Here is a 115,343-nt window from a genome sequence, read left to right on the forward strand (position 1 = left end):
GAATATTAAAAGGGAAATTATCTACAAAAATACCCGTGTCATTCAATAGTGAATGTAACGAGATAGTGACGAAACTCAACCCATGTATTGACACACTATCCTATCATGTGAAAGATACCTCCAGAAGTAAAAAAGAGATTAATAAACAGATAAAAATGACTTTAAATTCTGGTAATAATAAAATCCTTATAGAGAATGAAAAAAATTTTGGATGGAATGTTTTATGTGGGTTACCTGAAACTGAAGATCAACAGAATCAGATTGAAGAAGAAAGTGTAAGGAGTTGGGTTGGGCCTGTACCTCTACCAGAATATCAGCGGAAACTAACTAAAGAAGATATCGGATGGAGCCGGTTATGTGAATTACCTGACTCCACAAGCCAGATTTAAAAATTTTTACTGTTAATATAGAATAACTGGCTATTTGTCTCTTTTAGTGGGTATGATGGAGGATTCCATTCAATATGAGTTATGGGTATTGCAGAAGATCCCATTCGGACTGTCCTTCACTTACCTGGTCCCTGACATATATCCTCAATAAATTTTGCCGAAGGTAAGCGTAAATGAGACTTTGGCTTGAATTTCCATAATGTTCACGATTTCTTTGCCCAGAATGGAATCATATAGATTGTGAATTCGATGATACAACAACCAGAACATGGCGTCATGTAGACTTTTTTGAACATCTAATCTTTCTTCATGGAAGGATCCCTGGAATCGTTGGTTTTAATTGTAGAATTCGAGAGGCCAAGGTTCCATGGGGTAGAGATAGATGCGGCCACTATTGAAGACCATTAATCGTCTTTCGTATAAACAATGTGAATCTCTCAAATATCAGAAAAAAGCAAAAAAGGATAAAAAAACTGGCGATTAGTTTCTTGTTACGTTGAAGAACCATAAATAAAGACAGATCTCTCTGATATCACATCAATTGAGTTTGACGTAACTTCCCGTCGAAAATATCATGAGAACTCTCTTTTTTTACCGACCTAGTTGAAAGGTATTTCTGATAATTTGGGTTTAACCTTCAGATGAAAAAACTGTGGTATCATCAATTCCTTCAGTGTTCGAAATGAACAAACACCTTGTTTATCTCCCCGGACCGGGTAACACTCAATGTATCAGAATGTTTTCTGACCAGTGCAAGAGCCTACTGCAAAAACGAATCCGAATTTTCCATCAGTCTTCATGAGACGGCATATCCCGGATAATCGTTATCGTATCTCCCTGCTATTCCGCATGGATGTCAAAATTATACTCATCAAATGAGAGTGTAACCGTTGCACCTTGTTTGAATATCTCAAACGAAAAACCGCTCTCCATCAGTTAGAGGAGGGCTGATCCAGCCTTGGTGGCAATATCCCGGCGGGCCTCCCACATCCGGGCATTCTGATCGATAAATAAAAAGACCGTATCGGCCAGGTTTTCATCACCTGGCATGATCCTGATAGTAGCCTGTTGTTTGATGCCGATTCTGAATATAAGAGTAAGCAGGATTGCAATAATAGTTGAGAGAGTCAGAGGAGAAGTCAGAATTGTTGCAAGCCAAGAATATTCTATCGGAAGAACAACACTGGAGAATGCACTTGCACCAAATCCAAAGACAAGCGAGATACCAATGGTGAAAAACCCCCTGGTATCCATCATTCGTGTCATCATCACCTCCATCCCGGTCATCATAATGTTACAGATAGAATAGACGAGAGCAGCCTCGATGACCGGAAGAGGCATAATAAGGAAAAACCAGAGGCCGGTGGGAATACAGCTGGAAAAACAAGATTTATTCAAGTAATAATTCTGACCTCCGGCTCATTATACCTGGAAGAGATATTCCGGGGGACCAGAGAATAAACGAAACTCAAAATCCTCCTCCCGACTGATAATCAATCAGGAGTGATGCCAGGTACCATATCTTCGTTCAAAAAACAGGGTGAAAAATCTATTCATTTCAGCCAGTATTTTTCTGATAGAGATCAGAATTATGGTATCGTTAGGAGGATGAGCATATTTGAATTATAATACAATAGATGTCGGCGTATTCTATTCACTGGAATGATCATCGTTCTCTTGATTGGGAAGGTCTCTGGTACAACCAAGCCACCCGGGACATACTAACCATTGAAACGAATCAGGTATTTAATAATCTGAAGGTTTCAGATATCAGTTTCAGTGAGAAGACAGACTGCATATGCAGGTCATCGAATTCCTGAAAAAAAAAGAATATCATTATTTCTATAGTTATCCACACACCAGGTGAGTACATATATCTACACAATCATAGGGGTTAGGATCATTCCGACAATTATTAACACACGTATCACATTGTAAACCCGACCCCTGTGCATTATCTGGAGCACTTTTTATTAACTCCATGAATACCCCGGTTGCGTTGAACGTTTTTGTATTTAGCTGACGGAGATTTTGCGTCTCCTGTGCATAGGGGCTCAGGAGTGTTCTGTCATAATAGTCAAGTGGTTGTACCTGAAGGGTAAGAGACCGTTTATCATCTGAAAACGTGAGGTTTTCAATTTTTACAATGGATGCTGACTTTGAATCGTTATCAGTAAAAACCACCACTGCGTCTATTGGAGTGGACATATTAGTCAAATAACTAACCGGAAACGATGTAGTGTTACCGTCTTTAGTGATATTTACAACCGTGTCAGGATTAGAAACCGTGATGGTCATCATATCTTCAGTAGTATTGACAATCGTACTTCCTTCCCCATGCAGGTATGCAAGGTATTCAGGACTATCTGCAGCACAGCAGATTCCTATCAGAGAAAGAAGTAATACGAGAACAATGAGTCCGGTGCCCTGATATCTATCCATATTCTTATGTTACTTTTGGTTAATTTTATTTCAAGGTTTTGTTTCGATCAGATATCTGAACACGAAATGAGTAAACCCGATTATATATCAATCGTATAAATTTGGACCCACCAGCAAATAATTTCCCTACAAATAATGGTATGTCGTATCAGGAATACATCGCTTTTGCAGACATCCCATGAACTACTTCTGGTAGTATAAACCGGGTCATCGGTCCGGTTACCATAACATGAAAAGGAGATGATATGCTCTTCAGGGTACTCTTCTTTGGTCAAATTTCGCGTAACCGGTGACACAACCCTACACAAGTGATGTCGTCATCAGAACAAATGTTCCATCCCGGAATACCCACCTGTCCTGGGCTGGACCTGCAGCATGATGAGAATCGAAGACTTTTGGGCCACTAACACCGTAATACCGGGAAGTATCCAATCCTTTCCTGATGGTCTCTGCTGTTACCGTATGAGTATCACAGGCAGGTGGCAGGGCCTCTGTTACAACCTTCATTGAATCATATCCATATCCGGCAAGAGTCCGTGTGGGATCCTGATGAAACATCTTCTGATATGCGGAAACAAAGCGTTCTGATTGTATCCCGGGAACCAGGTTTGTATAGGAATCTATCGTGAAAAGGGAAAACTGTGAGAGCACATCAGAGTTCTCCTTCTCCAGACTGTTCATAAGCCCGGACTCAGACAATATCACCTGACCACGGAAACCTGCCTCTGACAGATTCCTGATGATGGGGATCTGACGATTATCATACACAATGAGAATAATCGTATCTGGTGCACTATCCAGGATTGAATGAGATAGAGCAGCATAATCGGTATCATCCTGACGAATCGGCTCCTTTCCGGAAACAGGTATAGATCGGTTGGTAAGATCTGACGCAATATTGTTCATGACTGATCGTCCATACTCGTCATCGCAGTACAGGATAGCAACCCGGTCAGAAGAAAATGAGACCCATTTTCCAATAAATTCAGCAAGATAGAAAACTGGTGGATTAATCTGATAAAACCGGGGAGATATCCCATACAATGCTTCTCCATTTGCCTGGGGAGAAAGTAGAACGGAACTATCAACTTTTTTTGTCTCTTCAGCCATCTTCAACGTGAGTTTGGTAGAATATGATCCGATAACTACAGGAACTCTCTCACGTTGCATCTCCTGAAAAAGAGCATGTGACAGGTTTGGATCTCCCTTGTCATCTTTTATCTGAAGTATAATTTTTCGCCCGTCTGCTGTATCTCCGGTATTGAACTCATCGGTTGCGACCTCAATGCCATGCAGGATATCCGTACCGATATTGCCTAAATCTCCACTCAAAGGGAGGATAACGCCGCAGATGATTGTAGAATTATCAGTAGCAGGGACTGGAAGTGGGGAGGTGATGAAGATGGGGAAGATGGTGAGAATTATAACGATGGAAAGAATGATGAGGATAACGAAAAGAGAAAGTGTTTGAAGATATGAAAAATTGTTGACATCACTCTGCTCATTATCTGGTGAATCTTTTTGCTCTGCTCTATGAGGACGGTTGAATGATTGACTCATGTTCATCCCAATGGCCATAGGTTTTGAGTATATACTCTCTCTGATGGTTGCCCGGATATTGTAGATTGGAGAGTTCGTCATGTTACGCTCCGCCAAAGAAGAGTCCTGCCGTAATGTCCAATGATGCATTGTGCATAGAAATCGTAGGGTGCGAAGACCTGACATGGTAAAATATCTGCTGATAGAGCTGGCGAAGAGTAACAGACGAATCAGAGTTTTTGAGTCTGGAGATGAGCTCTGTGGTGAACTCATCTGATAACCAGGTTGAAAGTGCAGAGTCATATGATGCAGCTTTTGATGTCTCATTTTGTGCTGAAGCAGTCATTACAATGACTCCCGGTGTTGTTATTGAATCAGCAATAACCCCGCTGAAACAGGATTCAAGAACGATGAGCATTCGCCCAAAAACCTTTTTCTCTTTCATCTTGTCTACAATTGAAGCGAATTCATCCGGTGTAATCCGCTCACTATCATTACCAAATAACAGGTCTCCTCCCTGAACTCCATGTGATGAAAGATATACCAGCACGGTTGAATTTTCATCAGATTGAAGAACAGGTCTTCCATCAGATTCGACCTTTTTAAAAAGAACATCCGTCAGTGTCTTTTTATCGACAATTTCACCGATATAGTCCGGAATTGCCCGTTTCCTGACCTCCTCTTCCCCTGGTTTATGATATACCTCGCCAGGTCTGGTATTTTTTTTGTCTGTTGGGATATCGTCATAGATGAGGAGAATAATATGATCATCTGAAACTCCCTGGGATTTCAAATACTCATACATGGTCAGAGCATCAGCCTGATGCCGGTAATTTGTCCACTCCCGGGAAAATGCTCCTATCACCGCCCAGAAATCACCATGAGATATGTTCTGGACTGGAACAGTGGATAGGTCGGTTGAATTATCTGCTAGACCTGATTTATTATCTGATTTGGTCAGGTTCTGATGCAGGACAGGATCTGAAATTATCTTTCCGTCTTCCATGCGATAGGTTCCATACCAGGGTTCACGCCGGTCAGTTCCTTCAGATTTGAACAGGAGTGGACCGGTTGCACCGATAAAGACCGGAGTCAGTCCTTGTTGAATCTGGTTGAATGCTGATTGAAATCCCTCTTCTGTTCTGGGCATGAGGTCACCTGATTCATTGGTTAAGATAGATAATGCTGCATTCATGGGAGATTTTTGACGATATGCAGTAATACGGGCCATGACGCCGGATGCAACCAGCAGGGCATCATAGACCTCAGGAGCATAATCTGATTGACCATATTTCGATATCGTGTATTCTTTTGAAAAGCCCGGATCCCATTCTTTGGACATGAGCATAAGAGTTTTATCTGGAATTATGGTTGAAAGAACACTGATATTGTGTATATTCCATAGTCCTGATTCGAGGAGTTTCTGTTGATCTTGTGCATCAGGTCGTAGCAGGATCTGTCCCTGTTTGTCAACAGTAGGATATATAAAATACGGAATGGTAGAAGAGTTCAGTTCTTTAAGCGTTTCAATGGCAGATCGTATCTCATTCCCTGATCCCGAGTGGACAAAAATCAGATAATCAGGACGTACTTTACATAACCGGTCTACTGCCCCGGCAATATCATTCTGTGTCGAATACTTTTCTTCGCCTGTGATAGTAATGTTATATTCAATCGCCCAATAGGGGATCCAGTCATAAAATGTATTGCCATACGTGCTGTTTATGGTAAGGAGGGCAACATTTTTCCCCCCGTTCTGTTTGATATGTTGGAGAAGCACTGAAGTAATATCACCGTCGTTTGATACCGTTCTCCAGACTGAACCGGTCCCTGCAAATGCCCGGTAGATCTCATCAGATGATGCAGACGGAGATATAAGCACCTTCTGTTTTTTAATAAATAAGTCAGCAACCGCAAAGAGATCATCAGAGGAATATGGTCCGATTACAACCTTGATTCGTGGATCTTTTGCAAGGTCCTCTGCATATTTCATGAGATCCCCGGTACTGGTATCCCGCAGTATCAGCTGAACCGGTCTTCCACCAATTCCTCCCCCTTCATTGATCTGGTTCTGTGATAACAAAAGGGCGTTATACAATGGTTGTCCTTCAGGCCCATTGAGAGGGAGAAGCACTCCGATATACAATGGCCCGTCTTCTTCAGAGAGGACACAAGGAATACATACCGATATAAAAGAGCAGAGAATCAGAAGAAAAACAGTTTTTATGATGAATTGTATGTATGTCATATGACCATACTCTCTATCTGTCTGTATTGAAGCACGTGATATGGTATAGATGCTTTGATATGGCGTATTCCTGATGGGTAGGGGTTAATGTTCAAAGTGAACAAACACCTTGTTCATCTCCCCGGACCGGGTGACACTCAGCGAATCAGAATGCTTTCTGACCAGTGCAAGTGCCAGCTGCAGAAACGAATCCGGATCTTCCATCAGTTCTTCGTGAGAAGGCACATCCTCTGGAATAGTAATCGGATCTCCCTGGTATTCTACGAGTATATCAAAATTATACTCATCAAATGAGAGTGTTACTGTTGCACCGGTATTGAAGATCTCAAACGAAAAACCGCTCTCCATCAATTCAAGGAGGGCAGATCCGGCCTTGGTGGCAACATCCCGGCGGGCTCCCCACATCCGGGCATTCTGATCGATAAATGAAAAAACCGTATCGGCCAGGTTTTCATCACCTGGCATGATCTTGATAGTGGCCTGTTGTTTGATGCCGATTCTGAATACAAGAGTAAGCAGGATTGCAATAATTGTCGAGAGAGTCAGAGGAGAAGTCAGAATTGTTGCAAGCCAAGAATATTCTATCGGAAGAACAACACTAGAGAATGTACTTGCACCAAATCCAAAGACAAGGGAGATACCAATGGTGAAAAACCTCCTGGTATCCATCATCCTCGTCATCATCACCTCCATCCCTGTCATCACCATGTAACAGATAGAATAGACAAGGGCAGCACCGATGACCGGAAGAGGCATAATAAGGAAAAACGACGAAACCGGTGGGAATACAGCCAGGAACACCAGAATAATCCCGGCAATAATTCCAATCCTCCGGCTTGTCGCACCGGTGGCAAGTGAAAGCCCGATATTTCCGGAGGATGTACTCTGACCAAGACCGCCTATGGCTCCGCAGATGATATTTGTCACTCCTTCGGTGAGAGTTCCTCTGCTGTAATTTTCCATATCTGACCTGATCCAGTCTGCATCATTGATCTTCTGACAGGATGTCAGGTTTCCAATCGTCTTGAAAACTCCGGCAAATGCGGCTATAATGAATGGAAGAAGTATAGATGAATCAAAACTCCAGGAGAGGAAGATCGGTTTTGGAAGTTCTATTAAGGGAAATGTCAGAAAGGTAAAGACCGATGATGTGGGAATCTGTCCACAAAAAAAGGCAGCAATATACCCTGCAATGATTCCAATAAATGCAGGATAGAGTTTCATCGATCCTTTTCCCCAAATACTTGCAATAACAATAACACCAAGCGTAATGATTGCAATGAGCAGGTCTTCTGAGATGAATTGTGCCTTTAGGTTCTCCATTCCCAAAAAACTCTGAATAGAAAAGGGAATCGCAGAAATACCTGCCATGATAATCACAAGCCCGGTAACTTCGGGAGGAAACAGGAATCTGAGCCTGCTGATTACCCGGGAGATTGCAATCTGAAATACGCCGCTCATGGCGGTCATTGCTGACATGAGGCCAAGTCCGCCGAGGGCATATGCAGCCGTCGCCGGTGGGATAAAAAACAGGGCTGCAAATGAAGGACATAAAAAACCTGATCCGATATAATGCCCTTTCAGTGACTGGAGTATTGTTCCGATCCCTACCGCCATAATGGTCATAGAGAGAAAGAAGCCGGCTTCAGAAGTCCCCATCCCAGATGCCCTTATAAGAATGAGAGGAAAAACAAAAGAGGTTGCAATCAGAAGAGCGTGTTGTAATCCGAGGAGAAAACACGGAACCGGTGGAGGTATCTCTTCAGTTGTATATGTCAACTCATATGATGGTTTCTGGACAATGATGAATCCCTGCCGTCCGGTTTTGATAGTTGCGTGATATCAGAAATTTTTCTTTAATTCCATTCAAATCTGTATCTACCAGATGAGCGGTTGGTTCTACCATTACATATGAATTCAATATACTAAAATCCCTTTATGTAATATTATACATTCCGAAATAGTTCTGGATATCCTGGATATGTAACCTTTTTAAAACCTGATTATCCGGCTAAACCTTTTCTGGTACCCAATTATTCTCCGATTATAAGCCCGGGAAATAATTAACCGATTGAAAAAACGTGATAACCATCAACTACCCAATGAAAATTCAAAAATGTGGTAATTCATGTGTCAATATCATGTGTCAATATTCAGGGAGTTCTGATGTCAGTATCAGAAGAATACGGTATCTCCTCAAATCTGCCAGAAAATCTTGATTGTAGGTATTAACTCATGGTACAATAACTATTCGAGGAATTCTCATCTTTCGCCCCTGGATTCAATTGTATGGTGAGTAATACCCTTCATAAATTTAATTCAAGAACCCGGTTAATCTCCTGTATCAACTGCTCGCGTTGAAATGGTTTCAGAACGTATCCTTTAGCACCGCAGGTTATTGCAAGTTTTATCATTTTTACTGACTGAATCGCACTCACCATCAGTATTCGTGCATGGGGATCATAGGCTATGAGGGTTTTTAGAGCCATTATCCCATCCATTTTTGGCATCAGGATATCGAGAAGCACTATGTCTGGACGGTTTTGTGTATATTCATAGACACCCTGATACCCGTCTACTGCCATTGCGGAAATCTCAAAACCTGCATCTGAAACAAAGGTCTTGATCATGGTACGCATAAAGAGGTTATCATCAACAATAAGGATCTTAACCATTATTTATAGACCTCTTCCTGTACGAATCAGATGACTGAATGGGCTCGTCAGTGATTTTTTCTCCGCTATTCTGGTTATTATGTTCAGATTCTCCTGAAATCCTGATAGATAGATCGTCATCCCCCAGTGACCATCGTGTGACGTTCAGGTTCATCCCCATAATTCCAAGAATTCCGTCTTGTAACCTGATCGGTCTGAATGAATCTATAATCCACTCGGATCCATCTGATTCTATTATTTTCTTCTCATTCTCTCGTATTTTTCCGTTAAGGATGAGGTCAAGACTCTCTTTCCAGTAGATTTTCGTTTCTTCTGATAGAGGCAGGTCTGGTATTGGTCTTCCGATAAGATTACCATACTTTGCAAGATGCTTTGAATTCTGGAGAATTATCTCCCCGTTTGGATTGAGAACCCAAATCTCTGCAGGATATGAGTTAAGTATCGAATCCAGAATCTCTTCTTTTTCAGCATATGCTTCTTTCAGGATAACCTGCTCAGTAATGTCAATAGACACACCAACCAGTCCGGTTATCTCCCCGTTCTTATCAACGACCCGGCGTTTTTTGGTAAAAAATGACCGGGCACTCTTGTCAGGCATAGAGATCTCCTCCTGGATCTCAAACTCTTCTACACCAAACTTGAGGAGCAGGTCATCAGCCTTTATCCGCTCATCAGCAACATACGATGAAAATAGATCCTCTTCACGTTTGCCTGGGATCTCTATGAGTGGAATTCCAACCAGATCTGCAAACATCTCATTACCATGGATATAGTATCCATCCTTACTTTTCAGATACACGATGCCGGGAATTGTTGATAAAATAGTCTCCTGAATTTTTCGCTGTAAGGCACACTCATCTGTGGTTTTTTTCAGATTTATATGCGTCTTAACCCTGGCAAGTAATTCCCTGAGTTCAAAAGGTTTTGTTAGATAATCACTGGCACCAAGCTGGAATGCGAGTTCTTTGTCAGCAGTAAGACTCACACTTGTCAGCATGATGATTGTTATCTGTTTCAGAACCGGATCTCCTTTAATTGTTCTGAGAACATCAATCCCGTTCATCCCGGGCATAATGATATCAAGGAGAATCAGGTCAGGTGATGAATGCTCATGAAGAAATTTTAGTGTTTCTTCTCCGTCTGATGCTGAAAAAACCTGGTATCCTTCTATTTCCAATATTGAGATTAGATAATCCCGTATGGCTTTATTATCATCAACGATCAGAACCGATGCAACCTCATCCATGATTACTACCCCTTGGCTTTGATTCACTTATATATTCGCCCCTCCTGAAAAATTCTCAAAAGGGCATTACCCTGGCTAACATAGGAATAACTCTAGATATCCTGCACATAACCCTTGAATGTGAAAAAAAGGTTATTACTGTAACCTCATTGATGCCAAAACAGGGTATTAGACTGACCACCGGAATAACGGAGGAGTGATAAGATTAATATTTATTAATTTTAGAATTTCGCGAAGTGAGTATAGGGAATATTCTTGGTACTCAATCCTTATAATTTCACGAAAACTTGTTTTTGCATACCGGTTTGCCGAATAATGATATCACCATGTTCATGAGGCAGAAGGCATACCAGAATAGAAAAATACCCAAATGGGTATTGTAGATGAGATTATTTTTTTGTCAGATTGAGACAATATCCATTGAACCTGATCTTTTCCTCAGTGCATTCTCCTTCAAATATATTCGTTCCGTCATCTGAAAGTGTAAACGTAGTAATCTCCGGGGAAATCCATACCAATGAGAGGATCTTTCTATCTGCTGAGGTTGTCCCATTCACCAGTCCTCCGAAATGTAACGAAGTCAGAGGATGATAATCTCCACTTACAAAAGTCCCATTTTGAATTAAATTTATCTGGTTCCTCTTACTTTCCCAGATTCCTGTCCATTCCTGATCAGGTACAATAGTGGTTCCGTTTCTGGTTCCATTGAACGTGTAAGAAGATGGTTTGCTGACATTATCTACAGGATCTATGGTCACAATTCCGTCAAACAGCATCTTATCTTCTGAAAGATTCATGGTAAGTGTCCCGGTATTAGTCAATACACTCTTGAGTGTCTTCCCATCTTTTGAAAGAGTGCCTGTTAACCGGAATGCCTCGGCTATGGTTGAGTCAGATGTTGTGGCTATTCCGCTAATCGTTGAACCATTCTGTGAAAGAGACAGAGAATAATTGGCATCTGTCCATATACCTCCCCATGGAGAATCCTGATGAGGAACTGTAGCCGATTCTTCAGCATACACACAACAAACCAATGAACAGATTATTGTTAGTAATAGTGCACTGACAAAATATATCCCGGGACGAATGGTCATATCAGATACTATGGTGGGGTTGTTGATAAATTATACGAATCGTAATGCACGGTTGACATTGATAATTAGGGAGACTGGATCGGCATTCGTGTCTGTAAAAATGAGAATTCTGTGAATTGGATGCCCATCTCCTACAGATCTTCAACTGTGATCTTTACAAATAATGAGAACTCTTTATTATCTTTTGTGATATATCAGTTCGCAAAGATAATGCCTTGTTCATCTGTATGAACTCCATAACGTAAACCTGGTCCAAAGGAATCAAAGGTACATATCCCGTCTTCTCCAAAGGCCGGATCAGGGTTCCCGTTTTGGTCATACCTGATAAGAACCGGGGTTTGATTAAGATGTATTTCGGTAGTTCCGGCGATAATAGTATTCTCTATAGTTTGCCTGGTGAATTTTCGTATTATATGATTACAAGGAATTGGTATTACCGTTGTATGAGGATGGTATTCAACGATCTACTATTTTTATGCAGAGAATAATCAATATGAACAGGACAAAACGTCAGTTGTGAGCGTATTATAATGAACGATGATGTGTTCGTAGAAAACCGTACCGTGAAACCAAAAAAAGTTAAAAACTAGTTATAATTCATGTTACAACTACGGCTTCGGGAATCCTCAGACTCCCGCCATAGTTCTCATTTTTAAGAGATAACATAACCGGATAGGAACCAGCAGTTGTGTACACATGTGACGGGTTCTGCAGTGTTGAATGAGATCCATCCCCAAAGTCCCAATCCCATGAAACCGGATTTCCAGAACTCTTATCCTTGAAATCTACAGTAAGCGGAGCATTTCCACTTGTAGGATATGCTGAAAACTGCGTAATGATCTTTCCGGGTACCAATGTCGGTGTGGGCTGTGGAACAACTCCGTCTGTAACAGTGATATAATTATTCCATACAGCATATCCTCCGGTCTGGTTATTCAGAGCTCGCAAGGTGACTGTATATATTCCCGGAATTTCATATGTATGAACCGGGTTACGGGTAGTATTGGTTATTCCGTCTCCAAACTGCCAGTACCATGAAGTCGGTGACCCGAGTGATTGAATTGAAGAGAACGAGACTGTCAATGGTCTTTCACCGTACCGCTGTGAAGCATTAAAGAAAACTTGAACCTGACCTGGTGTTGGATTTCCAATCGCCTGGATATCATGATTGTCTGTCAGCTGAGTAAACGTCCAGCTCGTAATATTTCCTTTAGACTCAGAATCTACAATTACATCAGGCATATCTGCCCCGGGTTTAGGCTGGGTGATGAATGTCTGATTCGTGTATGACCGGTATGAACTGTTCCCTGCAGGAACAATAATGGCCTGATCATTTGCGGTAGCGTTGATGGTAACCGGTTTGAGTGGAACAAGCGGGGCAGTATCATTCACCGGAGGTGAAATATCGAATGGGGGTGTCACAAATCCGGTTACATTTGGAGTCTGCAGATCAGACCATCCAGTCCCGTTTGCATTACTCCAGTAATTACCTGCAATAAACGGACCTCCAACGACATTCGTTCCCCGCACGGGGCCGGAGGGGTTAGTCCAGGAATAGGAGTAATTACTGAAGTTGCCGTACCCCTGGATATTTGTATCACTTCCAAAATAATTATTATAGATATTTCCAATTCCTGGCCCGGTTATTGGTTCATAATAAAATTCAGAAAGGATTGCAAGACTAGACCGGCTGGATCTGTTGATCTGATTTCCGATTACAGATGTATTGTTGTATTGATCAGCTATTCCTATTCCAAAATATGCATCGGTTACAATATTGTTGCTTGCTAATGAGTTGTTGCCAAAGCATCCCAGACCATATAATTGTATATCCCGGACGATGTTATCGGATATCATTCCATCATCGCCGTCTAACAGGATACCATAACGGACACTTGAATAGACTCTGTTCTTTATTGCTTTGCAGTCATGCTTCGATGACATAATACCATATCCATTGTTATATAACGTATTCTCTGAAAATGTGGTATTTTCACCTTCAGCACGTATTCCATATCCATATTCATCGAAAGTGTCACTAATGGTATTGCCGTTTATTGTTGTATTTGATCCGGTTGAAGCTAAATTATTGTAATTCTGACTGATGATGTTACCAGTACAGAGACCTCCGTCACTTTGGAATATGACTCCGTAATCCTGACTATTATGAACCGTATTTTCACGGAATGTCATATTATTTCCGGAACTAGCAAACCCGTATTGATTATTATTGAATGAATTCTTCTCTACGGTCATGGTATCTCCATAGATACTATATAATCCTATAAAATTATCCAGAATCGTATTCTCAGAGACAACAGCATAAGGACCAAGTATGTAAATTCCAATACTGGAATTTTTCAGAGTATTCTTATGGACTGATAGATTTGATGTATAGGCGACAATACCGGCATACCTATTATCAGCCCATGTATTATTAACAAGAGATATCTTATCACCGTAAGAGTAAAGACCATAGGTAAATTCTTCAATTTTGAAAAAATTTCTGACCGAAGTATTATTTACATCAGATCCTGTTGCGATCCCATTATTTGTAGCATTTCCAGTAATCGTCTGTCCATTTCCATCAAGAACAACATCCGATGCTTCGATATATATTGCCGAACTATTCCCTGTTGAAAATCCGCTCTGGAGTATGTAAGTTCCAGGAGAATAGATATAATAACTCTGATCAGTTCCGGTTGTGTTGAAATAATAATACCCGCTCCCTTCTGGGGTCGGAGTTACCGGAACTAGGATAACATTTCCCATTGTTTCCATCCCGGTATCTGTGATAGATAATGCAGATACAGACGGATTTATGGGTTTCTTTGTGTCAATAGTATCCCTGATATCTGAAATATTAAATGGTGGAATTGGGATTGTCACTGGTGGTATCTCCTGTAGCAGAGTCTGGGATTCGTTCAGTTCACTGGTGTTTAATCCCGTTGGACTGACTGCAGGTTGGGCTGTACAGACAAAGATACCTCCCATAATGATCAGAAAACTGAGAAATATATTAAGTACGAGGCTAAAGTCTGTCTTCATCAGATATCACCGGTCTTTGTTGCTATAATTAGTTCGCGTCTATTCTGGAAGGGTTGTGATCTTAGCGTATCAATTAGAACCTGCTGATTCCTCTGGTCCCAAAAAGTATTATTCATTATATCCATCAATTTCCATCTCCCATAAAGCAGATCAAAAAGAAATACGGTATTGGTTAATCATATTTATAATAATATATAATTATGCATTTTTTCTAAAATTCAGCCGGCAGGAAAAATTCCTATCTATATGGGAAAACAGAGAATATCGTTACATATATTCAATTCAGTCAGACATTTTAAACCTAATAACCGGGAAACCGTTTTCGTCCGATGTCTATGGGACCTAACCTTAAAAAGAAGAGTGCCTGATTTAGGCACAGGGTGTATATCTTCCGCTGATTACAACATACTGAATGCCGTCACTTCCGGTGGTAAGATTGAAATAACTTTCTTTTTGAAATATTCCGGAGAGTGTCGGATGGGAAAAGACATAATGAACCCAGCCGGTCCCATGATCCACAGCTCCTTTGAGCATCTCGTCACGGAACATGGTACCGGTAACATCCCCTTTCCCAGACATGTTTCTTCCGATGATATCCGGGTTTCCTGCATCAGCCATGTTTGTTCCATTGAGTGCATAGACAAAGACATACAGGCCAGGAATCACCGGATCCTTGTATGGTGCAACTTTTGCATTTATCTGTTTGAGCGTATCCGGGGTATTTTGTGAAAGTGCATCTGATGTGCTATTTACAAGATCAGTCACCATTTTTGTGGTTATATCAGATTCAGCACATTCCACTGGCTTATACTTGTAGATAATTTGTTCATATTCAGAAGATCCAGTCTCTGACCTGTTGATTTTAAGGTTTGATATTGTGTTGTTAAATTCATCTACAAATTCAGGATCAGTGTTTTTGTTGAAAGCGAAATACTCGTCAATTGCCCCTATATTCATAACAGGTTTGAATGATTCCGGATCATCAGCGTACCGGTTAATCATCGACTGCCCGGAAAGTTCGCCATAGCTCCAGGCATCCGTAGTTCCATTCTCTATCATCCTGATTGCCTGTTCCGGGGAGGATACTTCTGTGATCTGATTTGGATTGACACCGGCATGTTCTGCCATACTGATCCCGGTATCATTTCTGATTGCCACAATCCGGTATGAATGAATATCGGAAGAAATTGAACTATCGTTCTTTGTAGTTCCCCAGAGGACCTTGGTGTCGCTGATGATCGGACCGGCCCACAAGAACTGGTCTTCACGCTGAGATATCCTTCCGGTAGTAAACAGGAGGGTGTTGTTTCGTGTCAGAGTTGTGTTATATGCTTCTGCCCAGGGGAGAATGTTGATTGAATTTCGAGGGATATCAATACCCATATGATTGAATGTTGATTCGAGGAAGTCTACAGAAATTCCTTTCAGGGTGCCATTATCCATGTAATTAAATGGTGGATAATCTTCTGTCAGAATGAGAAGATCAGAGGGCAAAGATTGTGCCATCATACCGGGTATGAAAATGCTGAGTAAGAGTATGGAAAGAATTAGCAGTCTTTGCTTCATGTTATTACATATCAGTACCCTGGTTAATAGTTACTCTCTTTTATCTATCTGAAAAATTATTTGGTTTTATCTTGAATTGATGAAAACAGAATGTTAAAACCGTTAGATAAAAATATGTACCTGATACATATATTTCAAAGTCTTGATTTTAGCAGCAAAAGATGAAACCGTATTCAATATTTTGAAAAATCAGCAAATTCTCTTATAATCGCTCTCCTCTCATTAAACCGAATAGTGACTATATTTAAAATTGAAAAATATTTAAGAAAATTATCAAACGAGTAATGAGGGGATTCATTTAATAATATCAGCGATAGTAAAGTGAAAATGTAAGTGAAAAAATTGAAATGGTTTGTGAAATAGATGTATAAAATTTTATTATATGAATGTAATAATAAATACTCAAACAGAACGGAGAATATGGTCAAAATTTACAAGAATTTTTAAAACAAGGTTCGGTCCCACGTAATGTGTAGATTCAAGCCTCATTTACAAGATTCAAATTATCCGGTATCGAACATTATGAGATGTCACTGAAGAAGTTGATCAATTTCATATGGATATTTACGAGATAGGTTTTGATTCTATCAATTTAAGATCAGATATTGTTTTAATAAGGTCAATCTCTATTAATAATTTATACCAGATATCCTATCGCCATTATTAATCATGGACTCATTTCCTTAAAAGAAGATTTGTGTCTGTGTTGCATCTTATTCGATACATCTTGCTTTGAAACTATGTTATCATAGATGGGAATTTTCAGACAAAGAAGTCCTGAATTATGAGAATTTCGATTCACTTTAACTCAAGAAAAGAACAGAATTCACTCTATGACTGGGCTGATATTTCGGTAGGAGAATCCCGTATTGGAAAAGCTCGTTGCAAGATAGATAAATCAACAATCACCATCTTTACGATTAATATCTATCAGGATTGGGAGAGACGTGGATATGGCAAAGAGTTCATCGACTACTGTAAAGAGCATTATCTCACAGTAATTGCGGATCGAGTCAGACCTGTTTCTATTGGATTTTGGGAATCAATGGAATTTACTGATACTATGGATGGATGTTGGATCTTTCATGCACCATTAAGAATGGATAAGGGGGAATAACTGCACCTCAGTTTCAGACCTGGTAAACTAGCGTATGAATGATAAATTTAGGAAAAAAACTTCCTCTAAAGACGACAATGTTCCTAATCATGCAAGGCATAATACAAGAAGGAGATAACTTCTAGAGTATGGGGTTTACTTTTTTTTATCGGGATGAACAAACACTGAGCACTGCAATAGATCTATTTATCCCTCATATACAGAATCGGACCCATATCAATATTTGGAGTGCTGGATGTTCTCTTGGACAGGAACCATATACCTTTGCTATTATGCTTCGCGAAAGGATGGGACCTTTTCAATACAGAAATGTAAAGATCTTTGCAACTGATATCGACGAGTATGATCAATTTGGACCGATCATTACTACTGGAATTTATCCTCAAGAAGATATTGCACGAATTCCTCCAGATATCCAGGAAAAATATTTCCTTAAAACCCCGGATATTCCCGGCAATGTCCAAGTAATAGAAGAGATTCGACATGCAGTGGAGTTCTGCAAACATGATCTCCTCTCTTTAATACCAATAAAAAAAGGTCTTCAACTCATAATCTGTAAAAATGTTCTTCTCCATTTCAGTGAAGATCAACAACAAGCCTTATGGCAAATGTTTTGGGAATCATTGGATGAAGATGGATATCTTCTTCACGAGCAGACACAAAGAATAGGAGAAAAATTTACCAACCTATTTGAACAACCGGTTTCAAACGCCCAGATTTATCGAAAACGAAAAATTGATGATTATTAAAGATCTTACCCTTGGAAAAAAGGAGTACACATCAAGTGTCTGGCATGTCAGCGGAGAGTTTCATTCATTTTCTGATGTTAATACGCTGATCGATACTGGATATGATAAAATCGTTCTTTCTCATCTGGAACAGATGAAACCAGGTATAGGAAAGAAAATAATTGATAAAATCGTTCTCACTCATTCGCATTTTGATCATACTCAGAATGTTACTGAAATTCTTAAGCGATTTCCAGTTCCGGTCTATGCGCATCCAAAAAATGATACTCCCGGAATTATTCCGGTTGCTAATCATGAAAAAATAAGAATTGCTGATCAGGTAGGAGAAGTCATCTATACTCCGGGTCACAGTGAAGATTCAATCAGCATCCTCTGTCCAGACGATGGAATACTCTTCTCCGGAGACATGCCATATCGGATATTTTCTGATTCAGATGAATATCATTCAGATTTTATAGAAGCACTAGAGTATATTTGTTCACATGATATCAGGGTGATTTATCCAGGACATGGGGATCCCATAACAGATTATCCCCAACATCTCCTTGAGGATTCATTATTGACAATAAAAAAGAGTAGAGACAAAAGCTGATGAATATTCAAAACCTTACTCAAGGAAGTCACCAATACACTTCAAATACATGGTTACTATGTTGTGGGGAACATCAGTCAAATTGTCCTATCTTAATTGATACCGGTAGTGATCCCCGGATTATCTCAACACTTCAGGAGATTCAAATCTCGACTGGTGAAATACCGGTAAACCTGGTGATCATTACCCATGATCATGCTGACCATTCTTCGATGCTGCCTGAAATTAGGCGGTGTTTTTCTCCTGTAGCATATGCCTGGTCAGAGAATACTGTAGGTATCACCAGGAATTTAAAAGATCGGGAAGTAATATCTGCAGGAACTCATTTGTTAGAGATTATCCATATACCTGGACATTCAAGTGATTCAATCTGTATTTACTGTTCAGATGAAAAGATATTGTTCACAGGAGATACCCCGATTTACATCAGAGATACAAGTCTCACTTTTGAGCGTCCATTTCAGAGAGCATTTGAAAATCTCTGTCACCGAAGAATTAATTCGATTTATCCTGGTCATGGGGAAGCGATCCTCTCTGATGGAAATCAGATTCTAATGAGATCTCTTGAAAATATCAGAGACAGTAGGATTATATAACGAAATATATGGTGTGTATTATTCGAGAACCTAGTGAATATAATTTACATACTTGACTTGATTTATACAATCAATTATTCTCTCTTAAACAACCCTATTTTTGACTCCGATGTGACTACATTTTTTTCGTTTGAAAATTCAAATCAAATGCCTAATAAAGGGCGCAAAACACAAACCTTGAGGTAGGTTTGGAAAGTTAAGATATTATTCAAACGAAATTATAATTACTTATGATTTATAAAAAAAATTAGCATTCATTAGGTTATAAAAATCAATTTTAACCAAAATTCACCTCATTGACAATAAGATGAATAGTTGGTTAATTATGTTTTACTATTCTAAGTGCCTCGTTTTTATCCATTGATTTTATTCCAAAAGGAACTCGTATATTATAAATATTTATGTTTCTGCCTTGCATTCATGCTCTGCATGACTCTTCCTATAATAACTATTATATCAAATAAAAAAAAGTCCGTTTTAAACCTATCCCATTGTGTATGGTTAAACTGCCCCCCGGTGAAAAAAATGAATACATCAGATATGATTACCAGATTAGATCTCACTGACGAAGAGGTTGCTGTTCTAACTGAAGATGAAATGAGAATTTTCATTGCAGCATTGCGTTATGAAAGAATCCAATTTATTCAGGATATTCATGCTATCACTGCTTCCTGGAAAGAGGGGAATATAGATGCTCAATTTGATACCAGTGTATACCAGTCTGAACTCGAAACTGCAGGTGATGCGTTAAATAATATGATTAGGGAGATATCTAAACCTATTTCCCTTATCTCCAAAAATATCGAAATGATTGCACTCGGAGAGATTCCGACACCGATCATCAATTCATTTACTGGAGATTTAAGTATAATTATTCGAAATTTAAATACCTTGATCAGTTTTATTACAGATTTGGCACATGATACAGAATCTCTTTCTACGGCAGCACTTAAGGGAAATCTCAATACTAGAATTGATTCATCGAAATATCTAGTAGACTTCAAAAAAATAATAGAAAGTGTAAACCGCACCCTCGATGAATTTGACAAATCAAAGGTTTCAACTAATGGAGATAATTCTCATAGATTGAATGCCGATCTTATGATGATTGAAGATATTGAGCGTGTAAAAAGGGAGATAGATCAAGGTTCTCTTAAGGCACTCATCAACGAAGAGAATTATTCAGGCGATTCACGGGTTATTGTTGATTCTATAAACCATCTTATCAAATCTTTATCTGAACCACTCACGATTTTTGCAACTACTATTAATCAGACTAGTACCGGAAAGATTCCGGATAGAATACCTGAAGAATATTCTGGGGATCTAGCAAAGATTGCATCAGATCTTAATACAACCATTGATGCACTTGCTCTTCTCGTGTCTGATGGCCTGCTTCTAACGAAAGCAATTGAGGAAGGAAAACTAGGGATTCGAACTGATGTTACCCGACATCAGGGGCAGTTCAGAGCTGTAATTGGAGGATTTAATAATACCCTTGATGCAGTAGTCAAACCACTGAATTTGTCAGCTGAGTATGTGGACCGGATCTCTAAAGGAGATATTCCAGATAAAATAACTGATGAATATTATGGTGACTTCAACGAGATCAAAAACAATCTGAATGTGTGCATTGAGGCTATAAACCGGTTAGTCTCTGATGGTCTGCTGCTCACAAAAGCTATCGAAGAAGGAAAACTTGGAACCAGAGCTGATACCTCGAAACACTTTGGGGAATTTAGAGCCGTAATAGATGGATTCAATAATACTCTTGATGCGGTAGTCAAACCACTGAATTTGTCAGCTGAGTACGTGGACCGTATATCAAAAGGAGATATTCCTGATAAAATAACTGATGAATATTACGGTGACTTCAACGAGATCAAAAACAATCTGAATGTGTGTATAGAGGCTATAAACCGGTTAGTCTCTGATGGTCTGCTGCTCACAAAGGCAATTGAAGAAGGTAAACTTGGAACCAGAGCTGATACAACACATCATTTTGGAGAATTTAGAGCTGTAATTGGAGGATTTAATAATACACTTGATGCTGTTGTTAAACCTCTCAACATGTCAGCCGAATATATGGACCGAATCTCAAAAGGAGACATTCCTGATAAAATAACTGATGAATATTACGGTGATTTCAACGAGATCAAAAATAATCTAAATGTGTGCATTGAGGCTATAAACCGGTTAGTCTCTGATGGTCTGCTGCTCACAAAAGCTATCGAAGAAGGAAAACTTGGAACCAGAACTGATACAACACATCATTTTGGAGAGTTCAGAGCTGTAATTGGAGGATTTAATAATACACTTGATGCTGTTGTTAAACCTCTCAACATGTCAGCCGAATATATGGACCGAATCTCAAAAGGAGATATTCCTGATAAAATAACTGATGAATACTACGGTGACTTCAACGAGATCAAAAACAATCTGAATGTGTGTATAGAGGCAATTAATCGGCTGGTTTCTGATGGTCTGCTGCTCACAAAGGCAATTGAAGAAGGAAAACTTGGAACCAGAGCTGATACCTCGAAACACTTTGGGGAATTTAGAGCCGTAATAGATGGATTCAATAATACCCTTGATGCGGTAGTCAAACCACTGAATTTGTCAGCTGAGTACGTGGACCGTATATCAAAAGGAGATATTCCTGATAAAATAACTGATGAATATTACGGTGACTTCAATGAGATCAAAAACAATCTGAATGTGTGCATTGAGGCTATAAACCGGTTAGTCTCTGATGGTCTGCTGCTCACAAAGGCAATTGAAGAAGGAAAACTTGGAACCAGAGCTGATACAACACATCATTTTGGAGAGTTCAGAGCTGTAATTGGAGGATTTAATAATACACTTGATGCTGTGGTTAAACCTCTCAACATGTCAGCCGAATATATGGATCGAATCTCAAAAGGAGACATTCCTGATAAAATAACTGATGAATATTATGGTGACTTCAACGAGATCAAAAACAATCTGAATGTGTGCATTGAGGCTATAAACCGGTTAGTCTCTGATGGTCTGCTGCTCACAAAAGCTATCGAAGAAGGAAAACTTGGAACCAGAGCTGATACAACACATCATTTTGGAGAATTTAGAGCAATAATAAGTGGATTCAATAGTACTCTCGATGCGGTAGTCAAACCTCTCAACATATCAGCCGAGTATATGGATCGGATCTCTAAAGGAGATATTCCAGATAAAATAACTGATGAATATTACGGTGACTTCAACGAGATCAAAAACAATCTGAATGTGTGCATAGAGGCGATTAATCGGTTAGTCTCAGATGGCCTTCTTCTCACAAAAGCTATCGAAGAAGGAAAACTTGGAACAAGAGCTGATATAACACATCATTTTGGAGAATTTAGAGCAGTAATAAGTGGATTCAATAACACCCTCGATGCGGTAGTTAAGCCGCTCAATATGTCAGCCGAATATATGGATCGAATCTCCAAAGGAGACATTCCTGATAAAATAATCGATGAATACTACGGTGATTTCAACGAGATCAAAAACAATCTAAATGTGTGCATTGAGGCAATTAATCGGTTAGTCTCAGATGGCCTTCTTCTCACAAAAGCTATCGAAGAAGGAAAACTTGGAACAAGAGCTGATATAACACATCATTTTGGAGAGTTTAGAGCAGTAATAAGTGGATTCAATAACACCCTCGATGCGGTAGTCAAGCCACTCAATATGTCAGCAGAGTACATGGATCGAATCTCCAAAGGAGATATTCCTGATAAAATAACAGATGAATATTACGGTGACTTCAACGAGATCAAAAACAATCTGAACGTATGTATCGATGCTATTAATCGGCTTGTTTCAGATGGCCTGCTGCTCACAAAGGCAATTGAAGAAGGAAAACTTGGAACCAGAGTAGATACCTCGAAACACTTCGGAGAGTTCAGATCTGTTATCTTGGGGTTCAATAACACGGTCGATGCAATTATTAAACCTCTTAATAGGACTGCTGAGTATTTGGATCGTATATCGAAGGGAGATATTCCAGAAAAAATCACTGAAAACTCTCAAGGTGATTTCAATGAGATCAAGAATAATCTTAATGTTTGCATTGATGCCATTAATCGGCTCGTTACAGATGGTCTCCTTCTCACCAAAGCAATCGAAGAAGGAAAACTCAGCACCAGATCTGATATAAGCAAACATCAGGGAAACTTTAAAGAAGTGATTCTTGGATTTAACGAAACACTGGATATCATGATGAAACCTTTAAATGAAGCAATGCGTCTTTCATTGGAGTATTCATCTTATAATTTTTCAGCTCGTTTCGACGAGAACCTCATAGTTACTGGAGATTTTACGATGTTTAAAGATTCTCTAAACAAAGTAGGAATGCAGATATCTGAAGCTCTCAATGTAGTAAATTCTAAAGTAATGGAGATTGCAAGCGCTACTGAGGAAGCAAATGCAAGCACAGAAGAAGTAGCTGCTGGAGCCAGGGAAGTTACTGCGAGTTCAGAGATGGTAAGCGTAAATGCGGAACAAAGTAACGAATCACTTTCTCAAGTGCTCCGTGCAATGGAAGATCTCTCAGTAACAGTGGGTCAGGTTTCAGGTCGGGCCGATTCAGTCTCCAAGATAGCGTATACAACCAATGAACTCTGTTATAAAGGTACAGATGTTGCTAAAAAAGCAGAGATGGGAATGGAGGGAATAACCAAGTCCACTGAAGAAGTCAGTATAATCGTATCTGGTATCAAAACACAGATGCAAGAAATCGGCAAAATCGTAAGTCTGATATCTGATATCGCAAATCAGACAAATTTATTGGCCCTTAATGCTGCAATTGAAGCTGCAAGAGCAGGAGATGCAGGTAGAGGATTTGCGGTAGTTGCTTCAGAAGTTAAATCACTCGCACAGGAATCCCGACATTCAGCTGAGAATATCGCCTCAATGATTACTGATCTGCAACAGAAATCAGAACAGGCATCTAAGGCTATGACTGCTGCTGATATACAGGTGAAAACCGGAAATGCAGCATTAAGTGAGACTTTGCAGGTTTTTAACTCAATCGTAGGATCAGTTGAGGAGATCAATAAAAGTATGGTTGATGTTGCAAGTGCATCAGAAGAACAGGCTGCATCAGTTCAGGAGATAACTGCAAGCATAAGTGAAGTTTCGAATCTTGTTCAGGGAACATCCACAGAAGCTCAAAAGTCATCAATTACTACAGGCGAAACATCAGTGGCAATAGACCAGATTAGTTCGGTAATTAATGGACTTAGTTCAATAGCAGAAACTCTCTCCCAGGAAGTCATTAAATTTAGATTATAAGTGTAATCATAATTTGAGGATAACCATGGAAGAATCATTACAAATAAAAAACCAAGACAAATCCGATACCATCGGAGATGAAGTCCAGGTTGTTGAATTTATTCTTGGTGAGGATAAATTTGCGATCAACCTTTTTGATGTACGCGAAATAGTTGAATCGTTTAGAATAACACCTATGCCACACTCAGCCTCTTATATAAAAGGTATCATTGATCTCAGGGGAGAAATTACAACGGTTATAGATTTAAAAAAGGTTTTGAAAATTTCTAAAAATACCTCTGCGGGTCAGGTAGACTCACGGTTTATTGTTCTAGATGAGAGTGTTACAGCGGTCAAGACCGGAATCTTGGTTGATGATGTTACTTCAGTTCTGACCGTTCCGGTATCAGATATTGATCAGGCATCGCAGAATGGAGCTGAGCGTACATTTATTCTGGGAATTATCAAAAAGTCAGTAGGTGATCGGGAGAGATCTCGAAAAGAACTCATCATCTGGATTGATATAAAAGATCTTCTTACAAGGGCTGCTCTATAAATTAACACTCGGTTTTCATTTGGTGGATATCGTAAAAATCTAAATTCAACTCATTTAGACCTTTTATGTATCTCTCCTAGGGTATGATCTCCTGAAATTTAACTTGATACATATGGTTACATTCCAAATATGGGATCTTCATTCCAATATACCTGAAATTGTTATTTTATTTGTGGCTTTATCCTTATGCTATATAGTTATAATTTCTTATAATTTTTGAAGGAGGAAACGCTCAATAAAAGACCATCTGGGAAAAAAGTCACCCAATTACCCCCTATATGAGTAATTTGGAAGTAAACTGTGTATAAGTGAAGGATTTACTTTTTAAAAAAGACTATGTATTGCCCATTTTAGAGATCAAGTTGTCGCAAATATCACGAATTTTAGAATTTTTAAAAGATCACCCTGAAGGTGCATGTGTTTCAGAGATCTCTGCAGCTCTAGAAATGAATCGTAATTATGCTGCTAAGTTTCTTACCATATTATATCGTCAGGGTCAGATAGATCTTCGTATTTATGGGAAAACACGCCTTTACCAAATCTGCAATAGGGTACCTTTTCATGCAATTTGTCTTATTAGCAATGGTGTCACTCTTGGTATTGATCGTCTGGGTATTATCAGAAAGGTATCGGGGTCTGTCGAGACGTTATTATACATGCAGATCGGAGAACTTTTAGGAGTTCTGTTGAAAAGTCTGAATCACCCTGTATTAACTAATAATGATATTCTAAACCAGGTGAGATTTCTTATTGATCGGAAGGGTGGTAAACCATATCACCAGACAATTAAATTCAGAGATAAGATGCTTCGGATTACATTGATATCCTGTATTTTTGATGATGCAATGACTGGTGTTGCTATGCAAATAACTGATTTCACTTCTTGGCATATCGACATAGAATTGATTGTAGGTGGAAAAAACAATGAGTTGCATCTTATCCAAGAAAGTAAAGAATTTATTATCAGTATCGGACCCGACGAAAAAATAATATTTGCAAACCATGCATATGCAAAGTATTGTGGTTTGGCAATTCAGGAATTGATTGGAAGACAAGGTTTGCCATATTTGTCATCCTATGATATGAGCCAAATACGTGGGGCGTATTTAATTTCTCATCCAAGTATTCCTTCAAGTCCAGTACATGTTACAGCGATTCTTCCAGATGGAGAGAAGCACTGGCAAAAATGGTCTATTTTTCCAATTTTTATAAATAACAAATTACATCAGGTACATCTCCACGGAAAAGATATATCCAAACTAAAATATCTGGAGCAGGAGATTCAGGAACTCAGACAGGAAGTAGCACATATTCTTAAAGAAAAAAATGTAAAACTACGGGACCTTACTCTCCAATTGAAACGGGAGATCGAAAACCGGATAGTAATAGAAAATCAATATAATAATCAGATAAACTTCTTTCGTTCTCTTTTATGTGATCATCAGGTCATAATTTTAGAAACAGATATTTCCATGATAATTACTTCTGCAATAATTCCAGATCAACTGAGTCATATCATCTCTAATAGACAATTAGTTAATTATCCTCTTCAGACAATTCTTTTAAATGAAGAAAAAGGATCAAATATAAATAATTATTATAATATTTATTGTGCGACCTCTGAATTTCGCAGAGTATTCTGTCATATCAGAACATGTTTCAAGATAATTCCAGTTATAACATCAGGAATTCCTTTAAAAAGATTAGATGGAGAATTCGAAGGAATGTGTATTATTATAGAGTTTCCATCATTATTTGAATAAAAAGATATTAATGAGGCTGGTGCATAATTGTTTTGGTGTTTTTGTAAGAAGATAATTTTCATTCAAAGGGCATAATAATTGAATATTTTTTTTATAATTATCTTTATTGTATCAATGATTTCGAGTTATACAACAGCCTTTCAATTATGATAATTAAGATGATATATCTGGAAGAATTTAGGGGAAGTAAATACTAAATGATTCACTACTATGAAGTTAATTAATATTTCTGGACATCTCACATCATACCTTTTAGACCGTAAGAAGAGCCTATTATTTCGAGATCTAAAATCGAGACTAAAATATTATAAATATATAAAAAAGATCTCATAATTTACGTTCATTAATTATGTGGGCATCATATCACGAGCAGATACAAATATTCCTTTAATATTTCCATCTTCATCCCGAAAAATTGAGGCATTACACTCAACAGGGATGATTTGACCATTCCGGTGTTTTATATTAATAGAATAATTTCGAACAATACCTTCATTAAAAACCTTCATAATCCCGTCTTCTACTTGTTCAGGTGACACAATATATGTACTAAATTTTAAACCAATCAATTCATCGCGATGATATCCGGTAATTCTTTCAATTGATCTATTAGCATCTAGAATAATACCATCTAATCCGATAAATATTAGAGAATCAACACTTGTCTCAAGAAGGCCTCTATGGTATGCATTTATTCTATGCAACTCATGGAAATGAATCAGTTTTTCTGAATTATCTCGTGCTACGGTCAGATAAATCAAAGATTCATCCAGAGAATCTCTATATGAAATGATCTCCTCTGTAACGGGTATATCCCGCCCAGTGAAGGAGATCAGGTTAAGTTCTCCCCTCCAAACCCCTTTTTCTGATGCAATTTTTAATGCTAAATTTAATTCTTTTCGGGATGTTTTTCTGATAAACTGGGCCATATTATATGAGTTAATAGGATCTGATTCAGGAATTTCAAATAATCTCCTTCCAGCCTGATTAATGTATTCTAAATAACCGTCTTTATTGTAGATTTTTATAATATCAGATGTTTTACCCATAATTGTAGTGAATCTTTTTAATTCTGTTTCAACTTTTTTTTGTTGTGTAATAATCTGTCCGACACAATTAATAGAAAGTTTTCTTTTTTCGGGAGATAATTTGGGAACACCGGACAATTCAACAAATACAAATGATTCATCTTTATCAAGAAATCTAAGTTCTAGTTGATAAAAAGGTTGAAACCTGGTACTCAGTAGGTACATATTTTCATCAAATATATGGACGTCAGCAGGAAACAGTAATTCTCTTATGTTTTTTCCGACTATTTCATCAAAAGGCAAATTTAGTGTTTTGCTGAAACCATCATTGATATTCTCCACAACTCCAAGATTATCTATCAATAAAATGACATTATGAGTTGATTGGAGCAGACTTTGAATTTCTATTGTTTTTATTTGATTTTTGTATTCATGAATTTTTACCTCTTCTGTAACCCGTGATAATTTTTGAGTAATTTCATGAATTTCTATATTTTTTTCTTTGAGAAGGGTTTGATATTTCTGTTTCCATTCTATATTTTTTTTTTCAAGATCTTTTTCTTTGGTTATATCAATGCCTTGCAGATGAACCTCTATCAGATTCTGATTTATGAAACTTCCGAAAATATTCCACTTTATCCATGTAATGGAACCATTTTTCATGAAACTCTGGAGAATTATTTCAGAATATGGATTCGTGAATGAAAGTGAATGTATTAAATTTATAAAATTTTTTTGATCTTCTATCATCAAACCTGGTAAAATAGTAGTTCCGATGATATCTCTTTTAGAAATCTGGTGAAAGGAGAGATAGGCACGATTTGCCGAGGTTATCTTACCATCAGGGGAGAGATGAAGAACCATATCAGGATTTTGTTCGGTAAGTTCCAAATATCGTGATTTCCATAATATTTCGGTTAATTCGAGGTTTTTTATATGAGTAATATCATTGATCGATATTGCCACTCCAATAGTTCGATCATCAAATATTATAGGAATTACCTTAATATGATGCCAATATGAAGGAGATTGAATTTGATGATTAAATGGCCCCTGTCCATCTAATGCCAGATTTATGGTATGAAATATAGTTTCATTTAAAAGTCCCAAATGACTCAGAATTTGAATCTTTTTTCCTATTACCTTCGTATCCGAATAAAAAAAAGGAGGAAGTTCTCCATTATTTTCCTTAATAATGAGAAATTGATCAAATCCTAATAAAAAACCTTCATTGAGTCGTGATAGTAAAAAAAAAGGTATACGATTTGAAAGTCGGTACACCTTCATTGTTCCATGAGATTTTAGTTCAACTCGCCCCTGCATAAGAAGAATTGAGAGATATTTGGCGACCAGGTTTCTATTCATTCCAAGCGATATTGAAATATCAGAAACACTTTTTTCTTCATATTGTGTTGATAAATATTCGATAATTGAACTCGCTGGTTCATATTTTGGAACCATAACATAAGCATCTTTGAATATGTTATATTAAAATATTCCTACGAATCGAGCAAATTTGCTTGGTTATTCACTGGATTTTTCTTAAATTACTTTTTAAAATACCCATTGCAATGAATGGTATTTTTCACAATTTTCCGGCGTAATTAAAAAAGAGAGATTTATTATGGAACAGCCTGAACAATTACCTGATGATTCAACATTTAAAATTGCAGATTTAGAACTCTTTGATGCCCTGGACCTACCGGCATTCACTGTTGATCGTTCCCTTACTATTAGGACGATAAACTATCCAGCTGCAGGGTTTGTTGGAATCCCTCCTGAATTCTGTATCGGTAAGAACTACCGGGAGATATTTAATCTCGAAGATGGGAAAGAGGGGGTTGATCCTACAGAACTTGTGATAAAAAATAATATCCCACGGGCTGGTGAAGGAATTGTTCGGGTTAAATCAGAATCTATTCCAGTAAAATATGGTGCCAAACCCATATCTCAACAAAATGGAGAAGTGGTAGGAGCAGTACATTATTTCATAGATCAACGTCAAAATGAAGTTCTTCATGAGATTACACACGTTTTGAATGATATTCGTGAAGGAAATTTGGATGTACGAATTGATCTAACACCTTATGAAGGTGAAGTCAGGGGTATTCTTGAAGCGGTAAATACTCTGATCGATACTATGTCCAAACCGCTCATAGAAGTTGCTTTCAGTTTAAAAGAGTTAAATGAAGGAAAAAATCCTAAAAAATTAAGTACAGAAAGATTAGGATTTTATCAAAAATTTGCTGAGATAGTTAATTTTACAATTAATTTTAAGGGAAATAATAAAACCAGTAGTGTCGATCTAACTAAAAATGATTCATTAGAAGAAACCCTAACTGGATCGTCATCCAACTTTTCTGATCTTTTTGATTCTCTATCAATCCCTGTTATTATGATTGATGGGCAGTCTAATATCTCATATGCAAATCAGGTAGCATTCACTACGGTGAGGAAATCCAGCAAAGAACTTCTTGGGCTGCCGATAACTCTTGCTTTTGAGAATACTGATTCAGATATAATTACAAATACCCTGCTTAAGGTTATTTCCGGAGACACACCTGACGGTCAGGTTTCCTTACATCTTATTGGACAGGATAGTCCAGTTTCCTGTGTGATAGATCCAATAAAAAGCCCATCCGGGTCCAGAATTGGTGCAATACTAACACTTCTCGTTGGAGCATCAGGAGATATCAGAGTTATTGAGGATCTTAAACGTGTAATGCATGAAGTCGAAGAGGGTTCTCTTAAAGCAGTTATTTCAGAACAGAAATACTCCGGTAATTCCAGGGTTATTGTAGATACAGTAAATGCCCTTATCAGATCTTTATCTGAACCATTCACTCTTTTTGCAATAACTATCAACCAGATCAGTGCAGGGAAAATTCCTGATCGAATCCCTAATCAGTACTCTGGAGAACTGGCAAATATTACCGTCGATCTGAACACAACCATCGATGCAATAGATCTTCTGATTTCTGACGGTCTGTTACTCACTACCGCTATTGAAGAAGGAAAATTAGATGTAAGAACTGATGCCTCTCGCCATCAGGGTCAGTTTAAAGCGGTGATTCAGGGATTTAATAATACCCTTGATGCGGTTATCCAGCCTTTGAATATAACGGCTGAATATCTAGACCGTATTTCTAAAGGAGACATTCCCAAAATAATTACAGACACGGCTCAAGGAGACTTTAATAAAATCAGAAATAATCTGAACGTTTGTATCGATGCAATAAATCTACTCGTCTCTGATGGCCTCTCATTAACCAAGGCTATCGAAGAGGGAAAACTTGGGACCAGATCTGATACGAGTAAACACTTTGGGGAGTATAGGGCCGTTATCCAGGGATTCAATAATACCCTTGATGCAGTCGTTCAACCTTTAAATATGACGGCCGAATATATGGACCGAATTTCAAAAGGTGATATTCCGGATAAGATCACTGATGAATATCATGGTGATTTCAACGAGATCAAGAATAATCTTAATCTCTGTATTGACTCAATAAATCTACTTGTATCTGACGGTTTATTACTTACTAAGGCTATCGATGAGGGCAAACTTGGGACCAGATCCGACACAAATAAACACTTTGGGGAATTCAGAGCGGTAATTCAAGGATTCAATAATACTCTAGATGCAGTTGTCCAGCCCTTGAATATGACCGCTGAGTATATGGATCGTATTTCCAAGGGTGATATCCCTGCAAAGATTACTGATGAATATCATGGTGATTTCAATGAGATCAAGAATAATCTTAATGTCTGTATTGACTCAATAAATCTACTGGTATCTGATGGACTGCTACTCACCACTGCAATTGAGGAAGGCAAACTCGGAACAAGAGCTGATACAACACATCATTCTGGAAAGTTTAGAGCCGTAATTGATGGGTTCAATAACACACTCGATGCCGTGGTTAAACCTCTCAACATCTCCGCTGAATATGTGGATCGTATTTCAAAGGGTGATATTCCAGAAAAGATCACTAACGAATATCATGGAGATTTCAACGAAATCAAGAATAATTTAAATGTCTGTATTGACTCAATAAATCGATTAGTATCTGATGGACTGCTTCTCACCACTGCAATTGAGGAAGGCAAACTCGGAACAAGAGCTGATACAACACATCATTCTGGAAAGTTTAGAGCCGTAATTGATGGGTTCAATAACACACTCGATGCCGTGGTTAAACCACTGAACATGTCCGCTGAATACGTGGATCGTATTTCAAAGGGTGATATTCCAGAAAAGATCACTGACGAATATTACGGAGATTTCAACGAAATCAAGAATAATTTGAATGTCTGTATTGACTCAATAAATCGATTAGTATCTGATGGACTACTTCTTACCAAAGCGATGGAGGAAGGCAAACTAGGAACAAGAGCTGATACAACACATCATTTTGGAGAGTTCAGGGCCGTAATTGACGGGTTTAATAATACGATTGACGCTGTGGTTAAACCTCTGAACATGTCGGCAGAATACATGGACCGTATCTCCAAAGGTGATATTCCGGAAAAGATCACTGATGTGTATTATGGAGACTTCAACGAGATCAAGAATAATCTGAATGTATGTATCGATGCAATCAACCTACTCGTTTCTGATGGTCTCTTATTAACCAAGGCTATCGAAGAGGGAAAACTTGGTACAAGATCTGATACGAGTAAACACTTTGGGGAATTCAGGGCTGTTATTCAGGGATTCAATAATACCATAGACGCCGTGGTCAAACCTCTGAACATGTCGGCAGAGTACATGGACCGTATCTCCAAAGGTGATATTCCGGAAAAGATCACCGATGTGTATTACGGAGACTTCAACGAGATCAAGAATAATCTGAATGTATGTATCGATGCAATTAACCGACTCGTCTCAGATGGTCTTTTATTAACTAAGGCTATCGAAGAGGGAAAACTTGGTACCAGATCAGATACGAGTAAACACTTTGGTGAATTCAGAGCGGTTATCCAGGGATTCAATAATACTCTTGATGCAGTTGTCCAGCCCTTGAATATGACCGCAGAATACATGGATCGTATTTCAAAGGGAGATATTCCGGAAAAGATCACTGATGTGTATTATGGAGACTTCAACGAGATCAAGAATAATCTGAATGTATGTATAGATGCAATCAACCTACTCGTTTCTGATGGTCTTTTATTAACTAAGGCTATTGAAGAGGGGAAACTTGGTACAAGATCTGATACGAGTAAACACTTTGGGGAATTCAGGGCTGTTATTCAGGGATTCAATAATACCATAGACGCGGTTGTTAAACCTCTGAACATGTCAGCAGAGTACATGGACCGTATCTCCAAAGGTGATATTCCGGAAAAGATTACCGATGTGTATTACGGAGACTTCAACGAAATTAAAAACAACTTAAACGTTTGTATCGAGGCAATTAACAGATTAGTATCTGATGGATTACTTCTTACCAAAGCGATGGAAGAAGGAAAACTTGGAACAAGAGCTGATACAATACATCATTTTGGAGAGTTTAAGGCCGTAATTGACGGGTTTAATAATACTATTGATGCTGTGGTTAAACCACTGAACATGTCAGCAGAGTATATGGACCGTATCTCCAAAGGTGATATTCCTGAAAAGATCACTGATGTGTATTATGGAGACTTCAACGAGATCAAGAATAATCTGAATGTGTGTATCGATGCAATCAACCTACTCGTTTCTGATGGTCTCTTATTAACTAAGGCTATCGAAGAGGGAAAACTCGGTACAAGATCTGATACAAGTAAACACTTTGGGGAATTCAGGGCTGTTATTCAGGGATTCAATAATACCATAGACGCCGTGGTCAAACCTCTGAACATGTCAGCAGAGTACATGGACCGTATCTCCAAAGGTGATATTCCGGAAAAGATCACCGATGTGTATTACGGAGACTTCAACGAAATTAAAAACAATTTAAATGTTTGTATTGAGGCCATTAACAGATTAGTATCTGATGGACTGCTTCTTACCAAAGCGATGGAGGAAGGAAAACTTGGAACAAGAGCTGATACAACACATCATTTCGGAGAGTTCAGAGCCGTAATTGACGGGTTTAATAATACTATTGACGCTGTGGTTAAACCTCTGAACATATCGGCAGAGTACATGGACCGTATCTCCAAAGGTGATATTCCGGAAAAGATCACTGATGTGTATTATGGAGACTTCAACGAGATCAAGAATAATCTGAATGTATGTATCGATGCAATCAACCTACTCGTTTCTGATGGTCTTTTATTAACAAAGGCTATTGAAGAGGGAAAACTCGGTACCAGATCTGATACGAGTAAACACTTTGGGGAATTCAGGGCTGTTATTCAGGGATTCAATAATACCATAGATGCGGTTGTTAAACCTCTGAACATGTCAGCAGAGTATATGGACCGTATCTCCAAAGGTGATATTCCTGAAAAGATCACTGATGTGTATTACGGAGACTTCAACGAGATCAAGAATAATCTGAATGTATGTATCGATGCAATCAACCGACTCGTCTCAGATGGTCTTTTATTAACTAAGGCTATCGAAGAGGGAAAACTTGGTACCAGATCAGATACGAGTAAACACTTTGGTGAATTCAGAGCGGTTATACAAGGATTCAATAATACTCTTGATGCAGTAATCAAGCCCCTAAATATAACCGCAGAGTACATGGACCGTATCTCCAAAGGCGATATTCCTGAAAAGATCACTGATGTCTATTATGGAGACTTCAACGAGATCAAGAATAATCTGAATGTATGTATCGATGCAATAAATCTACTGGTCTCCGATGGTATTGTGTTATCAGAAGCAGTAGACATGGGGAATCTTACCAAACGAACGGATATATCAAAGCATAACGGTAAATTTAAAGAATTAATTACTGGATTTAATAAAACATTAGATGCTGTAGTTGTTCCATTTCGTGTAGTTAATGATCAAATTATTGAAATTGCTGCTAGTTCAGAAGAAGCAACAGCTAGTATTGAAGAGGTTGCTTCCGGTTCAAGGGAAGTTGCATCAAATTCTGAACAGGTCAGCCTAAATGCAGAAAAGAGTAACGATGCCCTGAGGCAGGTGCTTAAGACCATGGAGGATCTCTCTGTTACAGTTACTCAAGTTTCTTTAAAGGCTGATTCAGTTTCTAAAATTGTATATACTGCAAATAAACTTTGTGAACAGGGATCTGGTTTTGCTCAGAAAGCGGAACAAGGTATGATAGGGATAACTAAATCTACCGATGAAGTCGGTGTGATTGTGAATGGCATAAAAAGTAAAATGGATGAGATTGGCAAGATCGTTAATCTCATCTCTGACATCTCTAGTCAAACAAATCTTCTCGCACTTAATGCAGCTATAGAAGCTGCAAGAGCTGGTGATGCTGGACGAGGATTTGCAGTCGTCGCTGCTGAAGTAAAATCCCTAGCTCAGGAATCACGAAGATCTGCTGAAAATATTGCAGAAATGATATCCGGATTACAACAGAATTCAAATGCAGCCTCTACGGCGATGGAAACTGCCGACATAGAAGTGAAAGCAGGCAATGAAGCTCTTGGAGGAACTTTAGAGATCTTTACAAAAATAGTTGAAACTGTCAGAGATATCAGTATGAATATTGAGGAGGTTGCCTCCGCCTCTGAAGAACAGGCTGCATCAGTCGAAGAAATTACAGCAAGCATTAATGAGGTATCTTCTATTGTAGAAGAAACAGCAAAAGAAGCACATAAAGCTTCTGATACTACTCAGGAAACTACAGCAGCGATAGGTCAGATTAGTCATGTGGTGAGTGGTCTCTCAGGTGTCGTTGAGACTCTTTCCTCTGAAATAAAAAGGTTTGACATATAAGGAAGGATCTATGTCAGAAATTCAAATATCAGAATCTGATATACCTTCTTCAAAAATAAAAATTACAAGTGAAAACGAAACTCTAGGTTTCGTAGATGAAGAAATTCAGATTGTGGAATTTATCAGCGGCAATGAACATTATGCAATTAATTTGTTTGATGTCAGGGAAGTTGTGGAATATACTCGAATAACCCGCGTCCCGAATACTCATAGATATATGCGAGGAATTATCGACCTCAGAGGAGAAATAATGCCAGTTATAGATTTGGGGGTACTTCTTCATTCTCATGATATGAATAACGTATCAGAAAAAGAAGAAAACTGCAGGTTCATTGTTCTTGATGAACATGTTGTCAACAAAAAAGTTTGTATAATGGTAACCGATGTTCTTTCGGTCTCCACTTTTTCCAGTAGTCAAGTGGATACGGGATCAACATGTGAAAATGAAAAAACGGGCCATATTCTTGGTATTATTCGAAAAGAGTTACGTAACGCAGATAAAATATCGAATGCTCTCTTAATTTGGATTAATATTGCAAGCCTTCTCCATGGTATTGAGATTAATTCTTTAAGATAATCTCAAAATGGCGTATTTTTTAAATATAATGATTATTCATACCTCATATCGTAGAAATTATAGATGTTATATCAATTCGCAGATGTCTTAGTGAAGAAGAAGTAATTAAGAACATCTCAATGTGCCTCTTTGCATGTTTCAATTCTCTGTATTTTTTTTAGAATTATACTTTTATGTAATCGATGTTTCAAATTAAGGAATAAAACAATATTTTAACTAATAATCTTTTCTTATTCGTATAAGAGAAACCATTTAATCTGAATCTTCCCATTCTTTATTTACAATATTCTTTTGAACTACTGATATTGCAGAGGAATATGAGACATATAATTGAATCAATAATATACTTTACATTGAAAAAATTAAAAAAATGAATATATATATTATATCATTATATGTCGGGGATAATTCAGGATGTATTGATTCTCTTCATGATCATCATGAATATCTCTGTCAGACCAATCTTTAAGAACAAGTTTGATACCAAATCCTAGTTTCCAGTTCTGATAAATTTCTTTGATGATAAAAGAGACAAAATCAGATTTTTGATGGTTGAGTTACCTTTTCTAATCCTTTCAATATCAGGGGAATTTTGAATTATGGTTTTGTTGATGGTATTGACCAGTTGTCAATGATAATGATATGGATTGGAACACTAATTAGGTAGGGCTGGATTTTTTTAAATACTAACAATAAGATATCTTGTTTTTCCAAATTATTGATGCCCTTTCTTATCTATGTCATATGTGGTTCATATTTATCTCATCTGAAAAACTAATCTAAATGTCCTATGATTATGATCATTCTTTCCCGTATAGATCACCCTAATTAAAAGATAACCCTATAGATTTAGTGAAAAATATTTATGGTTATGAAGATCCCTATATGATTACGAATTCGAAATTATGTTTATATATGTATCAAAGATACGGTTCGAAATATCTCAAAAAATGAAATAATAAGTATGGCATAAGGTGCCCAATACTTTGTTTATTTACAGGATTATCCCGGCAATCACCAGAGTCGGAAGCAAAGTCACCAATGCAATATGTGGTGCATATGCCGGAGCGGTCTGGAAATTATATTTTAATATTTTAAACATCTGGGTGTATGCTGTGATTACTGCCAGGAACTGGAGCACTGCAGCAAGGTAATACACACCGGAATTTCCTGAAATAATTGCAGCCAGTGTTGCAAGCATGGCGATTATGAGCATTCCAAAATGCGGAGCAAGACCCATTCCCTGCATCCTGAAGACAATAAATCCGGTTACGATACTGCTGATCATCACAGCAAGCGTCAAAACAAAGTATATCTGTTCCATAATAACCCTCAGAAATTTACGATGCTGAATGCAGGATCACTAAGCAACTGCAGGTATGTTGCAGCCCCGGCAATTTTTATGCCATCGACAAGATCCGTGTCTTTGATTCCCCGGAATGATGCACTCAGTTCACAGGCAAATACCGTAGCCCCGGCATCGAGAACCTCTTTCATCATACTATCAAGCCGGTCAAAAGCCGGATGCTTGACACTGGCTGCATTTCCAGCCCTGGCAATGCTTACTCCATCCATGAGCAGGAAGATGGTGACTGGTTTTCCCATGCTCTGGGCAACTTTTGCGAAGAGGAACGTTGCATAGGCACGTTCGGCATTTCCGATCCCATTGCTCTGAACTATGAGCACCTTCTCTTTCTGGACAGAAACCCCGGTTGATTGTGGTTTCTCGGCCTTCTCAACAACAAGGAAAAATTTCCCCTCCGCTTGACCGGTTGAGACAATCTTTGATCCAGCCGAGTTGACAGCAGCAGATATATCGTGGACAGAATCCTGGTTTGCAGCAATGATCTTCAGCTGTTCACCGGTTGACATATCCTTGAGCAGAGATCCTACGGTGATGACAGGACCGGGGCAGACATCTCCGCAGACATCAATCTCCTTCATCGTCTGACCGGTTGGGATAAACCTCATTTCAATAGTGTTTCCTGATTTCTGCGTTTCAACAGAATATCCAAATTGTTGCGCAACAAGGTCAAGACCGTTACCATTCCCTTCACTGATAATAAAGAGAAACTCTTCTTTCTCATCCGAATTTTTAAGAATGTTTCTGATAAGAAATGAGAGGTTCGGATCCTGGATTCCATACAATGAGATAGATCTCATTGGCTTTACCCCCATTTTTCCTGGAAAATCTTAAGAGCTTCAACCATAGCCTGAAGATTTTTCGCAGGAACCCCGATGATAACCTCATCATCAGCAATACCAGAATTCTTGCGTGAACCGTTGCATCCTAAGGTCATATTCAGGACTCCTCGTTCTTTCACGGCACAGACTGCATCTGCACATACTGATTGAATTGCTGCGTAATCTGCTGCAATTCTTCCTCCTTTTTCATGGAGATATGCCTGTGAAAGACGGAGTGCCTGCTTTGGATTGACAATAAACACAACAGAGTCAGGTTCAAACTCAGCTGATTCAAGTGGTGAATAGACGGTTGCATAGTATGAATCAGAAACCTTGGGAATTGCAGTCATCGTTTCAAGGGCTCCTTCAGGTGTTTTGAAGTTTCCAAGTTTCTGATAGAACTGCCCGGTTGCGATATTTTCAGGCATTGGTTCAATGCCAAGTACTGCTGCCCCACCTTTACATAGATGTTCTGCCTCGGTTGCATACCCTTTGGTTCCCTTGAGTCGTGCATCCTGAACAAACTGACAGTGCCTGCTCTTCTCGGGCATCTTTTCATATCCGGCCGGGATGTCTGCAACATCCTTGGCAAGTTTTACAGCAACCGGACTTCCTTTCATTCCGAGTAGTTCTTTGAGTTCTTCAGCAATTTGTGTGTATATCATAATTCATCCTCACACCATGAGCCACCGGGATGTTGACTCTGTAGTGTAACTATACTGTATAGTATAATCTTACTTATACTTTATCCTCATATTTACGTTCCTGGTGAACTTATTAATACATGTGGATTACACTATACAGTATAATCTATGGATTCTTCTCTCTCTGAAACTGAACGTCTTATCGTCTCTTATCTTCAGACACATTCCCCGGAAGAGTGTATGCTTGACAAAATATCCCTGGGAATCGGAAAAAGCAGGGCTACTGTCCTTAAATATCTCAACACACTCTATGCACTCTCAATACTGGACTTCAAGATCATTGGAAGAAATAAACTCTGGTTGGTCCGGGATTCATCGGTACCTTCAGAAAAGAACCTGCAAACAATAATTGCCCAAAGAACACAGAATAATTTTTCTTCTCTGGTATCACAGGCATCTGAACTTCATGATCTCACACTTCGGAGATTGGTATTATCCGATTCATTGGATAACTCTGATCAGGTGATACTAACAATCAACAGCGATTATACTATCATTTCAGCAAACCAGGAATTTCAATCTGTATTTCCTGATACGTATTCAATCAGGGACATTATTCTTCCAGAGAAACTCAAACAATTTGATCATGCCATACGAGCAGCCTTTCTTGGAGAAGAGATAGAATTAACCCTTGAGCTCCAGGAAAAACCCGGGATAATCCGGTTGTTCAGGCTATCATTATTCCCATCAAAAGAGAAGAAAAATTTCCCATACCTCGTTATTATCGGAGAAGACATTTCGTTTCATCGGACACAAAAAAAGCAGGAAACCCTGCTGTATCTTATCAGGTCAGCGGTGAATATTGAAAGCAGGGATGAACTTTTATCCCTCATGATGACAGGAATCCAGGATTCGCTACTTTCATATCGCCAAGGTTTGGTTTTGCTATCAAATCATACTCTGATTTATAAAACAGCAGAAGTTACACCTGCAGGACTCCAGGAACTTACTCACAATATTGATAAGGCAGCCAGCCTCTGTGAAACACAGATCATTACATTAGAGAACCCTGGCTCATTTTTCCAGGAATTTCCCGATAATTCTGATTTAAAATACCTTATCATAGTTCCCCTTCTTGAAGGTGAACAAACCATAGGTTCTATCCTTTTGTTTACTGATCATGAAGTAAACCGGGTGAATGTTGAATATGTTGAGATTATCGCAGATGAGATAGCTAATTTTCTTAAAGTTCAACGTCTGGAACATGAACGTTCCGAACTTATTCACTCATTAGAAGCAATAAACCGGATATCTGAAATTCTCAATACAGATGGGAATGAGGCATCACTGCTAGGAAATTCTATCGATAGTGCGATGGAGATCCTTGGATTTGATGTTGGGTGTGTATACCTGATGGATGAGGATATGGCCTTAACGCCAGCTGTCCAGCGGAACATGCCTGACAGACTTCGTGATCTCTGTATGTCTGGTCATTTTTCATCGTTGTTTGATAAGGCATGCCAAAGAAATTCTGTTTTGTACATTATAAAGAATAGTCCTGAATTTGCTGCGTTAGGTCCCGATATTGAACAGATTGGAGTTAAAACTATCCTGGTTCTTCCGATACGGGTTGGCAATACCATTCTGGGTCTTTTGAACATGGGAAGCAGAGAAGAAAAGATCTATTACAAAGGAAGTCTTGACAACATTTCGTCGCTTGGTATGCAGCTTGGAATAGCTCTTGAACGGACAAGACTCGCTCATGCTGCTATATCCGGTAACCACGTCTAAAATTATTATTATCTTTTTGATTTTTTACATTATAAAATGCGTTTCAGTTTATGAATAATACTGAAATACTGATGGGTATGTGAGAAAGACTTAATGCTGATATCACCCTTCTTTCTCCTTATTTAAGGAGTGTAAATCATGGACTTTACAGACATCGTAATGAAGCGTTATGCTACCAAGAAGTTTGACGGCCGGAAGATTCCTGATGACCTGATTGATAAATTAATTGATTTAATCAGGTTTGCCCCTTCTGCATTGAATCTTCAGCCCTGGAAGATCAAGGTGATTGTCGATCAGAAGATCAAAGAAGAGTTGAAACCTGCAGCATTCGACCAGGAACAGATCACCAGTTGTTCGCATCTGCTGGTATTTTGCGCTGATCCTGATTACAACAGTCTGATTAAAAGACTTGGTGATCTATTAAAGAAGAACCATGTTCCTGATGAGACACAGAATATGATCGTATCCATGGCCAGGAGTTTTGCCGACCAGATGACACCAGAACAGCAGTTTGCCTGGTCACAGGCACAAACGTATCTTGCTCTTGGAAATGCAGTAAACGGATCTAAAGCACTTGGATTCGACTCGTGTCCAATGGGAGGGTTTAATCCGGCAGAGTTTGCCCGGATTCTGAATATTCCTGCTCCCCTGGTTCCTGTCATGCTCTGTCCGGTTGGATATGCCGCTGATACCCCTATGCCAAAGGTCAGGTATCCAAAAGAGGATATTCTGTTCTGATACTTATTGAAATGGAAAAATTCAACAGGATATCATTCTCTAATTTCTTTAATTTCTCAATTTTTTTGTCCAGCCATGTATAAATCGTTATATAACCTGCCGGTTTGTATCATTGATATTCAATGGATTGTATTGTAACACCTGTTTAGGAAATGTTTTCACATGAGAATCTCCTGTTCTATCAACATATTCTCCTTATAATAATTCAAACGAAATCGGACCACAATCATTATGGTGTTCAAAACACATTCACAATTGTATCATGAGAGTATCGTGAACAAAAGGTAATTATAGAGAAGCAAAAGGGGAACTTGAATGTCAAATCAAAACAATGGAAATCTTGAACTGCTCGCCGACAATAATAGTGTCCTTGTCCTCATAGACTACCAACCCACGATGTTTTCAGGAGTTGCATCTGGAGATAAAACAATTATCAGAAATGCTGCGTATTGCGCTGCTAAGGCTGCACAGATACTGAATATTCCAGTTGTTTTATCAACAATTAATCCGCAAAGCAATGGAAATTTCCTTGAAGAAGTAACTGCATTATTTCCGAACCAGGAAGTGTATGCCAGAGTAATTCCGGGGTTTGATGCGTTTGAAGATGAAAAGACCTGGAATGCATTCAAAGTAACCGGACGTAAAAAAATGGTCGTTTCCGGTCTCTGGACAAGCATGTGCTTTGCGTATACTGCCCTGCACGGACTAAAAGAGGGATATGAGGTCTATGGATTAATGGACGCAGCCGGAGATTCCACGCCTGATGCTCATCGGTATGGAATCGAACGGATGCTTCAGGCTGGAGTTATTCCTATCACTGTTGAATCACTCGTTTCTGAATGGATGCATGCCTGGTCAAATCCAAAAGCCGGTGAATTGGTAAAGGAAGTGTACTCAAAGTATGGCTATATGATAGGACTTGGACGGGTCTGATTTTATCGAAGAGTCATTGATGAGAATTGTAGCCCGAAAATGTAAAACTGTATACTAATGATTTGAGGGATTTAGAATATATTATAACCAAATCCCTCATTTATACCTAATTTTACCTTATTTGATCCAGGTTATCAGTGCAGGCTTTTTGTCATGAGCATCCGGTTTTTCATCAGGGTATCCAAACACTATAGTCCCAACCGGAGAATATCCCTCAGGGATACGAAATCCTGCCATGATTTCAGGGTTATCATATGCTACTTCGGTTGACCCAATCCAGCAGCTTCCAATTCCTAACGCATGTGCAGCAAGCATCATATTTTCTGCACAAAGAGAGCAATCAATCTCTCTGAACCTGCTGGAACTCTTCCCGATTACCATTACCATGAGAGGGGCATGATAATAAATAGAGTATCCTTCACTAGAGAGGAGTTCTCTAAATTCATCTGACATCCCATCATGGGCATCTTTCATCAGAGATATCATGATGGGTTTGCAATAATCTGAGACTTTTTGCATGAAGTCCATATTTTGAATGACAATGAATGCCCAGGGCTGAAGAGCAAGAGCTGACGGAGCATATGTACCTGCCTTAATGATCTGTGTAATAACCTCATCCGGAATTTTATCAGACTTAAATTTCCTGATACTCCGCCTTGTCATAATAAGATCAAGTGGTTCTCCCATAGTCATATACCAAGTAAACTCCTGATGCAGAGATATAAGTATCGTTTCTTTTTATTTTAAATAATGAAAGAGTTTAATTAATTAATAGAAGGGTAATCCTGTCAGGAGGTATGGGACAGGGAAACGTGATCTGCATTCCGGCATTTTGAGCGGTTTTGATAATGTTTATTCCCACTGCCTCGATGGAATATCTGAGTTCTGATGGGTGCACACACACTCCTCCTTTAATATTGCAGGATTTGCAATGATCGCAACAATCTACCGTAAATACCTGAGCTAAAGGATTACCTGCAAGAAATGCTGTTCGTTCTAATTCAAGCATTATGTCATGAATTTTTCTGGATTCCTCATTTAATGCATCATTGAATTGGAAAGTTCTCTCCCTGATATCCTGCGAAACTGTAGGATCAGTTCTATTTCTCAGCAGCGAATAAACAACATCTGGTTCTGCAATAACTGAGGATTGAAATCTTATCAGAAGGGCATCCTGATATTCCAGTACCATTTGTTTAAATTCTGATGCTGTTGGAGCAAAAGGCGGACAAGAAAAACGTTGCCCATATGAAGGACATCCGGTCTTACATTTAAGCTGCACACGCTCCTCAATAACAATGTCAGATGTTTGAATAAGAATTGCATCAGTTGCTCCGGCAGATTTTACTGCTTCGACTAAATAGCCGTATTGTTTATCAGGTTCTTGACAAATCATATCTCAACTATCCTTTTTCTTGGTATTCATCAATCATATGTTTTTTTAAAAAAATTTCTTGAAAGTGAGATCTTCTGTACCTGTTATTCAAAGTTATATGACTCAAATCCGATGATTATATATTTTATTTCTGTTAAAACCAGGTTCTAGTCCCAAACATAAATACATGACCTTGAGGAGAAGACATCATTGTATTCAATATTTGATCAGTATCGCTTACCCATATAATCAGTATGAAAAAATACTGATATCGTCACTGATTATCCATAAACCTCCTTGAACTACTGAATATCTCAACTTTTTAAAATCCGGATAAAAACTGGAGAAATTAAAAAGATAAAACTGATCTATGGATATATGACTCTACGATGTGGTGAAGTTGTATACTATGTGACAACTTATGTACGAGGTAATCTACAGATCTGCCTCTATTGATTTTTTTCTCTCATGGTAAAAGCGTAAATACTATCTCTATTTCAAACGAATAATGAACAGGGCAGGACAAGATGTTACAGATATTATTATCACCAAAACAATTCTTTGAATTGTGTGCCGGATCAGAACCATCTCTGAAAAAACCTGCAGTAATAATTCTGCTGATCTCGATCTTCACTGGCTTTAGCGGTTATCTGGTGGGTGAAATCACCGGTCGGATGTTATCCGGATTTATGGAAGGATTGCAACTTATCACTGCAATAAGTACATCAATAACATCCTTTTTGGCTGTATGGATAATGTGGCTTGTAGCAGCCGTTGTCCTTATGATAATGGTAAAAATTCTGAAAGGAACTGGTTCATTTAAACGGTATGCTGAAATTGCCGGGTACGGGATGCTTCCTCAGCTTATCGGGGCAATAATAAGTACAGGTCTGGCGTGGTGGTATCTGCCAAAAATTCAGGTCTCTCCGATAAAAGGTACAGATCCTATACAAATCCAGGCACATATGACTGATTTTATGAAAAATCCCCTGATGCAGGAATATACCATTCTTTCAACAATATTATCAATAATATTTCTTCTTTGGGCTGCAAACATTGCTGCCATTGGCGTGGAAAAATGTTGTGGCTTATCAGCAAAACAATCCATAATTGCCGTCGGTCTGCCTGTGGCATTATATTTTATATACTCTCTTTATACTGTTTCTACATTGATTGGATGGCTTTGAATGAGATTTTCAATCATCTTTTTATTTCTGATATTCCTGGCTCTGGCACCAGTATATGGAGAAACCACAGTTGATCCGGTTGCTGCAGCTGCCCAGGTTCAGGTAAATTCAATCAGTATCGATCCAGAAGTGCTGATGCCGCTTGATACAGCCGTAGTAACCATCGTTCTTAATAATTCAGGTCAGGAAGCAGTTCCCATTAATCATGCATTAATGTATGATAAGAACCTGGATATCCTCTCTGACAATTATGAAAAAGTTGGATCAATCGGAGCAGGAAATACTCTGAAGCTTGAATATACCATCCAGGCAAAGGGAGATACCGGTATCTTTTATCCTATCCTTTCTCTTGATTTTCGCGGAGCACATTTCCTGAGATATCCATTCAGGGTCCAGGTACAGAAAGATCCGATTGAGATGTCTGTTCTTTCAAAACCAGAAATTTTTGTTGAAGGAAAGAAGGATATCGTTCAGCTCCATATTGGAAATCCCAGGGATAACACTGTTTCAGGAGTGACGATTACAGCAAATGGTACCGGACATGAAATTACACCATTATCGTATTTCATTGGTGCACTCGGTTCAGATGATGCTGTTGATATTCCCTTTAATATCACCCCGTATGGTAACAAGTCAGTCCAGTTTACCCTTGAATACCAGAACGGAATCAATCAGCATAATATCACATATACTCTGCCAATAGTTCTTGGAGAAAGCAGGAAACATGCAAATCCGGTTCTTTCAAATGTAATCATCACCGACGAGGGTGAATTTTTCAGAGTTACCGGTGATGTAACGAACTCCGGGCTTGAAACTGCAAACGGTGTAGAGGTTACCTCTGCTGCTCCGGCAAATCCGATCTTCCCGTATAAACTCTATGCAGTTGGAGCTCTGAAGCCGGATGACTTCTCAAGTTTTGAGATAACATTTAAGGCAGACGCCAATACGACGGAAGTTCCTCTTCAGACAAGTTTCAAGGATAGAGATGGAAATATCTTCTCTTCAGATACAAAATTGGAACTCCCTCATAAAGATACGATTACTGAAAAAGAACAGCCATCTCAACTGCCAGAAAAAACAATCTACCTAATCCCTGTCGGCCTCCTTCTGCTGGTTATTATTGCAATCTGGTACAGCAGGCGCAATAAAGCATGACCATGCCAATCATGACTGATACTGAACCGGTCATGGAATTCATTGGGGTATCAAAAATTTATCCCCTTTCTTCTGAAAATGTCACAGCCCTTTCTGATATTTCTCTGAAGGTGTTTTCAGGAGAATTTATTGCAATCATGGGACCTTCGGGATCCGGCAAATCAACGCTTCTCAATATGATGGGCTGTCTTGATGTTCCTTCTAAAGGAGATGTGTACATCAGGGGCCGGAGTATCAAATCATTATCAGATGATCAACTGACAACATTGCGAAGAGATGAACTTGGTTTTATATTTCAACAGTTTAATCTGATACCTCTTCTAAATGCACTTGAAAATGTGCGGTATCCACTTATTCTTAAGAATGGCATGACAGCTTCCAGAGAACGGTGCCAGGAAATATTGTCAGCAGTTGGGCTTGCACCAGCACTCTGGAATCACAGGCCAAACCAACTTTCCGGAGGACAACAGCAACGAGTGGCTATCGCCAGGTCTCTCATAAATAATCCGGCAATTCTCTTGTGTGATGAGCCTACCGGTAACCTGGATACAAAAACCGGTCAGGCCATTATGGCACTGCTTGAACGACTGTGTCATGATGAAGGAAAAACCATCATCATGGTCACTCACGATCCGAAAACCGCAGAATATGCACACAGGGTTATCCGGATAGAAGATGGCCATATTCAGGAGGAGACCTAATGGCCGGAGGTTCACTCTTTTTCAGTCTTGCTATCAGGAATCTGCAGATGCACTGGCTTCGTTCTCTTTTAGCCGCAATTGGAATTATAATTGGTGTGATGGCAATTTCCTCAATGGGAATCCTGGGAAATGCATTCTCACTCTCTATTACAAAATCACTTTCTGATGTCGGGGATTCTATTATTGTCACTCCTCATGTCGGATACCAGGGCGGAATGAGCAGCACCACAACAAGTGAACGCCTGACAGACAGGCAGCTTGAATTGATTCGCCGGGCTGCTGCTAATAGTAAGGTGTTTCCGATTTATGCCGGTGGAGACCGGATAAAAGTTCAGCGTGATACACTGTATGCAACGGTATATGGGATAGATCCCAAGGATCTTCCAACTCTCCTGGAGATTGATAAAGGACAATATCTTCGTGGATCTTCAGGGGTCATGATCGGATCCAAACTTGCCAAGGATAATAATCTGACAATTGGATCACGGCTATTAATTGGTGAAACTGAAACCGGTATCCGGGTTGTTGGAATCCTAAAAGAGCGGGGAATGGGATTTGATATCAATCCGGATAATGCAATTATCACCTCTGATATCTGGTACCGTGATTATTATGACGTTAAAGGTCATGATCAGGCTATCATTAAAGCATCAGATATCAAGGAGATAGAACAGATTAAAGGATCAATCGAGAAACAACTCAACAAAAGGGAAACTGAAGTTGATGTGTATGATACCAGAATGATCCTTAATTCGATATCAACTACATTCAGTCAGATCACTCTGTTTACGATGGCAATAGGGGGGATTTCTCTTATCGTTGCCGGTGTATCAATCTTTAATGTGATGATGATGTCTGTTATGGAGCGATACAAGGAGATTGGCATTCTCAGATCCATCGGGACAAAAAGAGCAGAAGTAAGAAGTATGTTTATTTATGAAGCGTTTCTCCTTGGATTGACAGGATCTGTGGTAGGAGGAATTCTCAGTTTTGGAGCCGGTTACCTGGTGGTTGCTCTGCTCCTTAAGGATGTATCATATCTGTACAATCCGGCTTCCCTTATTCAGATTCCTTATGGTATGGCTTTTGGTATTGTCACAAGTATGTTATCCGGTTTGTATCCGGCATGGAAAGCATCAAGTCTTAATCCAATAGATGCTCTCAGACATGAATAATTTTTTATCTGCAACTATTTTTTTTGATTGATGATCCGGAGTATCTGATTGTCATTCCCGTGATACATGAAGCAACTTCGTTCTCCAGATAAAGAAATTACTCTCCACCGGTTTTCTCTATTGTTTTTCCATATTTCACTGCGATTATTACACCGGAAAATACCAGGATTACTCCGATATATCCCTGGACCGGCAGTACTTCCTGGAGAAAAACATATCCAAACAGGGATGCAAAAACCGATTCAAGAGTGTAAATCAAACCGGTGTGTTCCGGAGAGGTGAATTCCTGGGCTATGGTCTGAAGAACAAAACCAATCAACGTACAAAATATTGCAAGATAAAGAATAATTCCCCAGCTTTCCAGAGGTGCCTGCGGGAATGGCATTTCAAAGATAAGCATTGCTCCGAGTGAGAAGAGACTGGTAAACCCAAGCTGGAGCACACCGATGGTGAGAGCGTTTTCTCCGCTGTTCAGGACCCATTTGGTAGTTATAATTACTATTGCATAGCAGATTGAACAGAAGAGACAGAGTATCGCACCAAAATCCAGTGCCAGACCATTTTTGAGTGTCATGAGGCCTACTCCGGATAAACAGAGACACACCGCTAAAAGAATAAAGGTATTTGGAATTCTCCGGAAGAATAGAATCTGAAGAAGTGGAACGAATACAACCGTTGTTGCCATAAGAAATCCGGCTGATGTCGTAGTGGTGGTTTTCATACCATAAAGGAGAAGTGTAAATCCACAGAAGTATCCAAATCCTAAAAGAGCACTGGATGCCAGTGTATGCAGATATATCGAAGAGCGACATTTCAAGAGAATGAAAATTCCGATACCAAATGCGATACTAAAACGAAGTGCTATCAGGGTGAAGATTCCGAAACTTTCCATTCCCCATTTCATCGCAAGATATGTTGAACCCCATATCAGGACAATGAAGATAAGGATGATATCTGCAGATTTTTGATTCATGAGTTTTTATGGGACTGGTTTGTATGGATATGCAGTATCTTGTTTCAGACTTAATCCGGTAATTAGGTATTGATGGATTGATCCAGGGTATAAGAGGGATTTCTGATAAAAATCAGATCCTTTGAGATAGTAAAACCGGAATATGATAGATTGATTCAAATATAAATTGTATCGTGACACAACCAGCAACAGATTTTCACTCAAAAAGATCATCCGAAAACATAATTACAGGATTTAATCCTGATTTTAACCTTACTTGGTTATGGTTTCTTGAAATTAGATAAATAAACAGATCAAGAGAATATATTGGCCCATAGAAGGAATATATGATCTAAAAAACTAATGTGATATATCACTTTCAAAATCCATTCCGGTTATTGAAACAAGAGGTGAATCTTCGCAATCATGATTATTGAATATATTAATACTGCTCTCGCACAAGCACATTATGAATTGATTGATGACGAAGAGCCTTATTACGGTGAAATCCCGGATCTACCCGGTGTGTTTGCTACCGGAAAAACTCTCGAAGAATGTAGAAAAAATCTCATGGAGGTCGTTGATGGATGGCTTATCATCCGTCTTCGAAGAGGAATGTCTATCCCCTCGATACAAGGAATAAGTATAGAAGAAATTCAACCTATAGATACTCATGTCAGGGCATAAATTAGGTCCTGTAACATGGGATGAACTCGTTAAAACACTTTCTCGTTTAGGATTCGATGGTCCGCATCAGGGTGGAAAACACCCTTATATGATAAAAAACGGTCTTGTTTTGACATTACCGAATCCTCATCGAAAAGAGATCAGTGTAGATCTTTTAAAACGTATACTCAAACAGGCTGATATTTCTCGAATTGAATGGGAATGTATAGAATAGGTACAATTATTCCTATTATCAAAAATGGGAATCAATCGAAAATAAATTTTTTTGGTACCCTGTATTTGATTCTATAATAATCAATTCTTCATATTTCCTGCTTTACTCCTAGGTTTTAAATTTGTATTCACTCCTTTTTGTTACACTATCTGGAATGCATGAAAGGAATTACATATTATAGAATTATGTATTCCATATATATCAAATAAAAACTAATCGGTAAATCTCCTAAATATTTTTATTTACGTATATTTATTGGCCTTCAAGTTAATCATTAGGCGGAAATGTTTAATCATATTCTTTCGGCAGGGCAGAAAGTTCTGAATGGAGGTCTCATTACCCGGAACGAAGCCCTGGATATTGCACAAGCCACCGGGGCAGATATCTATATTCTTGCAGCACTTGCATCCAAAATTCGCGAACAATATACAGGGAACCAAATTGATCTCTGCTCAATTATTAATGGTAAATCCGGGAATTGTTCTCAGGATTGTAAGTTCTGCTCACAATCAATATTCCATACATGTGCTATTGATACGTACCCACTGCTGGATGACGAAAAAATTATTGAATATGCCCATAGTGTTGAAAAAGCCGGGGCACACCGGTTTGCAATAGTTACCAGTGGAAGAGGTATTACTGAACATGATAACGATTTCATCTCAATAATCAGGATAATCCGTCGTCTTAAAGCAGAAACCAATCTCCGGTTATGTGTATCACTGGGAGAATTAACAGAGGAATCTGCGTTTATGCTCAAGGAAGCCGGCGTTTCGCGGTATCATCATAATCTTGAAACATCTGAAGAATTTTTCCCTCACATTGTCACAACTCATACATACCAGGATCGGATTAAGACTATCCAATGTGCCAGATCAGGAGGGCTTGAAATCTGTTCAGGAGGTATTATTGGACTTGGAGAAAGTATGGAACAGAGGATAAATTTGGCATTTGCACTTCGTGATCTCAATGTCGACTCAGTTCCTGTCAATATGTTGCATGCAGTACCGGGAACCCCGCTCGAACATGAACCCCCTCTATCACCCTTGGAGATAATTAAAACAATTGCTCTCTTTCGGTTTATTCTCCCGACAACCAGTATCAGATCTGCCGGTGGTCGTGAGAAATTACTTCGGGATATGCAATCTGTTGGTTTGATGGCTGGCCTGAATGGCATGATGGTTGGTAACTATCTCACCACGAATGGCCGGAGTATTTCAGAAGACATCTGTCTGCTTAATGATATGGGATACTCCTTGTAACATGACCGGGTATTTCAGCATAAAAATGCGGGCATCCCGGATTTTGAATCCGGATGAGCCTGATATGCAACCAATACAGGAGCATGTATCCGGAGCAGAACGGATCATTCTGAAAGAAGAGATAGATGAGATTAGTACAGCACTCATTCATCGTGCCCAGAACCATGATAACGGAGTACCTGATTTTATCAATCTGAAAATTCAGGGTATCAATCCTGAAACGATTACATATGTTCCATCGTTGCCGGTATACCTGGTTCAGGTTTCTGATCATATTGAAGCTCAAAAGGTCTGTAAAACGTTACTTGAGATAGCAGGGATATCTCCTCATTCTATTGATCATGCTTGTGAATTTTTAGAGAATGGGGATACACATGGAAGAGGTTTAGCCGGTGCCCTGGTTATGGATTCCTCTTCAGCTGCAATAAGAAATCCTGATGATAAAGGCATCAGGGCAACGACCATGGATTTTACTCCTTCTGCCCATCACAAAATACAAGAAATTTTAACTTTGTATGAACTTTCTCACACCCGCCTGAAGGAAGCCCTGGTTCTGGCCACCAAAGTTGCTTATGCACCCTGCGCCAGGGCAGAATTATGTTATTCTGATAATCCTGACTACCATATCGGTTATATCTCTATTACCGGAAAGGGATATTTTAGAATTCCTTATTTAAAAAGTTTATCTGCAAAAGGAGGAAGAGTCTTTTTTGTTGATACTGTTGATTTTTCATGGGAATCTTATTCCCGGTATATCAGGAGTACTCCGGTCCTTATCGATCGAATATCACCATTTAACAGGAATTTCTCATTAGATCAAATTGTATGACGATATAATTGAACACCGGGATATTATCATGAAAAATCAAACCATCGAAACTATCGACAAACAGTATGTCTGGCATCCATTTACACAGATGAAGGAATGGCAGGAAGAGAGTCAACTTGTCATAACCGGAGGAGAAGGGGTCAGGCTCTGTGATGAGAATGGGAACTGGTATTATGATGGCAACTCATCAATGTGGGTAAACCTGCATGGACATAGAAAAAAGGAACTGGATGATGCAATCATTCATCAACTGACATCTATTGCACACTCGACATTTCTTGGCCTGTCCAGCCCTCCGGCGGCTCTTCTGGCAAAAGAACTCATTTCAATTGTTCCAGAAGGGTTATCACGGGTTTTTTATAGTGATAGTGGATCAGAAGCCGTTGAGATAGCCTTGAAAATGGCATTTCAATATTGGCAGCAGCGGGAAAAACCTGTTCCGACTAAAACTATGTTTCTTCATCTGGTAAATTCGTATCATGGAGATACGATTGGTTCTGTATCAGTAGGAGGAATTGATCTTTTTCATTCTACATATCATCCACTGCTCTTTCCTACCATCAGTGTTCCCTGTCCATACTGCTATAGATGTCCGTTTGAATGTGAACCAAATTCCTGCAAAATGGAGTGCCTCGAATCCCTCACCAATGTAATTAAAAAGGAACATGAACGGATTGCTGCATTTATTATCGAACCACTGGCCATGGGTGCAGCTGGGATGATCACCTTTCCTGACCGATACCTCACCAAAGTCAGAGAATTGTGCAATACCTACAATATCCTCCTCATCGCCGACGAAGTGGCTACCGGGTTTGGGAGAACCGGGAAGATGTTTGCATGTGATCATGAAGAGATCAGTCCTGATATCATGACTGTTGCAAAAGGATTGACCGGAGGATATCTGCCTCTTGCCGCAACCATTACGACGGAAGAGATTTTTAATGCATTTCTTGGTGATGCAAGCGAATCCAAAACGTTCTTCCATGGTCACAGTTATACCGGGAACCAGCTTGCCTGTGCTGTTGCCCGTGCAAATCTGGAATTATTTCAAAAAGACCAGATAATTCCGGCATTGTGTGAGAAAGTTACGCTAATTGAATCTGAATTAAAATGGTTTTATACATTATCCCATGTTGGTGATATCAGGCAGATTGGCATGATGGTTGGAATTGAACTGGTCAAAAACCCTGATTCCAGGCAGCCGTATCTCCCTGAAGATGGAGTTATCAAGTCTGTAATTCTAGAGGCGCAACAACGTGGTATGATAACCCGCCCTCTTGGAAATGTCATTGTTTTTCTTCCACCGCTCTCCTCTACATTGAAAGAATTACACGAGATGCTCAATATTCTGTTTGAATCAATTACATCAGTTACACGTGATTGAATGATTAAGGACGCTAAATCCAGGATAGATGAAATACAAAGATCAGGGAAATATCGTCAGCTCCGGTTGGTAGAACAGACATCAGGACCTGAAATGGTCATGGACGGAAAGAAGTTACTAAATTTTGCATCCAATAATTATCTTGGACTCAGTAATCATCCGGTCATCTGTCAACGGGCATCAGATAGTATCGCCACCTGGGGGACAGGTTCTGGTGCATCCCGGTTAATTACCGGGAATACATCCATTCATGAAGAACTGGAAAAAAAGATAGCAGATTTTAAAAAACAGGAATCTTCTGTAGTCTTCAATTGTGGATACATGGCTAATGTGGGGGGAATTACTGCTCTCACAGATAAGGATTGTATCATCTATTCGGATTCACTCAATCATGCAAGCATTATAGATGGCGCCCGCCTTTCAAAGGCTAAGATAGTCGTTTATGATCATTGCGATCTTCGGGACCTTGAAGCAAAGATACGAGCTCATGGGAAAACAGGCGGACTTATTGTATCAGATGGAGTCTTCAGCATGGATGGGGATATTGCTCCTGTTCCCGAACTGGCAGAAATTTCCAGCCAATATGAATGTGCTTTGATGATAGATGATGCCCATGGTACCGGTGTACTGGGAAAGGCCGGAAGAGGAGTTTGTGAATATTTCAACCTCGATGATGGTGTAGATCTTCACATGGGCACATTATCTAAAGCTCTTGGGTCTGAAGGAGGTTTTATTGCAGGATCAGATCTCCTGGCTGAAATACTCAGGAATGTTGCACGCCCATTCATTTTTTCAACTGCACTCACTCCTTCTTCAATTGCTGCCTCTTCAGCAGCCATTGACATTTTACTGGAAGAAAACTGGAGAATTAGAAAATTATCAGATAACTCCCGGTATCTTCGTGAGGGAATACAATCCATGGGGCTGGATGTTCCAGATGGGATAACTCCGATAATTCCTGTTATTATTGGGAAAAACGATGACACGGTTTTATTCAGTTCAATTCTGGAACAGGAAGGAATATTTTCTCCAGCCATCAGACCACCCACTGTTCCTGAAGGTTCAGGAAGAATCCGGCTTACGGTTATGGCGACTCATACTCGTGATCATCTTGATCAGGCAATTTCATCCTTTGAGACAGCAGGAAGAAAAACAGGACTGATCTAATGAATGGATTTTTCATAACCGGGACAGATACAGAGATCGGAAAAACTGCAGTCACAGCAGCTCTTGCACAATATCTATCGGCCCGATACCGGGTTGGAGTATTTAAGCCGGTTCAGTCAGGTGTAACAAATCTTTTTGAAAGTGATGCATCCTATCTTTCCCGGGCTATAGGATATCCTGGACCGTGTCAAGATTCTTTTGCGTATTCATTCACAAAACCCCTCTCTCCCATTCAGGCGGCAGAGTTTGCTCACGAATCTATCTCTCTGGATAAGATTCTGGATATGTATGAGCGTGTTAGAAAAAGATCTGAATTCGTTCTGGTAGAGGGAGCCGGTGGATTAATGGTTCCGGTTGCAGAGAATCTCCTGATGGCAGACATTGCCATCAAATGCAATCTTCCGCTGCTGATTATTGCAAGACCGGATCTTGGAACTATCAATCATGTGCTGCTGACCATTCATACGGCCCGGTCATTAGGGATCCAGGTGAGAGGTGTGATAATTAACGGTTACCGGGTTCACTCTTCCGGTCCTGATATTGAAAAAACTGTGTCACTGATCCAGGAGTTTGGAGATATTGAGGTGCTCGGAGTGATTCCATGGATCGAAGCTCCCGATACCATGTCATTGATTGATCTGATCTCACAGTGGATACAGAACTCAAATCAACCAATCGCAAATCTGGGATGAATGTATTCGTAAACCATGAAGGTTTGCAAAAACGATGATCGTTGTTGGTTTCTGAATTGTTACGGGAATTTTAATATCATGAAAATCTTAAACGTATTATTCAGGATATGAGATTCTGACGTATATGATTCGTTTTCAAATATCATGTTTTTTTAATCATATGTGTTTATGTTTTAATTCAAACGAATAAAATGGATGTACAGAGATGATACTACTAATGAGGAATTAGATCCATGAACATTGTAAAGGTAAAAGATACCGATAAAACAAAGTATATGGAATTGCTGCTTATTGCAGATGAGCAGATAAGTATGATTGAAAAGTACTTGTATCGCGGTGATATGTTCGCTTTGTATGATGATGATGTCAGGGCAATTTGCGTTGTTACTCAAGAACAGCCAGGAATATACGAACTCAAGAATATTGTCACTGTTCCACAATATCAACGCAGAGGATATGGACAAACGCTGATTCAGTTTATTGTTAATTATTACAAAAACTCAGATAATGAGTTATTTGTTGGAACAGGTGATACTCCTACAATACTTCGTTTTTACGAACGATGTGGATTTGTAAAATCACATGTTGAAAAAAATTTTTTTATCGATAATTACGATCATCCTATGTATGAAGACGGGCATCAGTTAATTGATATGGTTTACCTGAAAAGACATTTATAATGGGGAATAAACATCACCTAATGTGAATATATCAACCGTTTGTAGTCGTTCGATAAACCTGGACATGAGTCATGATATAAAATCGGGTGGCTCATGCCTTCATAAGGAAAAGAACCACGATGATGCCATATCAGACATCACAATTCTGATTCATCTTTTCATTTCCTCTCATTTTCTCAGTTATGGTCAGATAGCGACTATCTTTTGTTCTCGTCCTACTGCACATATTGTAAGATCCAGGAGAAATAGAACAAACCCTATCGTCATTGTAGAGTGAAAATCCTGCAAAATATGTCTAACCTAAGATCAGAAGATGCAGTAATCCCATTTGTCGTAGTTCCCATCGTGAAACATGTTGCATAGAGAGCAGTTCCAAAAACGCTGCAGAGAAACATAGCAGTGACCATCAGTGATGATCCTGTTCCTTCTTCTCCTTGCGGAGCATCTCAACCATCCTGCTGGCAACCGGTCCTCCTGCACAGCCCCAAAAAAAACCCATGCATAATAAAACTGCAAGAAGAGGAATAATCCCTGCTCCCGGTTGTATCACCATAAGAATTCCTGTCACTATAATAATGAAAAGAGATCCTGCAATGGCAAAAGGTCTTCGACCAATACGATCTGACCATGTTCCCATCGGAATCCCGATGACTGCTGTCAGGACCGGGGGAATAAGCAGATAAAGCCCTGATATTACAGGATCATACTTCATCCCAGCCTGTAGAAAAAAAGGGAGAAGATAGAGAACGCCCATGTACACACATCCAAATAAAAGAAATGCAATGAAAGTTGCTGTGAACGCCCTGGTTTTAAATATCCGAAGATGTATCAATGGAATCTGGCATGTTTGTTCACGAAGAATAAATAAAATTAAATTGATTATACAAATTGCCGTCCAGATAATGATTTGTGGATCTAATATACCCAGATGGGGTACACGCTCAAGAACATACACCCCGGATGCCATGATACCAAAAAGAAGGGCTGCACCGAGGATATCAAAAGACTGATTATCACGTTTGATATCAGGTGGAATTACATATACTGCCAGTATTACAATACCGATGCTAATCGGGACATTGATCAGAAATGCCCAGTGCCAAGAGAGATACTGGGCAATAAATCCGCCAATTGCAGGTCCGGCAGCTACACCAATAGATACAGACATGGATATTGTTCCAAAAGCCATTCCAAGCATATCTTTTGGAAGATATGTAACACAGAGGAGCGTTGCGGTTGCTGCTATCATGGCTGCCCCGATTCCCTGGATGATTCTGGATACGAGAAGTAATTCTAGGTTTATAGAAAATCCACAGGAAGCGGACCCGAAGGCAAAAACACACAGTCCCAAAAGAAATATTCTCTTGATATGTCCCCGCTCGGCAGTTTTTCCTATAATGAGGATGAGTCCTGCCATCATCAGAAGGTACGTGATGATGACCCAGGATACCGTTCCGGTATCAGTGCCGAATGATTCTGATATCTGAGGAAGTATGATGGTCACGATGGATCCATCAAGCCCGTCTAGAAACATTCCAATGGCAATAACAGCAAGAAGAAGTTTCTGGTGGAGATGATTGGAGGTGATTGAAAACATGGGGTATCACGTTGTGTTGATTAATGTAATAAGGATTACTTGTGAAAAATCAGGTAAGGTTAAAGATGCTTGTTGCTATTAAGTTACCTGGTAATATGAGAGTTGATCATCGCACTCTGGTAACAACTGATCTCCTTATCATGCAAAGTATACCTGGATTTCGAAAGATGTTTGGATTTTTCTGGTATGAGATTCTATGATGAATGTTACATCTCAAATGGTTGCAACATACCTACCCGGTTACCTTCTGAATCAATAATTGCAACATATTGACCGATACTCGGGATTTCTACCGTTTGTCCAAGTATCTTTCCGCCAGCGTTAGTAACCCGCTTAATTGCAGCATTAATATCTTCTACTGCTATCACCACTGATGGACTTTTTGGCATATCCGGGCTATTTGGATAAAATCCTCCTCCAATTGCTCCTGATTTTATGGGCATATGGTTTTCATCTGTTTCAGTAGTTGAGGCGACAACATACTCTCCCATCTCCTTCCCGAGATAATTCATATCCCATCCAAAAACCTGCGTATAAAATTGAACCAGTCGTTCTTTTTCTTCGTATGGCATCTCAAAATGCACTACCGGGTTCATTGTTTTCATTAATGATTCACCTCTGATGATGATCTATCTGATGTCCTGAAAGGATATATCTGTTACATTGGATTTACTAAAAAGATGAAACCCTCGAAAATTATCATGACTTAAAAGAAGCATTTTTTATAGATTATTGCTTTTCGGGACAATTTAGTGTTTAAACGAGAAACGTCGTAATGAGTCCCACACTATCTCTCAAATATTCAGGTAATCCTGATTATCAGATTTATCTAATAACTCACAAAAATGAGCGGGTAAAAATAAAATAGGGTTTTTTCTCTGAAAACAATGCAACCAAATCAAGAATTTTGGTCACGTACATGTTAGAGAAAAACCATGATAACTGGTAATGTTTATGCCATCAGTTCTCATGGTTGTAGATATATTAATCTAAAATCTCAATAATCTGGACTGGACAGGCATCAGATGCATTGAGTGAACAATCTTCAAGTTCAGGTGTAGGTGCTCCTTCAGCAATGTTTCCATTAATCCTGAACATCTCAATAATCTGACTCAATGAGTCATCCGGGTTTTGTTCAAACACTTTTGGGCATGTTTCCCAGCAGGTTCCGCAACTGGTACAATCTTTCCTGTCAATTTTTATGTTCATGTTTATTACTCTCGTTCATACATGTTCATCATTCATATGGTATATGAAATATATTCCATCCAGATTCCCATTTGGATTGATTATCTCATCTGACTGAATTATTTACACCATCCAAGAATAATCCCACTGAATCACTGAAGATAGGATCTGAATTGAAACCATGGATCGAGTATTTCTTCAATCTTTACCAGTGAAGAATGTATGAGAAGAGAATTTATTTATTAGTATTCCATCATTCAAAAACTGTAATCAGATGAAGAAATCTCTTATGGTTCATACCCAAAAAACCAGATTGACATTTTTCGAATCAGATTTTTTATCAATACCGGAATATATTTCTCATTCAGAATTCCTGGTTGTATACAATTCAAATTCGGTTGAATCTATTTTAAAAAAAGAGAATATTTTGTTCATTATTCAATTATTATCTTGTTTCAGGTTTCCTGATCTAGGTCTTCTTGCCATTGAAAGATAAATGTGGATAATAAGAAAAATAACCAATGGTCCCCACAGGAAGGAATGTATACGATTTGAAATCATTTTTCCGAGAATTCCCCCGGTAAGCGGTTCAATAATTCCCGGATGTGTGATCCCGAGGCCAGTTAAAACCATAAGTATACTGAGAAACAGGATTGAATATTGAACAAATTTTTTAATTTCTTGTATTTTCATGCTTCATCCATAAAATGAACGATTGAGATCCCCACCTTGTGCATATCCCCTGCTTTCCCAATATCCCCGGTATGTCGGATCATTGGTTACTTCAATACCGGTTATCCATTTTACCCATTTGTATCCCCATTTATCCTCAGCAACCAATTGGAATGGGAAACCACGTTCTCTGGGCAGAGTTACATTGTTCATCTGATAGGCCATTAATATTTGATTATCTATAAGGTATGACAAAGGGAATGAGGTAGTATATCCATCATCAGCGTGGAAAACAACAGTATTTGCTTCCTGTTTCAACCGTGCCAGATTAAGAATATCTTTCACCAGAATCCCATCCCAGAGGATCGTTACGTCCCATCCTTCAACACAATGGATCGTTACAACCTTACGGTATGAGGGGAATGATGTAAGAACCTCATTATATGAAAGATTCAGCGGGTTTTCTATAAGCCCGGTAACCAACAGATGGTATGTCTGCGGATCGACTGTTCTAGGTCCTTTTATCGAATTTTCACGAAAATCATCCAAATTTCCGAGAGGAGTTCCCTCATATTCATGAACTTCAACAGAAGAAAGAACATTGTTCCCATTGTCAGAAAGAGAAGGACCACTATTGAGTGTCATAATCCATATCCCCGTAACGAATAAAATTAGTAAAATTGTAATGACCAGACCTTTTCTTATCATATATCATCTCATTATATACCGTCATAATTCACGATTCAAGGTTGGATAATCGATATAACCTTTATCTTCACCTGCATACCATGTCGAGATATCCGGAGAATTCAGCGGGGCATTTCTGAGGAAGCGTTCCGGGAGATCCGGGTTTGCAAGAAAAGATGTGCCAAATGAAATTAAATCTCCCTGGCATTCATTAATAGCATTATCTCCAGTTTTTTTATCATACCCGCCGTTAAGGATAAGGGTTCCACTAAATTTGGTTCGTATGGTAGAGGCCAGCTGTGCATTTTTAGGAGTAGCCCCAAACCTGCCTCCTACCGGTTCAATGAGATGAATATACCCAATTCCTAATCTATCCAATTCCTGTGCCAGATATGAATAGGTATTCTGCGGGTTGGAATCTGCCATACCATGCTGGAAAAAATGTGGCGATATCCGGTACCCTACACGGTTAGCATCCCATTCTGAAATGACTGCTTTTGTAATTTCAAGGGGCAAACGTGCCCTGTTCTCTAAACTTCCTCCATACATATCGGTGCGGGTATTTGAACTGTCACGAAGAAACTGATCCAGTAAATACCCGTTTGCACCATGGATCTCAACTCCATCAAATCCAGCTGCTTTTGCATTGCGAGCTCCGGCCCAAAATTGTTTAACAACCCCGGATATCTCTTCTGATTCAAGAGCCCTTGGAACGAGAATTTTCTTCTTCCCAAGAGGAGTGTGAATTTCTTCATCAATCGGCAGAGCAGATGGTGCAACTGGAAGAGCACCATTAAGAAAGTCAGGATGTGACATCCTGCCTACATGCCAGAGTTGGAGAAAGATCTTCCCTCCTGCTTTATGGACCCCGTCTGTCACTATTTTCCAGCCTTTTATCTGATCCTTTGAGTGTATACCGGGAGTCCGGTAAAACCCGATTCCCATAGGATCAACTTGGGAACCTTCGGAGATAATCAGACCGGCTGATGCTCTCTGTTCATAATACATGACAGACAACGGGTTTGGAATATTTCCGGCTACAGCACGACAACGAGTCATCGGTGCCATCACCATCCGGTTATTTAGTTCTAAATCATTGAAAATATATTGAGAAAAAAGATTCATGAGGCTTGATAAGTGCTGCCATCTGATATATTTTTGTGTGTTATTCAATTATTGCTATATGGGATCTAAATCTAACCGTTTCTCCATGGTCATTAACATAAAATCATTACAATATGTATAAAATTACTAAATAACCTGAATTCATATCATGACAAGAAATTCAGAATAAAATAGTAAGATTTTTTTGCAATAATCTTATTCTGATACAATTACAAATACAGATACGTGTGCAAACAGAAAGAATCTGCTATGATTTTGGAAAAAAATTCATCATATGATGACACTTGATAATGTATGGAATTCCCGGGACTAGGGTTGTTTGTATTAACATCCGTATTCTCTATGAATATTAGATTCACCCGTTTAATCTAAAGATTCCATAGGTGGTTGATGGCGATTGAATTGATACTTCATCCTGGAGAGGTATAAAGAACAATATTATGTCACTGAATGATTCACAACAACTGTTCGGGTTCTTTTTTACGATCTATTTTTTCATAATTATCGATCGTTCCCATGTTATGTACCAGACATGGGATACGTATTCTGCCTGGATGGGAAAAACTCACAACCTGAATCGTCTTGTATTGGGTTGGTTGATTCTCGTTATACTGCCCATAACGCACTTTGCTATTCTCTTCACTCTCCTGGGTTTATTTAATGTCACCTTAAATCCGACGATTTCAGGAGTTATTATAATTATCCTGATCAGTATCAGTTCGTTCTTTACTTTTGGTTACTTCAGACTCTATGAGTCATTAGTTCATGGATTTCCTGTAAAATTTTTTACTTATGAAGATCAAACCAGAGAAACGACAAAGATTCGCCCTCATTTCTTAGCACATTTTATTCCGGGAATACTTTATGTGATACTGTCAACACTTCTCCTGGTAATTACTCTTTATCTCTGACATATATCACAATAAAGATAAAAATTTTAATTTGAAACTAGGGAAATTGTTAGTTCCTGATTAAACGTGAATGACTCATTGGTTTTTCTTTAAGAAATTGGACTTGAAATATTAACTGAAAATGGAGGGTATTTTAGAGTACAGCTTTTCTAAACGTATCGAAACCTAATCTCTCAATTGTTGCACCCAGACGTTCAGGAGCTATTCCATTCTCCCTGTAGAAGGTGATGATCTTTCTGGCGAGATCAATAGCCTGATCCGGAGTCAAATCGTTAGCCAATTCTTTTCCAGCTTTTGGTGTCCCTCCACCCTTGCCACCCACAATCACATTGAATCCTGTATCTGTGCCGAAAAATCCAATATCTTTCATCCAAGAATCACTACAGCAGTTAGAACACCCTGAAACACCCATCTTGAATTTTGCCGGTGCTGGTTTGCCGTAAAATTCTTTGTCTAGGGCTAATCCAAGACCCGGGCTATCCTGTTTAGCCTTTTTGCAGGCTCTCGTACCTGGGCACATCTGAATGCTCCGGATTGTCAGACCAATGGCCTTGGAACTGTCAGTAAATTCAGACCAGGCATTGTCCAGATCTGCCTCGCTGATACCAATGATGGCAATACGCTGAGCACCAGTAAGTTTTATAAATTTTGCACCATATTTTTCGGCAACATCTGCTATCTTTCGTAACAATGCAGGATCTGCAAATCCACCCGGTATATGTGGTGAGATAGAGAATGTCATTAGATCTCTTTGAACAATTGCTCCCTTTTCGGGGATATTTGTTTGAGTCATTTTTTTACTCCTTTGGTTACTTCACTATTTATTGATAAAAAATGAAGAGTATCCATTTGGATAGTATGTATATTTTCAATATACTTTAAGGATAAAAGAATTGAAATTTGCCAGATATGATATATTGAATAAAACTATGATGAATTTTCAGATAATGAATTTTTATGCGTAAGTAAAAAAATTTAAATTTTCAGATCCTATTTCATTGGAATCTGATAATTTTTTTTTCAGAATCTTTCTCAATTATTAAGGATTAACATGTATTATTCCAACCATAGACGGGTGGGCACCGCAGTGATATGGATAATCACCGGCCTTGGTGAAATTATATGTAAACATTTCTCCTTTATTCAGGAGAGATGACTTGATTTCTGATACGGCTCCAGCGTCACTTATGATGTCATGACGGGCCGTGTCATTATTTGTCCATGTTACTAACGAATTTACAGTTATATTTAGTTCCTTAGGTTCAAATGCAAAATTGGATATATTAACTGAATAATTTGTCAGATTATTATCAACCTGAATTGTCTGATTTGTGTCAGTTACTGCTGAAACAGATATACCTAGCATTATAACTATAGTCAAACTTGTAACCAAACCATACATCACAACTTTTGAGACCATACTATCTCATCATCTATCCAATACATAAATCCTTTTATGCATTCTTTTTTTTATCATGATGAAAAAGAAAAAAATGAGGAATTCGAATACACTTTAAGAAATCGGAAGACTGAGTGAGAAAAGAACCGGGTTTGACGCTGCTCCTGCTGGCCAGATGATGCTCTTCTTTCCGATAGCTGGCCAACCATTAATTCCGGAAGGGGCTTTATACTTTAAAACTAAGTCTCCGGTTTTTATCTTATATGCATAAATCGTTCCATCATAGGTTGCAGTAAAAACGATATCAGAAGCTATGGTAGCCCCTCCGAGATTCATTGATGGATATTCTTTTTTCCATAATTCGGTACCGTTTGATGCATCAAGGGCCACCAGTTCACCAGTTCCCGAAGATAGATCAAATGAACCCGTATCCATCCCGGTTGAAGAATAATTAGAGGCAAAATTGACAACAGGCACAAATAGTATTCCATCTGTATAGGCCATTGGTGTTTCAACTCCTCCAAAAAATCCTGGTAAAACCTGTATGGTTTCTCCTTCCGGTATTGTGCTTAGATCAGCATTTCCATTATGAATGCCAACTGAAGTATTCCAGATTATTGATCCATCTTTTCTATCAAATGAGTATACTTTTCCGAGTTTTCCTGCACCGAACACAACATCACGTGTTTTTGATTCATCAGTACTATCCGGGATGGATGCAAGGATCGGGGAAATCTGAAAATCAAGATCAAAAAGATCATGAGGTTTTACCTGATTATACCAGACAATCTCTCCGCTCTTTCCATCCACAGCCATGATACTATCTGTATAAAGATTTGGTCCAGGCCTGCTCAATCCGGCAGGATAATCAGGTGTTCCCGGGATTGGGGCAGGATTTCCAATACCCCAGTACGTAATACCGGTTCTGGTATCAATACCCGGGGAATACCAGGCCCCTCCTCCACTGTTCACTGATTTATTTCCCCAGAGGTCAGGTGTATCAATCGTGCTGGTATTCCAGATGATGGCTCCGGTTTCTTCATCAAGGGCATACAATTCACCAAATTGACCTCCTGCATAAAAATCATTGGCCGATGTACCCGGGACTGTTGCAACATACACTTTTTTATCAAAGACAATAGGCTGAATATTAATTCCGGTAGAATTTGAAGGAGATAAATGAACGGACCATCGTTCAGTGCCGTCTTTCATATCAAGGGCAGATAGTGAATACACATCGGGAGAAATAAAGACTTTTCCGTATCCTATAGCAGGTCCATTCGGGCCCAATATTGTAGAACTATTATAATTATTAGTCCAAAGTGGAGTGCCTGTTTGCTGGTTAAGAGCAATAATATTTCCTGCCAAATCCTGAAAATAGACAGTATTATTGGTAATTATTGGGGTTGTTGCCGCAGAACCAAAAGCGGAATGACCGGTTATTGGATAAGTCCACGATAGATTGAATTTTCCAACCGACTCTGATGAGATATCTGTCTCCTGTTGGTCTCGTGTATTTGAATAGTCCTTATTAGCGAGAGGCCAGGACTGATTCGTATCCTGTATCTCTGGCGGTGCAAGTGTCAGATCTTCGGAAGATGCCTTTTCTTGGATATTTACTTCGGCGATACAGCAAAATCCTGCTCCAATGAAAGAATACAGGAGAATTATCAAAAAAATATTTCTGAACCAGGAATGCGACATACATGCAGTATAATTTCATAACATTATGAAGATATGCATGAAAAACACATTTTGGAATATGTTAAATAGATCCATATTTATATGCATTCTGGAATAAAGAACAGAATTAAGGATATTTGTTCTGATATTAAATAGTGGGATATAAGATATTCTCATGAGAGAATTGTCAAAAATGTATCCCCTGTTATTTCTTACTAATTATCTGACGTTTATCTACGTCCACACCATAATAATTTGGATTTTCCAGTAGATCGAGTGCATTAATCTTCATATCAATAAGTTCAGCATAATTAAATGATACGAATTCTCGGGCAGCCATACCTCCATAATATAATGCAAGTCCATTTTCCATTCGTTTTACATCAGTTATTTCTTTCATTATTGATTACACTCCACGTTACCTTTTACTTTTTTTTACCTTCTTACGAATTCAACTATCATCCTTTTCTTTGTATATACAAATCTTTTTCCCTTCTTTACTGTGGAAGTTACAAATATTTGAAATATATAATGAAACATTTGTTACAAATATGTAGCACTGAGATTTTAAAGAGCAATTACATGAATACGATGATACCAAACCATTCTCATGATACTCTTCAAAATGAACGATATCCGGTAAATCCATTTGATCTTTCGACAGACCTCTTTTGCACATTCTCTAATCAGATTATTCACATGGTGATCCATCTCGATGGTCAGGTACGATTTGATCTCTTAGAAAAAGCAGTAGAAATGGCATCTTTAGCAGAACCTATTACCAGATGTAGAATTATCAGAGATCAGAATACTCTCTTCTGGCAGGAATGTTCGGATTTTTATGTTCCAGATCACATTCTTCTATTATCTTCCCGGACTCCTTTGAAACTTCTGTTTCAGGCTCTTTCCTATCCGCTTGATCCTTACCTTGGAAAACTATTTCAGATTATTCTGTTAGAGAATTCGGCCAAAACAGGAGACATTGTTGTTATCAATGTTCATCACATCGTAATGGATGCTCGCGGTCTCAAAGATTTTGTTGAACTTATAATAAGGTGTTATAATGATTATCAGTCCGGATTCTTGACTGAAATTCCCATAACTCCAATCCAATCTCATCAATTACCACGTGTTACAACCTTCATTACGGAAAAAAATCCGATAGAAACTCCAAAACCTCCAATTGGCTGGTCTTCCCCAATATCAGTTCCGTTGCAGTCCCTTCATGCAGAGAAGTATCGGTATTCTATAATGATGTTTCATCCAGACCGGACAGAAATTATCCAAAAAACTCGACGAAAATGGGGCATTACCGTGAATGATTTTATGATTGCAGTCCTTGTACGTGCAATAGCCTCTGTACTCAATGAAAAATTAAAGGTAACAATCCCATTATATACTACCATTGATCTCCGGAGATATCTTCAAATCATACCCAGAAGATCTCTGGTTAATGTCTCAACCTCATTTGAAATCAGAATCCCCTTAAACCCTGTGGAATCTATTGAGGATACCGGAAAAAGAATCCATGTCCTGATGAATGAGATAAAATCCAGAAGGTCAGGACTTTATGAGATGGTTGAAAGCGAGATCCTTTTCGATTCTGGATATACAGCTGCCCAGAAGCTTATCAACTCTGTGTGGAACAACATTAAGGAGGGTAAAAGTAAAACTACTATATTCTCAAATACGGGCATCATCAATCGTGAACAGGTGAATCCAGGTGAACTATCAGTCCGCAATGCCTATATTCTTCCAAGTTTTTTTCAACCTCCGGGTTTTTTCTTTCTCCTCTCTACGTTTGAGGATATTATGACATTATCTGCCAGTTACGCAATATCTGCATATGATCCGGATCTGGTAAACAGAATGTTTCATTACATTGACCGTGATATTCCTGGTTTTACCAAGTTTCCAGGAGAATATAAGATTATTGAATAAATGAACAATCTCATGTTTTAAGCGTTCGCATATTTGAAACCAATTGAATTACTCTGAAAGGGTATGAGAGATATTATAATTATTACTCATAGTTTCTAATCACTCACATCCGGCATAATAAATCCAGATTTAGTTGTATAGCATTATGAAATAATAATCCGGACTTAATTTTTACCTATCCTAACATATGTGGTTTTCACATAAATCAATCTGAAATTGAATATTTTGTTCAGACAGTAAGAGGGGATACAACGATACCAAATAGTACATATAATTATTTCTTAGAAAAACTGAATATACATTCAGATTTGACACATACCAGAATATTAATGAATATTTTTTTATTAAAATCGAATTATAATTTTGAAAATGACTTGATGGTTTTCATCAAATTTTAATGATGAAAAATATCGAGCTTTTCATGGTAAAATTGAGGATTAAAGAGAATCATATCATCTTATCACATAGCGGATTCATCTCTGTCCTATTGATGACCGGATTTATGTCGAAAATTTTTGATGATTATATTATCATTGTAATGATAGAGTTTATTTGCAAAATCAACAACTTCATAGATTATATCTCTTTTAATAGCAATAGTTATCTAAATTAAATACCTACATGTTTCTAGATCCGAATAATAATACTCAAAATACCATATCAATGAGACGAAATGTCTGGTGGCTGATTGCCGGGTCACGGGGAGGTGAAAACAGGGCACGTATAATTGAGACCCTTCATGAAAAACCCCTCAATGCACATCAACTCGCCGAAATTTTAAATCTAGACTACAAAACAATTCGTCATCACCTGGATCTTCTCATCACAAACCAGATAGTAATACCTGAAGGATCCGGATATGGCAAAATTTTTTTTCTGACAGAGGTGTTCGATACTGAGTATAATGAGTTTATACAGATTCGTAGCAATCACAACGAACCATACACAAATGACAAAACAGAATCATGTGACGACCAAGAAAATAAAGATGAGAGGTTTTAACGAATGGATAAAAAGGATTTTCTAATACTATTTGTCATTTTCATTATATTACTTGTACCAATTTTGTATCTTATTTGCTCCTTGTTCTTTCCTGATCTGTTGCCGTTGTTACCATTTTATCAGAAATTTGAGCATTTTATCAAAAAAGATCCCTATCTACCTGCAAAAACCTTTTTTACTCTGATAAATATTGGATTATTAATTCCTCTCATTGTTATTTATACAAAATTATACCGTAATATTCCGAACCGGTTTACATTAGGACTTATATTGATAATCGTATCGCTTCTTTTTAATGTAATAACTGCAAGTCCTTTTATGATACATCTTTTGGGATTGGTTTCATTCAGAGATGGGCCCTTTCAGTTTATTCCCACAATATTTACTACAATAGCCTTGATCTTGTTAGTCAGATTAAGTATTGAATAATTATTTGTAGTTTTTTTCTGATCATTCGCGTCAGAAGAAAATATCCTCTTAATTTGGGTGAGATTTGGGTCTAATTGAGAGGTGACTTTGGCATAATGGTTTTTTAATGAAGATATAATGTAGGGAGTGCAATGTGATGTCAATGATGTCACTTTTGCAAAGCATCACTGATTCGAAATACCGGTTTTATAACCGGTATGGGAAGTAGTTTATGAAAGAATTCTTGATTGGGAGTCTCTTCACACTGGTAATCTTCACGACATTGTTGATATCTACCTGTGCTGCAGCTCCTGATGATCAGCAGACCGGTGGAGCACATTATGCTGATCATATGAAAGACACTCTGGCAAATCTTTCTGCAAAGGGCTATGATGTCTCTCAAATTCAGGCTGCTATAGACAAAGGAGATAACCAGGGTGCGTTTAAACTTTTAAACGACCTGTATGATCAACATCCTGAAGCACGACCGCCAATGTCCATGGACCGGATAAAGCAGACAGTTACAAACCTTACTGCTAAAGGGTTTGATGTTTCACAGATTCAGGCAGCAATTGACGGTGGGGATGCTGGTAAAGCAACAACTGCTCTGAATGATTTCTGGAAAGCACATCCTGATGCAAGACCTGCACCAAGGGACCAGGCAAAAACTTCATAGTTCTATATAACAAGAACATCCTTACAATCTTCAGCAAGGTATTCTCAGAAATAGAATACACACCTGCAGTATTATGATACCATAATACTGCATTTATCCAAAGAAATTTTCTTTCCTCTCTTGTGTCCAAAATCTCAGGACATTGGTGTTTCCGATTTTTTGGATAATTTTTTGCTAAAAAATCATCATGCTCAAATACTTCCACATCAGATATCCCCTTATGAATTATCGGTATCTGGTCGGATTCATTTTCATGCTGATTATTGTCATCAGCTGTAATGGAATTTCAGGTGAAAAAACTCAGCCAGAAAAAAATATTTCAACAGTCTCGGATCTTGTTCATTTTGTTGATGAAGCTGTTGTGTACAGTCAACGTGCAGGAAAAGATTCTGCACTCAAGGCTTTTGCAGATCCAAATGGATCATTCACAAGAGGCGACGCATATATCTGGGCGTATGATTTTTCCGGAATAAACCTCGCTCATCCATTTCACCCTGAATACACAGGCAGCAACAAACTTTCGCTTGTCGACCCTGACGGTCTTCATATGATTCAATTGATGCAGGATACTGCATTAAATGGAAGTGGATTTGTATCATATAAATATGAAAATCCTCTGACAGGTAAGACTGAATCCAAACTTGCGTACGTAAAGCGAGTCGATGACTCCTGGTGGCTTGGTTCAGGTATCTATGGAGAAAATCTTTCAATTCCAGATACGATTCCTGAATCTATAGGAACCTCACTAAGCACTACAGTTGATAATGCTGTCAGGTACGCTGAAAAGGTTGGAAAAGAAAAAGCAGTAGATGAATTCAATAATCAAAGCGGATCATTTACCACGAATGATTCGTACATATTTGCTTTTGATCTAAACGGGACAACTCTTGCTCATCCGTTCCACCAGGATAAAATCGGAACAAATGAGTCTACTTTTACTGATGTAAATGGTGTCTCAATTGGTGGGGAAAAACTCACTGTTGCAAAAGAAGGTGGCGGATTCTGGTATTATGTCTTTGATAATCCGGATATCGGAAACCAGCCTGAGTTCAAGGCATCATATATCAAAACAATAAATAATTCCTGGGTCGTTGGAACAGGTAGGTATCTCTCAGATATTCCGGTAAATTTTTCAGATGAAAACCGGGAAAAACTAGTAAATCAAGTTCACGATGCAGTATCATATGTCAATGAACACGGAAAGGATGCTGCAATTAAAGAATTTAATAATCCAAACGGATCATTTTCAAATCCTGATATGTTTATTTTTGCTTTTGATCTGAATGGAACTTTACTAGCCAATCCTTATCTTCCCGGCCTGGTTGGAGAAAACCGTCTCAATGATCAGGATCCATATGGAAAATATCCGGTAAAGCAGTTGATTACTAATGCAGAACATGGAGGCGGATATACCTATTATTTCTTTTCTGACCCAGGATCTGATTATGACATCAGACTCAAACTAGGATATACAGAATTGGCAGGAAAAGATATGATCATTGGATCCGGGATTTTTCCCCGGACATAAATATCCTGTAACAAAAAAATAACAGGCAGGATCTCACAATTGATCCTGCGAGAGCCGGTATGTATACCAGCCAAGACGTGACCCACCTATTTTTTCGTAAAACTGAATTGATGGCTCATTCCATGTCAGCACCATCCAGTCCATTCTTCCACATCCCCTGACCTTTGCTTCATTTCTACAAAAATCAAATAGTTTTTTCCCATATCCATTTCCCCGGTATGACTCAAGAACAAAAATATCTTCAAGAAATAGGGTAGGTTTTGCAAGAAACGTTGAATAGGAAAAGAAGAAAGTTGCAAACCCGATTGGACTGCCTTGATATCTGGCTATATATGCTTCAAGCCGGGGATGAGAATCAAGGAGATCGTGCTTAAGTCTGGATTCTGCATCAACATCTGGTGGAGTAAGATGTTCATACCTTGCTAATTCGCAGAGTAACTTAAAAAAATCAGAAAATGATTCTGATGTTACCTGTTCTATAGAGCACTCACTCATAAGCCTGTCTCCTTGTTATTTTTAGAAAAATGAGAAATCAAATTCAGGTTTCCATCTCCATAACAGGTATTGCCTGTTTCTATTATGAAGTATGGCCTGATTATGGTGTATAGATTAACTGTTGATTCCAAATACCAGGACTTTCGGGGATATTCGTTCAGATATATTTCACTGAAGTCCTTTCATAATTAAAACCCGGGGTTTCTTTTCAGATACTATGAAAGATATATAGATTCAGATAAAGAAATAACGTGCATAGTAGGGATTACTCTCAAAAGGATCTCTTCCAGGCAGGGTTATGACTCGGTTTTCATTCTTATCACCACATGAGCGGGATACACCTTTCAACAAACCTATTGGAGAAATGTGCATAGATCTCGCAGCCATAAAAACCGTTGGTGAACTTGGAGCAAGCATTGCTGATATCGTACTTGCATATTCTCCACGCGATCTGGAACAGATGAGATGGAATTTTTCAGAAAAAATTAAGGATTATTCTCCGGACCTCAAAACGCGTCTCGAAGAAACTATTACCGGCCATCTTCATGGAACATTCCAGAAGATCCGTCTTATGAATCAACAGGGTATTTTCATAACTCTTATTGAACAACTTTCAGATACTTCATCTGATTACTGGATCATGGTCTCATCTCATTGTTCTCAGGATCAAAACAAAGAAAATCAGATCCGGTTTCTCAAATTCTTGTTATCCGGGTTCTGCATGTTTGTTCTAAAAATTCCAGGGCATCCTGTTGGTATGCCTTTTCCAGGTGGAGATAAAGTGGATTTCATAGATGGCACGTATTTTTGTCCGGTCAGAAACAAATCAAACGATGTTGATTCAGCATTATGTCCGTTCTGCCCTGCAGAGCAGACTCCTGAAATAGGGTATCTTAAACCACCAGTGCATGCAAGCGAAAACAGAAAGCAGGAATATATAAAAAATTGTTACGATTATCACCATTTTAATGGATAAGACATATTTTTCCAGAAAAACGTGATAAGATCTATTTCAGGAAATAAAGATTCATATATTTTGTAATCTTTTGCAACTAATCTCTGGTTGTAACATTTCTCATATTTTCGATCTTTTTCTCAACTTGAGAAATATTATAGGCAATTGGTACCAATGGAATATTTGCATACCAGTATGCCAAAAAAACGAATATATATCTGTTCAGTAGAGGCAGCAATGGATGTTATCGGAGGCAAGTGGAAACCACTCATATTGTGGAAAATAAAAGATAATCCACTTCGATTCGGAGAAATTCAAACGAAACTTCCAAATATTTCTCAAAAGATGCTGACTCGTCAGCTCAGGGCTCTTGAAGAAGATAACCTGGTCTCACGTACAGAATTTCCCGGTAAAATCCCTCATGTAGAGTACGCTCTGACAAGGCGGGGTGAAAGTGTCATACCACTCCTCATGTCTCTCAAAGACTGGGCTAGTGAAGAGTTAGCAGACCAGATACGTGAACCATTATAGGTATACTCTTTCTCACTGCCTTCATCATAACCGGCATATACTGACATTTTTGTCCCTGATTCTTATTTACCTCTACAAGATCTTTGTAATCTAAAGGCAGGTACAAAAATGCTGTATCGGAAATTTCCACGATGTCAAGATGAAATTTCAATTCTTGGGTTTGGGTGCATGAGGCTTCCACAGATTCCTGACCAGCAGAACGGAATATGTGTTGACGAAAAAAAGGCCATTGATATGATCCATGCAGCTATTGAAGGAGGGGTCAATTATATCGATACTGCCTATCCGTACCACAATGGAGAAAGTGAGCTGATTGTTGGAAAGGCACTCGAAGGATACCGGGACAGGGTTTTTGTGGCTACCAAACTTCCGAGCTGGCTCATTACAAAACGCGAGGAGATGGACACATATCTGGATGAACAACTCTCCCGACTGAATACGGACTATATCGATTTTTATCTTCTCCACGGACTTGGCGGAGAAACATGGGCTAATCTTACCCGGTTGGGGGTACTAGATTTTCTGGATGAAGCCAGAAAAGACGGCAGAATAAAATATCCGGCATTTTCTTTTCACGATCAGTTTCCAGTTTTTCAGGAGATTGTTGACGCATATGAATGGACATTTGCCCAAATCCAGTACAATTACATGGATGAGCATTATCAGGCAGGAACACAAGGTCTTGAATATGCATCTGAACGCGGCCTCGGGGTAGTTGTTATGGAACCACTCCGGGGCGGTCTTCTTTCAGGAGATATTCCACTAATTCATCAATATTTACTAGATGCTCCGGTCAGGAGAACTCCATCAGAGTGGGGACTTCGGTGGGTATGGAACCATCCGGAAGTAACTGTCGTACTTTCTGGAATGTCAGCAATGGAACAGGTCAAAGAAAATCTTGCCAGTACAGATCAGGGACTTCCTGATTCTCTTTCAGTGGAAGAACTTTCAGTTATAGAAAAAATGCGGGACACTTTTGCCTCCAGGACTAAAATTTCATGTACCGGCTGCCGGTACTGTATGCCATGTCCAAACAACGTAGAGATTCCTGATTGTTTTACCTATTATAATCAGGCGTATACATACGATGCGAAAGAAAAGGCCCAGGGAGTATATCTCTGGGCATTAAATGGTGTATTTTCAGGAGGAATTCCTGGGTATGCTTCATGCTGTATCGAATGCGGAGAATGTGAGGACAAATGTCCACAAAAACTTCCCATCAGGGAATATCTAAAAGAAGTTGCTGAATTCTTTGGAAAATAAATATTATAATTAATTAAAAAACTGTAACTTCAATAAAAAACTGTTTAAAATTTTTCCTTAAACTCGCATTATCCTTCCGTCCTGTACGATACTGAGTGGGACAAGGAGTTCTTTGATATACGATGTCAATACATCAACATCTAACGGCCCGGTAACTCCAGGTATTGCCTGAGTCATCATGGAATATCCGTCACCACCAGAAGCCAGATAATTTATTGTTGCAACAGAGTATTCCTTATCAGGATCCATCACTGAACCATTGAATGAAAGTGACTGAATTTTATTATTAACTGGCTTTGTTTCATTATAGGTATAGGAAAATCCGGAGATCTGAATATTGTGATCTGTTGCAACTGTTCTGTTCCATTGTTCTTCAAGAACAAGCCTGATTTGATCACCGGTCATGTTGACGGCAATAATATTATTGCCAAAAGGAAGGAGTTCATACATCTTTTCTTCTGTAATATTTCCCGGATATATATCGGCCCTGACTGCTCCTTCATTAAGAAGACCAATATCAGTTTTCATAGCATTTCGCATTGAATCAGTAACAAGGTCGTACATATTTGACTCTCCATTCTCATCACGTGCTGTGTTGATGTTCATATCAGTGTATGAAATAACAGTGTTGAGTAGTGGATTTGTAAGATTCAACGTGTCATTGAGCAGAAATGAAGCCTCCTGATTTGGCTGGGTTCCCGGATACTGGTTTGTGTAGGGTATAACAATTGATGCACTTTTCCATTCGATCTCATCGTCTGAAGTATTAACTGAAAAACTAACATTTGCAAACCCTTTGCTGTATGAATACGCCTGGGTAACCAGTACGGATTTATTTTCAGAATTATTCAGATATACATTGGTAAAATTATGAGTATGAGCAGACAGGACAATGTCAACATCTCCATCCAAATGAGATACGATATCTACAACCCTGCCTGTCACATTCACGTTATCTCTTGTCTGACCATCATAGGGATCCTGAGAACCACCTTCATGTAAAAGAACAACAAATGCGTGAATCCCCTGATTTTGAAGAATTTTTACCTGTTCATTGATTGCATCTGCTTCATCTCTGAAGACAAGATCTTTGACATTATCATGAGAAACAATTGAAGGAGTAGAAATTGTAGTAGCACCAATAAATGCAACTGGAACAGAATCCACAATTTTCACAGTATATGGCGTAAGCAATAGGTTTTCAGGATTATATGAGTTCAGGGATGAATTATTATAATAAATATTGGATGAAATGAATTTAGCCTCTGACCCAGGATACGGATCCTGCAAATGGGGAATTGACGTATTTCCATTCCCCCCATTAATCTTTCTTAAAAGTTCTGATACTGAATGATCAAACTCATGATTTCCCACCGTGGCGATAACAGGGCATGAAGTTATCGGATAATATGGCTGATCTTTTGAGATATTTCCTGAAAAAAGGTTATAGAAGATCAAAGATGGTTCATCCAGAAGTAATCCCGATTCAGGTGTTGATGCCCCGGTAAGATCTCCGGGGAGGGCAATGATCGTGTGGTTGGGACCTGCATTGTGGATTATCCCGGTCAGATATGATGCGAGAGATCCAAGCCCGCCGACAGGAGTATTATTTACCTGTTTCCCGGAAGTTATCTGGCCATGAAAATCATTAATGGCAAGAATTGTGATGTTAACAGAACTCTCCGCCTGTAAAGCATGAGACTGATCAGGAGCCGGGGTTTCTGCCAGAGAAAGTTCTGATGCAATCAATAATGACAGAAAAAGAATTTGCATTATTAAACGGCATCCTTTATGTTTGAATAAAAAACTCATATTTGTGTACATTTATTCATTCTCCCAAATATCCATGATATCACTATCATCATCTCTCTCATATATTAAAATGCAGAGAAGTAGAATAATTGAACCATCATTGATACACTATCCTATTCTCAATATGAACTAATGAATTAAGGGAACAGAAAGACTCCTTTTTATCAGAAATTTCTCAATAATCTTTGTGTCCTCTTGTTTTATGTGCAGTAATCCTGTGCCTCAACCGCGACCATTGTATAGTTTCCCCTCAAAATTGTAAAGGTGTTATTCAAAAATCCTCCCCTCTCCCAATCATCATCTGATGATCGATATAAATGGGTGGCACTTACAGTTGCTTCACTAGGAACGCTGGTTGGTATTCTCAATGCCAGTACCCTCATTATTGCCCTTCCAACAATGATGGTTGGTCTGAACACCACATTGGTGAACGTAATGTGGGTTCTCATCAGTTACATGCTTGTTATGACGATTCTTGCCCCAGCATGTGGCCGTCTTGCAGATATGTACGGGAGAAAAAAGATCTATGTCTACGGTCTTGTGATCTTTACATGTGCTTCACTCCTCTGCGGTATTGCCGCCGATGTGTATCAATTAATTGGATTTCGTGTCATCCAGGCAATAGGCGGAGCAATAATAGTTGCAAATGGAACAATCATCGTTGTAGATGCATTTCCAAAACATGAACTCGGTCGTGCCATGGGAATTCTCTCAATGATTATGGCAGGAACATTCGCAATTGGTCCGGTGATCGGAGGTTTTCTGACACTGATTGACTGGCGCCTGAACTTCTTTCTCAATATTCCAATAGGCCTTTTTGCCAGTTATTATGCAATAAAAAATCTGAAAGAAGTAAGGGAATTCTCAGGCCTCGAATCATTTGATATCAAAGGTATGATCCTGTTTGCAATTGCATTTCTCACCCTGACGGTTTATGGTAGTGCTGCAATCATGATTGGACTCTTTGATCCTCTCATGCTGGCATTGTTACTTATTGGACTGGTTTCTCTCTGGGGATTTATAAGACAGGAACTTACCTTTCCCTATCCAATGGTAGATCTGTCCCTTTTTAAGAGCAGGATCTTTTTATTTGGTCAGTCAAGTGCATTCATCAATGCCATCGCACGAGGGGCTGTGATGATGCTTCTTATTTTGTTTTTCCAGGGTCTCCAGGGATATGATCCATTGGTTGCAAGTATTCTTGTTGTGCCTATGGCAATTGGAATTGTTGTGGCAGGGCCGATTGGTGGATCCCTTTCAGACAGATATGGCTCACGTCTGATTACCACAATTGGTCTTGCAGTTTCACTTATCGGACTTATTGGTTTAGCAATGATGCAGTATGATACTGCATATTATTCAATTGCTGTCTGGCTCTTTATCAATGGATTTGGATCTGGTCTATTCCAGCCACCAAACACAAGTGCGATTATGACTTCAGTTCCACTGGAACGCCGGGGAGCAGCTTCTGCTATGCGGGCATTTTTCCAGAATACTGGTATGGTCATTTCCATGACCATAGCGATGCCTCTGCTGATTAGTACTGTTCCTCTTGATGAAATGATGAACATGTTTGTCTTTGGAGGAGTTCATCAGCCAATTGCTATCCAGGTTGCCTTTACTCACGGCATTACTCTTGCTTTCTGGATTTCATCAGTAATTACAATATTTGCAATAATTGTCTCGGCATTGCGGGGAACAGGAGATACTGTCAAGGGAATACAGGCATAATATTAATCTTTCTTTTTCTCTAATAAAAAACCAAAGGAATCTTTATCCCGGACAGTAACAAACGCTCATTGTGAACCCACTAACGTTGCTTATTTCATTTTCTCCGTGGATCGTATTTGGTGTTCTTGCTGGACATTCATTAGTTCAGCTTGAAATCTGTCTGGTCATCTGTCTTCTTCTTTCTGTTGTATTAAACTGGACTGACCTGAAGAATAAACTGATTGTTCCCTGGGCAACTCTGCTTTATTTCATCATAGTTTGTCTGCTGGTTATACCGCTTCATGTGTATGAAATAATTCCATTTATCGGTCTGGCATCCAATGTTGTTCTGACATTAATTGCATTTGGATCAATTGCAGTCGGTAAATCATTTACTATTCAGTATGCAAGAAAGGAAGTTCCACAAGAGAGATGGAATGACATACATTTTATCAGGATAAACCAGGTAATAACTGGATTTTGGGGGCTTCTATTTTTGCTCGGAACCATAAAAAGTATTATTGAATTATATATTCCCGATTATTTCGGGGTATTTGGTGATGCTTTCTTATGGATCTCCATGATTGTGGGAATTGTTTTCACGGTCAAATATCCGCCATATGCGAAAAAGAAAATTGCACAGAAAAATTCATCATAATTTTTAATTATGCAGATCTAAATTCCGATTTTTTTTATTTTTTATGATAAATCCCTTATGTATGATTCATGCACTGTTTTGTCATCTGATTATTCAAATCTGGAATAAAAGGCATTTCAGTGCATAAAATTTCCGGTTTTTCTTCTCCCATCTCTGAAGAATATCTTACCTTTGTGCCATCTTTGAAATGAATAGTCAACCATATACACAAACATCGCTTCCCAAAACTGCTTCACTCAATCTCAAGCAGATAATAGCCTTATATATCGGATCTGTTTTAGGCTCCGGCATACTTTTACTACCCGGACTTACTGCAGAATTAGCAGGCCCGGCTTCACTCCTTGCCTGGCTTATTATGAGTCTTCTGGCAATACCAATGGCTTTGACCATGGGATTTCTTTCAATCAAATTACCGAATGCCGGAGGAGTATCATATTTTGTTTCACGTGCTTATAATCCTGCAATCGGATCGCTTGTAGGATATTATTTTTTACTATCAGCGATTATGGCTGTTCCGGTCATAGCCCTGACAGGTGCGGGATATACGTGTAATGCCTTTGGACTTGGAGATACTGCCAGAATCCCGGTCACGATCTGTATTCTTACCATCGGGTTAATATCAAATTACCTTGGGATGAAATTAACCGGACAGATTCAACTTGCAGTTGTTGTGGCAACCATTGGAATCCTTGTCGGTGCCGTTCTGGGAAGTATTCACTCTATTAATCTTACAAATCTAACTCCCTTTCTTCCACACGGATGGATGAGCGTGGGCCACTCAGCTACTCTGATTTTCTGGTGTTTTTTAGGATGGGAAGCGATATCCCATGTTACAGAAGAGTTTGAAAATCCCAGGCGGGATGTACTGAAAGGAACAATAATCGCATCAGTATTGATTAGTATCCTGTATCTGGCGACGGTGGCTGCAGTTATTGGAACACATAGTTATGGTCCGGGCATCTCTGAAGTTTCCCTGATTCATCTGATAGGAATTGCAGCCGGACAGTATGGGATGTATATTGCTGGATTTATTACCCTGTTTATCACCATTGCTCCATCAATTGCTTATATCGGGGCTGCTTCGCGTCTTGCATATACACTTTCACAATCCGGTAGTGCACCCCGGGCATTATCACGTATTTCTCCCAGATTTTTAACTCCGGTAGGCGGATTATATCTTTTAATAGCATGCTTTGCATGTATTCTTCTGGTATACAGCACAGGTATTGTCTCACTTGCAACACTCATTCAGATTCCAAATGCAACCTTTATTCTGACCTATCTTGGTGGTTCAGCTGCTGGATTAATTCTATTAAAAGATAATCGGCTCGGTTTGATAGTGAGCGGGATATCTTTTCTACTGACAGGTGTCATTCTGCTTTTTGTCGGATGGGCAATTATCTGGCCTGTTCTTGTTACTGTCCTCTGGTGGATATACCGGAAAATCACTATACTTGATCTGCAGAATTTTTACAAGAATCGGATATGAAATATTCAAAAATTATCAGACAGGATTTCCAATCAGATGTCTGGCTTTATGAAATATTGGTATATCCCAGGGAGCCTTATGACTTCAATGAGAGTGCCCTTATTTTTACGGGTGGAGATCCTGTAATCAGGACATTTGATGGTAATGAATTAGTTCTTACTGTGTCAGTTCAGGATATTCCGGTTCATCTTAAGATTCGATCATCAGGTAGTGTATCATCTCCCTCTCTCTCTCTTACCATTACCAGCATAAGCAGTATATCCTCAGAAGTTTTATCCCAAATTGAGGATCTGATAAAAAATATTCTTAGTCTTGATGATAATTTAACGCTCATGTATGACGAATTTAAAGAAGATAGAGAACTTATGACTCTTTTCAATAATTGTTATGGATTAAAAAGTCCCAAAACGCCAACTGTTTTTGAAGCTCTTGTTGATTCAATAATAGAACAGCAGATCTCTTTATCTGTAGCATATCAACTTGAGCACCGTCTGATAAAAGAGACCGGATCATCCCTGACTCTTGATAACGAAATATATTACTGCTATCCGACTCGGCAACAACTTGCCAATACATCTATTGAAGTTTTTCGAAAATGTGGATTAACACAAAGAAAGAGTGAATACATCAGGGATGTGTCAAATCTGATTGCTTCTGGAAAACTTGATCTTGAATCTATGCAGGATATCCCAGAAACAGAAAAAATAATAGAGAAACTCTGTTCAATCCGGGGTATAGGCAGATGGACTGCAGAACTTACAATGATTCGTGGATTTCACCGACCGGATGCTTTCCCGGCAGCAGATATAGCTCTTCGAAGAATGATTGGAAACCGTTTTTTTAATGGAAAAAAGATCTCAGAACAAGAGGCAAGAACCTTTGCAGAAAACTGGGGCTCATGGAAAGGGTTGATCTCCTTTTATCTGGAAGTCTCTGAAAAGAAAGAAAATCTCAAAAAAAGGTCAAATATTACTCAGTAATATAAATAAAAAAATTTGAGACTTTTTGACTTTTTAGTCCTGTATTCTGTTAAAAAGTGAATCGAAAATATTTTCGGTCTTAGGATAGTCTGATGACTCATTAAAAAAATTTGTTCCGGGTTTTATCTGTGACATATCTGAAGAATAAATAATTTGGTCAGGTCCCAGATTCTGCTCAGGGTAAATTGTGATGGTCCGAGCTGAAACATGAGATATTGTTCCATTACGGGATTGTATTGTATATAATGTACCGGCAGAATAATCCTTGCCTGTCGGTCCATTCACCCCATTCTGAAAGTCAGTTATCTCCTGTATCACTGGAAACGAATCGTTCGTATTATTTTTAATAAAATGGGCACTTTTATGTCCGGCCATGATAATTGTCGGACCCTGAACAATTTTTTCTCCGATGTCTTTTCCTAATTGTGATAAAATGCCATCTTTATCCATATAATAATGAGTTGCAATGATGGTCATCGAATGAGGAGACTTATTCAAAGCATTCTTGATATTCATGAAATCATTTGATGGAATGCTTTTTTTGACATATGGAATTGTTACGAGATTGAAATCATTTATAGAAGTGATAGAGTACCGATCGGTATTTCCAGTATATGTTGAATAATATCGGTCATCTTTTCCATAATTTGTATCATGATTGCCAGCAGTGACATATATGGGAATTGATGTTTTATTAATCGCATTCGCGTATGCTTCCCATTCCTTTTTGCTATCGTATGTATTTACCAGATCTCCGGTGATAATAATCGCTGAAATGTTGTATTTTTCTTTGTTTGATTCTAGATATTGAAATGTATAATTATATGTTCCCGGATATTTGGTTGCGAGGTTTTGTGTATCTGAAAGGTGAACTATCGAATAGGTATGAGTACCTTCTGATTCATTCAAAATATCAAACCCGTGCTGCTCATCTGCATAGACCTGAAATTGCATAAAGGCAATAATCAGGAAAACAAAAACCCCGATTGTTCTCATAATAAAAATCTCTGTGACATTTCGGTAAATTATTCAGATAAATAAGATAAATGACCTTCTCTAAGTACACATTAGAGGATAGTAAAAGAAGAATTTTCTTGTATCAGCAAAATGAAAAATGAGATTGCAATGTAAAAGACAGATATCAGGAAACCTGAATGTGAAATGAATTATGCCTTTTTTCGGTACACATTCAGCCCAATTTTGATGTCATCATTATCAGGTATGGAAATATTTCCTTCTGATGAACCTATAACAATTGATTTCCCTGATTTTGATTCGCCAAATTCTTTTGAAAGATCAACAGTTATCGTGAGGACTGACCCCTCAACCTTCATCTCCATATTTTTCATATAAGTAGTGTTTACCCGGTAAAGAATATCTTTTTCGATTATTCAGAGCCTGATTGGAAAAAATGTTCTCTGAAATATACCACCGCCGAAGGAATTTAAACAATTATTAAACCTATTCCCTATATATTCAACTCTTATCAGAAATCAACCCGGGATGCATTATACCAATATGCGAAAGATAACATTTAAATAAATTCAATATTTTACACAACATCATAGCCACGAAGCATATAACATTTCAGACTGACAACTACTGATGTCATTATCGTATGCTTTTATTGGTCTTTTAGTTATTTTTTTTATTATATTTCCCGTTTCTGCTGATCTCAAAGTTCATTTTCTTGACGTAAATGAAGGTGATGCAGTATTATTGCAGGCTGATGGAAAAAATATGTTAATTGATGCCGGAACAGCTAATTCCGGAAATCTCACAAAATACTATCTTCATTCACTTGGAATAACAACTCTGGATCAGGTACTTCTGACCAGTCCGGAAGAAGGAAAATCAGGTGCTTTAACAAATATTCTCAATACTACCCCGACCAGGGAATACTTTGATGGAGGATGGAATGTATCTGATGGTTCATACCGGGATGTCCTCACAATGATAGATGAAGAAAATATTTCACATACAACAGTCAGAAAAGGAAATGAAGTACCATTTGCCGAAGGAGTGAATATCTCTATCATCAGTTCTGAACCTGATGGCAACACCGGGGCAGAGACCCTGATCCCCCTGATTACGTACGGTAATATCCGGTTCCTTCTCATGGGTAAAGAACAGACAGTTCCTGGTAATGTAAGTGCCCAGATTTTGAGAGTAGCTGATCATGGATCAAGGCAGGGAACAGATCCTGGGTTTGTTATGAACGTCCATCCAGATATTGCCATAGTCAGTAGTGGTGACGGAAATCCTGATGGAAATCCAAACCAGAATACTCTCAACATTCTTCAGACAGTAGGAGCGAAGTTCATGAGAACAGACATAGATGGAACCATCACAATCAGTACTGATGGAACTATTTATTCAGTTGGAAATCTCAGAATGGAGCCTGAGATTACCCTCTCGCTTGTAAGTGTAGTTGAAACCAGAGCGCCGGTATAACAAATGCATTTTTTCTAGAAAATATTTCCGGAAAAATTACATTTCTACTCTTGTTACAACACCATGAACCTTGTGGGGAGGAAGACGGTAATATTGTACAAATGATGGACAAAGACGTTTGATAATGTAAAAGATCTGCCAGATAATATTCCGGGTCACGATCTCTTCCATTCCATAAAAGATCGTTTTTTCCTCAATACCGGCTTTTCGAATAATAAACATCAGGTCTATGACCTGCATGTATCCATACCTGATTGAGAGGGTCGCAAGACCTGGTGCAATCTCTTTACTCACACTATATTCGAGCCCATATGGTTTTTCAGTGATATCTATTGATACAAGAACATTGTTATGATAAATAATCTCATTGTTGAACATGGTCCGGGATATGTAGGTGGGAACATTCTCTATTGATCGTGCAAAGAAGATGGCAGTTCCTTTCAGATGTCTTCCACTAAAGTATGCACGGGTATACCTTCGTAAAAACTGATCCTGAGTCATCGGATGCATTGCCTGGTATAATTTACGTTGCCCGTGAGTGTAGATTAAAATAAGAGAGAACGGAATTGAAGCAATAATCAATGATAGATATCCACCGTGAGTTACTTTGCTGAATGTTGACATGAAATACGTTACATCAAGAGTTGTAACCAGTACAGCAACCATTGCGTGAAGGTACTGCCTCCTTGCAAGGAATATAGAGATCATAAAAGTCCCGGTAATTGACATCGTCCCGGTTACTGCCAGACCATAGGCATTTGCAAGTCTGTCAGAGTACTGAAACATTAAAAGCACAAGAATCACCGCGATGCATAAGAGCCAGTTCACGGTATTGATGTAGATTTGAGTTCTGAGTTCGTCTGATGTGTAATCAATATGGAGCATCGGAAGAAGATGGGTTGTGATAGCCTGATAGATAATTGAGAAAATACCACTGATAACGGCCTGTGAAGCTATCACTGTTGCTGCTATCATAAGGATCAAAAAGGGAATATACAATATTTCAACTTCAGTGAAAACCATTTGAAAGAGAGGATTCGCAACATTAGCATGTCTCAGGAGAAATGCTGCCTGACCAAGGTAAGATGCAAGAACAGATATGAAAACGAGGGCCCAGGCATATTGTATCGGCTCTCTGCCAAGGTGGCCCATGTCAGCAAAAAGTGCTTCAGCACCTGTTGCACAAAGAACTATAAGAGACATGGCAAAAAAACCGTGAACACCGTTATGCAGGAAAAATTTAGCTGCATAAACAGGATTAATAGCCGTTATGATCTCAGGACTTAATATTATTGAGAAGAGGCCAGTAAGAAAAAGGGATATAAACCAGATTATCATAATTGGGCCAAACGTTTTTGAAACTCCCTCCGTTCCTCTTCTCTGGAAAAAAAAGAGCCAGCATGCAATAAATATCGCCAGAAGAATAAGCCACTCCTGAGCGATACTCTCCATTCCCGGGATCTGCCTGATTCCTTCAACTGCTGACAAAATACTGATGGCAGGAGTTATTACACATTCTCCTATCATGAGTGAGATACCAAGAATGGCAAGAAGAGTGAAAATTGAAGCCCCTCGTGGATGTTTGATGAGTGGGAGCAGAATTCCTTTCAGAACAAGAGTTCCTCCTTCTCCGGTCTGAGAAAGTTTCATAGCAAGAATAGTATATTGCACAGTAACCATTACTGTCAGAGTCCAGAAAATGAGCGAGATAGTGCCCATAATATTGGCACGGGTTGGTTCTATAAAAAGGAAGAGAACAGCAAGTGTATAGATGGGACTTGTACCGATATCACCAAAAACAAGTCCTGTAGCTTTTTTGATAGACGCTGCCGAGGGGAGAGGCTCCATAAATCTGTATACTCAGTCAGAAGCATACAGATATGATTCTTATCGCTCTCTGTGAGAAAAATGGAAATATGCCAGTTATAGAAAACCTATAAAGCGACTGATTTGATCCGGTGTTCCGAATGAATATACTGCATCACCAGGGACGATCTCATGGTCAGTGTTTCCTGGAAATATCAGGTCCCCTGAATGATCTATTGCAATTACAGAGGAACCGGTAACTGTTTTTATTGCTTTGGTGCAAGTAATTTCAGTACTTTTTATATCATAATATCTTACCACCAGAAGGTTTTCCCCTCGCATATTCATCAGTACCTGGGATGAGTCGTAGAGAATAAGTCTACCCAGAGCCTGGGCTATAATTGTTGGGACATTAATGACATAATCAGCTCCTGCCTGGTACATCCAGGAGACAGACTCAGGATCATTTGCCCGACAGAAAATTGTCAGATCCGGATTCAACTCCCGTGCCATAAGAGTGGTAAAAAGATTGATATCATCGTCATTGGTGACTACCAGAAGAAAGTGTGCATCATTAACTCCGGCTTCTATCAGAACTTCTTCTTTTTCGGCACTCCCAAGAATGGTCGGATTTGATGATATATTTGAATCAATTGTCCGGGTTACAATACCCAGTTTTGTCAGATCACGATTTATCATCATCCCCATATCTCCATATCCTGCGATGATAGCAGTGAGTTGTTTTTTATGAGGAGTAATGAATTGATTCATAACCATTTTAAAAAGATTTGCATTATTTCCAAGGAGGATGAGGACAGATGATTCTTTGAGGACGAATGAATCTGGTGGGAATAATATAATCTGTCCTTTATCCATAATAGCAAACGGAGTGAATTGAAATTTTTCCGGTAGATGAAGGTCGCCAAGGGTTCTACCTATCGCACAACTTTTACGAATAATGGGAATGCGGACAATCTGACAAGATCCCAAAACAGTGGAAGTCTTAGTAAGGACATCTTTCATCAGTTCACTATTTTCCAGGATAGCAGGGTCCACATTGAGTAATGCATGCAGAGCAGTTATGGCACCGAGAATATCCTTAGTCGAAATGACCTGATCAGCACCACATATTTTCAGGTATTTTTCAAGTGAATTGTCGGTAATAACTGCAATGATCTCTGTTGATGAGATCTTTTTAATTCCAAGTGTGACCCGTGCACTTATCCGCTCTTCTAGAAAGAGGATGATGTATCCGGCCTGAGTGACACCGGCTGCCTTCCATGTCTTCTCTTCATGGTAATCTCCCCAGATAACCTGAATATCAGGAGCCATCTTCGTTGCAAGTTGCAATGCCCGATCCTGATCAGCTTCTATAAGTACTACGGTTGTTCCGATGACTTTCAGGTTATCAATAACCTCCTGAATAACGCGAGAATACCCAAATATTACTACGTGTTCTCTAGGAATGAATGAGAGTTTTTGTGGCGGAGTTGGTCTTATTCGCGATTGTATCATCGGTGTAATAAGAATATTGATGATCCCGAAGAATGCAACAATCCCGGAGGACATAATAATGATGGCAACAAATGCCATCTGGTCTGTTTTAAATGGAACAAACTCTCCGTACCCAACGGTAGTAATTGTCTCCATGACAAAGAGGAGAGATTTCATCAGGGAGACTTCTTTTCCCTCATATATTGGATAATAGAACCAGAAAATCAAAACGTACGATAAGATTACCAGAAAAAAGGCTAACAGGTAGAGGAGTAATTGCAGGTGATATGAATGAATAATCCGGGTTTTTGTTCGGATGATAAATTTTTTAAGGAAATTCATAATATCTAAAATTTAATTTTTTAAGTTCTTTGTAGAGTTCAGTTGAATATAATTATAATTCTACCCTGGTAATTACACCATGTACCTTTTGGGCTGGCAGCTTGTAATATTGAACAAACGATGGACAAATCCGCTTGATAAGATAAAAGACTTTGTATAAAATTTTCCTACTTACAATCTCTTCCATTCCATAGAATATCGTTCGTTCTTCGATACCTGCAAGATGAATTATCTTCATCATATCGATTACTTCCAGATAGCCTCGCGAAATAGTTAGAATCGAAAGGCCGGGCTCCAGATCTTCTTTAAAAGATGATGTCTGTCCAAATGGTTTTTCGGTAATATTCATGGTTACAATTATGTTTTTTTCATACAGGATTCCGCTTGTGAAAATGGTTCTGGATATATATGGGGGAATCTGGTCAAATGATCTGGCAAAAAAAATTGCAGTACCGGTTATATGGGATGCTCCTTTGTAGGCTTTTGAATATTTGGTTATAAATGATGACCAATCCATCGGGCGCATTCTCCGATACAGGGCCTTCTGCCCGGTGGTGTAGATGATGATAACCGAAAAGGGAACTGCAGCAATAATCAACGACCAAAACCCTCCGGAAGGAATCTTGGTCATCATAGAGATGAAGAAAGCCAGGTCAACAAGTGTAACAAAGACAGATAGAAGAAAAAAAGATGATTGCTTTTTGTGCCAGAATATTGCACTCATTAATATTCCGGTTATCAACATGGTCCCTGTTACTGCAATACCGTAGGCTTCAGCAAGTCTTTCAGAGTACTGGAAGATTAGAAGCATCAGTATAACAGATCCACAAAGCATCCAGTTTACCACATCAATATAAATCTGGGTTCTGACCTGCGATGAAGTATAATCTATATGTAACATAGGGAGCAGATGGGTGGAAATCGCCTGAAATGTAATTGAGAATATCCCGCTGATAACTGCCTGTGAAGCTATCACACTCGCCATAATCATGACAAGAAGAAATGGAATGTACAGGAATGATGCTTCTGAATACACCATTTCAAAAAGGGGATTTTCTACATTTCCGGTTCTGAGAAGATATGCTCCTTGGCCCAGATATGAGACAAATATTGCAATGAATACTAATATCCAGGCATACCGAATTGGATCTCTTCCAAGATGACCCATATCAGCAAACAGGGCTTCTCCTCCTGTTGCACAGAGGATCACAAGAGATAATGAAAGAAAAGCACCTATGGGATTATCTGCAAAAAACCTGAATGCAAATGATGGAGAGAGAGATAAAAGAATTTGTGGACTTTGTACGAGAGAATATAGCCCGGTTCCAAACAGCATCAGGAACCAGATAGTCATAGCAGGCCCAAATGCAGATGCTATCTTTTCAGTTCCACGCTGCTGAGCCCAGAATAAAATGACAGTAATGAGAATTGCAATTCCTATTAACAAACTTTGATTGATATTCTTCATAATCGGAAGCAGAGGGATTCCCTCTACAGCTGAAAGTATGGTAATTGCGGGTGTGATTACGCAATCACCTATCATCAGAGAGATTCCAATGGTAGCGAGTAGGGTTACTATTGCAAGACTTACTGGATGTTTCAACATCGGCGTTAGGAGTTCTTTAAGCACTATAGTCCCTCCCTCACCATTATGAGATAGTCGCATTGCGAGAACTGCATATTGAAGTGAGACAAGGATGGTTAGTGTCCAGAAAATGAATGAAATTAGTCCCATGATGTCCTCCTCATTAGGAGGAACCAAAGCAAAGAGAACTGAAAGTGTGTAAATAGGACTTGTCCCAATATCTCCGAACACAAGTCCTGTAGCTTTTATTATAGATGATAGCGGAGGAATTTGCTCCATAAATGTCTAATGATACATCACCGCTGGATGAATATGAGTGTTTGTTTTTGAATGGTAAACATCAAATGCTACTAGGATATACCGGGATAATTATTGTAGGATGATTCGAAAAAACAATCCTAAATACTACTATATAAAACGAGCAATAATAAAAGATTAAAATCAGAATGCCAGTAAGATAATAATTATTAGAATTATTTCCAATCTGAATTACATGTCGTCTTTTCTGAAGGTCTTGGATATACTTCAGAATGCTTACGCAGAAAGTTCAAAATTTTTTCTGATTCTGCCCATCTCCGATCTACTCTGGATATCATATCATCGATAAATTCAACCTGTTGGAGAATTTTCTTTGTGATATCTGAGTTTTCATACAGTTCTGCGTATCCGGAAATAGCCATTAGGGGATTTCTTATTCCATCATTTAGTATTGCAAGTTCGGCAAGGTTTTGTTGAATCTGAACCTCTGCCACATCTCGCTGCCGTTCCAGGCGAAGTTGTTCAGTAATATCCTGTCCCTGGGCAATTGTAGCAACAGGTGTTTTACCATCTGAATCATAAAGGGTTGCAGAGTTCCAAAGAACAGTCTTAATCATCCCGTCTACATGAAGGAGATCAAGTTTTATTGCTTTTCCTGTACTACATGAAGTATTAAGAATTGATGCCATATCTGCTTCTGATTGGCCTGGTGGAAACAGATCCATTATCGATATCCCGACGATCTGTTCTGGAGGTAACCCAATTAATTCTGAACAAGAATGGTTGATTCTGGTAATTATTCCTTGGGGATCTAGAATAATAATTGGAACAGAAGCTATAGAAATAAGATTTTCCAGATAAGAATTTGTTTTACTCAAGGCTTCTTCTGTTTTTTTCCTCTCAGTAATATCAAGAATAGTTCCGAAAACAATATTTTTTCCATCTTTTTCAGATTTAAGCAGATGACCTTGAGTCTGGATATACTTTAATTCGCCAGTGTCATTTCTGAATATTCGTATATCAATGTTGTAAGGTTCACCGGTTTTCTTCAGCCGTTTCAGAGATGACTGAGCCAATTCTCTGTCTTCTGGATGAATTGAATTATTTATTTCAGAGATTGTTGGTTTATGATTAGGAGGAAGACCAAATATTGCTAATACCTCTTCAGATCCCGAAAATTTGCGTTTCTCGAAATCTAACAACCAGTTACCAATATGTGCTATCTGTTGGCTTCGTTTTAGGTTAGTTATTGCTTCATCAAGTTCACGTTTAGAGATTCTTCTCTCGACCGCATATTTTATTTTACTGGCAAGTTCAGTAAATTCTGCTTTTGCGTTTCCTGATTTCTGAATATAAAAATCTGCACCTTTATTGAGAGCTTCTATGACAACCTCTTCACGCCCTTTTCCGGTATAAATTATAAAAGGGGTATCATTATTATTTTTTTTCAGCCATGTAAGAAGACCCAGTCCATTCATGTTTGGCATATGGTAATCTGATACTATTGCATCAAACGCACTCTGTGAAAGCATGTCCATGGCTTTACATACATCAGTAATTGGTGTGATCCTGAGTGTACCTTCTTTTTCAAGATATAACTGGGCGACGTTTAATAGCCAGGGATCATCATCAATAAAAAGTACCTTAAAGGGATCTTCAATTCCAGTCATGGTGTATGGGGGTAGTAATCTGATCTAAGTAATATCAGAAATAAATATATCAATGCTGTTGCTATTTGATCAGATCTCAATGTGTTGAATAGTTAGTACTTCATAAAGGGATAATCGAACAGGTTTAGCGGCCCAAGTTGCTGCTACGTTTTTATGATTAACCATGTGAGGGGTTTTAAGATGTGCATTAAAATGCTCTTTACTTTCCCATTCTTCAATAATATAGAATAAACCTGGTTCCTCAATACTTGTTGTCGTATCGTATCGCAGACATCCTGATTCAGATTTAACCAATTCTGTAATTATTTCCATCTCTTCTTCAAATTCTTGCCAATGATCTGGAAGAATTCTACACTCTGCGATAACAACAAGCATGCTCATCCTTATTTATCTGGTACTATTTATCTAGACTATATCAAAGATTCTATTCAATATAGAGATCACCTGGGAGGTAACTTCATATCGGCAATAACTCCATATGTCCCATCCTGATAATACATGGTCATTATCAGGTGTTTTTCTTTCCCCGCAAAGGGATCGTCTATAGCATAATATACATTGTTTTGCGGATTTGTGACCGGAGGAAACGTAACTTGAGAATCATCTTTTCCTTTTGGTGTTGTAATCACAGTTTCAATCCTATCAACTGAAGAAAGATCCTGATCTTTATTAAATAAGAATTCAATTCGTTTGTCTTCAACTTGTACAGTAACAACAGGCAGAATGTGTATTTCCGGCTCCTCAGATTGCATCCATGGAACCAGTAGTCCTTGTTCCAGAGTTCCACTCAACATTGTCCCCATATGTGGTTGAACTTCTGACATAAACTGAAAACCAAGAACCAGAATCAGAATGGAAATAATCAGCGTAACACTGAGCATAATGAGGACATTTGTTCTCTTAAGTGATTTTCTGGGCTTATGTGGAACTATCGCTGGTTTATTTTTTTCCGGAATCTTTTCGCAAATTTTTTTCAGATTACGTCTATATGTTTCATTGGTAGGATCAAGAGCATAAGCCTTTAAAAAACATGCTTTAGCCTCTTTTATTTTTCCAATTTTAGAATATGTAACTCCTAGTGCATTGAAGGATTTATGCATTACAGCATGATCCTGAATCGCTTTTGAAAAATGAGCAGCTGCTTCATCATACTGCTTGTCTTTGAAGGCTGACATTCCTGATCTGAATGGCAGTTCCTCCTTATCAGGCATAATGAGCGTTAGTAGGGAGATCGGTTAAGGGCTTCGATATATAAAAAAAACTGATATGATAAAATCAGGTACTTGTTAATTGATGAACTATCACAGGAATAGTTTCAGCATCAGTAAATGATTCAGAATATCCATCAGGGAAAACTACTTTCGAGATATGTGGAGTAAAATCGATATTAAATTTCTGGATGATCCAGTATAAACTTGGTTCTAGAAGAGATTCAACAGGAACATAGGTAAATGATGGGGTAGTAATAGTACCACTATCTATTGTGGCCATATTGTATACTGATAACTGGACTGATTCGGGAGTTATTGATTGAACCTGAACTTCGCGTTTTAATGCTTTTTCAAGCTCTTTTTTTCCAATACTCTTTAAGTCAAGCACCTTGGTAATGAGATCATACTGGAGTTTTTCAGTGCTATTTAATTGATAATTCATATCAACTGTACCATTTCCATCCTGTTCGACAGTGTAGGTTATCTGCGATATTGAAAGTGCAGAAACGCCAGCTACTGAAAGAAGAAAAATGAGTCCGATAATTATAATCCTGGTAAATGGGAACATAAGCTCCTCAGCATAGATCGTTATTATATATACGGTTCCTGGTAAAAAAAGAATAAATGCCTGATTACCAGGCTTCCACAAATGCTGAGTTAGTATAAATATCTTCAAGGCGTGCCTTATGACCTCGTTCCATCTTTGCTAACTCAACAAAAATTTTCTTTTGGTCTTGGTCTGCACTTGCATCGGCAAGTTTTTCGTACATCTCCATTGCTTCCTCTTCTTTCTTAATAGCGAGTTTGAGCCCGTCAAGAGGTTTCATATCAGAAGAAGGAGAAGGGCTTTCGATGAGATTAGATAATTTGTAATCCTTTACTTCATCAAATCTTAATTCCTTCTTTGTACCTGAAAGATACTCCTGGAGTGTCTTACGATGATATGTCTCTTCTTGTGCTAATTCTCTAAATGTACTCTTAAGTACACTATCTTTTACTTTTTCTGATAGAGCTGTGTATAGTGCATACGAGTCGACTTCACGGTCAATCGCCTTGAGTAAAATTTGTTTAAATTCTTCAGTTCTCATAACTAATTCTCCACATTACCCGGTTAATTTCTAATTAAAAGGGAAATGAGTATTATATATCTGATACTCTGGAATCCCAACATGTAATATTTGAGAGATTTCTTGGCTTAATACATGATATTTAAATTGGTAGATCGCATGAGATGAGTGTTTTTTTTAATTAGAATAAACCGGTTTTCCAAGTTTTGGTTCAAATGCATTGTCAGCTTCAACCCTAATTGCATGAGAGAAGAGGGCCAGCGGGATCTCCATGGGACATAATTCTTCACATTGTCCGCAGTTGATACAACTATCTGAAATATGTGCAAATCTTCTGAGGTGGAACATCGGGTCTGATGGTAGTTTACCCCTTCGGACCATCAACGATTCGTCCCTGCCTTTGAATGCCGTTGCAGTACATACCGGACATTTCTCGATACAGGAATAGCATTTCACACACCGGGAAGTCTCTTTGTTGATGGTGTCCCAGAGGTTGTCTCTAAGTGCTGTGAAGTCATGTTGCCTCCATTTGGCTCCGAGTTTGAGCATGGCTCCCTCAACCTTACCCCTGATCTCGATACCTTTCGGGTTTGCAACTTCAACATCGAGCTTCTTTGCAGCTACTGCCTTGGTAAGCAGATCTGCACCTTTTTCACTGCAGACCTCAACAAATGTTGCCTTTCCTGCCTTGTCGCCGATGACTCCCCAGTTACCACAGGCAAGATCGGCCTGACGGGGAACTTTATACAGGCACCGACGACAGTTAGAGCGTCTACCAAACCCTTCTTCTTCAAGTTCATCGACTGATATGCCTTTATGCCCGCCTTCATACTCGATGATAAACTGACCCTTGTCGATCTCTTCCTTGTGTACAGTGTCCGGGTCTACGCCGTATTTTGCCTTGATCATCTTCCGGGCTACGCCTGGACTGACTGATCCACCACAATTGACACCGATGGTGATGATGTTCTTCATGTCGACATCATTGCGTTTTGCTTCTTCAAGCAGGCCCATAAGGTCGCATCCTTTCACCACAACACCGAGCTTCATCTTCTTTGCCCCGTCCAGGTAGTTCTTGATGAACGTGGCCAGGAGCAGGGTTCCGCAGTGAAGTGATCCAGCTGTCATATCAAGTTCTTTGGGATCAGTAACTGCAACCGGGATAGCATCATAAATATCATATCCCTTTGTCACCGCCACTACGGCATCAACCATTTTGGTCTCCAGAGCATGCCGTAAAAGGGCGGTTACTGCACCTCCACATTCAGCTTTGCTTGCAAGTCCGCTGTCTGTGGTCCATGCATACAGGAGATCTCCTTTTGTTGCCATGATTATTTCCCTCCTGCAATCTTACCAACCGAAACTGCACAGTGCTTCAGCTCCGGCATCTTTGACAGGGGATCGAGTGCCGTGTTTGTCAGGTTGTTTACACCTTCTGCAAAGTGCATGGACATGTACAGGACACCTGGAGCAACATCCTCGCCGACCCATGCAACTGTCTCGGTCTGACCCCTGCGGCTCTTGAGAAGAACCTTCTCACCCTGGACAATTCCAAGTCGATTGGCATCAGAGGTGTTCATCTGTACATACGATGCGGGTACCTCATAGTCGAGAGCTCCACATCTGCCCGTCTGGGTCCGGGAGTGGTAGTGGAAGATCAGCCGTCCGGTCATCAGTGTGAATGGATACTCCTTGTCAGCCACTTCTGCCGGTGGTTTGTATTCAAGACCAAAGAACTGACCTTTACCGTTAGGTGTTGCAAATTTTTCTCGATGGAGAATTGGTGTTCCCGGGTGATCAACGGTTGGACATGGCCAGATGGTAGATTCCGGTTTTTCCATTCGTTCATATGTACAACCGAACATAGAAGGAGTAACAGCCCGCATATCGTCCCAAACATCCTTTCCTGTTGGGAGATTGAAAGTCTTAAGACCGAACCGTTTTGCCAGTTCAGCAATGATCCAGATATCTTCTTTTGCTTGCCCTGGTGGGTTTACTGCTTTTCGAACACGGTTTACGCGACGTTCAGCACTGGTAAAGGTTCCATCTTTTTCAGCAAAACAGGCTCCCGGCAGTATTACATCAGCATATTGACAGGTTTCTGTCATGAAGATATCCTGGACAACAAGGAAGTCAAGTTTCTCAAGTTGTCGTTTCACATGATTGGAATCAGGATATGTAACAGCCGGATTGATCCCAAGCATATATAGTGCCTTAATTTCGTTGCCGCACTGATTGATCTGTTCGGTAAGGGTAACTCCGTACCAGTCAGGAAGATCAGTAACTCCCCAGGCTTTTTCCATCTTTGCCCGGTTCTCTGCGACTTCGCATTTTTGATATCCGGAATACACATTCGGATATGCACCCATATCACAGGCACCCTGCACATTGTTTTGTCCACGAAGAGGGTTGACACCTACTCCTTCGCGACCAATATTACCACAAAGCATGGCAAGATTACCGAGGGATCTAACGTTATCAGTACCTGTAGTCAGTTCAGTGATACCAAGACAGTAGATGATTACTGCATTTTTGGCATCTGCATATCTAAATGCAAGTTCTTTTACTCTTTCGAGTGGAACACCATGGATTTTTTCTGCATCTTTATAATTTTCTACAACTTTCTTCAGGTCTTCAAAATGTTCGGTTCTATCTTCTATGAATTTCTTGTCATGTTTGCCCTCTTTGATGATCCAGTACATCATAGAATTTATGAGAGCAATATGAGTGGATGGGTTGAACTGATACCAGGTATCTGCAATATGTGCAGTTGTTGAAAATCGTGGATCAACAACTAATACGGGTATCCCTTTCATTTTAGCCTGGGCAACACGTCTTCCGGCAAGAGGATGTGCTTCCATTGCATTTGATCCCCACATCAGGATGAGATCAGAATTCAGGGCATCTTCAAAACCGTTTGTAGCTGCCCCTGAGCCAAACGAAAGAGACAGGCCAGCTACTGAAGGACCATGGCAGATTCGTGCACAATTGTCGACATTATTAGTCTTAAAAGCACACCGTGCAAATTTCTGGAAGATATAGCAATCTTCATTTACGGTTCTGCATGAGGTATGAAATCCAAGTCCTCTGGATCCATACTTATCCCATGTTTCTTTTAATTTCTTGGCAACCAGATCTAATGCTTCATCCCATGATGCTTCCACGAAAGAACCATTTTTCTTTATCAAAGGAGAGACAAGTCGATCAGGACTGTGAACAGATTCCCAGCAGGTTACACCTTTAGGGCAGAGTTTACCCTCATTGATTGGACTTCGTTTGCAGGGTTCAACCCCAACCACTTTTTCATTTTTGACGACAAGATTCAGTGCACACCCGACACCACAATATGGGCAGGTAGTCTGAATATATCGAACAAGACTAGTAGGCTTTGTAGTCATCTCGTATCCCCGAGTTTTTATATACAAGCGAAAGGACACTTCTGTGCCCCTGGTTTACCATGGTTCATACATTTCATCTAAAAACCAGGATTCTTCCCGTTGAATCCTAGAAAAATCACTCCACAGTCTAGACAAATCTGTCAGTCCTAGGATTGATCTGATGAACGTCCGTTACCGGAAAGAAACATCGCAAACATACAATCTGTTTAAAGGACAGGGGATAAATTTATCGATACGGAATTCTTATTCTTGAAAAAAAGATCCTATTTGTAATAACCAAAGGTAATCAAATATGGTTATATATATTGTGAAAAAAATCGAACCAAATATTATCCAATGGTAGAGCCTTTGAAAGAGACACATTTTCGCGATTTTTTTTTGCGCTACGAAAGTGTGAATATTTTGATGAGTATGGATGAGATATAAATCTCATCCCAGATTTTCCGCTTGTATATGATAGTCCTCGGGAAAGGAATATCACCAGAAATACTGATTACTCACTATTAAGCATTTGAACCTGCTTTGTAGTTGAGTACATGTGTTTTCTCCTTTGTTTGTAATATGCATAAAAAGTTTGGAGGCCGATTACAATAAATTTAAATAAATATCTATGAATTATAGAAATATTTCAAAAACTTAGATAAAATCAAGTTTCTAGAAGTTCTTCACATTTAAAATTCTATACCATATTTTTTCTCATTAAACCTAACCTAGGATAAAAGATAGAATTTTTCATAATTTAGAAACTCTTTTTTTTAATTTAATATTCCATTCCTGGGATTTGAGTACAATTCTGCTTTACTAATTTTTCTATGACATGCTAAAGCATGTCAAGGTTTATAATGCCTAACAGATTAATGATCTATGGGAAAATAGATGTTCATGATCAATCAGGATAATGTTCCTGTATCAAAATGAATATCTTTCCGGTATCTGATAATGGATGGTAGATTGGATTGGAACAGATAACCCTTTTTATTCTTGCAATTATTCCAATATTGGTAATATTTGTCGGTCTTGTATTCTTGCGACTATCAGGGACATTGATGAGTATAATTGGATGGATAGTAACCGCTATCATCGCAATCCTATTCTTTAACACTGCTCCTGATATTGCAGTTTATGCATCCTGGAATGGAATACTGGCCTCATTTGGTATTTCACTGATGGTTCTGTTTACTATCCTTCAGGTAACAATGATGGACGTAACCGGAGCAATTACCGCAATAACAGTATACATCAAATCAATCGCTGCTGAACGTTATGAACAGATTATGATCCTCAATGTGGGATTTGGATCATTTCTCGTTTCTATTGGAGCAACTCCGGTAACAATGCTCCCACCAATCATGTTAGCATTAGGGTTTTCTCCTCTCGCAGCAGTTGCTTTACCCTGTCTTGGATATGATCCACTAACTTCATTCTCTCTTCTTGCTGTTCCAATTACACTCCCGGCAACTGTTTACAATCTAGATGTAAGTCACCTTGGAAACAACATCGCTCTCTTTCTTCCGATTATTTCTACAGGATTCGCACTTAGCATGCTCTGGGTTGCTGATGGAATTGCAGGAGTCAAAAAAGGTCTGGTTCCAGCTATAATAGCAGGGCTGACTCTGGGATTTTCCTGTATATTATTTGTCCATATTCTTCCACCATCTGCTATCGGTCTGGTAGGAGTTTTCTCAGGTCTTGTTACCATCTTTGTCCTTTTCCTGCTCCGGGCTCTCAAAGGAAAACCAATAATTGCAAGACTTGATAAAGAGGAAATTGCCAGGGCAGGAATGCCACTATGGAAAGCAGTCTTACCATGGCTCTTACTCGTGGTCTTCTGTATCATAATCAGTATCCCGGTTATTCAGACTGGTCTGTATGGATTACTTGGACCACTTCAGAAAATTACAATAGTAGCCAACAAATCAGTAGATCTGAAAATTCTTAACCAGGCATATTTCTGGGTCATGATTAGTACTCTGATCGCAGCACCGGTACTGATTCGGACAAAAGAAGAGGCCCAAAAGATTGTCACTGTTTGGGCAAGAAGAGCATGGGCCCCAACGGTTGCTGCTGCAGCCCTTTTTGCAGTTGCTTACATTATGGACTGGTCAGGGCAGAGTGTAATAAACAATACCCTCACGTTTGCACCGGGAATGTCTGATTTAAATATGAATGCAGTAATAGGCCTGACACTGGCACTTGTATTTGGAGTTGGATTCCCTGCAGTAAGCCCGATTCTTGGATTGTTTGGTTCCTTTGTATCAGGTAGTGAAACATCGTCCAATGTTATGTTTTATGGAATCCTCAAAAAATCAACAGATGTATTAAATCTGGATTTCATGAAAGTATATGCAGCACATGCTGTAGCAGGTGGTATTGCATCAGGTATCGCTCCTGCAAAAATTATCAATGCAGCTGCAGTTATTGACAGCCTTGGTATAGAAGGTGAAGTTATCAGAAAATGTGCATCTGTTGCAATTATTTTAACTCTGATAACCGGAGCTATGCTTGTAGCATTTATTTATCTCTAACTTTTTTTGATCTCTATTTCTCGTATCTGATTACCAAGTTGATTATCATAAAAGAAAAACGGTACATGATCTTTTTTTTATTACCCATACATCAAGTGTGATTTCCACCATTGACCAAAAAATTTAGGTTTAATTAAACCGGAAATAAAAAAATGAGTTATCAAAAGGGATTCGAAAATTCCTTTGGTTTCAGACATTTTTACTACGAGAATGAACAATTGAGACGATTTAGTTTGCAACCTCCAAATACCGACCAAAAACCAGATTCCAATAAGGCTATTTCATTATCAAGAAAAATATATTTGAAATTCAAAGATATTGAAAACAATCTTATTTACAATTTGGAAAATCGCAGATATTTTAAGACAGAATAAAGCCTCTTTATCATGATATATATCTCCTCTTCCGTAAAGTTCCTGACTTAAGCATGCATATTAGTATATAACCGGGGATATGTCCCCAGATTTCTTATGGCTGTAACTATTGAAATTCTTATCATTATTCTCTTAATTATCCTGAATGGCCTTTTTTCTATGGCTGAATTTGCCCTTGTCTCTGCAAGGAGAATTCGATTGCAACAGATGCTTGATCGTGGAGAAAAAGGGGCAGATATCGCCTTATCTCTCTCTGAAGATCCAAACACATTTCTTTCAACAATTCAGATTGGAATAACACTCGTCGGCATCCTTGCTGGTGCATTTGGTGGCGCTGCGATAGCTAAAGAATTAGAGGGAACCTTTACTGTAATTCCTGAAATTGCTCCATATGCAGGAATTATAAGTCTGTTTGTGGTCGTTCTCATAATCACCTACTTTACTCTTGTATTCGGAGAGATTATTCCAAAGCGTATCGGACTTGTATATCCAGAACAGATCGCAGTAAAGGCTGCTGGATCAATTGTCATCATTTCCAGGATATTTGGTCCTATCAATAAAATGGCAAGTTTAACAACCGATGCAGTTCTCTGGCTTTTTAATTCACATGCACCACAGGACCCGGTAGTGACAGAAGAAGATATTACCTCTCTGCTAGAGGAAGGTACACAGGCAGGGGTATTTAATGAGGCAGAACAGGAACTTGTTCAAAGTGCTTTCAAATTTGGTGATCGTGAAGTTACCACTCTCATGGCTCCAAGGCCCGATGTTGTCTTCCTGGATCTTGAAGATTCTTTTGAAGAAAACAAAGAAAAGATACTGACTAGTGGTCACACCCGGTATCCGGTCTGCCGAGGTGGACTTGATTCAGTAATTGGTGTTGTTTCTGTCAGAGATCTCTGGTCTCAGATGACAGCTGGAGAAAAACCAGACTTAACATTACTCATTCAGGAAGCACTTGTAATTCCAGAGCATATTACTGCTCTCCGACTGCTTGAACTATTTCGAACAGCTACCACTCCCTTAGCAGTTATTATGGATGAATACGGGTCAGTAGCAGGCATTATTACACTACACGATCTGCTTGAGGCAATAGTCGGAGACCTCTCTACCGTAGATGAGCCAGACGAAGAACCGGGAATTATAGAACGAGAGGATGGATCCTGGTTTATAGACGGAATGCTTCCTGCTGAAGAACTTCGATTATTACTTGAACTCGAAATCCTTCCCGGAGAAAATGAAGGAGTTTATCGTACAGCTGCCGGGTTTGTCATGTCTGAACTTGGAAAAATACCCATTCCTGGTGATCACTTTGTATTGAATGGAATACGATTCGAAGTAGCAGATATGGATAAACGACGAATCGATAAGATCATAGTCTCAAAAATCAGACATCGGGGTGATGAGAACCCTGATGAGAAAACAGATAATCATACTACTTCCTGAATTGTATGACATATAATTCCTTTTTTCAGACTCCTTTTTTTCTATCACTCACCATTGGTGTCCCTTTTTGTATCTTTAAGATTCTCTTTGGTATTCTGTCCATCAGAGTTGGTGAAGCAGGGACAATCTGGCCTCTTGTAGTATCTGGAGTAATAATCATGCTCTGGGCTTGTGCAGATCTTCTTATGAATCTAACACGTGCAACCCTTGATATCTTTGGAAAAAGTCAATTGATTGAGTTTTGCACTATAGCCCAAATTGGAAGAATCCTTAACGCACAAGCAATATTTTTAGCATTTGATACGGTCATCACATTTACAATCATCTGTTTAGTACTGTGGTCTGGTTGGATAGTCCAACTTAATCGGATTGAGTCATATCTTTGGTACTTTGCAACCACGCTTAACCTAATCAGCCTATCACTTGTAGGATTATATACCGAAATTACCAGATATCAGGAAATGAATAAAGGATGATAAGAATTATTATATGATAAATTTGTTCATTTCTCCTGAAATATGACCAACTGACACAGTGGCTTTGCCAATTACCTGAGTTATTTGGTCTAGGGCTGCAGATGCCTGCTCTGTTGCAGCTGATGAATCCACCGCTTCTTTTGCAGTTTTTTCTACAAGAGATCCAACATCATGCACTCTTACACTGATCTCCTGCACTGATGCTGCCTGCTCTTCGGTTGTTCCTGCAACCTCATTCATTCGTTTCGTAATCTCAGCAATATCTGCGGCTATCTTCTCGAATACGCCTAGAATTTCTTTAACTGCTACATCACCAGCTGTAACATCATTTAGTGAACGATCCATTGATAATGTAACATTATTTGATTTTTTCTGAAGATCTGAGATCAGATTTGCAATTTTGTCGGTTGATGTACGTGATTCTTCTGCTAAATCCTTTACTTCATCAGCTACAACTGCGAATCCCATTCCAGCCTCACCAGCCCGTGCTGCTTCGATGGCAGCATTTAAGGCAAGAAGATTAGTCTGTTCAGCGATTCCTCCGATAACATCAACAATAGATCCGATTTCTTTCATCTGTTGGTTGATTTCTGTTATTACTAAACTTGTTTCCTGAAATGATTTTTTAATATTCTCCATCCCACTTTCTGTCTTCCCAACGATTCGAGTTCCTTCATCTGCAAGTAAATCTGTATTTTGTGCTAAGTTAGCCACACCGTTCGTATCTGTAGCTACAGCGGTGACTGCGACTGACAAATCATCCATAGAATCAAGTATTTGCTGAATACTTTGTAGGGAACTTTCAGAAAATCCACTAACCTGTGATGCATTTTGAGCTAAGTTGTGGGCTCCTGCTGATATTTCTTCAATACTTGCATTCACTTCCTCCATTCCGCTCATCAGGTCCATAACTTCTGACACGACCAGGCTTATTGCAACCCCAGTCTCCTTCCCGATGGTATCCATAGCTTGTTTAAAGGGAATGAAGTCGCCACTGACCACAACAGAATCTGAAAATCGTTTAGAAAAGTCACCTCTGGCATACATGCCCGCAAGTTTCATACTTTCATTAACAGGACGGACAATATTTTCGAGAGTAGTGTTTATACCAGTAATAATCTCCTTGTATGCACCCAAAAATTTTGTCTCATCCCCTCGTTTAGATAGTTCTCCATGGATTGCGGCTTCGGTGAGAGATTTAGTTTCAGAAATAAGATTATTGATAGTATCCACTGTAGCTTTGAGAGCAGGTCCAATCTCATCACAATCATCAATAATCGGGACATTACTAATCTTCTCTCCAATTGATATCCTCTTCATGATACCTATAACTGAAGTCTGGAGTATATCAGCAAAATTATCCATCTCATATGCCATCCTCCCTACTTCATCGTTCCGAGTCATTTTAAGCCTCATTCCCAAATGGCCTTTACCCATCTCTTGAATCATATTCATCGTCCGACCCAGAGGGCTGGTAATACTATTTGTAAGAATGAATGCGAATGATAGCCCAAATATAAGGGCAAAAAGGGTTATAAACAAAAAAATAAGGGATGATTCCTGATAGAGCTTAGTAATATCATCCTTTAGAATTCTTGACTGTTCTTGATTATATATTTCTAACTGATCAATGGCATCTTGAGCAGCATCTCTCGGTGTTTTAAAATCCTCACTGTAGATTCCAGTTAGGGCACTTTCCTCATTGCCCGCCTTCATGTTTTCTATAACCTTGCGCAATGAATTCTCAAAAATGGGCCAATTTGTATTAAATGTAGAAAGAAGGTTTAGTTCCTTTTCTGTTGTGGCATTTTTTTGATAGGCCGCAATCTTATCTTTAATATTTGCTACTTCGGCGTCTACTTCAGCAAATTTTTCTATTCTTTCATCATTAGCGAAGACAGTTTTATAAATATTAACCCTTATATTCAAAAAACTGGTATCTGCATTCATAAGGCCATCCAGCGCCACTAACCTTTCAGAATACATTTTATCGGCTTTTTCAGCCATTATACCCATTGAGAAGAATCCAATCACTGAGATTATGACCGCAATGAGAATCATTACACAAAAACCACCAAGTAATTTCGGTTTTAGTGCGATATTATCCAAAATCATTCATTTACCCCCAATAAGAACTGCGCGATAATGTGCTGATTCTAATAATGTAAGCGAGGCATATAAATACTTCCCATTCAAAAAAATAAAATTGAAATATAAATAAATTTAATTGCGATCTTAATCGTGATAAATCTCAATTGAATTAATATAATTTTCTCCTGATACGCCACAAATGATTATCAATCTGGTAGTTAGAAAGAACATTGAAAAAGGTGAAAATAATACGAAAGATTTGGAAAAAGAGTAATTCGTGGACCTACTTATTCCATATCAGGAGTTGAATCATCGTCACCTTCGTCGATGATCTCAGCCTGAGGAATATCCTGCAGTTCCTGTGATTCTTCTGGTGAGAGTGAAGTAACTCCCACGACACGGTCCTTGGTTCCGATTCTCATAATCCTGACACCACGGGTACTGCGGCCCTGAATCGAAATCTTGTTTACTTTAGTCCTGATAACATTTCCTTCTGCACTCATCAGGATAATCTCTTCATCTTCTGATAAGGCAAACGCTGTTACTACACCATCATTGCGGCCAACTTTGATGTTTCTGACACCAAGTGTTCCTCTTCCGTGACCCCGGTATTCATCAAAGCTTGTTCGTTTTCCATATCCGGCTTCCGTGATGGTAAGCAGAAGTTTTCCTTCTTCCACAACTGTTAAACTACGGACAACATCATCGTCACGCATCCGCATTCCGATAACACCGAGTGCATTGCGGTGTCTCAGAGAAATCTGATCCTCATGGAATCTCAGACTCTGCCCGTACCTGGTTGTAATCAATACTTCCTGTGATCCATCGGTGACGATTACGTGGACAAGATGATCATTATCCCGTAGCGTTATTGCATTCACTCCGGTAGAACGTGGACGTGAGAATTCATCCTGCGGGATCTTTATGGTCATTCCATGTTCTGTCAGGAATAAGAAGAACCTGTCAGCGCAGAATTCTTTTACCGGAATTACAGCAGTAACCCGCTCATCAGCATTAAGGTCCAGTAAATTGACAATTGCCTTTCCTCTGGCCTGGCGTGAACCCTCAGGAATATCAAATACTCTCAGCCAGTACGCCCTTCCTTCAGAGGTGAAACAGAGAAGATGATCATGGGTATATGCAACAAATACCTGTTCAACAAAATCTTCATCCTTTGTTGATATGCCCATAACACCCCGGCCACCCCGCCCTTGGGTCCGGTATGCATCAATATCAATGTACTTGATGTAGTTATGGTGAGTGAGACAAACTAGTACCTGTTTATTCGGAATCAGGTCTTCTTTGTCAATGGTGGTGGAATCGATGGTGATCTGTGTTCTGCGGTTGTCACCATATTTCGATCCTGCTTCTTTTAACTCTCTGGCAATCTCTGCTCGGATATGACTCTCTGTCGAGAGGAGATCAATGAGACGGCGGATTACTGCCTCAAGCTCATCACGTTCATCAACAAGTTTCTGCTTTTCAAGTGCAGCAAGCCGACGAAGTTGCATCTGCAGAATTGCTGTTGCCTGGGCTTCATCAAGATCAAACTTCGTAACCAGAGCCTGCTTTGCTTCATCAGCTGTCTTTGATGCCCTGATTGTTGCAATCACCGCGTCAATATTATCTATAGCATGAAGAAGACCACGGAGAATGTGGACACGTTCTTCTGCTTTCCGCTTATCAAATTCACTTCTGCGGGTAATAACAACAATCCGGTGCTGAACAAACTGCTCAATGAGACCTATCAGACCGAAAACTTTCGGCTGTAGATCCATGATAGCAAGGTTGATTATACCAAATGTTGATTCAAGGGCTGTATGCTTATAGAGATGATTCAAAATCATCTGGGGATGAGTTCCTTTTTTCAGATCGATGACGATCCGCATCCCTTCTTTGTCTGACTCATCTCTGATGTCAGATATTCCCTCTATCTTCTTTTCTCTGACAAGATCTGCAATATATTCTATCAGACGTGCCTTGTTCACCTGGTATGGGAGTTCAGTAATTATTATTTGTTCCCGTTTACCTGATTCATCAATATCTGCAACGCCTCTGACGGTGAGTTTCCCATAACCGGTGTGGTATGCTGACTTGATCCCGTCAGTACCCATAATAACTCCACCGGTTGGGAAGTCAGGGCCTGGCATGATCTTCATCAGATCATCGACTGTTGCTTCAGGGTTTTCCAGATAATATGTTATGGCTCTGCAGACTTCTCCCACATTGTGTGGAGGCATCTTGGTTGCCATACCAACGGCAATACCATCTGATCCATTGATTAACAGATTTGGAAGTTTTGCTGGAAGAACATCCGGTTCCTGAAGTGATTCATCAAAGTTTGGAGAGAATGATACCGTTTCCTTTTCGATATCTTCGAGTAGCTCCTCAGCTTCAGGTTTCAACCGGATTTCAGTGTAACGCATTGCAGCAGGGGCATCACCATCTATTGAACCAAAATTTCCCTGACCGTCTGCAAGCATCATACGATATGTCCATGGCTGAGCCATTCTGACAATCGTATCATAAATCGAAGAATCACCATGCGGGTGATACTTACCCATGACTTCTCCGACTACACGGGCAGACTTTTTGTAAGCCTTGTCATGGGTGTTACCCATCTCCCACATGGCAAACAAAGACTTCCGGTGAACCGGCTTAAGTCCATCCCTGACATCAGGAATTGCTCTGCCGATGATGACAGACATCGCATAATTAATGTACGATGTCTTCATCTCTTCTTCAATATTGACTCTGTTAACCCGTGGGTTGAGGATACTTACCTCCGGCTGTTCTTCAGATGTCAAGGTTGGTCACCTCTTTACAGTGTCTTTTAATGAAATCTTTTCGGGCAGTCACATCATCACCCATCAGTTTTTCAAAGATCTCGTTTGCATAACTGGCATCGTCGATCTTCACCTGCTTGAGTATTCGTGACTCGGGATCCATGGTAGTGCTCCAGAGCTGAATAGCATTCATTTCTCCAAGACCTTTGTACCGCTGGACACCGACACCCTTTTCGCCCATCTCATTCATCAATCTGCGCATATCATCTTCGGTATACGCGTAGACCTCCTGTTTCCCTTTGGCTATCCGGTATAGCGGAGGCTGAGCCAGGTATATATATCCAGCCTCGATCAGGGGAAGCATGTACCGGTAAAAAAACGTCAGAAGCAGAGTTGCAATATGGGCACCATCAACATCAGCATCAGTCATGATGACGATGTGATGATAACGGGCTTTCTCAAGATCAAAAGATTCTCCAACCCCGGTGCCAATTGCTGATATCAGTGCCTGAATTTCATTATTTTTCAGGATTTTGTGCACTGTTGCTTTTTCTACGTTCAGGATTTTACCCCTGAGCGGAAGAATTGCCTGGAACCTTCGATCACGTCCCTGTTTTGCACTGCCACCTGCAGAATCTCCTTCTACAATATAGATTTCACTCTTTTCAGGAGCACGTTCAGAACAGTCTGCAAGTTTTCCAGGAAGTCCAGATGAGTCAAGAGTGCTTTTTCTTCTGGCAAGTTCCCGGGCTTTGCGTGCTGCTTCACGTGCCTGATATGCAAGGACTGCCTTTTCTATGATAGAGCCAAGGTCCTTGGGATGCTCTTCAAAGTACTCACACAGTGAGGCATACACCAGCGAATCAACAATACCTTTAACTTCGCTGTTTCCAAGTTTCATCTTGGTCTGACCCTCAAACTGAGGATTTGCCATCTTAATTGATATGATGGCAGTCAGACCTTCACGGACATCTTCACCTTTTAATGAGAAATTCGGATCCTTGATAGCCTTGTTTTCCTTACCCATCTTGTTGATGGCTTTTGTAAGAGCAGATCTGAAACCTTCAAGATGAGTACCACCTTCACGAGTGTTGACACAGTTGACATACGTGAAGATTTTTTCAGAATATGCGTTGGTATACTGAAACGCGATATCTACTTCTACTTTATTTTCAAGATCACATTTCTCAAGTGCAATGACACTTTCATGAATTGGAGGAATATCCTTGTTGATAAACCTCACATATTCGGTTATTCCACCGACATAGGAAAAGGTTTCACTACATTCATTCCAGTTTTCACATCGTTGATCACAAATTTTGATTGTGATTCCACTGTTAAGAAATGCAAGTTCACGCATTCTGTGAGCCAGGACATCATAATCAAATTCTACAGTGTCGAAGATGGAACTGTCAGGTTTAAATGTGATAATAGTACCAGTGACTGCAACCTTGTATGCCCTGAGAAAATCTTCACGATTATCCGGAGCATCTGCAGGAATGGAACCGTACCTGCGTATATACCGTTGTTTGAGTTCCTCTAGTGACTCTTCACGGGTGGTCATCTCCTGGATAACCCCTCCGCGTGAGAACTGCATCTCGTATTCTTTACCCTCTTTCCAGACCGTTGCGGTTAATTTGATAGAAAGAGCGTTGACAACCGAGACACCTACACCATGCAGACCACCAGAGACCTGGTAGGTATCTTTATCAAATTTTCCACCAGCATGGAGAACAGTCAGCACCGTTTCAAGAGCACTTTTGTTGTCGTTCTCCTTCATCGGATCGATCGGGATACCCCGGCCGTTATCCTCAACACTGACGCTCCCGTCCTGATGTATGATAATATCTATCTGGTTACAGACTCCGGCAAGTGCCTCGTCAATAGAGTTATCAACAACTTCGTATACCAGGTGATGTAGACCCCGTGTATCGGTAGAACCGATATACATTGCCGGGCGTTCACGTACCGGTTCAAGCCCTCGCAATATTTTGATATTTCCAGAATCGTACGTGTCTGACAAATTGAACCCCCATTCAAAATGGAAAAGTTACGATAGTACCCTATTATATCGTCCTCTGGAGACTTAAAACTCGGGTTTTATAATAATCAGAACAATCCAGATATTCTATACACAGATCACCCGCTATACGTTATAGCAGACAAAAGACTTTCAAATAAAAATCTTTGAAAAATATCATCCTTAATTTCCTGTTTGTCATTTGTTGAAATATTTTTATGAATTTATAAAAAAAGAGTGGATGATCATCAGGATTGATCATCAGAAAAAAGGGTAATTAAAAAATCAGCAGACTGGCTGTGAATATAACGGATCTCTCATTGATTTAATAAGGAAATACCCAACTACCCCGAATGTGATTAGCGGTGATACATAAGTCGGGATATGAACACCAAATGAATCGATGACCATGATACAACCAAGACACAGAATTGAATACATAGCCCCATTCTTCAGGAACCGGTAACGCTTGATACGATCGACATTACTCACGGTGAGTTGCCTTACTACAATCGCACCCAGAGCATTGCCAACAAGAATCAGAGGAACAGACATAGTAAAAGCAAAAGCGCCGAGAACTCCGTCTATTGAGAAAGTTGCATCTATCACTTCAAGATAAAAGATCTTGCTGATATCAGACATATTTCCTCCAATGAGTTGTTGTTCCTGAGCCTCTGCATTCTGCCTGAACCCATGGACAATAAAAAAAGCACTTGAGCCTACAACAGCCCCAAATGCCATTAACGGATGTTGCTCCAGGGCGAACCAGACAATAACGGCCAGCAGTAGAGATACTACAGCAAAGAACCATACCCCTTTGGATTCAAAAAATCGTTCTCCCCGTAGCCCGTATTCCTTGTCTTCAAGAAAAATCCAGTGAAGAAACAGAAATATCAGGAAAATTCCACCACCAATAAGAAGCATCGGAGATGATGCTTCTATCGCTTCTTTTATCTCCGGGCTGTCACTGAACATTGCAGTGAAAACTTCCCAGGGAGTAAGTGTAGGGGTTGCTGCCCAGACTAGTATCAGCGGGAGAAGTCCTCTTACAACAAAAACCGCAAACAGGATTCCCCATAACAGAAACCATCGCCTGAATTGAGGTTTCATGGTAGAGAGAACTTCAGCATTGATAATAGCGTTATCAATGCTCGAAATGATCTCAAAGAGACAAAGACCAAAGATGATCAGGATGATAGAAACAATATCCACAGTAAATATTCGACTTTTGGATCTATTAATCTCCCGTCAGAAATTATCATCTGGGGAGATTATGGTAACAATGAAATCACGAAAATTTAAATAGTCCGGATCCAATCCAATTGTATGAATTATACCATACTTATTACGGCGATTCTTCTTACCGGTTTCATATTCTCTGGAGGATGTACATCAGTAAAGCAGGTAAATACTTCTGGAAATATTGGAGTACAACCTGCGACGACTTCTTCAGTTGTGATACCGACTCCGAATGTAGTTGAAAAACCTGAAACTACAAAATCTGTATCTGAATCGTCTCAGTCTATTAACATTCCCTCCACTTCTATAGAGAAATCTTCAGATATGGCAGGTTTTATATCAACAAGTTTCCCGGCAATTACTGAGAAATATGTAGAAATAAAAAAATCAAGAAATGCACTAGACTGGAAGAAAGTACAGGAACAGGCCTTAAGCCTTCAGGTACAGATTCAAACCCTTAAAAAAACATACATACTCGACGTACCTAACCCTGAGAAAACTGTTTTTCCAAATCTTAACAGTAGAGAACAGATAGTGTTTCTGAAATATGTCGGCTATCTGAGCGATATGGAGAGTTACGCAACAAATCTAAAGAACGCTGTTTATTATCAGGAAAAAGGTGGCGATTCTGAATCTCTTCAGACAGCACGCAGATATCAGAACCTTGCAGATCAATTTGAAAAACAGGCTATTGCAGAAGTAAAAACAATTTCTGATTATTGTACCGACTTTAAATATACTTTTATAAACCCGATTACGGTTCAGGCATACAGATATGTATAAATCTTCTTTAATAATTTTTAAATAAAATAATCCTTTAAAAAAATTTATGAGAAACTAACTATACCGGATGTTCCATTTACTTCTGCAATAGTTCCAGAGGGAAGATCCATGAGAGGAATGCTCAGGCGATCAACCATGGGAATATGCCCTATAATGGCACCTACTACAATGATTGGTTCAGCTTCTGTATTTATGATGGCTGCAGGAGCATGACCGCTTCTTGATAACGCATACAGAATATAACTTCCTACTGTGGAACCTTTTCCATATTCAAATGCTAAAACGGTACCGGTTATATCTTTTCCCTCAAGAGGATGACCTTTCTCCATTACAATACCAGTTTCAGGATCAACACCTGATAAAAATGAGATGGGATCCGGCCCGATCAAAAGAGGCCCTGTTGCCGTTCCCTGGGAAATACCTCGGCCATGAAGTATCATGTGTAAAATAATTGGATAATATCTGGTATTAGGCTATCTTAATTCAGGATAGAATCTGACAGTTATTTCTCTTGTTACACATTTTTTCATTTTTTTCAGTGAATAATTATTAATAGAGAGATTATCCTTTTATCAGTGAATAAGTGAGCAGGGCCGTGTTGTTTCGATCCGCCATTGTAAGGTTTTTATCTTGACCAGAAACCATCATTACCTGATTTAGAAGTTTGATGTATGCAGACTCTGTCTCCATAATTATCTGATCCTGACATGTTGTTCGAGTCATCGAAATGCGGGAGAATGAGAGATTGTTACCGGATAGACTATATTGACCATTATATAAGTTACATCCGGATGTTCCTGAAATGGAACCATTTTTATCAAATGTAACTGAAATCCGGGTATCATTGGATAGTCGGACAGGAATACCATCCTTGCGAAGATATGTAGTGAGATACCAGGCCGTGTTACTTAATGTTCTATTGGAATTAATTGGTGAAACAGTGTATTGTTCAAGAATTTTATCAAGATGAATAATCATAGGTTCGAGGAGATTAGGTATTGATCCATTCGTTGCTTTAATTGTCTGATTCTTGTATCTTATAGTATAGATAATAGCATTAGGAGATGGGTTTGTTAACTGAGTCTGTGGTTTTATCGCTGTAATATTCATTTTATTACAGATTGATGTCAGGTTATCCATCTCATTATCAGATAAGTTTATTGAATGGATTTGTGACCATTTGGTTATCTCTCCGTGTTTATCTGGAAAAATTTTTAGTTCTTCATACGACCCTGTTGTTCCTCCTGACTTTTCAAATGAAATTAACGATTCAGATCTATTTGCAATCCTGCTACCATCTACTGGTTCGATAGAAATAACTTCTACTGGATCACCGGACATTATAATTGAAACAGCATCATGTACTGGTCGTAACTGAAATGTAACTTTGGTCCCGTTTACTTTAAGATCTGGAGGAAGAGATAATGGCTGATAGTGATGACCGTCATCACTTTTAATTATATAAGCCCCTCCTTCAAGATCCTGAAATTGTATTATTCCTGTTCCGGTAATTATAGATAGGTTACTATCTGATGAATCAGATCCACCAACTGAAACATTATGAGAAGAATTTATATCTTTATCCATGGTTGGGATAACTGTTGATGTAGATGAATGGGTCTGATTTTGAACTCTCTTGTTCAGATCTGTGGAGAAATATACTGTAAGAAGGCAAATTACTACCAGTATCAGGATAATTATCAGAAGAAGACGTTTATACTGTTTCATATTATTCACAGATTACCATTAGGTTACTCTGAATGATATGAGTGTCTTCTGGTTATCCTATAAAAAAATACTTAAGATGAAACTCTTCACTCATGAAATTTCTGTTTAAGATCTCTTCGTTTCTATTCTATACAATCCAACTGGAACCTGTATCTCAAATCGTGCTCCTTCTCCAGGTATTCCAGTTTCACTAATGTCTAGTCCGGTTGATGTCAATATCTCATGTACCAGAAAAAGACCTAACCCGGTATTGTGTCCAACACCCTGCTCAAATATTCTCAATTTCTCTTCAGGTAGGACACCTACACCGTTATCTTCCAGGATAAGAGTTATTGAATTACCATCAGCCCGTACTGACATTTTTATATTATTTACTTTTTCGCCATGGCGAAGTGAATTTTCCATCAGATTATACAGAGCTCGTGAAAAGAGAGGATCTGTTCTGACAAAAATATCTGAAACCTGATTATCAATGGTGATACCGTTAAGGTTCAGTTGGCTGGCAGCCTGATCAAAAGCCTTTCCAGCATTAATCCATTCACTCTCTCTGATCCCAAGGCTTTGATAATCACGAGTGAACTCAATAAGGTATTTGATACCATCCACAGCATTTTGAGCCTGATTGATAGTATCAGAAATATATTTATCATACTCATCTCCATCTTTTACAAGATCCAGAAATCCCCCTAACGTTGTTAATTTATTTAAAATGTCATGACGTGTTAAATCAGATAATAATTGCAGGCGGTGATTCTTCTGCATTAACGCCTTTTGTACTGATTTATATGCAGAAATATCTCTTCCAATTATTTGTATACCATTAAATTGATTTTCATGATAAATCGGTACCCCACGCATATCGAGGGTAACATATCTACCATCTTTACATTTTATTTGTATTTCAAAATGAGAAATGGGCTTTCCAGTACAAACTTCCATTTGCATACGAGCAATCTTATCTTGATCATCTTGAGAAAAAAGATCCAACCGGAGAGGTTTGCCCAATACTTTTGATATATCATATCCGGTCATTTCATAAAATGAAGGAGAAATATATATGGGCATATACTGGTCATTTAACATTATAATGAGGTCTTCACTCCTCTCTACCAGACCCCGATACCTTCCTTCACTCATCTTGAGTTCTTCTTCAGTGATCCTTATCTGTTCATAAGCTGCAGCTAATTCAAAATTCTTTGTCTGAAGGATTTCTTCTGTCTTTTTCCTCCTCACTATACCCCACGTTCCATTCATGAGAAGGTTAAGCTGACGAACATCTTCGTCATTATATTCCTCTGTTTTATTGGCAACTCCTGCCACCATCACAATTTTACCACTATTAAAAACAGGAACATTCATGTGACGTTTAAATGGAATATTTATAGGAAGCAATTCTTTAATTTCAGATGGATTTGGAGAATATTCATTTGTAATTACTGCTGTCCGCTTTCTTACCGCTTCACCCCAGAGTCCAGTATTTTTTACCTGATAAGATATTGGCTTTTCAGATACGACGCATTCATTTAACGTTCGTTCTGACCAGGAATATAATGTCATAGTATGTTCATCATCAGTCAAAAACGCAAGATATCCATACTGGCTTTCGGTTATAGTGACAGCACTTTCTAAAGCAAAATCAGTTATATCTTTCAGGTTTTTATCCCTGATTGCGTATAATCCAATCATTGCTTCAAGCCGAATCTCATTTAGCATCCGGCTCTTCTCTTCTTTTTTCCTGACACTAATGTCACGAACAATTGCTTGCAGAAGTATGCGACCGTGTATGACCAGTTGACTCATCGTTACTGAAGTATCAATCACAGTTCCATCTGGTCTGAAAAATTGCCACTCAAAAACTGGTATTTCTCCTGAAAGAGCCCTGAAAATATTTAACTCAAAAAGATCTTTCGCAGATCTGCCATCCGGCTGAACCGATGTTGAGATCTCTGAAGGAACTATCCCAATTACTGTTTCCCTATCCAGACCAAGAAGCGTGATCCCTCTTTGATTACTATCAACAATACGATCATGATCGAGAATAAAAATTGCCTCTCCTGCCGATTCAAAAAACTGCCTGAATGTCTCCTCACTTTCTTTCAATTTTGTAGAAGCACTTCGGGTTGAGACGGCTTTTTTAATTTTATGAGCAAGTTCGGTAAATTGTGCTTTAGGATCACCACCTTTCTGAAGATAGAAATCAGCACCACTATTCAGGGCTTCTATAACAATTTCTTCTCTTCCTCTTCCAGTAAAGAGAATAAAAGGAAGATCAGGCCAGGTTGTCCGAACTTCACGCAGGAGTAAAAGCCCGCTCATCTCAGGCATCTCATAATCAGATACTACTGCATCATATTCCCCAATATGAAGTTTGTTGATTGCTTCTTCCCCTGATTGTGCTACATGTATCTTGAATTCACCGATTTTTTCAAGAAACATCCGACCAATATCAAGGAGGACGGGTTCATCATCAACAAGTAAGACGGTAATCATAATTACAAAATTTGCGATTATACCGTTGGATGGGGACCTATATAGGCAATTTCATTGATATGGTGCGAAAATACTATCTGGTTCCCATACAGAAATGGGTATGAGCGGCATGATTACCATATCTTGGTTTTATACAACAAGTCATGTTTTAATGGTCGGGCTAGGGATGCTCTATCTTTTTGGAAGTAAGGATACGAAAAGAAAAATTGAACACATTGCATGGAGTGTGCCTATCCCTCCTGATCTTCTATCTCGATTACGAGAATTTTCACCGGTATCAATTTCTAAAGTTTCTGGCATATATTTGGACGATGTCTTTGATATTTTAAAAGGTAACAAAACAAAAACAGCTCCCGAAGTAATTGATAAACTCAATAAAACCATCGAAATTTTAATAAAACAAGATGAAGAACTTGAACGAGAAGCCGCAAAAATTGGATTTATGATAAGAGGATTTGATGCTATTGAACAGCGCGAACATGAAAAAACCGATCAGCCGAAAAGGATTACTGGTAAAGGGAAGACGTAGTATTTTTTTGGGGGTATAATATTCAAAGTGGTGATACAGATTTAGTATTCCGTTAACTAACAACAGGCGTACCAATGTATAATATTATAGTTTTTTCTTTTCATGGATTATTCTTTTTTAGAACAACTGCAATAATGTGAAAACCCGTAATCATATTACCCTGTTTCTTTATTTTTATACCATCACATTATTCTCTGGGAGAAAATATCTCATCCATAGGATTTGATAAAACATTACCTGATTCTATACAATATTCCTAATTCCATATAAAAAAAGAATAGAGAGATCTATGAATGTGTAAATGTATACGATAGACTCATTTGAATAGACCTATAATGTAGGTATTAAAGACCCATGATGGCATCGACATCAACGGTCGGACAATCCCTGAGTTCTACAATGTTTCTTAAAACCATTAAGCGATTGATAGGAAAATTCAGATTACGCACAGTACTGACGATTTCGCTGGTGGTACTACTTGTTTGTGCCATGGGGATTATCTGGGTTTTTTCATTTCTCAATAGCCAGTATATTGTTTCAGATCTCGCCGGACAATTAGAGAATGAAATATCGGATAGGATTGTCCAGCACCTAGATGTATATCTTGAAACTCCACAACTTGTCAATAAACTTTGTCTTGATAGTATCAAATTTGGAGGAGTAGATATCCATGATAATTCTGCCCTTGAAAAATATTTCAGAGCCCTATCATATCGATTTCCTACTGTAGAATCAA

At 39.0% G+C, this 115,343-nt stretch carries 90 protein-coding genes (2 of these 90 cut by a window edge); 43 read left to right on the forward strand and 47 right to left on the reverse strand.

Annotated elements, in window-relative coordinates; all coding sequences use genetic code 11:
- Positions 1–389 carry the 3' portion of a hypothetical protein gene (locus DK846_RS03430; protein WP_109967493.1) on the forward strand. It extends 553 nt beyond the left edge of the window, so 389 of the gene's 942 nt are visible here — the last part of the coding sequence; its start codon lies beyond the left edge, outside the window; it ends in the stop codon at positions 387–389.
- A gap of 936 nt (positions 390–1,325) precedes the next feature.
- Here DK846_RS03430 and DK846_RS03435 read toward each other — a convergent pair.
- The 10 genes from DK846_RS03435 to DK846_RS03485 all read right to left on the reverse strand — a co-directional run bounded on the left by DK846_RS03435 (position 1,326) and on the right by DK846_RS03485 (position 16,190).
- Entirely contained in the window at positions 1,326–1,787 is a 462-nt protein-coding gene (locus tag DK846_RS03435; RefSeq protein ID WP_146201109.1) for a hypothetical protein, read from the reverse strand.
- Between the two features lie 450 nt (positions 1,788–2,237).
- Positions 2,238–2,831, reverse strand: coding sequence for a hypothetical protein (locus tag DK846_RS03445; RefSeq protein ID WP_109967496.1), 594 nt, complete (start codon positions 2,829–2,831; stop codon positions 2,238–2,240).
- Positions 2,832–3,131: 300 nt separating this feature from the next.
- Positions 3,132–4,472, reverse strand: a complete 1,341-nt coding sequence (locus DK846_RS03450) for an ABC transporter substrate-binding protein (RefSeq protein ID WP_181391594.1) — start codon at positions 4,470–4,472, stop codon at positions 3,132–3,134.
- 1 nt (position 4,473) lies between these two features.
- The gene (locus DK846_RS03455) at positions 4,474–6,618 is read right to left on the reverse strand and encodes a C13 family peptidase (protein WP_109967498.1); all 2,145 of its coding nucleotides are present in this window, start codon (positions 6,616–6,618) and stop codon (positions 4,474–4,476) included.
- 84 nt (positions 6,619–6,702) lie between these two features.
- Complete coding sequence (locus DK846_RS03460) at positions 6,703–8,397, reverse strand: uracil-xanthine permease family protein (RefSeq protein WP_181391595.1); 1,695 nt, start codon at positions 8,395–8,397, stop codon at positions 6,703–6,705.
- Between the two features lie 527 nt (positions 8,398–8,924).
- On the reverse strand, positions 8,925–9,293 hold the full coding sequence (locus DK846_RS03465) for a response regulator (RefSeq protein WP_109967500.1): 369 nt from the start codon (positions 9,291–9,293) through the stop codon (positions 8,925–8,927).
- Positions 9,286–10,539: a response regulator gene (locus tag DK846_RS03470; RefSeq protein WP_109967501.1), complete on the reverse strand. Its 1,254-nt coding sequence runs from the start codon at positions 10,537–10,539 to the stop codon at positions 9,286–9,288. The genes DK846_RS03465 and DK846_RS03470 overlap by 8 nt, the downstream gene beginning before the upstream one ends.
- Positions 10,540–10,928: 389 nt before the next feature.
- Positions 10,929–11,633 (reverse strand): hypothetical protein, encoded by a 705-nt coding sequence (locus tag DK846_RS03475; RefSeq protein ID WP_109967502.1) that lies wholly within the window; start codon positions 11,631–11,633, stop codon positions 10,929–10,931.
- Positions 11,634–12,230: 597 nt separating this feature from the next.
- Complete coding sequence (locus tag DK846_RS03480; RefSeq protein WP_109967503.1) at positions 12,231–14,681, reverse strand: PKD domain-containing protein; 2,451 nt, start codon at positions 14,679–14,681, stop codon at positions 12,231–12,233.
- 369 nt (positions 14,682–15,050) lie between these two features.
- Positions 15,051–16,190: a transporter substrate-binding domain-containing protein gene (locus DK846_RS03485; protein ID WP_181391596.1), complete on the reverse strand. Its 1,140-nt coding sequence runs from the start codon at positions 16,188–16,190 to the stop codon at positions 15,051–15,053.
- An 841-nt stretch (positions 16,191–17,031) separates the two neighbouring features.
- Between DK846_RS03485 and DK846_RS03490 the strand changes: the two genes are divergently transcribed.
- The 7 genes from DK846_RS03490 (at position 17,032) to DK846_RS03520 (ending at position 26,912) form a co-directional block, all read left to right on the forward strand.
- Entirely contained in the window at positions 17,032–17,364 is a 333-nt protein-coding gene (locus tag DK846_RS03490; RefSeq protein WP_109967505.1) for a GNAT family protein, read from the forward strand.
- 128 nt (positions 17,365–17,492) lie between these two features.
- A complete protein-coding gene (locus tag DK846_RS03495) occupies positions 17,493–18,113 on the forward strand; it encodes a CheR family methyltransferase (protein ID WP_109967506.1) in 621 nt (206 codons plus the stop codon).
- Positions 18,103–18,705 (forward strand): MBL fold metallo-hydrolase, encoded by a 603-nt coding sequence (locus tag DK846_RS03500; protein WP_109967507.1) that lies wholly within the window; start codon positions 18,103–18,105, stop codon positions 18,703–18,705. The genes DK846_RS03495 and DK846_RS03500 overlap by 11 nt, the downstream gene beginning before the upstream one ends.
- Entirely contained in the window at positions 18,705–19,301 is a 597-nt protein-coding gene (locus DK846_RS03505) for an MBL fold metallo-hydrolase (RefSeq protein ID WP_109967508.1), read from the forward strand. The genes DK846_RS03500 and DK846_RS03505 overlap by 1 nt, the downstream gene beginning before the upstream one ends.
- 525 nt (positions 19,302–19,826) lie before the next feature.
- Positions 19,827–24,614 carry a methyl-accepting chemotaxis protein gene (locus DK846_RS03510; RefSeq protein WP_181391597.1) on the forward strand — a complete coding sequence of 1,596 codons (4,788 nt, stop codon included), beginning with the start codon at positions 19,827–19,829 and terminating at the stop codon, positions 24,612–24,614.
- Positions 24,615–24,639: 25 nt separating this feature from the next.
- A complete protein-coding gene (locus DK846_RS03515; RefSeq protein WP_109967510.1) occupies positions 24,640–25,149 on the forward strand; it encodes a chemotaxis protein CheW in 510 nt (169 codons plus the stop codon).
- Between the two features lie 845 nt (positions 25,150–25,994).
- On the forward strand, positions 25,995–26,912 hold the full coding sequence (locus tag DK846_RS03520; RefSeq protein WP_181391598.1) for a PAS domain-containing protein: 918 nt from the start codon (positions 25,995–25,997) through the stop codon (positions 26,910–26,912).
- Positions 26,913–27,259: 347 nt separating this feature from the next.
- On the opposite strand, the gene DK846_RS03525 is transcribed toward DK846_RS03520, so the two are convergent.
- On the reverse strand, positions 27,260–29,401 hold the full coding sequence (locus DK846_RS03525; protein ID WP_109967512.1) for a PAS domain S-box protein: 2,142 nt from the start codon (positions 29,399–29,401) through the stop codon (positions 27,260–27,262).
- Positions 29,402–29,564: 163 nt separating this feature from the next.
- On the opposite strand from DK846_RS03525, the gene DK846_RS03530 reads away from it, so the two are divergent.
- Both DK846_RS03530 and DK846_RS03535 read left to right on the forward strand, forming a co-directional pair.
- Positions 29,565–35,798: a methyl-accepting chemotaxis protein gene (locus DK846_RS03530; RefSeq protein WP_109967513.1), complete on the forward strand. Its 6,234-nt coding sequence runs from the start codon at positions 29,565–29,567 to the stop codon at positions 35,796–35,798.
- A gap of 10 nt (positions 35,799–35,808) precedes the next feature.
- Positions 35,809–36,375 carry a chemotaxis protein CheW gene (locus DK846_RS03535; protein ID WP_109967800.1) on the forward strand — a complete coding sequence of 189 codons (567 nt, stop codon included), beginning with the start codon at positions 35,809–35,811 and terminating at the stop codon, positions 36,373–36,375.
- 994 nt (positions 36,376–37,369) lie between these two features.
- Here DK846_RS03535 and DK846_RS03540 read toward each other — a convergent pair.
- From DK846_RS03540 to DK846_RS03550, 3 genes are read right to left on the reverse strand one after another with little or no spacing between them, the layout of a single operon-like run.
- Positions 37,370–37,699, reverse strand: coding sequence for a DUF5400 family protein (locus DK846_RS03540; RefSeq protein WP_109967514.1), 330 nt, complete (start codon positions 37,697–37,699; stop codon positions 37,370–37,372).
- Between the two features lie 8 nt (positions 37,700–37,707).
- Positions 37,708–38,538 carry a DsrE family protein gene (locus DK846_RS03545; RefSeq protein ID WP_109967801.1) on the reverse strand — a complete coding sequence of 277 codons (831 nt, stop codon included), beginning with the start codon at positions 38,536–38,538 and terminating at the stop codon, positions 37,708–37,710.
- Between the two features lie 5 nt (positions 38,539–38,543).
- Entirely contained in the window at positions 38,544–39,224 is a 681-nt protein-coding gene (locus tag DK846_RS03550; protein WP_109967515.1) for a DUF169 domain-containing protein, read from the reverse strand.
- Positions 39,225–39,371: 147 nt separating this feature from the next.
- Here DK846_RS03550 and DK846_RS03555 point away from each other — a divergent pair, with 147 nt between their 5' ends.
- The 3 genes from DK846_RS03555 to DK846_RS03565 all read left to right on the forward strand — a co-directional run bounded on the left by DK846_RS03555 (position 39,372) and on the right by DK846_RS03565 (position 42,665).
- Positions 39,372–40,994, forward strand: coding sequence for a GAF domain-containing protein (locus tag DK846_RS03555; protein WP_109967516.1), 1,623 nt, complete (start codon positions 39,372–39,374; stop codon positions 40,992–40,994).
- 138 nt (positions 40,995–41,132) lie between these two features.
- A complete protein-coding gene (locus tag DK846_RS03560) occupies positions 41,133–41,732 on the forward strand; it encodes a nitroreductase family protein (RefSeq protein WP_109967517.1) in 600 nt (199 codons plus the stop codon).
- 315 nt (positions 41,733–42,047) lie between these two features.
- Positions 42,048–42,665, forward strand: a complete 618-nt coding sequence (locus DK846_RS03565) for an isochorismatase family protein (protein WP_109967518.1) — start codon at positions 42,048–42,050, stop codon at positions 42,663–42,665.
- Positions 42,666–42,782: 117 nt separating this feature from the next.
- Here DK846_RS03565 and DK846_RS03570 read toward each other — a convergent pair whose 3' ends face one another.
- Together DK846_RS03570 and DK846_RS03575 are read right to left on the reverse strand one after the other, a co-directional pair.
- Entirely contained in the window at positions 42,783–43,352 is a 570-nt protein-coding gene (locus DK846_RS03570; protein WP_109967519.1) for a nitroreductase family protein, read from the reverse strand.
- 73 nt (positions 43,353–43,425) lie between these two features.
- Positions 43,426–44,061 (reverse strand): DUF2284 domain-containing protein, encoded by a 636-nt coding sequence (locus tag DK846_RS03575; RefSeq protein WP_109967520.1) that lies wholly within the window; start codon positions 44,059–44,061, stop codon positions 43,426–43,428.
- A gap of 506 nt (positions 44,062–44,567) precedes the next feature.
- On the opposite strand from DK846_RS03575, the gene DK846_RS03580 reads away from it, so the two are divergent.
- From DK846_RS03580 to DK846_RS03595, 4 genes are read left to right on the forward strand one after another with little or no spacing between them, the layout of a single operon-like run.
- Complete coding sequence (locus DK846_RS03580) at positions 44,568–45,227, forward strand: Yip1 family protein (protein ID WP_109967521.1); 660 nt, start codon at positions 44,568–44,570, stop codon at positions 45,225–45,227.
- Complete coding sequence (locus DK846_RS03585) at positions 45,228–46,382, forward strand: COG1361 S-layer family protein (protein WP_109967522.1); 1,155 nt, start codon at positions 45,228–45,230, stop codon at positions 46,380–46,382. It abuts the gene before it with no gap.
- Positions 46,379–47,083, forward strand: coding sequence for an ABC transporter ATP-binding protein (locus DK846_RS03590; protein ID WP_245926450.1), 705 nt, complete (start codon positions 46,379–46,381; stop codon positions 47,081–47,083). Before DK846_RS03585 ends, DK846_RS03590 begins: the two co-directional genes overlap by 4 nt.
- Positions 47,083–48,258 (forward strand): ABC transporter permease, encoded by a 1,176-nt coding sequence (locus DK846_RS03595; protein WP_109967523.1) that lies wholly within the window; start codon positions 47,083–47,085, stop codon positions 48,256–48,258. Before DK846_RS03590 ends, DK846_RS03595 begins: the two co-directional genes overlap by 1 nt.
- Positions 48,259–48,355: 97 nt before the next feature.
- Here the strand turns inward: DK846_RS03595 and DK846_RS03600 are convergent, their stop codons facing one another.
- Entirely contained in the window at positions 48,356–49,231 is an 876-nt protein-coding gene (locus DK846_RS03600) for a DMT family transporter (RefSeq protein ID WP_109967524.1), read from the reverse strand.
- Between the two features lie 405 nt (positions 49,232–49,636).
- On the opposite strand from DK846_RS03600, the gene DK846_RS03610 reads away from it, so the two are divergent.
- The 8 genes from DK846_RS03610 (at position 49,637) to DK846_RS03645 (ending at position 56,125) form a co-directional block, all read left to right on the forward strand.
- Positions 49,637–49,897, forward strand: a complete 261-nt coding sequence (locus DK846_RS03610; RefSeq protein WP_109967526.1) for a type II toxin-antitoxin system HicB family antitoxin — start codon at positions 49,637–49,639, stop codon at positions 49,895–49,897.
- Positions 49,884–50,111 (forward strand): type II toxin-antitoxin system HicA family toxin, encoded by a 228-nt coding sequence (locus DK846_RS03615; RefSeq protein ID WP_109967527.1) that lies wholly within the window; start codon positions 49,884–49,886, stop codon positions 50,109–50,111. Before DK846_RS03610 ends, DK846_RS03615 begins: the two co-directional genes overlap by 14 nt.
- 284 nt (positions 50,112–50,395) lie before the next feature.
- Positions 50,396–51,373, forward strand: a complete 978-nt coding sequence (bioB, locus tag DK846_RS03620) for a biotin synthase BioB (protein WP_109967528.1) — start codon at positions 50,396–50,398, stop codon at positions 51,371–51,373.
- A 1-nt stretch (position 51,374) separates the two neighbouring features.
- The gene (locus DK846_RS03625) at positions 51,375–52,202 is read left to right on the forward strand and encodes a 6-carboxyhexanoate--CoA ligase (RefSeq protein ID WP_181391599.1); all 828 of its coding nucleotides are present in this window, start codon (positions 51,375–51,377) and stop codon (positions 52,200–52,202) included.
- A 28-nt stretch (positions 52,203–52,230) separates the two neighbouring features.
- Positions 52,231–53,586, forward strand: a complete 1,356-nt coding sequence (gene bioA, locus DK846_RS03630; RefSeq protein ID WP_109967803.1) for an adenosylmethionine--8-amino-7-oxononanoate transaminase — start codon at positions 52,231–52,233, stop codon at positions 53,584–53,586.
- On the forward strand, positions 53,587–54,753 hold the full coding sequence (gene bioF, locus DK846_RS03635; protein WP_109967530.1) for an 8-amino-7-oxononanoate synthase: 1,167 nt from the start codon (positions 53,587–53,589) through the stop codon (positions 54,751–54,753). It abuts the gene before it with no gap.
- Positions 54,753–55,445: a dethiobiotin synthase gene (gene bioD / locus DK846_RS03640; RefSeq protein ID WP_109967531.1), complete on the forward strand. Its 693-nt coding sequence runs from the start codon at positions 54,753–54,755 to the stop codon at positions 55,443–55,445. The genes bioF and bioD overlap by 1 nt, the downstream gene beginning before the upstream one ends.
- A gap of 233 nt (positions 55,446–55,678) precedes the next feature.
- Positions 55,679–56,125: a GNAT family N-acetyltransferase gene (locus DK846_RS03645; protein ID WP_109967532.1), complete on the forward strand. Its 447-nt coding sequence runs from the start codon at positions 55,679–55,681 to the stop codon at positions 56,123–56,125.
- Positions 56,126–56,531: 406 nt separating this feature from the next.
- On the opposite strand, the gene DK846_RS03650 is transcribed toward DK846_RS03645, so the two are convergent.
- The 9 genes from DK846_RS03650 to DK846_RS03700 form a co-directional block, all read right to left on the reverse strand.
- A complete protein-coding gene (locus DK846_RS03650; protein ID WP_245926451.1) occupies positions 56,532–57,722 on the reverse strand; it encodes an MFS transporter in 1,191 nt (396 codons plus the stop codon).
- A gap of 206 nt (positions 57,723–57,928) precedes the next feature.
- A complete protein-coding gene (locus tag DK846_RS03655) occupies positions 57,929–58,327 on the reverse strand; it encodes a VOC family protein (protein ID WP_219970611.1) in 399 nt (132 codons plus the stop codon).
- Between the two features lie 379 nt (positions 58,328–58,706).
- Complete coding sequence (locus DK846_RS03660; protein WP_109967533.1) at positions 58,707–58,931, reverse strand: ferredoxin; 225 nt, start codon at positions 58,929–58,931, stop codon at positions 58,707–58,709.
- A 675-nt stretch (positions 58,932–59,606) separates the two neighbouring features.
- Positions 59,607–60,227, reverse strand: a complete 621-nt coding sequence (locus DK846_RS03670; protein WP_109967805.1) for a molybdopterin-dependent oxidoreductase — start codon at positions 60,225–60,227, stop codon at positions 59,607–59,609.
- A gap of 84 nt (positions 60,228–60,311) precedes the next feature.
- Positions 60,312–61,394 (reverse strand): alkene reductase, encoded by a 1,083-nt coding sequence (locus DK846_RS03675; protein WP_109967535.1) that lies wholly within the window; start codon positions 61,392–61,394, stop codon positions 60,312–60,314.
- A gap of 1,044 nt (positions 61,395–62,438) precedes the next feature.
- Positions 62,439–63,098 carry a nitrite/sulfite reductase domain-containing protein gene (locus tag DK846_RS03685; RefSeq protein ID WP_109967537.1) on the reverse strand — a complete coding sequence of 220 codons (660 nt, stop codon included), beginning with the start codon at positions 63,096–63,098 and terminating at the stop codon, positions 62,439–62,441.
- A gap of 246 nt (positions 63,099–63,344) precedes the next feature.
- Positions 63,345–63,725, reverse strand: coding sequence for a cupredoxin domain-containing protein (locus DK846_RS03690; RefSeq protein ID WP_109967538.1), 381 nt, complete (start codon positions 63,723–63,725; stop codon positions 63,345–63,347).
- Between the two features lie 93 nt (positions 63,726–63,818).
- Positions 63,819–65,408, reverse strand: coding sequence for an outer membrane protein assembly factor BamB family protein (locus tag DK846_RS03695; protein WP_109967539.1), 1,590 nt, complete (start codon positions 65,406–65,408; stop codon positions 63,819–63,821).
- 184 nt (positions 65,409–65,592) lie between these two features.
- A complete protein-coding gene (locus DK846_RS03700; RefSeq protein ID WP_109967540.1) occupies positions 65,593–65,787 on the reverse strand; it encodes a hypothetical protein in 195 nt (64 codons plus the stop codon).
- Between the two features lie 182 nt (positions 65,788–65,969).
- On the opposite strand from DK846_RS03700, the gene DK846_RS03705 reads away from it, so the two are divergent.
- From DK846_RS03705 to DK846_RS03730, 4 genes are all read left to right on the forward strand, one after another.
- A complete protein-coding gene (locus tag DK846_RS03705; protein WP_181391600.1) occupies positions 65,970–67,328 on the forward strand; it encodes a hypothetical protein in 1,359 nt (452 codons plus the stop codon).
- A gap of 621 nt (positions 67,329–67,949) precedes the next feature.
- Complete coding sequence (locus DK846_RS03715) at positions 67,950–68,330, forward strand: winged helix-turn-helix domain-containing protein (protein WP_245926453.1); 381 nt, start codon at positions 67,950–67,952, stop codon at positions 68,328–68,330.
- A gap of 640 nt (positions 68,331–68,970) precedes the next feature.
- Complete coding sequence (locus tag DK846_RS03725; RefSeq protein WP_109967545.1) at positions 68,971–69,414, forward strand: hypothetical protein; 444 nt, start codon at positions 68,971–68,973, stop codon at positions 69,412–69,414.
- A gap of 220 nt (positions 69,415–69,634) precedes the next feature.
- The gene (locus DK846_RS03730) at positions 69,635–70,942 is read left to right on the forward strand and encodes a cache domain-containing protein (protein WP_181391601.1); all 1,308 of its coding nucleotides are present in this window, start codon (positions 69,635–69,637) and stop codon (positions 70,940–70,942) included.
- A 33-nt stretch (positions 70,943–70,975) separates the two neighbouring features.
- Here DK846_RS03730 and DK846_RS03735 read toward each other — a convergent pair whose 3' ends face one another.
- Positions 70,976–71,437: a GNAT family N-acetyltransferase gene (locus DK846_RS03735; protein ID WP_109967547.1), complete on the reverse strand. Its 462-nt coding sequence runs from the start codon at positions 71,435–71,437 to the stop codon at positions 70,976–70,978.
- A 298-nt stretch (positions 71,438–71,735) separates the two neighbouring features.
- Here DK846_RS03735 and DK846_RS03740 point away from each other — a divergent pair, with 298 nt between their 5' ends.
- From DK846_RS03740 to DK846_RS03750, 3 genes are all read left to right on the forward strand, one after another.
- A complete protein-coding gene (locus DK846_RS03740) occupies positions 71,736–72,413 on the forward strand; it encodes a DUF2115 domain-containing protein (RefSeq protein ID WP_245926454.1) in 678 nt (225 codons plus the stop codon).
- Positions 72,414–72,587: 174 nt separating this feature from the next.
- Positions 72,588–72,923, forward strand: coding sequence for a winged helix-turn-helix transcriptional regulator (locus DK846_RS03745; RefSeq protein ID WP_109967807.1), 336 nt, complete (start codon positions 72,588–72,590; stop codon positions 72,921–72,923).
- A gap of 108 nt (positions 72,924–73,031) precedes the next feature.
- Positions 73,032–74,186, forward strand: coding sequence for an aldo/keto reductase (locus DK846_RS03750; RefSeq protein WP_109967548.1), 1,155 nt, complete (start codon positions 73,032–73,034; stop codon positions 74,184–74,186).
- Positions 74,187–74,243: 57 nt separating this feature from the next.
- Here DK846_RS03750 and DK846_RS03755 read toward each other — a convergent pair whose 3' ends face one another.
- The gene (locus DK846_RS03755) at positions 74,244–75,959 is read right to left on the reverse strand and encodes a bifunctional metallophosphatase/5'-nucleotidase (RefSeq protein ID WP_181391602.1); all 1,716 of its coding nucleotides are present in this window, start codon (positions 75,957–75,959) and stop codon (positions 74,244–74,246) included.
- 360 nt (positions 75,960–76,319) lie between these two features.
- On the opposite strand from DK846_RS03755, the gene DK846_RS03760 reads away from it, so the two are divergent.
- The 4 genes from DK846_RS03760 to DK846_RS03775 all read left to right on the forward strand — a co-directional run bounded on the left by DK846_RS03760 (position 76,320) and on the right by DK846_RS03775 (position 80,835).
- Positions 76,320–77,729, forward strand: coding sequence for an MFS transporter (locus DK846_RS03760; RefSeq protein ID WP_181391603.1), 1,410 nt, complete (start codon positions 76,320–76,322; stop codon positions 77,727–77,729).
- 70 nt (positions 77,730–77,799) lie between these two features.
- Positions 77,800–78,366 carry a hypothetical protein gene (locus tag DK846_RS03765; protein WP_109967551.1) on the forward strand — a complete coding sequence of 189 codons (567 nt, stop codon included), beginning with the start codon at positions 77,800–77,802 and terminating at the stop codon, positions 78,364–78,366.
- A gap of 187 nt (positions 78,367–78,553) precedes the next feature.
- On the forward strand, positions 78,554–79,855 hold the full coding sequence (locus DK846_RS03770; RefSeq protein ID WP_109967552.1) for an APC family permease: 1,302 nt from the start codon (positions 78,554–78,556) through the stop codon (positions 79,853–79,855).
- Positions 79,852–80,835, forward strand: coding sequence for a DNA-3-methyladenine glycosylase family protein (locus DK846_RS03775; RefSeq protein ID WP_109967553.1), 984 nt, complete (start codon positions 79,852–79,854; stop codon positions 80,833–80,835). Before DK846_RS03770 ends, DK846_RS03775 begins: the two co-directional genes overlap by 4 nt.
- A 33-nt stretch (positions 80,836–80,868) precedes the next feature.
- Here DK846_RS03775 and DK846_RS03780 read toward each other — a convergent pair whose 3' ends face one another.
- Positions 80,869–81,831: a metallophosphoesterase gene (locus DK846_RS03780; RefSeq protein ID WP_109967554.1), complete on the reverse strand. Its 963-nt coding sequence runs from the start codon at positions 81,829–81,831 to the stop codon at positions 80,869–80,871.
- Between the two features lie 170 nt (positions 81,832–82,001).
- Positions 82,002–82,184 (reverse strand): hypothetical protein, encoded by a 183-nt coding sequence (locus DK846_RS03785; protein WP_109967555.1) that lies wholly within the window; start codon positions 82,182–82,184, stop codon positions 82,002–82,004.
- Between the two features lie 256 nt (positions 82,185–82,440).
- Between DK846_RS03785 and DK846_RS03790 the strand changes: the two genes are divergently transcribed.
- Entirely contained in the window at positions 82,441–83,289 is an 849-nt protein-coding gene (locus DK846_RS03790) for a ComEC/Rec2 family competence protein (protein WP_109967556.1), read from the forward strand.
- A 36-nt stretch (positions 83,290–83,325) separates the two neighbouring features.
- On the opposite strand, the gene DK846_RS03795 is transcribed toward DK846_RS03790, so the two are convergent.
- The 10 genes from DK846_RS03795 to fdhF form a co-directional block, all read right to left on the reverse strand.
- Complete coding sequence (locus DK846_RS03795; protein WP_109967557.1) at positions 83,326–85,137, reverse strand: KUP/HAK/KT family potassium transporter; 1,812 nt, start codon at positions 85,135–85,137, stop codon at positions 83,326–83,328.
- Positions 85,138–85,212: 75 nt separating this feature from the next.
- Positions 85,213–86,931, reverse strand: a complete 1,719-nt coding sequence (locus DK846_RS03800; protein ID WP_109967558.1) for a potassium channel family protein — start codon at positions 86,929–86,931, stop codon at positions 85,213–85,215.
- 52 nt (positions 86,932–86,983) lie between these two features.
- Positions 86,984–88,795: a KUP/HAK/KT family potassium transporter gene (locus tag DK846_RS03805; RefSeq protein WP_109967559.1), complete on the reverse strand. Its 1,812-nt coding sequence runs from the start codon at positions 88,793–88,795 to the stop codon at positions 86,984–86,986.
- A gap of 194 nt (positions 88,796–88,989) precedes the next feature.
- Positions 88,990–90,444, reverse strand: a complete 1,455-nt coding sequence (locus DK846_RS03810) for a PAS domain S-box protein (protein ID WP_109967560.1) — start codon at positions 90,442–90,444, stop codon at positions 88,990–88,992.
- 69 nt (positions 90,445–90,513) lie between these two features.
- Entirely contained in the window at positions 90,514–90,819 is a 306-nt protein-coding gene (locus tag DK846_RS03815) for a putative quinol monooxygenase (RefSeq protein ID WP_181391604.1), read from the reverse strand.
- 65 nt (positions 90,820–90,884) lie between these two features.
- A complete protein-coding gene (locus tag DK846_RS03820; RefSeq protein WP_109967562.1) occupies positions 90,885–91,655 on the reverse strand; it encodes a tetratricopeptide repeat protein in 771 nt (256 codons plus the stop codon).
- A 64-nt stretch (positions 91,656–91,719) separates the two neighbouring features.
- Positions 91,720–92,223, reverse strand: a complete 504-nt coding sequence (locus DK846_RS03825) for a hypothetical protein (protein ID WP_109967563.1) — start codon at positions 92,221–92,223, stop codon at positions 91,720–91,722.
- A gap of 64 nt (positions 92,224–92,287) precedes the next feature.
- Positions 92,288–92,743, reverse strand: a complete 456-nt coding sequence (locus DK846_RS03830) for a ferritin-like domain-containing protein (protein WP_109967564.1) — start codon at positions 92,741–92,743, stop codon at positions 92,288–92,290.
- 156 nt (positions 92,744–92,899) lie between these two features.
- On the reverse strand, positions 92,900–94,051 hold the full coding sequence (locus DK846_RS03835) for a Coenzyme F420 hydrogenase/dehydrogenase, beta subunit C-terminal domain (protein ID WP_109967565.1): 1,152 nt from the start codon (positions 94,049–94,051) through the stop codon (positions 92,900–92,902).
- 2 nt (positions 94,052–94,053) lie between these two features.
- Positions 94,054–96,120, reverse strand: coding sequence for a formate dehydrogenase subunit alpha (gene fdhF / locus DK846_RS03840; RefSeq protein ID WP_109967566.1), 2,067 nt, complete (start codon positions 96,118–96,120; stop codon positions 94,054–94,056).
- Between the two features lie 956 nt (positions 96,121–97,076).
- Here fdhF and DK846_RS03845 point away from each other — a divergent pair.
- The 3 genes from DK846_RS03845 to DK846_RS03860 all read left to right on the forward strand — a co-directional run bounded on the left by DK846_RS03845 (position 97,077) and on the right by DK846_RS03860 (position 100,941).
- Positions 97,077–98,645 (forward strand): L-lactate permease, encoded by a 1,569-nt coding sequence (locus DK846_RS03845; RefSeq protein ID WP_109967567.1) that lies wholly within the window; start codon positions 97,077–97,079, stop codon positions 98,643–98,645.
- 470 nt (positions 98,646–99,115) lie between these two features.
- Positions 99,116–100,465, forward strand: coding sequence for a hemolysin family protein (locus tag DK846_RS03855; protein ID WP_109967569.1), 1,350 nt, complete (start codon positions 99,116–99,118; stop codon positions 100,463–100,465).
- A gap of 5 nt (positions 100,466–100,470) precedes the next feature.
- Positions 100,471–100,941 carry a hypothetical protein gene (locus DK846_RS03860; RefSeq protein WP_109967570.1) on the forward strand — a complete coding sequence of 157 codons (471 nt, stop codon included), beginning with the start codon at positions 100,471–100,473 and terminating at the stop codon, positions 100,939–100,941.
- Positions 100,942–100,950: 9 nt separating this feature from the next.
- Here the strand turns inward: DK846_RS03860 and DK846_RS03865 are convergent, their stop codons facing one another.
- The 4 genes from DK846_RS03865 to DK846_RS03880 all read right to left on the reverse strand — a co-directional run bounded on the left by DK846_RS03865 (position 100,951) and on the right by DK846_RS03880 (position 109,050).
- Positions 100,951–103,056, reverse strand: a complete 2,106-nt coding sequence (locus tag DK846_RS03865) for a HAMP domain-containing methyl-accepting chemotaxis protein (protein ID WP_109967571.1) — start codon at positions 103,054–103,056, stop codon at positions 100,951–100,953.
- A gap of 263 nt (positions 103,057–103,319) precedes the next feature.
- Positions 103,320–105,839, reverse strand: coding sequence for a DNA gyrase subunit A (gene gyrA / locus DK846_RS03870; protein ID WP_181391605.1), 2,520 nt, complete (start codon positions 105,837–105,839; stop codon positions 103,320–103,322).
- Positions 105,829–107,841 carry a DNA topoisomerase subunit B gene (locus tag DK846_RS03875; protein ID WP_109967572.1) on the reverse strand — a complete coding sequence of 671 codons (2,013 nt, stop codon included), beginning with the start codon at positions 107,839–107,841 and terminating at the stop codon, positions 105,829–105,831. The genes gyrA and DK846_RS03875 overlap by 11 nt, the downstream gene beginning before the upstream one ends.
- 282 nt (positions 107,842–108,123) lie before the next feature.
- Entirely contained in the window at positions 108,124–109,050 is a 927-nt protein-coding gene (locus DK846_RS03880) for a DUF475 domain-containing protein (protein WP_109967573.1), read from the reverse strand.
- Positions 109,051–109,164: 114 nt separating this feature from the next.
- On the opposite strand from DK846_RS03880, the gene DK846_RS03885 reads away from it, so the two are divergent.
- The gene (locus DK846_RS03885) at positions 109,165–109,860 is read left to right on the forward strand and encodes a hypothetical protein (protein ID WP_109967574.1); all 696 of its coding nucleotides are present in this window, start codon (positions 109,165–109,167) and stop codon (positions 109,858–109,860) included.
- A gap of 44 nt (positions 109,861–109,904) precedes the next feature.
- On the opposite strand, the gene DK846_RS03890 is transcribed toward DK846_RS03885, so the two are convergent.
- The 3 genes from DK846_RS03890 to DK846_RS03900 all read right to left on the reverse strand — a co-directional run bounded on the left by DK846_RS03890 (position 109,905) and on the right by DK846_RS03900 (position 114,078).
- On the reverse strand, positions 109,905–110,300 hold the full coding sequence (locus DK846_RS03890) for an aconitase X swivel domain-containing protein (RefSeq protein ID WP_109967575.1): 396 nt from the start codon (positions 110,298–110,300) through the stop codon (positions 109,905–109,907).
- A 121-nt stretch (positions 110,301–110,421) separates the two neighbouring features.
- Positions 110,422–111,588, reverse strand: coding sequence for an META domain-containing protein (locus tag DK846_RS03895; RefSeq protein WP_109967576.1), 1,167 nt, complete (start codon positions 111,586–111,588; stop codon positions 110,422–110,424).
- Between the two features lie 105 nt (positions 111,589–111,693).
- Positions 111,694–114,078, reverse strand: a complete 2,385-nt coding sequence (locus DK846_RS03900) for a PAS domain S-box protein (RefSeq protein WP_109967577.1) — start codon at positions 114,076–114,078, stop codon at positions 111,694–111,696.
- Between the two features lie 100 nt (positions 114,079–114,178).
- On the opposite strand from DK846_RS03900, the gene DK846_RS03905 reads away from it, so the two are divergent.
- Both DK846_RS03905 and DK846_RS03910 read left to right on the forward strand, forming a co-directional pair.
- Positions 114,179–114,607, forward strand: coding sequence for a hypothetical protein (locus tag DK846_RS03905; protein WP_146201111.1), 429 nt, complete (start codon positions 114,179–114,181; stop codon positions 114,605–114,607).
- 399 nt (positions 114,608–115,006) lie between these two features.
- Positions 115,007–115,343: the beginning of a PAS domain S-box protein gene (locus DK846_RS03910; protein WP_181391606.1), read on the forward strand. 2,399 nt of this gene lie beyond the right edge of the window; the window shows 337 of its 2,736 coding nt (coding positions 1–337); it begins with the start codon at positions 115,007–115,009; the stop codon falls past the right edge of the window.

It is taken from the genome of Methanospirillum lacunae (genome assembly GCF_003173355.1).
GTDB classification, from domain to species: domain Archaea; phylum Halobacteriota; class Methanomicrobia; order Methanomicrobiales; family Methanospirillaceae; genus Methanospirillum; species Methanospirillum lacunae.

Excerpts from the sequence above, each read along its gene's own strand:
- DK846_RS03610 (WP_109967526.1), top strand. The coding sequence starts at position 49,637 with ATGATTATTGAATATATTAATACTGCTCTCGCACAAGCACATTATGAA.
- DK846_RS03855 (WP_109967569.1), top strand. The coding sequence starts at position 99,116 with ATGGCTGTAACTATTGAAATTCTTATCATTATTCTCTTAATTATCCTG.
- DK846_RS03455 (WP_109967498.1), bottom strand. The coding sequence starts at position 6,618 with ATGACATACATACAATTCATCATAAAAACTGTTTTTCTTCTGATTCTC.
- DK846_RS03685 (WP_109967537.1), bottom strand. The coding sequence starts at position 63,098 with ATGACTCAAACAAATATCCCCGAAAAGGGAGCAATTGTTCAAAGAGAT.
- DK846_RS03660 (WP_109967533.1), bottom strand. The coding sequence starts at position 58,931 with ATGAACATAAAAATTGACAGGAAAGATTGTACCAGTTGCGGAACCTGC.
- DK846_RS03480 (WP_109967503.1), bottom strand. The coding sequence starts at position 14,681 with ATGAAGACAGACTTTAGCCTCGTACTTAATATATTTCTCAGTTTTCTG.
- DK846_RS03530 (WP_109967513.1), top strand. The coding sequence starts at position 29,565 with ATGGAACAGCCTGAACAATTACCTGATGATTCAACATTTAAAATTGCA.
- DK846_RS03725 (WP_109967545.1), top strand. The coding sequence starts at position 68,971 with ATGAAAGAATTCTTGATTGGGAGTCTCTTCACACTGGTAATCTTCACG.
- DK846_RS03520 (WP_181391598.1), top strand. The coding sequence starts at position 25,995 with ATGACTGGTGTTGCTATGCAAATAACTGATTTCACTTCTTGGCATATC.
- DK846_RS03585 (WP_109967522.1), top strand. The coding sequence starts at position 45,228 with ATGAGATTTTCAATCATCTTTTTATTTCTGATATTCCTGGCTCTGGCA.
- DK846_RS03575 (WP_109967520.1), bottom strand. The coding sequence starts at position 44,061 with ATGATTTGTCAAGAACCTGATAAACAATACGGCTATTTAGTCGAAGCA.
- DK846_RS03445 (WP_109967496.1), bottom strand. The coding sequence starts at position 2,831 with ATGGATAGATATCAGGGCACCGGACTCATTGTTCTCGTATTACTTCTT.
- DK846_RS03485 (WP_181391596.1), bottom strand. The coding sequence starts at position 16,190 with ATGATGGCACAATCTTTGCCCTCTGATCTTCTCATTCTGACAGAAGAT.
- bioD (WP_109967531.1), top strand. The coding sequence starts at position 54,753 with ATGAATGGATTTTTCATAACCGGGACAGATACAGAGATCGGAAAAACT.
- DK846_RS03860 (WP_109967570.1), top strand. The coding sequence starts at position 100,471 with ATGACATATAATTCCTTTTTTCAGACTCCTTTTTTTCTATCACTCACC.
- DK846_RS03825 (WP_109967563.1), bottom strand. The coding sequence starts at position 92,223 with ATGTTCCCATTTACCAGGATTATAATTATCGGACTCATTTTTCTTCTT.
- DK846_RS03700 (WP_109967540.1), bottom strand. The coding sequence starts at position 65,787 with ATGAAAGAAATAACTGATGTAAAACGAATGGAAAATGGACTTGCATTA.
- DK846_RS03470 (WP_109967501.1), bottom strand. The coding sequence starts at position 10,539 with ATGGATGAGGTTGCATCGGTTCTGATCGTTGATGATAATAAAGCCATA.
- DK846_RS03555 (WP_109967516.1), top strand. The coding sequence starts at position 39,372 with ATGGATTCTTCTCTCTCTGAAACTGAACGTCTTATCGTCTCTTATCTT.
- DK846_RS03570 (WP_109967519.1), bottom strand. The coding sequence starts at position 43,352 with ATGGGAGAACCACTTGATCTTATTATGACAAGGCGGAGTATCAGGAAA.
- DK846_RS03525 (WP_109967512.1), bottom strand. The coding sequence starts at position 29,401 with ATGGTTCCAAAATATGAACCAGCGAGTTCAATTATCGAATATTTATCA.
- DK846_RS03705 (WP_181391600.1), top strand. The coding sequence starts at position 65,970 with ATGAATACGATGATACCAAACCATTCTCATGATACTCTTCAAAATGAA.
- DK846_RS03465 (WP_109967500.1), bottom strand. The coding sequence starts at position 9,293 with ATGGTTAAGATCCTTATTGTTGATGATAACCTCTTTATGCGTACCATG.
- DK846_RS03540 (WP_109967514.1), bottom strand. The coding sequence starts at position 37,699 with ATGGAACAGATATACTTTGTTTTGACGCTTGCTGTGATGATCAGCAGT.
- DK846_RS03750 (WP_109967548.1), top strand. The coding sequence starts at position 73,032 with ATGCTGTATCGGAAATTTCCACGATGTCAAGATGAAATTTCAATTCTT.
- DK846_RS03615 (WP_109967527.1), top strand. The coding sequence starts at position 49,884 with ATGTCAGGGCATAAATTAGGTCCTGTAACATGGGATGAACTCGTTAAA.
- DK846_RS03895 (WP_109967576.1), bottom strand. The coding sequence starts at position 111,588 with ATGAAACAGTATAAACGTCTTCTTCTGATAATTATCCTGATACTGGTA.
- DK846_RS03900 (WP_109967577.1), bottom strand. The coding sequence starts at position 114,078 with ATGATTACCGTCTTACTTGTTGATGATGAACCCGTCCTCCTTGATATT.
- DK846_RS03715 (WP_245926453.1), top strand. The coding sequence starts at position 67,950 with ATGTTTCTAGATCCGAATAATAATACTCAAAATACCATATCAATGAGA.
- DK846_RS03595 (WP_109967523.1), top strand. The coding sequence starts at position 47,083 with ATGGCCGGAGGTTCACTCTTTTTCAGTCTTGCTATCAGGAATCTGCAG.
- DK846_RS03745 (WP_109967807.1), top strand. The coding sequence starts at position 72,588 with ATGCCAAAAAAACGAATATATATCTGTTCAGTAGAGGCAGCAATGGAT.
- DK846_RS03600 (WP_109967524.1), bottom strand. The coding sequence starts at position 49,231 with ATGAATCAAAAATCTGCAGATATCATCCTTATCTTCATTGTCCTGATA.
- DK846_RS03490 (WP_109967505.1), top strand. The coding sequence starts at position 17,032 with ATGAGAATTTCGATTCACTTTAACTCAAGAAAAGAACAGAATTCACTC.
- DK846_RS03780 (WP_109967554.1), bottom strand. The coding sequence starts at position 81,831 with ATGAGAACAATCGGGGTTTTTGTTTTCCTGATTATTGCCTTTATGCAA.
- DK846_RS03890 (WP_109967575.1), bottom strand. The coding sequence starts at position 110,300 with ATGATACTTCATGGCCGAGGTATTTCCCAGGGAACGGCAACAGGGCCT.
- DK846_RS03695 (WP_109967539.1), bottom strand. The coding sequence starts at position 65,408 with ATGTCGCATTCCTGGTTCAGAAATATTTTTTTGATAATTCTCCTGTAT.
- bioF (WP_109967530.1), top strand. The coding sequence starts at position 53,587 with ATGATTAAGGACGCTAAATCCAGGATAGATGAAATACAAAGATCAGGG.
- DK846_RS03905 (WP_146201111.1), top strand. The coding sequence starts at position 114,179 with ATGAGCGGCATGATTACCATATCTTGGTTTTATACAACAAGTCATGTT.
- DK846_RS03495 (WP_109967506.1), top strand. The coding sequence starts at position 17,493 with ATGGGGTTTACTTTTTTTTATCGGGATGAACAAACACTGAGCACTGCA.
- DK846_RS03505 (WP_109967508.1), top strand. The coding sequence starts at position 18,705 with ATGAATATTCAAAACCTTACTCAAGGAAGTCACCAATACACTTCAAAT.
- DK846_RS03785 (WP_109967555.1), bottom strand. The coding sequence starts at position 82,184 with ATGAAAAATATGGAGATGAAGGTTGAGGGGTCAGTCCTCACGATAACT.
- DK846_RS03500 (WP_109967507.1), top strand. The coding sequence starts at position 18,103 with ATGATTATTAAAGATCTTACCCTTGGAAAAAAGGAGTACACATCAAGT.
- DK846_RS03580 (WP_109967521.1), top strand. The coding sequence starts at position 44,568 with ATGTTACAGATATTATTATCACCAAAACAATTCTTTGAATTGTGTGCC.
- DK846_RS03450 (WP_181391594.1), bottom strand. The coding sequence starts at position 4,472 with ATGACGAACTCTCCAATCTACAATATCCGGGCAACCATCAGAGAGAGT.
- DK846_RS03655 (WP_219970611.1), bottom strand. The coding sequence starts at position 58,327 with ATGAAAACAATGAACCCGGTAGTGCATTTTGAGATGCCATACGAAGAA.
- DK846_RS03740 (WP_245926454.1), top strand. The coding sequence starts at position 71,736 with ATGACTCGGTTTTCATTCTTATCACCACATGAGCGGGATACACCTTTC.
- bioB (WP_109967528.1), top strand. The coding sequence starts at position 50,396 with ATGTTTAATCATATTCTTTCGGCAGGGCAGAAAGTTCTGAATGGAGGT.
- DK846_RS03820 (WP_109967562.1), bottom strand. The coding sequence starts at position 91,655 with ATGCCTGATAAGGAGGAACTGCCATTCAGATCAGGAATGTCAGCCTTC.
- DK846_RS03545 (WP_109967801.1), bottom strand. The coding sequence starts at position 38,538 with ATGAGATCTATCTCATTGTATGGAATCCAGGATCCGAACCTCTCATTT.
- fdhF (WP_109967566.1), bottom strand. The coding sequence starts at position 96,120 with ATGACTACAAAGCCTACTAGTCTTGTTCGATATATTCAGACTACCTGC.
- DK846_RS03565 (WP_109967518.1), top strand. The coding sequence starts at position 42,048 with ATGTCAAATCAAAACAATGGAAATCTTGAACTGCTCGCCGACAATAAT.
- DK846_RS03590 (WP_245926450.1), top strand. The coding sequence starts at position 46,379 with ATGACCATGCCAATCATGACTGATACTGAACCGGTCATGGAATTCATT.
- DK846_RS03675 (WP_109967535.1), bottom strand. The coding sequence starts at position 61,394 with ATGAATCTTTTTTCTCAATATATTTTCAATGATTTAGAACTAAATAAC.
- DK846_RS03690 (WP_109967538.1), bottom strand. The coding sequence starts at position 63,725 with ATGGTCTCAAAAGTTGTGATGTATGGTTTGGTTACAAGTTTGACTATA.
- DK846_RS03560 (WP_109967517.1), top strand. The coding sequence starts at position 41,133 with ATGGACTTTACAGACATCGTAATGAAGCGTTATGCTACCAAGAAGTTT.
- DK846_RS03885 (WP_109967574.1), top strand. The coding sequence starts at position 109,165 with ATGAATTATACCATACTTATTACGGCGATTCTTCTTACCGGTTTCATA.
- DK846_RS03770 (WP_109967552.1), top strand. The coding sequence starts at position 78,554 with ATGAATAGTCAACCATATACACAAACATCGCTTCCCAAAACTGCTTCA.
- bioA (WP_109967803.1), top strand. The coding sequence starts at position 52,231 with ATGAAAAATCAAACCATCGAAACTATCGACAAACAGTATGTCTGGCAT.
- DK846_RS03805 (WP_109967559.1), bottom strand. The coding sequence starts at position 88,795 with ATGGAGCAAATTCCTCCGCTATCATCTATAATAAAAGCTACAGGACTT.
- DK846_RS03810 (WP_109967560.1), bottom strand. The coding sequence starts at position 90,444 with ATGACTGGAATTGAAGATCCCTTTAAGGTACTTTTTATTGATGATGAT.
- DK846_RS03830 (WP_109967564.1), bottom strand. The coding sequence starts at position 92,743 with ATGAGAACTGAAGAATTTAAACAAATTTTACTCAAGGCGATTGACCGT.
- DK846_RS03755 (WP_181391602.1), bottom strand. The coding sequence starts at position 75,959 with ATGCAAATTCTTTTTCTGTCATTATTGATTGCATCAGAACTTTCTCTG.
- DK846_RS03670 (WP_109967805.1), bottom strand. The coding sequence starts at position 60,227 with ATGACACTCAATAGTGGTCCTTCTCTTTCTGACAATGGGAACAATGTT.
- DK846_RS03510 (WP_181391597.1), top strand. The coding sequence starts at position 19,827 with ATGAATACATCAGATATGATTACCAGATTAGATCTCACTGACGAAGAG.
- DK846_RS03735 (WP_109967547.1), bottom strand. The coding sequence starts at position 71,437 with ATGAGTGAGTGCTCTATAGAACAGGTAACATCAGAATCATTTTCTGAT.
- DK846_RS03795 (WP_109967557.1), bottom strand. The coding sequence starts at position 85,137 with ATGGAGCCTCTCCCCTCGGCAGCGTCTATCAAAAAAGCTACAGGACTT.
- DK846_RS03535 (WP_109967800.1), top strand. The coding sequence starts at position 35,809 with ATGTCAGAAATTCAAATATCAGAATCTGATATACCTTCTTCAAAAATA.
- DK846_RS03475 (WP_109967502.1), bottom strand. The coding sequence starts at position 11,633 with ATGACCATTCGTCCCGGGATATATTTTGTCAGTGCACTATTACTAACA.
- DK846_RS03835 (WP_109967565.1), bottom strand. The coding sequence starts at position 94,051 with ATGGCAACAAAAGGAGATCTCCTGTATGCATGGACCACAGACAGCGGA.
- DK846_RS03550 (WP_109967515.1), bottom strand. The coding sequence starts at position 39,224 with ATGATATACACACAAATTGCTGAAGAACTCAAAGAACTACTCGGAATG.
- DK846_RS03650 (WP_245926451.1), bottom strand. The coding sequence starts at position 57,722 with ATGTTTTCAATCACCTCCAATCATCTCCACCAGAAACTTCTTCTTGCT.
- DK846_RS03800 (WP_109967558.1), bottom strand. The coding sequence starts at position 86,931 with ATGAATTTCCTTAAAAAATTTATCATCCGAACAAAAACCCGGATTATT.
- DK846_RS03815 (WP_181391604.1), bottom strand. The coding sequence starts at position 90,819 with ATGCTTGTTGTTATCGCAGAGTGTAGAATTCTTCCAGATCATTGGCAA.
- DK846_RS03790 (WP_109967556.1), top strand. The coding sequence starts at position 82,441 with ATGTCATTATCGTATGCTTTTATTGGTCTTTTAGTTATTTTTTTTATT.
- DK846_RS03625 (WP_181391599.1), top strand. The coding sequence starts at position 51,375 with ATGACCGGGTATTTCAGCATAAAAATGCGGGCATCCCGGATTTTGAAT.
- DK846_RS03645 (WP_109967532.1), top strand. The coding sequence starts at position 55,679 with ATGAACATTGTAAAGGTAAAAGATACCGATAAAACAAAGTATATGGAA.
- DK846_RS03865 (WP_109967571.1), bottom strand. The coding sequence starts at position 103,056 with ATGATTTTGGATAATATCGCACTAAAACCGAAATTACTTGGTGGTTTT.
- DK846_RS03775 (WP_109967553.1), top strand. The coding sequence starts at position 79,852 with ATGAAATATTCAAAAATTATCAGACAGGATTTCCAATCAGATGTCTGG.
- DK846_RS03730 (WP_181391601.1), top strand. The coding sequence starts at position 69,635 with ATGAATTATCGGTATCTGGTCGGATTCATTTTCATGCTGATTATTGTC.
- DK846_RS03515 (WP_109967510.1), top strand. The coding sequence starts at position 24,640 with ATGGAAGAATCATTACAAATAAAAAACCAAGACAAATCCGATACCATC.